The organism is Duganella alba, from assembly GCF_009674495.1.
Taxonomy (GTDB): Bacteria; Pseudomonadota; Gammaproteobacteria; order Burkholderiales; family Burkholderiaceae_D; genus Rugamonas; species Rugamonas alba.
In genome coordinates this window covers 57,672-150,040 of record NZ_WKJN01000014.1, presented here as the reverse complement: position 1 = coordinate 150,040, position 92,369 = coordinate 57,672, and the positions used below count along the sequence as shown (strand labels likewise).

The window sequence follows — 92,369 nt, the reverse complement described above, 5'->3', positions numbered from 1 at the left end:
GGCGTCCACACGGCCGGCGGCGCGGCAAAGCGCTGGCGCAGCCAGGCGGGCGTCAGGCGCAGCGGCGCCAGCGCCGGCTCGCCGGCGACGGCGTCTATCGGCAACTTCTGGGGATCGAACGGAGGCTGGGCCACTTGAGTTCCTTTGAAACAAAAAGGGGCACCCACGGGCGCCCCTTTTCTCCAAACACAACCGTATTAAACGGCTGCTTTCGCCGCTGGGCGACGGTTTGGCAGTTTTTCCTTGATACGTGCCGATTTACCGGAACGATCACGCAGGTAGTACAGCTTAGCGCGACGTACGTCACCGCGGCGTTTCACTTCGATCGAAGCGATCAGCGGGGAGTACAGCTGGAAGGTACGCTCAACGCCTTCGCCGGACGAGATCTTGCGAACGATGAAGTTCGAGTTCAGGCCACGGTTACGACGGGAGATGACCACGCCTTCGTAAGCCTGGGCGCGCTTGCGGGTGCCTTCGACTACGTTAACGTTGACGATCACGGTATCGCCAGGGGCGAAATCAGGAACGTTCTTGCCCAGGCGAGCGATTTCTTCTTGCTCGAGTTGTTGAATCAGGTTCATTTTTAATGACTCCATAAACCATCGTGCTGGCGCGCTGTGAGTAAAACTCTTGCCCAGTAGAGGATGGGGTTATAACAAGCAGGCTCAGAGGCCTGCCAAAAATTGCTCGTCGCGCTTGGTGAGCAGTCCTGCCTCCCGCGCTTTGATAAGCAAATCCGGTCGCTTGCGCGCGGTCGCCTCCAGCATGCGCTGGCGGCGCCATTTTTCTATCTCGGCGTGGTTGCCGCCCATCAGTACCGGCGGCACGCCCACCCCTTCATACGTTTCCGGTCGCGTGTAGTGCGGCGAATCGAGCAGGCCGTTGACGAAGCTGTCTTCGATGGCCGAGGCATCGGTGTTCAACACGCCGGGAATCTGGCGGATCACCGCATCCATCAAGGCCATCGCCGGCAGCTCGCCGCCGGACAGCACGAAATCGCCGAGGCTGATTTCTTCATCGACCACGCGGTCCAGCAAACGCTGGTCCACGGCTTCGTAACGGCCGCACAGGATCACCAGACCGGCCTCCTGCTTCAGCTGCATCACGCGCTCATGCGTTAACTGCTTGCCCTGGGGCGACATGAACAGCACGCGGGGCGCGGGCAGACCGGCATCGGTCTGGCGCTGCTTCGCCGCGTTGAGCGTCGCTTCCAGCGGTTTGGCCAGCATCACCATGCCGGGGCCGCCGCCATACGGGCGGTCATCCACGGTGCGGTGATTGTCGGTGGTGAAATCACGCGGATTCCACAGCGACAGGCCACATTTATTCTGTTCAAACGCGCGCCGGGTGACACCCGACTGCGTTATCGCGGCAAACATCTCGGGGAACAGGGTTACGACATCAAATTGCATGGCGAACCGCCCTCAATGTTACGCTTAATAATCAAGTCCCCAGTCGACGATGATCTTTTTGGCGTCCTTGTCCACCTTGTTGATGAACGCGTCCACAAATGGGATCAGGCGCTCTTGCGCCGCAACTTCTTCTGGATTGGCATCTGCGGCTGCGGCTGGCGTAATGCGCAAGATCGACTGCGGACCATTGCTCATCATGTCAGTCACCGTACCGAGGTGCTCACCTTGCAGATTTTCTACTTCCAGACCGATCAGATCGGTCCAATAAAACTCGTCGGCTGGCAGGACCGGGAAGCGGCTTTGCGGAATGAAGACTGCGGCGCCCTTGAGCGCTTCAGCGACGTTCCGGTCAGTCACCCCGACCAGACGCGCCACGACATCGCCGCCATGCAGTTTGACCTGCTGGACGTCCACATCGCGCAACGCTGGTTTATCCAGCCACCAGGTTTTGACCTTGAGGAGTGCATCCGCATCTTCCGAGAAAGGACGAATCCTGACCCAGCCTGCTACGCCAAAAGCACCGAAGACAAAGCCTACCTGTGCCAGATCGTCGGGGACTTGCACCCCGGATGCATTCTTATCGGTCAAACCAGTAACCAGACTTAGGCTGCTTGTTTGTTCTGAGCGACCAGACGAGCAACGGTAGGCGACAGTTGTGCACCGACCGATTCCCAGTGAGCCAGACGGTCAGCGGTGATACGCAGCGCCACTTCTTGACCCGAAGCCATTGGGTTGTAGAAACCAATGCGCTCGATGAAACGGCCATCGCGACGATTGCGCGAATCAGTTGCAACGATGTTGAAGAAAGGGCGCTTCTTGGCACCACCACGAGCTAAACGAATAACGACCATAATATTTCCAAAAAATTTGTGCTAGGACGGAAAAAGCCGCAAATTATAGCGCGCTTTGCCACGGAGCAGCAAGCGTTAATGAAATAATTGGGCATGTTGGGGTAATCGAAGATTATCCCTTGTTCCGGCGTCCGGGGCAATAGGCTTGCCCGCAAAAAAGGCGTGCCGGGGGCGGTATTATGCCTGATACTGCTGGCTTGCCGACTATTTTACTGAGCAACCATGACTGATTTGCATCAGACGCGTCACAAAAACAAGACACTTGCCGCCTTCCTGGCCTTTTTGTGCGGCGGTTTGGGCCTGCAGCGGCTGTATCTGCGCGGCTGGCGCGATCCGTGGCTGTGGGCGCACCTGGCCTGCCTGCCGGCCGCCCTGCTGGTGGCGCTGGCGGCGCCGCAGGCGGACAACTTCTACAAGCTGCTGCCGATCATCGTCTCCGGCCTGGCCGGCTTCCTGGAGGCGCTGGTCATCGGCGTCACGGCCGACGAGAAATGGGATGCGCGCTACAACCCGCGCTCCGGCCGGCAGTCGGACACCCACTGGCCGGTGGCTGTGGTGCTGGTGGCCAGCATGATGATCGGCTCCGGCGGCCTGATCGCCACCATCTCCCGCCTGTTTGACTTGCTGTACACTGGCGGCGCTTACGGTTAACAAGGAGAACAACATGACCAATCGCCCCCTGATGGCCGCCCTGCTGCTGGCCCTGGTCGGCGCCGCGCAGGCGCAAAGCCCGAAAGCGCAATTCGACGCCGAGACCAAACGCATCGCCACCCGCTACGCCGACGACAAGCAGCTGTGCGGCGACGAGCGCGACTCCGGCCGCCGCATGCAATGCCTGCGCGACTCCAAAACCGAATACGACAAATCGATGGCGCAGGCGCGCGCCCAGTACAAGGCCGCGCCGGTCAAGCCGGGCGCCTGCCATGAATGCGGCAAGGTCACTTCGGTGGTGGTCGGCGAAAAAGCCGGCGAAGGCAGCGCGCTGGGCCTGATCGCCGGCGGCGTCGCCGGCGCGCTGATCGGCAACCAGGTCGGCAGCGGCCATGGCCGTCAGCTGGCCACCGTGGCGGGCGCCGCCGGCGGCGCCTATGCCGGCAAGAAGGTCGAAGAGAAAGCCAGGTCCACCAAGGTCTGGACCGTGCACGTGCAATACGAAGACGGCCGCCACGCCTCCTTCAACTTCGACCACGACCCGCAGATGCTGGCCGGCGACCGCGTCGACCACATCAACGGCACCATCGTCCGCCGCTGATCCGCACGCCCTGCACGACTTGCCTCGCGATGCTAGACTGACCACCGTCTATCTTCGCGGAGTGCAGTCATGAAATTTCTGGTGGTTGGCGCAGGAGCGCTTGGTGGTTATTTCGGCGGACGCCTGCTGGCGGCGGGCCAGGACGTGACCTTTCTCGTGCGCGCCGGACGCGCCGCGCAACTGCAGCAGCATGGCCTGCGCATCAGCAGCCCCAAGGGCGACCTGACGCTGCCCTCCCCGCCGCATCTGCTGGCGGAACAAATCTCCCGGCACTATGACGTGATCGTGGTCGGCTGCAAGGCCTACGATCTCGACGCCACCATGGAATCCTTCGCCGCCGTCGGCCCCGACACCGCCATCCTGCCCGTGCTGAACGGCATGGCGCACCTGGAACGGCTGGCCGCGCGCTTCGGCAAGGAACGCGTACTGGGCGGCCTGTGCCTGATCTCCGCCACGCTCGGCGAGCAAGGCGAGGTGCAGCACCTGAACGACGCCCATGCATTGGTCTTCGGCGAACTCGACGCCGCATCCTCCGCGCGCGTGACGGCGATTGAAAGCGCCATGGCCGGCGCCAATTTCGACGCCCGCGCCAGCGACGCCATCCGCCAGGAGATGTGGGAGAAATGGATCTTCATCACCTCGCTGGCCGGCGCCACCTGCCTGCTGCGCGGCAGCGTGGGCGACATCGTTGCCGCCGGCCAGGCCGACATCCCCCTGGCGCTGCTGAACGAATGCAGCGCCATCGCCGCCAGCCACGGCTTCCCGCCACGCGAACAGCCGACCGAACGCGCCCGCACCATGCTGACGGCGGCCGGCTCGCCGATCACCGCCTCGATGCTGAAAGACCTGGAGCGCGGCGGCGCCATCGAAGCCGACCACATCGTCGGCGACATGCTGGCGCGCGGCCAGCAGCAGGCCGCGCCCACCCTGCAGATCGCCTACGCCCATCTGACAACCTACGAAGCGCGCCGCAAGCGCGAAGCCAAGTAATCCAAGGAGACATTGTGTCCGCACCAACCTTCCCATCCGAATGGCAACCGCTGGTCGACCAGGCCGCCACCACGCTGCGCGCGCTGGCGCTCGACGAAACCGCCAAGGAAAAGTTCTGCAACGACCCTCTGCTGCGTCCGTTCATGCACAAGGTGTCGCAGCGCTACGTGGCCGGGCAGACAGTGGCCGATGCCTTGCAGCGCGCCGAGCAGATCATCGCGCGCGGCCACGCCGCCTCAGCCGAGTACATGGGCGAAAGCGTGCGCGACGAGGCATTTGCCATGGCCGAGACGGAAGTGTTCATGGATCTGGTGCGCGGCATCGGCCAGCGCAATCTGAATTGCTCGATTTCGTTCGACCTGTCGCACGTCGGCTCGCTGGTGGACAGCGAACTGGGCTACCGCAACGCGCGCCGCATCGCGCTGGCCGCCGCGGAAATCAACCGCGAAGTGATGATCTCGATGGAAGGCGCCGACCGCGCCGATGACATTTATGCCATCTACGCCCGCCTGCACCAGGAAGACGACCTGCGCAACGTCGGCATCACCGTGCCGGCCAAGCGCCACCGCACGGCACAGGATCTGCCGGCGCTGATGAAGATCCCCGGCCGGATCCGCCTGGTGAAAGGCGCGTTCCTGGAACCGGAAGGCGTGGCCTACAGCCGCAACAGTCCGGAACTGGCCAGCGCCTACCGCCACTACGCGAAGGAACTGCTGCTGAGCGGCCACAAATGCTCGATCGCCACGCACGACCGCGGCATCCAGGCCGACATCGGCGCGCTGATCCTGGAAGAGCGCCTTGATCCGCGCTGGTATGAATTCGAATCGCTGATCGGCCTCGGCGGCGAGCAACTCGACGCCCTGCAGGCACGCGGCTTCCCCACCCGCGAATACGCGGTGTTCGGCGCCGAGCACTTCCTCTACGTGCTGAACCGGATTGCCGAAGAACCGGTGCGCGTGTATCAGGCGATCGTCGACCTCAATGCAGGCTGAGCGGGTCTGACAACGCCATGGCGCGTGCCAGCGCACGTGCCGACGGCCGCACGCCGGCCGCCACCGCCCAGGCCAGCACCCATTGGCCGGCGCGGATCTCATCAGCGATGGTATGGGCATGCAGCAGGCGCTGCGCGGCCTGGCTCATGCGGTCGATGGCGTAAGCTTCGCGGTCGAAGCGGGCGGGATGAATAATGATGTGTTTCATGCTGGCCTCATTCAGGTTATCCAGCTTATACGCACATAAAATTACTTTGGATTCACTTTTAATGCATAGCCGGTGGCCAGCGCGTGCGCCCAGTCTGGCCGGCCGTTTTTCCCGGCCAGCGCCGCCATCGGCCGCCAGTCATACGGCACCGACATCAAGGAAGCGGACCAGCCCTGCTCGACAATGGCGTAGCGGGCATCGGGCGAGCCGTTTTGCATGACATGAAAACAAACATGGTCGTCATCATAAGCTTGCAAGCCGACGCTGCCGGGATTGACGATCAAACAAGCTGATGAAGAACGCACGGCGCGCGGCACATGCGTGTGGCCGCACGCGATCAGTTCGGCATTCGCGCCCGCCATGCGATCGTCAATTTCATCCGCCGTGGCAAGCCGCACCCCGCCCGGCTCGACGGTCTCCAGAAAATACTCATGATCGCTGCGCGGCGTACCGTGGCACAGCAGCACCTCGGCACTCAGCCGGTGATGCGGCTGAAGCGTCGCCAGCCAGGCCAGCTCGGCCTCGCCCAGTTGAGCGTGCGCATACACATCGGACTCGGTGCGCTGATGCGGATGCAGAATCTGCCGCTCATGATTGCCGGCCAGCTGCACCCAGTCCTGCGCCATCAGAAAGCGCGCCGTCTCCAGTGGCAGCAGCGGCCCGGACAAGCTGTCGCCCAGATTGACAACCATATCCACACGGCGCCGCCCAATATCCGCCATCACCGCCTCCAACGCAGGCAGGTTACCGTGAATATCCGAAACAATGGCGATACGCATAAAAACTCCGGGGTCAGTTCTGCCAATCGTACACGGGCTCATGTACCAATGGCAGAACTGACCCCGATTTTGGGCTTAGAACTGCTCGATGTCCAGCGCCAGGACGCCGGCGCTGCCGTTGATGATGGCGTTGCGCAGGCCGGAGGCTTGCGACAGGATGTGGTCGGCAAAGAAGCGCGCGGTGGCGATCTTGGCTTTGTAGAAGGCGGCGTCGCCCTCGCCCGCTTCCAGCTTCTGCTGCGCGATCACCGCCGCGCGCGCCATCTGCCAGCCACCCAGCACGATGCCGGCCAGTTTCAGGTACAGCACGCTGCCGGAGAACACGCCCTTGACGTCGGTCTTGACGTTGGCCACCACGTAGTCCACCACCGCTTCCAGGTCCTTGCTGCCGGCCGACAGCTGGCCCAGGATGGCCTTGAAGTCCACGTTGTCGACGCCCGCCAGCGCCGCTTCGGTCGCGCGCACCTGGGCCAGGATGTTCCTGGCCACCGCGCCGCCGTCGCGCACGGTCTTGCGGCCCACCAGGTCGTTGGCCTGGATCGCGGTCGTGCCTTCGTAGATGGTCAGGATCTTGGCGTCGCGGTAGTGCTGCGCCGCGCCGGTTTCCTCGATGAAGCCCATGCCGCCGTGCACCTGCACGCCGTCACGCGCCACGTCCTGCGACATTTCGGTCGACCAGCCCTTGATGATCGGCACCAGGTATTCGTACACGGCCAGATTCACCTTGCGCACTTCCGCATCGGCATGGCTGTGGGCGACATCGCTCAGGCCGGCGCCGACGTAGGCCAGCGCACGCGCCGCCTCGGTCTGCGAACGCATCGACATCAGCATACGGCGCACGTCCGGATGGTGAATGATCGATACCGGACCGGCCGAACCGGCCAGGTCGCGCGACTGCACGCGGTCCTTGGCGAACGCCACGGCCTTCTGATACGCGCGCTCCGCCAGGCCGATGCCCTGCAGGCCGACGCCGAAGCGCGCCGCGTTCATCATGATGAACATGTATTCCAGGCCGCGGTTCTCTTCGCCCACCAGCGTGCCGATGGCGCCGCCGTGGTCGCCGAACTGCAGCACGGCGGTCGGGCTGGCCTTGATGCCCAGCTTGTGTTCGATCGACACGCAGTGCGCGTCGTTGCGCTCGCCCAGCGAGCCGTCGGCGTTGACCAGGAACTTCGGCACGATGAACAGCGAGATGCCCTTCACCCCCGCCGGTGCATCCGGCGTGCGTGCCAGCACCAGGTGCACGATGTTGTCGGAGAAGTCGTGCTCGCCGTAGGTGATGAAGATCTTGGTGCCGAACACCTTGTAGGTGCCGTCGCCCTGCGGCACGGCGCGGGTGCGCACGGCGGCCAGGTCGGAGCCGGCTTGCGGCTCGGTCAGGTTCATGGTGCCGGTCCACTCGCCGGACACCAGTTTTTCCAGGTAGATGGCTTTCTGCTCGTCGCTGCCGGCGGTCAGCAGCGCTTCGATGGCGCCGTCCGACAGCAGCGGGCACAGCGCGAACGAGATGCTGCCGGCGTTGAGCATTTCGATGCACGGCGTCGCGAACAGCTTCGGCAGGCCCTGGCCGCCGAATTCGACCGGATGCTGCACGCCCTGCCAGCCCGCCTCGCCGAACTGCTTGAAGGCTTCCTTGAAGCCCTTGGAGGTGGTGACCTGACCGTCATGCCACCAGCTCGGCTCCTTGTCGCTCGGCGCGTTCAGCGGCGCGACCACGCCGCTGACGAACTTGGCGTTTTCTTCCAGGATGGCTTCGGCGGTGTCCGCGGTGGCGTCTTCATTGCCCGGCAGTGCGTTGACGGCGGCCAGGTCGGCCAGTTCGTTCATCACGAACAGCATGTCTTTCAGGGGTGCTTGATACGGCATCTTATGTCTCCAAGAAAAAGGCCACGGCAATCCGGCGTTCCGGATCAGCGTGGCCTGAGTGTGCTTTATGCGGCTTTAGCCCAGTTCAGCAACCAGTTGCGGCACGACTTCGAACAGATCGCCGACGATGCCGTAGTCGGCCACCGAGAAGATCGGCGCTTCCGGATCCTTGTTGATGGCGACGATGGTCTTCGAATCCTTCATGCCGGCCAAATGCTGGATCGCGCCGGAGATACCAACGGCGATGTACAGGTTAGGCGCAACGATCTTGCCGGTCTGGCCCACTTGCCAGTCGTTCGGCACGTAGCCCGCGTCCACCGCGGCGCGCGAGGCGCCCATGGCGGCGTTCAGCTTGTCGGCCAGCGGTTCCAGGATCTTGAACGCTTCACCCGAACCCATGCCACGGCCGCCGGACACGATGATCTTGGCGGCGGTCAGCTCAGGACGGTCCGACTTGGCCACTTCACGGCCAACGAACGACGACTTGCCCGAATCGGCCACGGCAGCGGCGGTTTCGGTCGCGGCCGAACCACCGGTGGCGGCAGCGGCGTCAAAGCCGGTCGAACGCACGGTGATGACCTTGATCTTGTCGCCCGACTGCACGGTGGCGATGGCGTTACCGGCGTAGATCGGACGCTCGAAGGTGTCCGGCGCATCGACCTTGGTGATTTCCGAAATCTGCGCCACGTCCAGCTTGGCGGCCACGCGCGGCAGGATGTTCTTGCCGTAGGCGGTGGCTGGCGCCAGGATGTGGCTGTACGAACCGGCGATTGCCAGCACCTGCTCGGCAACGTTCTCGGCCAGGCCGTCGGCGAAGTGCGCTGCGTCGGCAACGATCACTTTCGACACGCCGGCGATGGCGGCGGCAGCGGTGGCCACCGCGCCGGCGTTGGAACCGGCCACCAGGACGTGGACCTCGCCGCCGCACTGGGCGGCTGCGGTAACGGTGTGCAGGGTGCTGGCCTTCAGGCTGGCGTTGTCGTGTTCTGCGATAACTAATGCGACCATGTTCGGTTTCCTTTAGATGACTTTAGCTTCGGTGCGCAGCTTGGCGACCAGGGTAGCGACGTCCGGGACGATGATGCCGGCGGAGCGTTTGGCAGGCTCGGCGACTTTCACGGTTTTCAGGCGCGGGGTCACATCGACGCCCAGGTCTTCCGGCTTGGTCACGTCCAGCGTTTTCTTCTTGGCTTTCATGATGTTCGGCAGCGTCACGTAGCGCGGCTCGTTCAGGCGCAGGTCGGTGGTGACGATGGCTGGCAGCGTCAGCGACAGGGTTTCCAGGCCGCCGTCCACTTCGCGGGTCACGGTGACCTTGCCGTCGTCCAGCACCACTTTCGAGGCGAAGGTCGCTTGCGGCCAGCCCAGCAGCGCAGCCAGCATCTGGCCGGTCTGGTTGGAGTCGTCGTCGATCGCCTGCTTGCCCAGGATGATCAGTTGCGGCTGCTCTTTGTCAGCCAGCGCCTTCAGCAGCTTGGCCACGGCCAGCGGCTCCAGCTCGGTGGTGGTTTCGACCAGGATGCCGCGGTCGGCGCCGATGGCCATGGCGGTGCGCAGGGTTTCCTGGCACTGGGTCACGCCGGCCGACACGGCCACCACTTCCGTCACTTTGCCGGCTTCTTTCAGACGGGTCGCCTCTTCCACCGCGATCTCATCGAAAGGGTTCATCGACATTTTGACGTTGGCGATATCAACGCCGGTGCCATCGGACTTCACACGCACCTTGACGTTGTAGTCGACCACACGTTTGACGGGTACCAAGACTTTCATAGCTGTGCCTTTGGGAAAAATAGAATTCGGGACAAATTAGTGGGCTAGATTATATGAGAAATCCGCTCCGCACAATAAATTAAAGCACGATCGTGCGATTTTTTGCTAGTAGAAATCGTCTAAAAAATAAATCTTCAAGACGGATTTCTATGGAGGAAGAGTACAGCGGCTGTTATTTGCGCTGCATCAAAAATACAAATTCACGGCCGGTCTGGACGTGCGACAACAGGGCGTTGCCGGTCTGCTTGCTAAAAGCCTGGAAATCGCGCACCGAACCCGGGTCGGTGGCCATGATGCGCAGCACTTCACCACTTTGCAGTTCCGACAAGGCCTTTTTGGCCTTCAGAATAGGCAACGGGCAGTTCAGGCCACGCGCATCCAATTCCTTGTGGAATTCGATGGTTTCGTTTTCAAGTATCGTTTCGCTCATCAAGAAACCCGCTCGTAGGTAAGGAGGTGACGCCATACTACTCCTTTTTGGAGGGGATGACGCGCTGCACCAAAATAGTTCGTTGTACGTTGCAAGTTCGCAACGCAAGCCGGAAAGTATACAACACTACTCCACATACGACAACGGCCTGCGTTCGATCGTCAATCGAGCGCAGGCCGCATAAATACTGCTTTACAGCGGGGTTTTAATGCTTTATACGCGCTCGCCCACCCATGCCGCAACGCCTGCCAGGGCGCCGGCCAGACCGCTCGGATCGGTGCCGCCGGCCTGCGCCATATCAGGGCGTCCGCCGCCTTTGCCGCCCACTTGTTGTGCGACGAAGTTGACCAGCTCGCCTGCCTTGACCTTGCCCACGGAGTCGGCGGTGACGCCGGCGATCAGGCTGACCTTGCCGTCGTTGACCGATGCCAGCACGATGGCGGCGGTCTTCAGCTTGTCCTTCAGCTTGTCCATGGTTTCGCGCAGCGCGGTGACGTCGGCGCCTTCCAGCGTGGCCGCCAGCACCTTGATGCCCTTGACGTCGACCGCCTGACCGGCCAGCTCATCGCCCTGGCCCGCGGCCAGTTTCGATTTCAGCGCCGCCAGTTCCTTCTCCAGCGATTTGACCTGGTCCTGTACCGCGCCGATCTTGGCGGTCAGCTCGTCCGGATTCGATTTCAGCGCGGCAGCCGCTTCGTTCAGCTTGCGGGCCATGCCCTGCACCAGCGCCAGCGCGCCTTCGCCGGTCACGGCTTCCACGCGGCGGATGCCGGCGGCAACGCCGCCTTCACCGATGATCTTGAACAGGCCGATGTCGCCGGTGCGCTGCACGTGGACGCCGCCGCACAGCTCTTTCGAGGTGCCGATGTCCAGCACGCGCACTTCGTCGCCGTACTTCTCGCCGAACAGCGCCATGGCGCCGTGCTTGACCGCGTCGTCGAACGACATGTGCTGCGCCTTGGTGGCGTGGTTTTCCAGGATCTCCTTATTGACCTTGGCCTCCACTTCGGCGATCTGCTCAGCGGTCAGCGGCGCGTTGTGGCTGAAGTCGAAACGGGTTTTGTCCGGATCAACCAGCGAACCTTTTTGCGCCACATGGCCGCCCAGCACTTCGCGCAGGGCTTTGTGCATCAGGTGGGTCGCCGAGTGGTTGCGGATGGTGCGGCCGCGCTTGTGCAGGTCGACCTGCGCCGACACGGCGTCGCCGACCTTCAGCGAACCTTGCGCCAGCACGCCGTGCTGGCCGAACACGTCGGCCTGGATCTTCAGCGTGTCTTCCACGTTGAACACCGCGCCGGCGGTGCTGATGACGCCCTGGTCGCCGACCTGGCCGCCGGACTCGGCGTAGAACGGCGTGGTGTCCAGCACCACGATGCCCTGCTCGCCGGCCTTCAGTTCCTGCACCGGTGCGCCATTGGCGTACAGGGCGATCACTTTGGAAGTGACGTTCAGGTCGTCGTAGCCGACAAATTTGGTTTTCTCGCCCGAGTACTCGACGTTGGCGGCCATCTTGAACTTGCCGGCGGCGCGCGCGGTCTTCTTCTGCTGTTCCATCGCGGCGTTGAAGCCTTCTTCATCCAGCGTGATATTGCGTTCGCGGCAGATGTCGGCGGTCAGGTCCAGCGGGAAGCCGTAGGTGTCGTACAGGGTGAAGGCGGTGCCGCCGTCCAGCTTGGTCGGATCCTTGGCCAGTTGCGCTTCCAGGATCTTCATGCCGTTTTCCAGCGTTTCGCCGAAGCGCTCTTCCTCGGCCTTCAGCGTCGCGGCAACGCGCGCCTTGGCTTCGGTCAGCTCCGGATAGGCGGCGCCCATCTCGATGTCCAGGTCTTCCACCAGCTTGTAGAAGAATGGCTTGGTCTGGCCCAGCTTGTGGCCGTGGCGCAGCGCGCGGCGGATGATGCGGCGCAGGACGTAGCCGTGGCCTTCGGCGCCAGGAATGATGCCGTCGACGATCAGGAACGACGCGGCGCGGATGTGGTCGGCAATCACGCGCAGCGATTTCGATTCCAGGTCGGTGGCGCCGGTTTCGCGCGCGGCGGCCTTGATCAGGTTCTGGAACAGGTCGATTTCGTAGTTGCTGTGAACGTGTTGCAGCACGGCGGCCAGGCGCTCCATGCCCATGCCGGTGTCCACGCATGGCTTCGGCAGCTTGTGCATCACGCCCGCTTCGTCGCGGTTGAACTGCATGAACACCAGGTTCCAGATTTCGATGAAGCGGTCGCCGTCTTCCTCGGCCGAGCCCGGTGGGCCGCCCCAGATGTCGGCGCCGTGGTCGTAGAAGATCTCGGTGCACGGACCGCATGGGCCGACGTCGGCCATCTGCCAGAAGTTGTCCGAGGCGTAGCGCGAACCCTTGTTGTCGCCGATGCGGATGATGCGCTCTGTCGGCACGCCGATCTCGTTGGCCCAGATGTCGTAGGCTTCGTCGTCTTCAAAGTAGACGGTGACGGTCAGTTTGTCGGCCGGCAGCTGGTAGACCTTGGTCAGCAGTTCCCAGGCGTAGTTGATGGCGTCGCGCTTGAAGTAGTCGCCGAAGCTGAAATTACCCAGCATTTCGAAGAAGGTGTGGTGACGCGCGGTGTAGCCGACGTTTTCCAGATCGTTGTGCTTGCCGCCGGCGCGCACGCAGCGCTGCACGGTGGTGGCGCGCGAGTACGGGCGCGTATCCAGGCCCAGGAACACGTCCTTGAACTGCACCATGCCGGAATTGGTCAACAGCATGGTTGGGTCATTGCCTGGCACCAGCGGGCTGGACCGGACAATGGTATGACCCTTAGATTCGAAAAATTTGAGGAACTTCTCGCGGATTTCAGATGATTTCATGTCGTTATAGGGTAAATAGCTGGCTGGTGCAAAAGAGGGATTATGCCACAGCCAGCCCGTACTTCCCCCAACTAACGCGTCGCCAGCCTCACCACCTGTTCAGTGATTTCGCCGGTGGCGAGGTTACGTTGCGGCAGCGCCATCAGCACCTCGCCGCCGGTCTCGCCATTGTCGGAGAAGTCGATCCGCACCTGCAGCTTGCGGTCCAGCGCCACAAAGGTGTTGTGTTTGGTGGCGACCATGCGGTGCGGCCCCTGGTTGTCGATTTCACCATACAGCGCCGTGCCGCCGCCGCGCACGTACAGCGTCTGGCCGTTGGCAAGGTCGTAGGATCCGCGGAATTGCCGCATTTGCGAGTCGTCCATGTAGTAGCGATGTTGCGGCAGATCGATCGTCAGGCGCGGCGCCGGAACGGTCACGATCTCGTCGCTTTGCTGCGCCTGCGCGCCCATGGTGGCGCACAGCGCCAAGCCCAACAGCCATTGAATTTTCATTTTCCTCACTCCCTGTCTGGTTGATCGCGCGCCGCCAGCCGGCAGCGTTTCACAAGTCTAGACAGCGGTAAGGCCAGATACATCACTCGAACGATTGAGCACGCACGGCAGCGGCCGGCACGCCGTGCAGCATCGACACCAGCTCGCCCTGGCGGCGCGTGCCGGTCTTGCGAAACAGCTTTTGCAGATGGGTCTTGACGGTGTGCAGGCTGATGTCGAGCGCGGCCGCGATGTCTTCCAGCGCTTCGCCGTGGGCCAGCGCCTGCGCCACGCCAGCCTCGGCCGGTGTGAGGTCGAACAACTGCATCAGCAACTGGCGCGGCAGGCGGTGCGCCTCAGGGTCGCCGGCCATCACGATGGCGCAGGCCGGCAGCGAGGCCAACTCTTCCGGCGGCAGGAACGGCACCAACGTCAGCAGCAGCGGCTGGCGATTGCGACGCGGTAAACTGAGAGCATGCAGACTGGCTGTATCGTGTGGAGAACCCAGTACGGCGGCGACCAGCTGCGCCAGCGACCTGTCGCCGCAGACGGCGTCCTGCAACAGCTTGTCGCCGTGCAGCCGCAAAGCCGTATCACGTTCCAGCAATTCGCCGGCGGCGGCGTTGGCGTGCAACAGGCGCAACTCCGCATCGACCAGGAACACCGCGATGTCCATGTGATTCAAGGCGGCGTCCAGATAAGTAGCAACCGCATAGGACGTTAGCGCCAGCTGCATGGCCTCCCCCTCGCTATTCTGGAACCAGCTTAGAAGCCGATCGCCAGAATATATACTCGGAATGTCACGCCGGGCGAAAAAATTTCAATGGGAATCGCGTTTGACTTAGCTGACTTGCTTAAAACTTGTAGCGTCCGGTCACCTGCAATTCGCGCGGATTGACCGGCGTGATGGTGTAGCCGTCCGACGTGTAGCCGCGCTTGTCGCCGCTGTTGACCAGGGTGACGTCGATGCTCCACTTCCTGGTCTTGTACGTCGCGGTCAGGTCGATGCTGGACATGGCCGGCAGCACGACGCCGTTGTCGGGCAAGGTGGCCACGCGGCGCGATTCGAACACATAGCCGGCGCCCAGGCTCCAGGCCGGATTCACGTCGTAGCCCAGGTACAGGCTGGTGAACCACTTCGGCACGCCGGCCAGCGCGGCGCCGACCGGCAGCACGGTGTCGTGGCTGACATAGGCGCTGGTGTAGGAGGCGGCGGCGTCGAGCTTGAGTTCCGGCGTGAAGGCGTAGCTCAAATCCTCCTCGACGCCACGGCTGCTGCGGCGACCCGAATCGATCTGGAAGTTGGGACTGGCCAGATCCTGCGTCAGCACGTTCTTGCGGGTGATGGAGAACAGCGAGGTGGTGGCTTTCAGCGACTCGTCCGGCGCCGTGTATTGCAGGCTGCCCTCCACCTGCGTGCCCGCTTCAGGACGGAACAGCTTGCCGCTGGCGCTCTTGGCGCCGATCTGCGGCCGCGAGGAATTGGTCCAGCTCAGTGCGGCGATCCATTGCGGATTCAGCTGATAGGTCAGGCCCACGCGCGGCGAGAACAGCGAATCGTTCTGCGACACGCGCGTCTCGCCGGCTTCCTGCAGATAATCGCGATAGTGCTCGACGCGCACGCCCAGCAGCAGCCGCATGGCCGGACTGAGCTGGAAGCGGTTCTGCGAATACAGCACCAGGTTGTCGGTGCCGTAGATCTGGTCGGCCAGCGTGGCCAGCGCGCCGGACATGGCCGCGCCATACACCGGATGGTGGATGTTGATCGGTGCGCCATCGCCCACGTCGAGCTTGTAGTTGTAGTCGAAGCGCCCTACTTCCAGGCCCAGCAGATAATCCACCGGCACCTGCCACAGCGCGGCGCGGCCGAAGATTTCCGACTGCGACACGAAGATGGTCTGCTCGGCGTGGTCGCGCTGCGACACGCGCTTGACCATGCCGTTGGCGTCCACCAGCTCATCCAGGCCGTAGTGGAAGGTGTCGTAGCTCAGGCCGCTGTCGCGGTAGCTCTCGGACTGGTACATGAAGGCCTGGCGCAGATGGGCGCCGTTCGGCAGCTTGTAGTCCAGTTCCAGCCGGCCGGTGTTGTCGACGATGCGCGCCTGGTTGACCGGCTCGCCGAGGAAACGCTGCGCCGGCAGCGACATCAATGCCTGGTTGGCCACCAGCTGCGGATTCCAGGTGGTTTGCAGATAGCCGCCGTTGTAGGCCGCCGTCAGTTTCAGTTCCGGCGTCACATGCCACTCCACCACCGGCACGATGAAGACCGAATCGCGGCTGTTGCGGTCGGTGTAGGTGGCGCCCTTATAGGCCTGGGCGTTGACGCGGTAGGCCACCGTGTCGTCCACCACATCGGCCACGTCGACGCGCACGCGGCTCAGGCCGGGGCTGCTGGCGAACAGGCTGATGTTGCGGTAGTCGCGCAGGCCCGGCATCTTGGCGATGCTGTTCAGGTCGCCGCCGGGCTTGCCGTTGCCGTACAGCGCCGAGGCCGGTCCCTTCAGCACTTCGATCGATTCCATCGAGCAGAAGCATTCGGTGCCGAGGTAGCCGTAGTCGCGGTGGCCGTTGCGCAGCGCGCTGTCGTTCTTGAAGCCGCGCAGGAAGTCGCGGTTGTATTCGGAACCGCCAAAGGTGGCGGGCGCCACGGCGCCGGCGGCGTCCAGGTCGGTGCGCTCGACCACCAGCGCGGTCACTGGCCGGTCCAGCGCGGCCGCCTTGGCCGCTTCGGTCGGCGTGCCGGCATCCTGCGCGCGTGCGCCGGCCGCCGCGCATAGCGCCAGCATCAGCGCCGAACGGCGCAACGTCATAGAGGAGATCGTCTTGGACATGATTTCTTGTTGTGGGAAGAGGAGAAAAATTGACGCGGAAACAACATGTGGACGCATGATAGCGGCGGACAGGCGGCAAAAACCGCCGTGTAGCACGTTTGTGCTACACGGACCGGTTCAGACTGTGGCGGAAGAGACTCAGGCGAAGGTGGGGCCGATCAGATCGATGCGGTCGGTGCAGAAACCGTCCACGCCCCAGGACAGGATGTCCCGGCCGCGCGCGGCATCGTTGACGGTGTAGCAGAACAGGCCGAAGCCGGCAGCCTTGATCTGCGCGGCCAGCTCGGCCGTCAGGTGCTTGTGGTTGGTGTGGATGGCGACCGCGCCCAGCTCCTGCGCCTGGGCTTGCCAATCGGCCGGGATCTGGTCCAGCAGATAGCCGCGCGGCAGTTCCGGCGCGGTGTCGCGCGCCGCAGCCAGCGCTGCGAAGCTGAACGAGGACAGCAGCGGATAGCCGGCCGGATCGCCGGCGGCCAGTTCGGCGGCATAGCTGTCGCGCGTGACCTTGGCCACCCAGGCGCCGGTTTCGGCCTCAAAACCGTCGGCCGGCTTGATTTCCACGTTCATCCAGATGCGCTGCGCCTTGCAGTAATCGATGAACTGGGTGTAGAACGGTATCGGTTCATCGCGGAATTCAGCGCCGAACCAGCTGCCGGCGTCCATGCCGGCAAGGTCGACGGCATCGGTCTGCGGCACGCTGCCCTGCCCGGCCACGGTACGGCCGAACTCGGGATCGTGGATCACCATGCCGATGCTGTCGCGCGACAGCATCACGTCGAACTCGACGGCGCGAAAGCCGTAGGCCAGGCCGGCGCGCAGGCCGGCCACGGTGTTTTCCGGCGCCAGCGTGCCGCCGCCGCGATGTGCAACAATTTTTGGATAGGGCCACATGGCTAGCCTTGAAAGGTTGTTATGGCAACGATAGCAACGTTATCACGAATGGCCGCTTTGCTGCTAGCGGCGGCCTGCTGCCACGCCGCCGAGCCGACGCAGGACGAGGTGATGGCGCGCGCCGCCGCCATCTATGCCGACCGTTTGGGGGAATTCGTGATCGACCGCGACCCGCGCTTTACCGCCCGCGTGCGCGGCGTGGCCGACGTGCTGATCGCGCAGGCCCGGCGCGATTATCCGGAAACCGCCGGCTGGGCCTGGGAAGTCCACACCACCGACGACGCGCGCCAGAACGCCGACTGCATGGCCGGCGGCAAAATCCTGGTCAGCCAGCAATACGTCGAACGCCTGGGGCTGGGCGATGCCGAACTGGCCATGCTGCTGGCGCACGAAATCGAACACGCGGCCCTGCATCACAACCTGCTGGAATACCAGGCCGCGCTGCGGCTGGAGCCGGCGTGGGCGCAGCGGCCGTTCGCCGAACTGGAATACGCGGTCGACAACAACGCCGGCCTGATGGCCAAACTGGCTTCCCTCAACTACGCGCAGGAAGAGGAAGCCGACCGCGAAGGCCTGCGGCTGGCGTGGCGCGCCGGCTGGCCGGCGGCGCAGCTGGCCGGCTACTTCCGCAAGATGGTGCGCGCCAGCGACTGGCCGCACGGCAGCAAACCGGACTATCCGTCACCGTCGCAGCGGCGGCGCGATGCGCAGGCGCTGGCTGTCCTCTTGCAAAAAAACTACGTGCAGCCGGGCGACTGAACCACTACACTAGCGGCCTGATTGTTCGCTCAAAAGGTTATACACATCATGACAGCTCCAAAAGCGCTAGGCCACATCCGCGTGCTCGACCTGAGCCGCGTGCTGGCGGGACCGTGGTGCTCGCAGAATCTGGCCGATCTCGGCGCAGACGTGATCAAGATCGAGCGCCCCGGCAACGGTGACGACACCCGCGCCTGGGGGCCGCCGTATGCGCGCGACGCCGACGGCAAGGACACCACCGAGGCAGCCTACTACCTGTCGGCGAATCGCGGCAAGCGCTCGGTGACGGTGGACATCGCCAGTGCCGAAGGCCAGCAACTGATCCGCGAACTGGTGGCGCAAAGCGATGTGGTGCTGGAGAACTACAAGGTCGGCCAGCTGAAACGCTACGGCCTGGATTATGAATCGCTGAAGGCGGTCAAGCCGGACCTGGTGTACTGCTCGGTGACCGGCTTCGGCCAGGATGGTCCGTATGCGCACCGCGCCGGCTATGACTTTCTGATCCAGGGCATGGGCGGCCTGATGTCGGTGACCGGCGAGCGCGACGACCTGCCCGGCGGCGGTCCGCAGAAAGCCGGCGTCGCGCTGACCGACCTGATGACCGGCATGTACGCCACCATCGCCATCCTGGCCGCGCTGACGCACCGCGACCGCAGCGGCGAAGGCCAGTACATCGACATGGCCTTGCTGGATGTGCAGGTGGCGATGCTGGCCAATGCCGGCAGCAACTATCTGAACAGCGGCAAGGCGCCCAAGCGCTGGGGCAATGCGCATCCGAACATCGTGCCTTACCAGACGTTCCAGTGCTCGGACGGCTACATCATCGTCGCCACCGGCAATGACGGGCAGTACCAGAAGTTCGTTGAAGCCGGCGGCCGCGCCGACCTGGCCTTCCACGAGCGCTACGCCACCAATCCGCTGCGTGTGAAGAACCGCGACGAGCTGGTGCCGCTGCTGGCGGAAATGGTGCTGAAACAGTCGCGCGATTTCTGGATCTCGACGCTGGAGGAAGTGGGCGTGCCGTGCGGCCCGATCAACGACCTGGACGACGTCTACAAGAATCCGCAAGTCGAAGCGCGCGGCATCGTCATGGAAGTGCCGCATCCGACGGCCGGCACCACCAAGCTGGTGCGCAGTCCGATGCGCATGTCCGCCACGCCAACCGACAACGCCATCGCTCCGCCCCTGCTCGGCCAGCACACCGACGCCATCCTGCAAGACCTGCTCGGCCGCAGCGACGCCGACATCGCCGCCCTGCGCGCGAAAGGAGTGCTGTAAGGCCTAGCGCCGTCGCAAACGTTCGAGATCACGGTCGTCACGCCGCATTTCCGCTCGAATTGCCCGGCGTGCGCCGCGTATTGCACCGGTCAACGGCGCAAAATAACGTCGCAAGCTGTCTCTGAACATGCGCTTGATGAAGCTCTCTTCATTATCAGTTTTCATTTGCAGCCCTCCGCAGTAATTTTCTGGCCGAGAAATACATGATAAGGACAAACAGCACGACGTCCATGGCCAGCAGGAGGTGAGCAGCGCCGGACAAAAGATAATAGGAAACGTCACTGACGCCAAGCCACCTCAGTCCGCGTGCCGCCATTTCAATCACGGCGGCGCCAACGGCTACCACCAGCACATATAAAACGCTGAATCCGAAATGCATGATCAGCTCCAGGTTGATTTGCTTGTTTTCCATGATTAATCAGGCCCCGTGCTGGCGGCCTGCTCCCCTTTAGACACTCATGTCACGCTTCAGTTCCTCAATCTGGCTGTGCATGTGGCTGACCGCGCCTTTGATCTGGCCGGACAAGGTGGGGATGTAGTTGCAGATGCGCCGCGCGCGTTCGGCCAGGATGTCGAGCTCGCGCACCAGCTTGCGGATGCGCACCTCGTCCGCCGATTGCAAGATCTCGCGCGCGCTGTCCGCATGCTTGTCCATCAACTCAAGACAGTTGCGCAACTCGCGCGGCAAGCCAGGCTCGGCCGAGGCCGCCTGTGACGCCAGGCGCACCGCGCGTTCGACGAAATAAAACCGGTGCTGGATATCGTTTGGATGCAGCATAGTGGTCTCCTCCATGAAGCAGGCACCAATGTGCCCGTGCGGATGAGACAGCGAAGGCCGCGAGCGGTTGCCGCAATCAAGCGGGACACTGACGCAGATCAGGCCGCAATCACTTAGGGTTTTCCGCCGGCATGCGCGCCATGTCGACAAAGGCGCGCAAGGCCGACGACATGCGCCGCTGGCGCGGGTAATACATCATCAACCCGGTGGACGGCGGACACCAGTCCTCCAGCACGCGCACCAGCTGGCCGGCCTCGATGTAGGGCAGCAGCCGGAACTCCGGCAGAAACGTCAGGCCCACGCCGTCGAGCGCCGCCCGCAAGCCCAGCTGCGAATCGCCGACCGACAAGCGTCCCGGCACATCGACCTCCAGCTTGATGTCGCCCTTGCCCAGTTCCCACTTGTAGATATTCCCGCGCGGGAAGCGGTAGCGCACGCAGTGGTGCCGCGCCAGATCGTCCGGATGCCGGGGCACGCCATGCTTCTTCAGATACGCCGGCGAACCGACCACCACAAAGCGCTGCGGTCCCCACACCGGCACGGCGATCATATCCTCCGGCACGTGCTCCTCGTAGCGGATGCCGAGATCGAAGCCGCGCTCGACAATATCCACCAGCCCATCTTCGCTGACGATGTCGAGCGAGATATCCGGATACGCCTCCAGGTAACGCTGGATCAGCGGCCCCACCACCATCACCGCCGCGTCGCGCGAACTGTTGATGCGCAGCGTGCCGGCCGGCGACGCGCGGAACAGATTCATCTCCTCCAGCGCCAGGCTGACGCCGCCCAGCGCCGGCTGCAAGCGCTCCAGCAAATGCTTGCCGGCCTCGGTCAGCGCGACGCTGCGCGTGGTGCGGTTGAACAGCCCGACGCCCAGCCTATCCTCCAGCGTGCGCACCGCATAGCTGACCGCCGACGCCGACAAGGCCAGCTCGGCCGCCGCCTTGCGGAAACTGCCGTGGCGCGCCACAGCGGCGAAAACAGCCAGGTGCGAGAGATTATCGAGCTGCATGATTGTGCAAATATCCTGTTCAATTCATGCAGGTGAACGCGCTTGTTACCTGCATAGTCGAACAATTATAGTGCAAGAACAGATAACAATCGTTTATCCCCACCAAGGAGTTCCCCATGTTCCAAGCCCACGGCTACGCCGCGCACGACAAGCATTCCCACCTCGTTCCCTTCAGTTTTGAGCGCCGCGCGCCAGGCCTCAACGACGTGGTCATCGAGATCCTCTATTCCGGCGTCTGCCACTCCGATCTGCACCAGGCGCGCGACGACTGGGGCGGCTCGATCTACCCGATGGTGCCGGGCCACGAAATCATCGGCCGCGTCACCCAGGTCGGCAGCGGTGTGCACAAGTTCAAGGTCGGCGACCTGGCCGGCGTCGGCTGCCTGGTCGATTCCTGCCGCCATTGCTCGGCCTGCGAAGAAGACCTGGAGCAGTACTGCGAGAACGGCCTGACCGTCACCTACAACGGCCGCGAACGCGACACCGGCGCACCCACCTACGGCGGCTACTCGGACATCATCGTGGTCGATGAGCATTTCGTGGTCAAGGTGTCGGACAAGCTGGACCTGAAAGCCGTGGCGCCGCTGCTGTGCGCCGGCATCACCACCTACTCGCCGCTGCGCCACTGGAAGGTCGGCCCCGGCCAGAAGGTCGGCGTGATCGGCCTGGGCGGCCTGGGCCACATGGGCGTCAAGTTCGCCAAGGCCATGGGCGCCACCGTGGTGATGATCACCACCTCGCCCGCCAAGGGCCAGGACGCGCAACGCCTCGGCGCCGACGATGTGCTGCTGTCCACCGATCCGGACGCGATGAAGGCGCACGCCAACAGCTTCGACTTCCTGCTCAATACGGTGCCGGTGCCGCACGACATCAATCCTTACCTGGCGCTGCTGCGCCGCGACCGCACCATGGCCATGGTCGGCGTGCTGACCGAGCTGGACCCGCCGCCGAACGGCGTCAGCCTGATCCTGGGCCGCAAGTCGGTGGCCGGCTCGGCCATCGGCGGCCTCAAGGAAACGCAGGAAATGATGGACTTCTGCGCCGAGCACAACATCGTCAGCGACGTCGAGATGATCGCCATCCAGGACATCAACCAGGCTTACGAGCGTCTGGTCAGGAATGATGTCAAGTACCGCTTCGTCATCGACATGGCCAGCTTGAAAGAACCGTCGTAAGGCCAACACACGAGCTAGCTGTGTGGAGGAAATGCACCATGTTCTGCTAAGATCAAGCAAGACCGTCTTTGCTTGGGCAACACCACATGGAAAACCTTCCGCAGCCAGCTTCCACCCGCGCCCCCAAGCGCCAGCGGACGCAGCACGGAAGACTGACTAGCAAATCGCAAGGCGGTGCTTTCGACCAGATGTTCGGCGGCAGTCCCTATTTCGCCTTCGTCATCAACGAAGCCGGCCGCCTGGTGGCGTGCAACGCCCATACCCAATCCCTGCTTGGCCCGTTGGCGGACGACGCCCCGGCCGCGCAGCTGTATGCCGGCTGGGTGCTGCCGATGCTGCAAAACGAAGCGCTGCCCACCGCCCGCATGCGCGGCCATTGGCGCGGCGAAGTCGAGCTGGTGGGCAAGGACGGCAGCAGCCATCCGGTCACGCAGACCATCGAATGGCGCGCCACGGCGCAGCCGCCCTCCTTCCTGTGCCTGGCCTACCCGCTCGACGACTACGATGTGTACGAATCGCGGCTGCGCTTCAAGTATTTATTCGAAGCCCATCCGCAGCCGATGTGGGTGTACGACCTGGAAACGCTGCGTTTCATGGTGGTGAACGCGGCGGCCATCACCCAGTACGGCTACACCGAGGCGGAATTCCTGCACATGACCATCCGCGACATCCGCCCGCGGGAAGAGGTGCAGCGGCTGGAGCAGAACCTGGCGGCGACGCCGCGCAAGGGCGCCGACCAGTCCGGCGCCTGGACCCACGTGCGGCGCGACGGCAGCCGCGTGAAGGTGGAGATTTCCTCGCACGCGGTCACGCTGTCCGGCCGCCCTTGCCGCCTGGTGTTCGCGCACGACATCACCGAACGCCTGCGGCTGCAAGCCGAACTGCAACTGCGCGGCCGCGCGCTGGAAGCCAGCGTCAACGCCATCGTCATCACCCGGCATGCGGCCGATGGCGACCGCGTCGAATACGCCAACCCGGCCTTCGCCCAACTGCTTGGTCATGCGCCGGAGGGCGTGCTGGGCCATCAGCTGGAAACGCTGCTGGGTCTGCAAGCGAACGACGACCAGCAGCAGGCGCTGCACGCCGCCATGCTGTCGCACCAGGAGGTGACGCTGCTGCTGCACATCCGCCACCGCGACGGCTCGCGGCTGTGGACGCAGATGCACGTGGCGCCGGTGCAGGCGGCCGACGACGCCATCGCCCACCATGTCTGCGTGCTGACCGACATGACCGCCATCCTCGATTACCAGGCGCAGCTCGAACACCAGGCCAACCACGACGCGCTGACCGGCCTGCCCAACCGCGCCCTGCTCAACGACCGCATGGAGCAGGCGCTGACGTTCTCGCAGCGCTTCGGCCACAGCCTGTGGCTGGTGTACATCGACCTCGACAATTTCAAGCTGACCAACGACCACCTCGGCCACCAGGCCGGCGACGCGCTGCTGTGCGTGATCGCCAACCGCCTGCGCGCCTGCGTCAACGAAGGCGACACCGTGGCGCGGCTGGGCGGCGACGAATTCCTGTTGCTGCTGCCGGTCGCCAACCAGCGGCCGATGACCAGCCTGCTGCAACTGGTGCAGGAGGCGGTGGCGGCGCCGGTGACGCTGGAACAGCAGGTCGTCACGGTGACATGCAGCATCGGTGTCAGCGTCTATCCGGCCGATGGCGCCGAGCCGGAACAACTGCTCAAGCATGCCGACATCGCCATGTACCGCGCCAAGGAAGCGGGCCGCAACCAGGTGCAGTTCTACGAATCGGCGATGCACGCGCGCATTGCCGAACGCGCCTCCATTGAAGCCGAGCTGCGCCACGCGCTGGCGCGCAACCAGTTGAGCCTGGTGTATCAGCCTAAGATGGATTTGCGCAGCGGCGCCGTCACCGGCATGGAGGCGCTGCTGCGCTGGCAGCATCCGACCTTGGGCGCGGTGGCGCCGGCGCGCTTCATCGGCGTGGCGGAGGAGACCGGCATGATCGTCGCCATCGGCCGCTGGGTGCTGCGCATGGCGTGCACGCAGGCGGTGGCGTGGCAGCAGGCCGGACTGCCGCCGCTGCGGGTGGCGGTCAACCTGTCGGCACGGCAGTTCCGCGACCAGGCGCTGCCGGCCGAGGTGCACGCCGCGCTGCACGACAGCGGACTCGACGCGCAATACCTGGAACTGGAACTGACCGAAAGCCTGATGATGGAAAATGCCGGCGAAGCGGCACAGGCCATCGCCAAGCTCAAGCAGCTTGGCATCGCGCTGTCGATCGACGACTTCGGCACCGGCTATTCCAGCCTGGCTTATTTGAAGCAGTTCCCGGTCGACTACCTGAAGATCGACCAGTCGTTCACGCGCGACATGCTGGCCGAGCCGAAGGTGGCCGCCATCGTGCGCTCGGTGATCGCGCTCGGTCACAGCCTCGGCTTCAAGGTGATTGCCGAAGGCGTGGAGACGGCCGCGCAGCTGGACTACCTGCGCGCCAGCGGCTGTGACGAAATGCAGGGCTTCCACTTCAGCCGCCCGCTGACGCCGGACGCCTTTGCCGACCTGCTGCGGACGCGCTAGCGTTCGGACTGGCCCAGCGGCGCCAGCTTGCGCAGCCGCAGGCCGACCAGCAGCGCCAGCACCAGCGAGCAGGACAGCACCGCCACCACGCCCGGCCACTGCGCGCGGCCCCACATGATGCCGGTGGCCGAGCCGACCACGCTGGAGCCGAGGTAGTAGAAGAACAGGTACAGGGCCGACGCCAGCGCCTTGTTGCTGGTGGCGCGCCGTCCGACCCAGCTGCTGGCCACCGAGTGCGTGGCGAAGAAGCCGTAGGTAAACACCGCCACCCCGATCAGGATCAGCGGCAGCCAGTTCGACAAGGTCAGCAGCAGGCCACTGAGCATGATGAGCGCCATCATCCACAGCACGTTGCGGCGGCCGTAGCGGTCGGCCAGCCGGCCGGCCCATACCGAACTGTAGATCCCCAGCAGATAGAAGAACGACACGGCGCCCACCACGCTCTGGCTCAGCGAGAACGGTCCGCCCAGCAGGCGGTAGGCGATGTAGTTGTAGAGGCTGACAAAAGCACCCATCAGCAGGAAGGCCAGCGCAAACAGCCACGGCAGGCCATCGTCCGACAAATGCTGCCTGAAGCCGGCCGGCAGCGCGCGCCAGCCGCCGTGCGACGGCGCGAAGTGGCGCGATGGCGGCAGGCTGCGCCAGAATTCGAACGCCGCCGCGACGCCGGCCGCACCGACCGCCGCCAGCGCCAGCCGCCACGAGAAATGGTCGCTCAGCACCGACGTGATCACGCGCCCGGCCATGCCGCCGAAAGCACTGCCGCTGATGTACAAGCCCATCGACAGGCCCAGCGACTCGGGTTCGATTTCCTCGCCGAGGTAGGCCATGGCGATCGCCGGCATGCCACCCAGCACGATGCCGAGCAGGCCGCGCATCACCAGCAGTTGCGGATAGCTGTGGGCGAAGGCGCACAGCAGCGTCATGATGGCGGCCACCGCCATCGCCGCCACCATCAGGGGCTTGCGGCCCAGGCGTTCGGAAATGGCGCTGGAGGCCAGCAGCGACACGGCCAGCGCGCCGGTCGAGACCGACAGCACCATGCTGCTCTGCGCCGCCGTCAGCGCGAATTCGTGCGACAGCAGCGGCATCAGCGGCTGCACGCAGTACAGCAGCGCGAACGTGGTGAAGCCGCCAAAGAACATGGCGCGGTTGCTGCGTTTGAATTCCTGGCTGCCGACGCGGATCTTCGGCGCCGGCGCTGCGGGGGCGGCGGCGGAAGTGGCAGCTGAGGTGGCGCTGATGGACATGGTGCGGAATCCTGCGAGGTACGATGACTTCATCTTAGGATTGCGTCATTAAGCTGTCCAATATATATTTAAGGCGTTAGTTATACTTTAAAAAGATAATGGAACTCCGCCACCTGCGCTACTTCGTGGCTGTTGCCGAAGAGCTAAGCTTTACCCGCGCCGCCGAGCGCCTGCACATCGGCCAGCCGCCGCTGAGCCACCAGATCCAGATGCTGGAAGCCGAAGTGGGCGCTCAGCTGCTGGAACGCAGCAAGCGCTGGGTGCGGCTCACCGAGGCCGGCAAGCTGTTCCTGGAAGACGCGCGCCGCGTGCTGGCCCTGTCCGAACAGGCGATGCAGACCGCGCGCCGGGCCGAGCGCGGCGAAGCGGGCGAACTGCGCGTCGGCTTCACCTTCTCCACGCCGCTGACGCCGCTGTTCGCGGCCATGATCAACCGCTACCGCCAGCGCTATCCGGGCGTGCAGCTGACCTTGAAGGAAATGTCGACGCTGGGGCAGATCGAAGCGCTGGCCGCGCGCGAGCTCGACCTGGGCCTGGTGCGGCCGCCGGAACTGACGCTGCCGGAATCGGTGGAACTGACGGTGTTGCGGCGCGATCCGCTGGTGATGGTGCTGCCGATCGGCCATCCGCTGGCGCGGAAGAACAGCATCGCCATCAATGACCTGAAGGGCGAGCCGCTGGTGATGTATCCGGAAAGCGCCGGCACCGGCATCCATCCGCAGATCAACCGGCTGTGCCGCGAGGCCGGCTTCAAGCCGACGATTGCCATGGAGGCGGGCGAAGCGTCCACCATCATCGGGCTGGTGGCGGCCGGTTGCGGCGTGTCGGTGTTGCCGAGCTCGTTCAACATCATCCAGATGAGCGATGTCTGCTACCGGCCGATGGCCGATGCCGAGGCCATCACCACGCTCTACCTGGCGCGCAGGAAGGACGCGGTGTCGCCCTTGGTGGCGGCCTTTGTTGCGGTGGCAACCGAGGCCGCGGGAACTCAGGAGTAGTCGGCGTCGAGTTCGGAACCGGCGTAGTTTTCCAGTTCCGCGAACAGCGTTTTCATCGCCGTGCGGCCCTTGATGTTCTGCAGCACGGTGCAGTTCTGGCGATAGCTCTCGATGCGCTCCAGCAGCACCGGGTGATGCTGCACCGGCACCTTGGCCAGCAGCGCCGCCCAGCCGGCTTCGTAATCCGGCTTGTTCTTGCGCACCGCTTTGACAAAGCGCTCGAACTCCTTCTGGCCGGTGCGCGCGACGATCATGCCGCCGCCTTCCACCGCGAAGATGATGGCCAGCGCGATCACGCCTTCGGCATTCAGGTCGGCGTCGCTGACCGGACCTTCGGTGTTGTGCCGGCGCAGCCAGTTGGCCAGCCGCACCACCGCCTGCACTTCCTTGCGCTGCTTGAACTGCACCGCGTAGCGCGTGCTGCCGTCCCAGTTCTGGTTCGGATCGGTCTGGCAGATATCGACGAACTTGTCGCGCAGGCGCCGTGCCGCGTACACCGGATCGGTATCGTACTCGCCCACCAGCGCGTCTTCCGGCAATGCCGACAGATCCTTGATCATGCGGAAGCCGACCTGGAAGGCGTATTCGGCGCCCTCTTCGATCAGCAGGTCCAGCGCGGCCAGGTCGTCGGCGTCCGGCAGCTCATGGTCGAGACCCAGCGAGACGCAGCCCACCGTCAGCTGCAAGGCCTTCTGGATGCCGTCGGCGGTGCGGTCGTTGGTGAACTTCTCGGCCACCATGGCGGTGATACCGGTCAGCTCGTCGGCCAGCGCGTAGGCCGCGTCGTCGTCCGGATTGGCCGCCAGTTGCTGGATCGCGCGGGTCAGGCGCGGCAGGGTTTCTACTACAATTGCTGGCAGCATGTATCAGGCACCCATCACGAGAAGATGTTGGTGCCGACCGAGCGGCGCGAGGTTTTAGCCACGCGCGTCGACGGCACCTGTTTGCGCAGACGGTACAGCAGCTCCTTGGTCGAGCGCTGCAAAATGGTCGGCTCTTCGTCCGGATCGTCGTTGTACTCGGCGTCGGCCAGGTCGGCGCTGTGGCGGAATTCCGGGAACAGCTCGAACAGCGCGCGGTCCCAGCCGTCTTCCGAGGCTTGCGCCAGGGCCACCGCCAGCGGCACCACGTCGTTGTCGGACGAGGTCTGACCGGTCAGGTACGGGCCTTTCGAGATGATCTCGCCGGCCACTTCCAGGATTTCCTTCGGCGCCATCGAGAACAGGATGGCGAACGCGGTCGAGCCGTGGTCGGTGGCCGAGGCGGCCGCCAGCAGCTCGTTGCGGCGCTCTTCGTCGTCGGTGGAGAACACCACGCCGTGGATGTGCGCGAACAGCGACTCGGCGATGCGCTCCGGATCGTCCTCGATCTGGTCGTCCGGCCAGGTGGCGGCGATGAAGGCCAGGCTGTCGGCCCAGGCCTTCGGCGGCACCAGCAGCGTCGCCAGCGACATCTTGCCGCCGTCGAAGCCGGCCATGTGCAGCGCCGTCACTTGCGGCGGAATGTTGTTGAGCACTTCCACCACCGCCAGGTCGCCGAACTGGTCGGCGGCTTCGGCGAAGGCTTGCTCGGCGTGGCTCAGCGAGCCGGCCAGCACCAGCTCCGTCACTTGCTTGCTCAAGGCTGGCAGATTAGATTTCTCCGACATGCTTATTCTCCATCCTGGTCGAACATTTGCGCGAAGTCGTCGGTGGCCGCATCCTCGTCCTCGACATCGTCGCCGTCGTCGTTGGCCGACAGCTGGTCCAGCGACTGGTCGTCATCGTCCCACTTGCGCGGATTCTTGTGCAGGAAGGCGGTGATAATGGCCTGGCGCGCCAGTTCCGGCATGCTTTCGCCGATCGCCTCGTACATGCGGGCCGCGTCGTCGCCCTTGCACTCGGCCATGGCGAACACGCGCGCCGGGTCGCCGAACTCGTAGTCCTCGGCTTCGGCCAGCAGGCCTTTCGGGTCGCTGAACTCGATGTGGTCGACCAGCGCGAACGCCAGCATGTTGACGTCTTCGATGCCGCCGCCGCTGGCGTACTCGGACACCAGCGCCTCGACCATGCGCTGGTAGTTCTTGCGGTCCGGCGGATCGCCGAGGATGCCTTCGATCTGGCCTTCCAGCTCGCGCGATTGATAGGCGAACTCGGGGTGTACTTTTCTCATTGCTTGCTTTCTAAAAACTGGGTGGCTTACGCCGCCGGCAGCGTGGTGCCGTGCAGGGCGAAGACCGAACGCCATAACTGATAGGCTTCCGCCTCCGCGTCGATGATGATGCGGTGGTTGACGCTCTGGTTGTATTCCTCGCGCTTGACCGGGTCCGACAAGACCTCGTAGGCCTTGGTCACGGCCTTGAAGCGCGCATCGGCGCCGGGCGCGGGGTTGCGGTCCGGGTGATAGCGCATGGCCAGCGAGCGGTAGACTTTCTTGATCTCGTCTTCCGTGGCGTTCGGCGCGATACCCAGTGTATTGTAATAATTTTCCATTTTGGAAACTCCGGGCCTGTGCAAAACTCATTAAAGATGCATTATACCTGTCCGACGCGCCGCAGCATTTACCCTCAGTCCGCCCGGCTGATACGGTAAAATGCCCCATACACGAACTTTTGCATAGCCAAACTTCTCAGATGAGCAACGACAAAAACAGCCCAGCGCCAGCCCTACCGTCCAATTTCCTGCGCGCCATCGTCGAACACGACCTGGCGGCCCACACCCATGACCGCGCCGGCATGCCAAGCGTGATCACCCGCTTCCCGCCGGAGCCGAACGGTTACCTGCACGTCGGCCACGCCAAGTCGATCTGCCTGAACTTCGGTCTGGCGCGCGACTACCAGGGCCGCTGCAACCTGCGCTTCGACGACACCAACCCGGCCAAGGAAGAGCAGGAATACGTCGACACCATCATCGACAGCGTCAAGTGGCTGGGCTTCGACTACGACTATCCGAAGGCCGACGGCGGCGTCGAGCACCACCTGCACTACGCCTCGGACTACTTCGACCAGCTGTACGCCATGGCCGAGTACCTGATCCAGGAAGGCTATGCCTACGTCGACAGCCAGTCGGCAGACGAGATGGCGGCCAACCGCGGCAATTTCAATACGCCGGGCACCAACTCGCCGTTCCGCAACCGTCCGCGCGAGGAATCGCTGCAGATCTTCCGCGACATGAAGGCCGGCAAATACGCCGACGGCGAACACATCCTGCGCGCCAGGATCAGCGAAGATGCGATGGCGTCGCCGAACATGAATATGCGCGATCCGGCCATCTACCGCATCCGCCACGCGCACCACGTGCGCACCGGCGACGCCTGGTGCATCTACCCGATGTACGACTACACGCACCCGATCTCGGACGCGCTGGAAAACATCACCCACTCGCTGTGCACGCTGGAGTTCCAGGACCACCGCCCGTTCTACGACTGGGTGCTGGAAACCCTGTCGAAAGGCGGCTTCTTCACGCTGCCGGTGCCGCGCCAGTACGAATTCTCGCGCCTGAACCTGACCTATGTGGTGACCTCCAAGCGCAAGCTGCGCCAGCTGGTGGAACAGAACATCGTCGACGGCTGGGACGATCCGCGCATGCCGACCATCGTCGGCCTGCGCCGCCGCGGCTACACGCCGGAATCGATTCATCTGTTCTGCGAACGCATCGGCGTCACCAAGGCCGACGGCTGGATCGACATGAGCACGCTGGAAGGCTGCGTGCGCGAAGACCTCGATCCGAAAGCGCCGCGCGCCACCGCCGTGCTGCGTCCGCTGAAGCTGATCGTCGACAACTACCCGGAAGGCCAGAGCGAGGAATGCACCTCGCCGGTCCACCCGCACCATCCGGACATGGGCGTGCGCACCTTCCCGTTCTCGCGCGAACTGTGGATCGAAGAGGAAGATTTCATGGAAACGCCGGTCAAGGGCTACTTCCGCTACTTCCCGCCGATCGGCGACAATCCGGGCAGCCGCGTGCGCCTGCGCCACGGCTTCGTCACCGAGTGCACCGGCTTCGACAAGGATGAAAACGGCAAGGTCGTCGCCGTCCACGTCAAGTACTTCGAGGATTCGAAATCCGGCACGCCGGGTTCGGACAACTACAAGGTCAAGGGCAACATCCACTGGGTGTCGGCCGCGGCCGCCGTGGAAGCCGAAGTGCGCCTGTACGACCGCCTGTTCACCGACGCCCAGCCGGACGCCGGCGGCAAGGACTTCATCTCGCTGCTGAACCCGAACGCCAGGGAAATCGTCACCGCCTACCTGGAGCCGGGCATGAGCGCGGCGCAGGCCGACCAGCGCTATCAGTTCGAACGCCACGGCTATTTCGTCGCCGACCGCGTCGACTCGCAGCCAGGCAAGCCGGTGTTCAACCGCATCGTCACGCTGAAGGATAGCTGGACCGCGAAGTAAGCGCCCGCTTCTCCTCTGGACGGCACCTGCGGGTGCCGTTTTTTATTCACAAAGCGTCCTGGACAAGTGCACGCTAGCATCAAAATACTTGACTTGCCGAGTTGTTATTTCCTATAGTCAAAAGACTATCGAGTTTGCAGGAACCTGCGGTGACCGCCCTCTTCGCGCAAAAACAACCGTTCTCGACGTCCCGGCCCGTCTGGTGGGCCGGCGTGCTGCTGTCGCTCGGCATCGGCGGATTGTTTTACCTGGCGGCCAACCGCACCATCGAATACGACGCCGGCGAACGCTTCCTGCACCAGGCGCAAAACGCCCAGTACAACATCAACTCGCGGCTGAACGCCTACACCGACGTGCTGCGCGGCACCGCCAGCTTTTTCCACGCCGCCGAACAGGTCGACCGCGCCAGCCTGCACCGCTACGTCCAGGGCCTGAACATCGCCAGCCAGTTCCCGGCGCTGGACAACATCAACTACGTCCGCTACGTGACGGACGCCGAGCGCGACGCCTTCGAGCGCAGCATGAACAGCAAGACCGATGCCGAGGCGCTGGGCTACCCGGCGCCCTTCGTGGTCACGCCGCCCGAGCGCCACGCCGAATACTGGGTGCTGACCATGATCGAACCGCTGGCGCCGTTCCGCGAAAAAATCGGCCGCGACATCGGCTGCCGCGGCCGGGTGGCGCAGGCGCTGCGGCAGGGCCGCGACAGCGGTGCGCTGAGCGCTTCCGGCATGCCGATCGACAGCGCCCACCAGCCGCAGGGCGCCGGACTGGCGCTGCGGCTGCCGATCTACCGCACCGGCCTGCCGCTGCAGACGCTGGCGCAGCGCCGCGCCGCCTACATCGGTTCGGTCGGCATCGGCTTCAACGTGCCGCGCCTGGTGCAGGCCGCGCTGGAACAGATGCAGGTGCGCGACACCCGCCTGCTGCTGCTCGACAGCGGCGACGGCAGCGGCGCCGCGCAGCCGACGCTGCAGCTGTTCGACAGCAAGCCCGACAGTCCGACGCTGCGGCCCAACGAGCTGTTCAGCGTGGCGCTGCCGATCGACTTCCACCACCGCCACTGGAGCGCGCATTTCAGCGCGCCCAAGGCCAGCTGGTTCAGCCGCTTCGACACCTGGCTGCCGTGGCTGGCGATGCTGTGCGGCTTCACCGGCTCGCTGCTGTTCTACGTGCTGTTCCACACGCTGTCGTCGTCGCGCATGCGGGCCGTCAAGATGGCCAAGGAAATGACGCGCGAGCTGCGCGCCAGCCAGGCCCGGCTGCAACAGTCGCACCACAAGCTGCGCCGCCTGGCCGCGCACTCGGACAAGATCAAGGAGGAGGAGCGCAAGCGCATCGCCCGCGAAATCCACGACGACCTGGGCCAGAACCTGCTGGTGCTGCGCATCGACGTCGACATTCTGACCACCCGCACGCGCCACCGCCATCCGCGCCTGCACGCGCGCGCGCAACGCATGCTGAGCCAGATCGACAGCAGCATCAAGAGCGTGCGCCACATCATCAACGACCTGCGCCCGACGGTGCTGGACCTGGGCCTGAACGCGGCGGTGGAGTGGCAGATCGCCCAGTTCCGCACGCGCTCCGGCATGGTGTGCGAACTGATCGACTACAACACCGAGATCCGCATCGACGACCAGCGCGCCACCGCTTTCTTTCGCGTGCTGCAGGAGTCGTTGAGCAACATCCTGCAGCACGCCCATGCCAGCCTGGTGCGGGTGGAGTTGCGCCAGAGCGGCGGCATGCTGTGCATGACCATCACCGACAACGGCATCGGCGTGCGCGACAGCAGCCGCAACAAGGTCGGTTCGTTCGGCCTGGTCGGCATCGAGGAGCGCATCAGCCTGCTGGGCGGGACCTGCTCGATCAGCGGCTGCCCGAACGGCGGCACCACGGTGGCGGTCGCGGTACCGGTGGCTGACGGCGGCGCGCGCGTCAGGCCGGCAACTTTTCTTGAAAACATTGATTAATCTCAAAGGTCGGCGGTCTCGGGCGGTCAGAATCAAAGGCGTTCTCAGCCTTTTTCAACCCGCATCAATACCGCCAAGGAGATTCTGATGAATGCCCAAGACCTGCACGCCATTGCCGCCCTCGACCTGGAACCGATCAAAGTCAAACTGATGCACGAAGAATCCGGCGAAGGCTGGACGCTGGAGCGCGCCAACGCGGTCGAGTTCGAATATCGCCGCTTCCTGCACCTGATGAAGCGGTATCCGGACGAGCAGACCGCGCCGCTGGTCGATGTCGACACCTTCTGGCACTACCACATCCTGGACACCATGAAATACCACGCCGATTGCGACGCCGTGTTCGGCCACTACCTGCACCACTTCCCCTACATCGGCCTGCGCGGCGAGGACGACGAGGCGGCCCATGTCCGCGTCGGCCAGCGCATGAAGGAACTGTATGAGGCCACCTTCGGCGAGGATTATGTGCGCGCCGAGGCGGCCCATTCCGGCGCGCTGCCGCCGCGGATGGCGCATTCCGGCGCGCTGCCGCAGATCGCCCATTCGGGCGCCTTGCCGCCGCAGGCGGCCCATTCCGGCGCGGTCAACGCCAGCGCGGCGCAGGCCGAAGCGGCCATCGTGGCGGCGCAACAGTCCAGCTTCTACAGCCTGCGTCCACGCCTGCCGCTGCCGGCCTGATACACAAAAGTCGGGCGGCATGCTCAAAAAAGTGGCATACTCGGGTGTCTACAGATGATCGGAGCGCATCATGGCCGTCAATTCAGTCACCCCGAGCAGTACCACCGCCATCCAGCAAGCCACCCCTGCCCGCCAGCCGGAACAGGTCCAGCCGGTCGACAAGCCGGCCGAACGCGTGGCCCAGGCCGCGCCGCCACCGCCGCCCCAGGCAGCCGTGGCCCCCACCGTCAACACCAGCGGCCAGCGCATCGGCACCACCATCAGCACCTCCGCCTGAACCGGCGGCGGGCTAAAAAAAACGGCGCGTTCCCGGGGGGTACGCGCCGTTTTCTATTGGGTGTCCGGAATCAGGACGCCATCATTTCGCGCAGTTCGCGGATGCTGAAATCGCTGATTTCGTGCATGCGGATCAGGATGGTGGCGCCGATCGGCAGGGTGTTGTGGCGGATTTTGGAGATGACCGGTGGGGCCACTTCCAGGGCGCGCGACAGGGCTGCATCGTTTTTCAGTTGCAGTTTTTCGATGATGGCGTCCAGCACGCGGTTCGGGTTATACGACGGCGACGCGGTGATTTCTTTAAGAGACATAGTGTTTAAGTAGGTTCTTGGCCATTTTTTGCGAAAAAACGACACATGGGTAAGAAAAATTTTTAGCTCAATTACCATTGAAGCACTACGAAACACGAACATTTATGCCGCGTTTTAGTGCTTAACCAAGATAATACACGCTTACGTTACAAAAGGGCTAACTCAACGGACGCTTCCGTGAGATTTAGAGAGATTCTAACCCTATTTAGTGTGGTAGTGACGATTTATGTTGTAAAAATAAGTATCAATCTATGTAAAGACCGATACGGGGGTCAGTTCGGACGGCTGATGCCGGCGGCAAGGAAACACCATTCCATCGCCATCAGGGTGGCGAGTTGGGCGATCGTGCCTGGGAGGAATAACGTTGAAGTCGAGAAATGTTCAGATTTGTCGGCGCTGCAATGCCAGCCCAGCTGGCGGCGGATTTCTTCCGGGACCGGCGGCGGGCAGCTGCCAAATGCGCGCTGCCGTTGTCGCATATAGGCGCGGACTTGCTCCTTGGTCGGCTGCACGGTGGCTAACATGCACACACTCCTTGTGGAAGAAGGCTAACAATATCGTAACATACGATGACTTGCTTGATATGCATCAAATGAATATCAACCGCAGGATCTTATTAAGTTTGTCACATAAATCTGACGCCGGGCTTGCACTGGCTTAACTTTCATTGCCTCTTTACATATCTTTACATACTCCGCAGCGTCGCCGCCACCGTCGGGTAGCGCAGGCGCACACGCAGTTCGCGCTTGATGCGACCATTCAGCAGGCGGCGCGACTCGGACATGAACGACAGCAGCGCCGGCGACACCACCTGTTGCAACGTCGCGCGCGGCAGGCGCGGCGGACGCGGCAGCTGGAAAGCATCGGCGACCACGTCGAAATAGTGCGCCATCTTCATATCGCTGTCATCCACCGCATGGTAGGTACGGTTCGGTAGCGCACGATACAGCGCCTGGACAATGATGGCGGCCAGGTCGTCGGCGTGGATGTGGTTGGTGTAGACATCGTCCGCCTCGATCAGCGCGGGCGTACCCTGCTGCAGGCGCTTCAGCGGCAGGCGGTCGGCGCCGTAGATACCGGGCACGCGCAGGATGGACAGCGTGGCGCCGGCGCGCCGCGCCCAGCTGCGCAGGCTGCGCTCGGCATCCACCCGCCGCAGCGCCCGCGCATTGCGCGGCGCCACCGGGCGGCTCTCGTCGAACAGCGCGCCGCCGCAATCGCCGTAGACGCCGGTGGTGCTGATATACACCACCCGGCCGCCGGCCGGCAGCACCGCGCTGAGGTTGCGGGTGCGCGTGTCGAGCACGCCGTCGGCCGGCGGCGGCGCCAGGTGCACCACCCACGGCGCCAGGCCGTCCAGGCGCCGCAACGTGGCGGGCCGGTCCAGATCAACCACCAGCGGCACGGCGCCGGCGGCGCGCAGCGCGGCGCAGCGCGCCGGCTGGCTGGTGGTGGCGAACACCCGGAAATGCCGGGACAACAGCGGCAGCAAACGCATGCCGACATCGCCGCAGCCGACAATCAGCAGGCGCGGCCGTTTAAAGGTGGGGGTTTTCATGGCGTGATTGTAAAGGACATTATCAAGGCGGCGTTGAAACAGTTAGCGCGCCGGGCCAGTGCCACGGCGCCCGGCGTTCTGCCACACGCCAGCCATCGACAACTTGCTGGAGAACATCATGAAATACCTGCACACCATGGTCCGCGTAGCCGACCTCGACCAGTCACTGGCGTTTTACCGCGACGCGCTGGGGCTCGACGTGGTGCACAAAATGGACGTGCCGGCCGGCCGCTACACGCTGGTCTACCTGGCCGCGCCGGGCGACAGCGCCGCCCAGGTCGAGCTGACCTACAACTGGGACGAGCATGCCTACAGCGGCGGCCGCAACTTCGGCCACCTGGCCTATAGCGTGCCGGACATCCATGCCGCCACCCAGCGCCTGATCGACCATGGCGTCACCGTCAGCCGCCCGCCGCGCGACGGCGAAGCGCCCGGAACTGAGCCACCGCATCAATATGTACCGCTACGATGCCGACGACGTCTTCAACCGCCACCTCGACGGCGACTGGCCCGGCTACGGCCTCAGCGCAGACCGCCGGCGCATGGAGACCTGGGACGGCCGGCGCCCGCGTCGGCCCCGGCCACAGAGGAGGCCTGCCGACCCCGCTGACTAAGGTAAAATAAAGGGTTACTGCCAACTGCCTGATAGCCCGATATCGTATGACGTTTCAAATTACTGTACAGCCCAGCGGCCACCAATTCAGCTGCGAGGAAGACGAGACCATCCTGGCGGCGGCCATGCGCGCCGGCGTCGGCCTGCCTTACGGCTGCAAGAACGGCGCCTGCAGCTCCTGCAAGGGCAAAGTCCTGTCCGGCGAAGTCACCCACAAGCCGCACCAGGAACGCGCGTTGCCCAAGGAAGAGGAAGCCAGGGGCGGGTCGCTGTTCTGCTGCGCCCTCGCCCACAGCGACGTGGTGATCGAAGCGCGCGAAGTGGCCGGCAGCGACGACTACCCGATCCGCAAGATGCCGTCGCGCGTGGCGACCATGGAAAAAATGGCGCCGGACGTGATCGTCATGACGCTGCAACTGCCGGCCAACGAGACGCTGAAATTCCGCGCCGGCCAGTACATCGAATTCCTGCTCAAGGACGGCAAGCGCCGCAGTTACAGCCTGGCCTCGCCGCCGGAGCAGGACCAGCCGCTGGCGCTGCACATCCGCCATCTGCCGGGCGGCCTGTTCACCGACCAGGTGTTCAGCACCATGAAGGAGCGCGACATCCTGCGCTTCGAAGGGCCGATGGGCACCTTCTTCGTGCGCGAGGACAGCGACAAGCCGATGGTGCTGCTGGCCTCCGGCACCGGCTTCGCGCCGATCAAGGCCATCGTCGAACACCTGCGCGCGCAGGGCTCGACCCGCCAGATGACGCTGTACTGGGGCGGCCGCCGTCCGCAGGACCTGTACCTGGACGCGCTGTGCCGCGAGTGGGCCGCCGCCCTGCCCAACTTCCACTACGTGCCGGTGATCTCGGCGCCGCAGCCGGAGGATAGCTGGGCCGGCCGCACCGGCTATGTGCACCAGGCCGTGATGGCCGATTTGCCTGACCTGTCGGGCCACCAGGTGTATGCCTGCGGCGCGCCGGTGATGGTGGAATCGGCCAAGGCCGATTTCGTCGAGCGGTGCCGATTGCCGGACGACGAGTTCTACGCCGACGCCTTCACCACCGAGGCGGACCTCAACAAGTAACACTAAGTATCAGCATCCAACCCACAGGGCCGACAGGGATGCAGAGTCCCAAGGCTCTGCTCCCTGAAAGCGCCAATGTCAGACAGCACCTCCCGTAACGGCTTCAGCGTTCTGCGCCACCGTAACTTCACGCTCTACCTCTCCGCCCGTACCCTGGCCACCCTGGCCGTGCAAATGCAGAACGTCGCCATCGGCTGGCAGGTCTATTCGATGACGCACAACCTGTTCGACCTGGGCCTGATCGGCCTGTCGCAGTTCCTGCCGTTTCTGCTGCTGATCCTGATCGCCGGCCACGCCGCCGACCGCTACGACCGCCGCAACCTGATCGCGCTGGCGCTCGGCGCCCAGCTGCTGTGCGGCCTGATGCTGCTGGGCTTCACCTACACCGGGCTGTCGTCGGTGTGGCCGGTGTTCGCGGTGCTGGCGATGTACGGCAGCGCGCGCGCCTTCATGGGACCGGCCACGCAGGCCATCCTGGTCAACCTGGTGCCGCAGGAAAGCTTCAGCAAGGCGGTGGCGCTGAGTTCCTCCAGCTTCCACGTGGCCGTGATCATGGGGCCGACGCTGGGCGGCCTGTTCTACCTGGCCGGACCGAAAACGGTTTATATGATTTCCTCGACGCTGCTGGTGCTGTCGGTGGTGATGATGTGCATGGTCAAATCGGTCAAGCAGGCCAGCGCCAGCGGTCCGGCGTCGTGGCACACGGTGCTCGAAGGCCTGCGCTTCGTGTGGAACAAGAAAGTGGTGCTGGGCGCGATTTCGCTCGACCTGTTCGCCGTGCTGTTCGGCGGCGCCACCGCGCTGCTGCCGGCGCTGGCGCACGACGTGCTGCACATCGGTCCCAGCGGCCTCGGCGCGCTGCGCACCATGCCGGGCGTCGGCGCGGCGCTGTGCTCGATCGTGCTGGCCTTCTTCCCGATCACCCGCCGCGTCGGCGCGTGGATGCTGGGCGGCGTGGCGCTGTTCGGTGTCGGCACCATCGTGCTTGGCTCGACCACCAGCTTCGTGCTGGCGCTGGTGGTGCTGTTCCTGATGGGCGCCGGCGACATGATCAGTGTCTACGTGCGCCACCTGCTGGTGCAGTACGAAACGCCGGATGAAATCCGCGGCCGCGTCAGCGCCGTCAACTCGGTGTTCATCGGCGCCTCCAACGAGCTGGGTGAATTTGAATCCGGCATCACCGCCGGCTGGCTGGGCCTGACGCGCGCCATCCTGTTCGGCGGCGCCGCCACGCTGGGCGTGGTGGGCGCCTGGACCGTGCTGTTCCCGGTGCTGTCGCGCATGGACCGTTTCCCCCACGAGGACAAACAATGAAACTGCATCTGCCCGCCCTGATCCACAGCCGCCCTCACCTGAGCCTGGCTATCACCTTGGGCGTGCTGACCTTCCCGTTCCTGCCGCATACCTGGCCATGGCTGACGCGGCTGCTGACCTGCTGGGACGTGCTGGTGTGGAGCTACCTGGTGACGATGGGCTGGATGATGACGCAGGCGGACCACCACGACATCAAGCGCGCCGCCTGCCGCCAGGATGAAAAAGGCCCGGTGATCCTGGCCGTGCTGTCGCTGGCGGTGCTGGTCAGCCTGGCCGCCATCGTGTCGCAGCTATCGTCCACCAAGGACTTGCCGGAAGGCGCGCTGGCGTTGCGCTACACGCTGGGCGTGCTGACCCTGATCGGCTCGTGGTTCATGGTCGGCATCATGTTCTGCTCGCACTACGCCCACCTGTACTACATCGACGATGGCGACGACAAGCCGCTTGGTTTTCCGGACGACGACGTGGTGCCGAACTACTGGGATTTCCTGTACTTCTCGTTCACCGTCTGCGTGGCGGTACAGACGTCCGATGTCACGGTGCGCACGCGCAGCCTGCGCAAGGTGGTGCTGGGCCAGTCGGTGCTGTGCTTCTTCTACAACCTGGCGATTCTCGGCCTGTCGATCAACATCGCCGCCTCGCTCATCAACGGCTAGATCCCATATGCGCAACCTCCTGCTTGTCCTGCTGTTTGGCGTCGCCGCCCAGACCAGTTCCGCCGCCGGCCCCGCATTTCCAGGCGGGCCTGGCCGGTATGCAGTGGGTCTGCGCGTGATCCAGCTGTACGACCGCTCGCGCGCCTATCCGAACAGGATCGACCTGGTCACCGGCATGCCGGCGCAAGGCGAGCGCGCGCGGCCGCTGCAAGCGTTACTTTGGTATCCGGCCGAGAAGCAAGGCGCGGCGATCCATTACGAAGACTACCTGCGCAGCGCCGCCACCGAGGAACAGTTCAAGCGCACGGACGCGGAGGTGGGCAAGGCCGTCGCCACCTACCTGCAGGACAACTATCCGAACCTGGACGCGCAGCAAGGCAAGGCCGCGCTGGCGCAGACCATGCTGGCCCGGCGCGACGCGCCGCCGCTTGCCGGCAAGTTCCCGATCGTGATCTACGCGCCCGGCTCCAGCGCCACCGCCTACGACAACGCCGACCTGTGCGAATACCTCGCCAGCCAGGGCTATCTGGTGATCGCCAGCGCCAGCACCGGCATGCACACGCGCAGCATGAGCATCGATCTCGACTCGGCGGAATCGGAAGCGCGCGACATCTCCTTCCTGCTCGGCTACGCCGCCACCCTGCCGCAGGCCGACGACAGCCACGTGGCCGCCATGGGCTACAGTTTCGGCGGCCTGGCCAACGTGCTGGCCGCCGCCAGGGACGACCGCATCACCGCGCTGGTGTCGCTGGACGGCTCGGTACGCTACTTCCCCGCCATCGTGCAGCAGGCGGCCTACGCGACGCCGGAACGGCTGGCGTTGCCCATGTTGTACCTCGGCGGCAAGCCCTACACGGCCGAGCTGATGAACCGCATCAAGCAGGTGCCGACCTACAGCCTGATGAACCAGATGAAGTTCTCGGAGCTCTACAACGTCACCATGTACACCATGGAACACGCAGCCTTCCAGTCGGAGTCACTGCGGCTGGGGCCGGAGCCGCGCTTCGGCGAATACTCGCGCGACGAAGCCACGCTGGCGCATGGCTGGATGGGCCGCTACGTGCTGGCCTTCCTGAATGCCTACCTGCGCAACGACGACGCCGCGCTGGCCTTCATGAACAACAAGCCGGCGGCCAACAGCGTGCCGGCCCACCTGCTGGCGGTCGACGTGCACCACGCCGAAGGCGAACCGCCGACGCTGACCACCATGGCCAGCCGGTTCGCGCGTCACGGACATAAAGACCTGGCCGGCATCTACCGCGACATGCATCAGCGCGATGCCAGCTTCAAGCCGGACGAGCGCGGCCTGATCGCGTGGGGCGAGAAATTCCTCGACGTGAATCGCTACCCGGAGGCAATTGAAATTTACCAGTTGACCACCAGCCTGTATCCGGACAGCGGACGCGCCATGTTCTATCTCGCCATGACCTATGAGCGGCACCACGACAACGCTCTGGCGCTTGAGGCCTACCAGCGCGTGCTGGGCTTCTGGCCCGACATGGCGGAAGCCAAACAAAGCATCGCCAAGCTGAAGACTGCGGAAAAAGACGGCCAGATCAAGTAGGCGTTAGGCAATTAACGCCCACTTAAGCCTGGAAGGAGTAAGATAGTCTCGCAGTCCAACAACAGGAGCAAGCGTATGCAAATCCAAATCAATACAGACAAAACCGTCGATCGTCAAGCAGGCCTGGACGACCATGTGCAATCTGTCGTGAGCAATGCCCTCCACCGCTTCGGCGAGCAAGTCACCCGCGTCGAAGTCCATCTCAGCGACAACCTGGGCCAGAAATCGGCCGATGGCGATAACCGCTGCCTGATGGAGGCGCGTCTCACCGGCCTGCAACCGATCGCTGTCAGCGACCACGCTGCCACCCTGCATCAGGCAATCAGCGGCGCCACCGAGAAACTCAAGCGCGCCATCGAAACCGCCGTGGGCAAGCTGAACGCCCACAAACGCCATGCCGACGGCACCGGCGCCGTCTCGGCCGCCCTGGTGGCCGACGCGGAAGAAGAGTAATCCCCAGCGCGGGGGCCGGCGCTCAACTTTGCGCCAGCTCCCGCAAATACCGTAAGCCTTGCAGCGAACGGCTGCCATACCACGACATCATCTCGCCATCGACCAGCAGCACCGGCTTGCCGATCTGGCGTTCCAGCACTTCCGCATGGGCCTCGGTAAAGCGATACGGCTCGCTCGACAACAACACACCATCGATGCTGTCGATCAGTTCGCGCGACCAGCGGAATTCCGGATAGCGCTCTTGCCCCAGCTCCGGCACGCTCCAGCCGATTTCCTCCAGCATGCGCGCGATGTAGGTGTCGCGTGAAATCGTCATCCACGGATCCTGCCACACGCAGTACAGCATGGTTTGCGGCGGCCCTTTCGGCGCGGCCTTGAGCAGCGTATATTCCGCCTCGAACGCCGCGCACCAGTCGGCGGCCTGCTGCGCGCGGCAGAACACGCCGCCCATCAGCCGCGCCAGTTCGACGTTGTCGTGCGGCCGCAAGGGATGGGTGACCACCAGGTGCGGCACGAATTCGGCCAGCGCATCGGCGGTCGGCTTTTCGTTCTCGTCGATATTCAGCACCACGTGCGTTGGCGCCAGCTGGCGGATCTTGTCCAGGTTGACGTCCTTGGTGCCGCCCACCTTCGGAATATCCTGCACCACATCCCATGGATGGATGCAGAAACCGGTGCGCCCCACCACCTGCGCGGCCAGTCCCAGGTCGCACAGCAGTTCGGTAATCGACGGCACCAGCGACACGATCCGCGCGTCCGGCGCGGGTTGATGCACGGTGCCCAGCGCGTCGGTATAAGCCATGTTGTATCCCATCGGTTGCAATGCCGTATTGAACCATAAAACAGGGTGAAATCTGGTTCGTCATGAGCGTTTTCGGCTATGATAAATAAAGAACTATTGATTGCCTTTTGGCATCCTGAGAGACACCCTTGAAAGAAATCAGCACATTCGGCTCATCGAGCTACCGGATCAGCGACTTGCAGTTACTGCGCAACTCCGACGAAGACGATGCCGCCATCGCCAGGCTCCTGGCCCGTTGCCCGATCATGCTGCTGGACGCCGGCGACGCCGTGACCGAATCGAACCGCGCACGCCTGTACATCCTGCTGCGCGGCACACTTTCCGTCACCAACGACACCCGCACCGGCATGGCCGACGGCACCGTCAGCAAGATTCTGCCGGGCGAAAGCGTGGGTGAACAGTCGGTGCTTGACGAGGAAGCCAATCTGGCCAGCATCAGCGCGCTGGAGGAAAGCGAAGTGCTGGTGGTCGAGGCCGACATTGTCTGGCAACTGATCGACGAATCGAATGTGCTGGCGCGTAACCTGCTGCGCCTGCTGTCGTTCCGCATCCGCGCCGCCAACGCGCAGTTGCGCCGGCGCCAGAAGCTGGGCGAGTTCTACCGCCAGCTGTCGATGGTCGACGGCCTGACCGGCCTGTGCAACCGCGCCTGGCTCAACGACCTGCTGCCGACCATGGTGGCGACCGCGCATGCCTCATCGTCGCCGCTGGCGCTGATCATGATCGATCTGGATCACTTCAAGCAATTCAACGACAGCCACGGTCACCAGGCCGGCGACGAAGCGCTGCGCGCGGCCGCGCAGGTGTTGAGCGGCGCGCTGCGGCCGACCGACTTCGCGGTGCGCTACGGCGGTGAGGAAATGATGGTGCTGTTGCCCGATACCAGCGACAAGGTGGCGCTGTCGGTGGCGGAACGCTTGTGCGAACGGATGCGGCAGGCCAAGGTGTTTGCCGATATGCGCCAGCCGCTGCCGCATATCACCGCCTCGTTTGGCGTGGCGGTGCTGCGGCCGGATCAAAACGAACACGACCTGATCGCCACCGCCGACGCGGCGCTGTACCGCGCCAAGGAACTGGGCCGCAACCAGGTGGTGGCGTAGTTACGCGGCGGCCTTGTCGGTCGCTTTGGCGGTGGCGGTGGCCGTCGTGGTGGAGGTGGCGGTAGCGGCGGCATCGTCCGCCTTCGGCGTGTGCGCGGCAACGAAGTCGGCGTAGCCCTTCTGCACCAGTTCGTAGGTCTTGTCGATGTTGCTGGCAATGTCGCCGTTCAGCACATTCAGGCCTTGCAGCACATCGCGCGCCTCCTTGAAGCCCTGGTCCATGCCTTTTTTGATGGTGTCCATGAACTTGGTGAGCAAGGCGCCTTCGTCCTCGCCCGGGTGCTGCTGCTTGTAGGCTTCGAAAAATCCCGTCGACAAGGATACAATGCGGCCGGCGGTGCCTTCCGGGGTATTATCCTGCGACATGGCGTTTTGAATCGCGTTGTCGCCGAAATCGCTTTTGAGCGCTTCGTTGATGCCGGTGAGCGCGGTTTTCAGCACCACCGACATCGGATCGTTCGCTGAGCTGATCGACACCGACAGCGAAGCTTGCACGATGGAAGCGTTGAGTTCCGCCTTCGCCTTGGCAGCCACGGACACCGGCTTGTCGTCCTTGGACTGGACTGGCGTGGCGGTGTTGGTACTGCTTGAAGTAACCGATACGGGAGTAGCCATGATGTTGCTCCTCTGTGAACATGCTGAATTATCGGCAGTTTTTTAAATAACTGTAGCACTTATGACTAATCAGACCTTTCTCTGGCACGACTACGAAACCTTTGGCGCCATGGCACGCCGCGACCGCCCGGCGCAATTCGCCGCGATCCGCACCGATGCCGAGCTCAACGAGATCGGCGATCCGATCATGTTGTATTGCAAGCCCGCCAATGACTTCTTGCCTGATCCGCAATCTTGCCTGATCACCGGCATCACGCCGCAGCAGTGCCTGGAATGGGGCGTGCCGGAGCACCAGTTCGCCGCCACCATCGAGAAAGCGTTCTCGCAGCCGGGCACCATCGGCGTCGGCTACAACACCATCCGCTTCGACGACGAGATCACCCGCTTCATGTTCTGGCGCAACCTGATCGACCCGTATGCGCGCGAATGGCAAAACCAGTGCGGCCGCTGGGATCTGCTCGACGTGGTGCGCATGACCTATGCGCTGCGTCCGGAAGGCATCAACTGGCCGACCAAGGAGGACGGCAAGCCCAGCTTCAAGCTGGAAGACCTGGCCCGGGCCAACGGCCTGCTGCACGAGTCGGCGCACGATGCGCTGTCCGACGTGCGCGCGACGATTGCGCTGGCGCGCCTGATCCGCCAGCACCAACCCAAGCTGTTCGACTTCTGCTTCGCGCTGCACAAGAAGGACCGCGTGGCCGACGAGATCGGCATGCACCTGGCGCCGAATCTGCGCGCGCCGTTCCTGCACGTGTCCGGCATGTTCCCGGCCGAGCGCGGCTGCATCGCGCTGGTCTACCCGCTCGGCACGCATCCGACCAACAAGAACGAGATCATCGTCTGGGATTGTTCATACGATCCGAGCGAGCTGTACACGCTGGATGCGGAAACCATCCGCACCCGCATCTTCACCCGCAACGATGCGCTGCCGGAAGGCATGACGCGTCTGCCGGTGAAAAGCATCCACCTGAACAAGTCGCCGATGCTGGTGTCGAATCTGAAGACGCTGTCGCCGGCGATGCAGGCCAAGTGGGGCATCGACCTGGAACAAGGCAAGGCGCACGCGGCGATTGCCGCCGCCGGCCGCGACCTTGGCGCCATCTGGGACGAAGTGTTCTACCGCCCGGCCGGCCAGCCGCTGGATGTGGATGAGGATTTGTACAACGGCTTCATCAGCAAGGACGACCGCCGCCTGCTCGACACGCTGCGCAAGGAATCGCCGGCGCGGCTGGCGGTGGCCTCGCCATCGTTCAGCGATGCGCGGCTGGGCGAACTGCTGTTCCGCTACCGCGCCCGCAACTTCCCGGAAACGCTGTCGGAAACCGAGATGGAGCACTGGGAACAGCACCGCGCCGCGCGCTTCTACGAAGGCGCCGGCGGCGCCCGCACCATCGACGACTTCTTCGCCGAAATCGACGAGCTGCAACAGCACGCCGACGAGCGCGCCGAACAAATCCTCGCCGACCTCTACGAATACGCCGAGCTGGTAGCCCCGGCCCAATAATCCGGGGTCAGGTCCCCCATTTCTACACGAGCTCTGCCGTAGCCGCGCATACGGCAGAGCTCGTGTAGAAATGGGGGACCTGACCCCGGAGTTTTAGCGGTATTGGTTGATGGCGTTGCGCGTTTCTTCGGCAACGCGGCGGGCGGCGGTGGCGAAGTCTTCGCCGGCTTGCGGCGCCGCGTACAGGATCGCGCGCGACGAGTTGATCATCATGCCGGCGCCGTTGGCCGTGCGGCCCGACGTCACCGTGGCCGCGATGTCGCCGCCCTGCGCGCCGATGCCCGGCACCAGCAGCGGCATGTCGCCGACAATCGCGCGCACCTGCGCCAGTTCTTCCGGGAAGGTGGCGCCCACCACCAGCGCGCACTGGCCGTTGCTGTTCCACTTCTCCGCCACCAGGCGCGCCACGTGCTGGTACAGCGGCTTGCCGCCCACGTCCAGGAACTGCAGATCCGAACCGCCAGGGTTCGAGGTGCGGCACAGGATGATCACCCCACGCTCGCTCCACTCCATGTACGGCTCCACCGAATCCGAACCCATGTAGGGATTGACGGTCACCGCGTCGGCGCCGTAGCGGTCGTAGGCTTCGCGCGCGTACTGGCGCGCGGTGGCGCCGATGTCGCCGCGCTTGGCGTCGAGGATCAACGGAATGTGCGGATAGTGTTCGCGCACATAGGCGCAGATGCGCTCCAGCTGGTCTTCCGCGCTCAACGCCGCAAAATAGGCGATCTGCGGCTTGAACGAGCACGCCAGGTCGGCGGTCGCGTCGATGATCTCGCGGCAGAAGTTGTAGATGCCTTGCGGATCGTTCTGGAACTGGGCTGGCAGCTTGGCCAGGTCCGGGTCCAGGCCCACGCACAGCAGGGAGTCGTTGGCCGTCCAGGCGGCGGATAATTTGTTAATAAAAGTCACGACGGCTCCCGAATGAAAATTGCAAACCCTCTATTGTAACCTGCCCATAAGCCCCTGTTAAAATTTGGCTTCACCATCCACGAAAGCTCACACCCATGAAATTATCCCAAAAAGTCGCGATCGTGACCGGCGCCACGCAAGGCATCGGCCTGGCCTGCGCCCAGCGCATGATCGCTGAAGGCGCCCAGGTCATGCTGGTGGATATCAAGCCGGAAGGCGCCGACGCCGCCACCGCGCTGGGCGAAAACGCCCGCTTCTTCGCCGCCGACGTCAGCCAAAAGGCGGATGTCGACGCCATGGTGGCCGCCACCCTGGCCGCCTTCGGCCGCATCGACATCCTGATCAACAACGCCGGCGTCACCCACGCCGCCAACTTCCTCGACGTCTGCGAGGAAGATTTCGACCGCGTCATGCGCATCAACCTGAAGTCGATGTTCCTGTGCGGCCAGGCCGTGGCGCGCGTGATGGTCAAGCAGCAGGGCGGTTCGATCATCAATATGTCCAGCGTCAACGCCGAGCTGGCGATCCCGAACCAGGTGCCCTACGTGGTGTCCAAAGGCGCGATCAACCAGCTGACCAAGGTGATGTCGCTCAACCTCGTCGAGCACGGCATCCGCGTCAACGGCATCGGTCCCGGCACCATTTTGACCGAGCTGGCCAAGAAAGCCGTGATGGCCAGCCCGGAATCGCGCCACACCATCTTGTCGCGCACGCCGATGGGGCGCTGCGGCGAACCGGAGGAAGTGGCGTCGATCGCGGCCTTCCTGGCCAGCGACGACGCCAGCTACATGACCGGCCAGACCCTGTACGTGGACGGCGGCCGGTTGGCGCTGAACTACACCGTGCCCGTCAAATGAGAGAGTTATGCCCTAGCCTGATGTCTGGTATCTGAAAGAACAATTAGACACCGATCTGGCGACGCAGCATAATTACACCTGTCTCCACTATTCTCCTCCAAGAAAATAGTTTTAAGCCCGCTCCAGTCAGCGGGCTTTTTTTTTGCGCGCTGTCATGACGGCGTAACAAACGCTGCCTATACTGGTCACATCTTAAGTACATGCAACCGATAGGCATGACTCAAGAAAGGTGCACCGGAGTCCGGTGCACCACTCCCCCTTTTTTGCAGTGCATGGTATTGTTTCCTCATGCTCAAGCAACTACTCCTCACCGCCTCCCACGCCCGTCTCCGCTACTGGACCGCCATCGTGCTGTATCTGCTGATCCTGATACTCGGCTCGATTCCCGGCGCCCGCCAGGACATCGGCGAAGTCGCCTCCGGCGTTATCCTGCATTCGCTCGCCTACGCCGGACTGACCTTCCTGATCTTCACCGGCGGCAGCGGCACGCCGTCGCAGCGCGCCGGCAAGGCCGTGCTCACCATCGCCGCCATGGGCGCGCTGGACGAATGCGTGCAAAGCTTTTTCCCGTATCGCCACGGCGCCGTGTCGGACTGGCTGGTGGACTGCACCGCCGCCATGCTGACGGCCGCCGTCATGTGGGCTCTCTGGAGTCGCTATCGCACCCTTCCGGCTGACTGACTTCGCCGGTTGCCAGCTCGACGTCCATGCGCATTTCCTGCAACTGCTCGGCCTTGGCCACGCGTACCAGGCCATGCAGTGCGTGGAGGAAGAAATGCCGGCTGCGGGTGTCGCCGCAGGTGGCATCAATTAGCTCTTCGATAATAGTATCTGTCACGCGTGTCAACATATCGATATCCTTTAAAGTGATACCGAACAATTATTGCGTGTAGGTAGCATCATTCAATTGATGTACATCAATCGAGCGCTTAGGTAAGGGAACAATGCGGCCAGACGCGCCTCTGAGCATATTTTAGGGAGGCGACAATGACGAAGACCACCGTATTGACCATGGCGCTCTGCCTGCTTGCCGCGACAGGCTGCGCGGACAAGATGACGCAGGACAGCAGCAGCGCCTCCACCATGCCGGGCCCCAGCCCGCAATCGGCGCCGACCGCCGCGACGACAATGCCAACGTCCACCACCTATGGCGTGGTGCAGGCCATCGACCAGCTGCAGCGTCAGGACGTGGGCCTGAGCGCGATGGGCGCGGCCGGCGCGGCGGCGGCCGGCGGCAACATGGGCTCGCCGACCGACAAGGTCTACCGCGTCACGGTCCGCCTGGACGACGGCAGCAGCCAGATGGTGGTCGAAGAATCCATGCCCAGCTACAAAATCGGCGACCGCGTCCGCTACGGCAACGGCCGCGTGCAGGCGTATTAATAGAGCTGTTCGACCTGGTAGCCGCGCCGCTTGAGCAACTGCGGCAAGCCATCGTCGCCCACCAGATGCAGCAGGCCGACGCCGACAAACGCCACCTGGTCCTGCTGCATGATGCGCTCGATGTTGGCCGCCATCTCCGGATTGCGCTTGCCGAGCAGCACACGGTTCATGAAGCCGGCCGAGATGCTGTCGCCGCTGGTGGCGGTGTGCCACGCGGCCTGGATGCCGCTGCGGTCGGCAACGCTCCACGCTTCCAGTAGCGCCTGCGAACGCTTCAGCGAATCGCCGTCGGCCAGGTCGGCCAGGTTTTCCAGCAGATACTGCTCCTGCTGGTGCGCGTCCAGCGAGTCGAACAGGCTCAGTTGATAGTCCGCGCTTTCCAGTTCGCGCACCGTCTTCTCCTGCTTCTGCGCGGCGGCCAGCAGCGCGAACTCCACCGCCTGGCTGCGCTGGTAGCCGTTCTTGTCCAGCTCCGCGCCGACCAGCAGGTTGGCGATCAGCCACGGCTTGTATTGCTGCACCGACGCCAGCGAAATGCCGGCGCGCGCCAGCGCCTGCACGGTCTTGTCCAGCGTGGCGGGCGTCAAATGGTTCTGGACGCTGTCGCCTTCCGCATAGCGGCCATAGCGCGTCAGCGCCACCTGGAACGCCTTGTCTTCGCGGATATCCAGTTCGATCACCAGCGCCTTGGAGTCGAGCAGCGCGCGCGCAGCCACCTCGTCCAGCGGGTAGGCGCCGTCGCGGCCGACATGGACCGTGCCATACAGATAACTGGTTTTGCCGTCATGCGTCACCCGGTACAGCTGGCCCCGATGCTGGGCCGAGGTTTCCAGCGTGCCGGCGGCGAGCACAGCCTGGCAACAAGCCAGCAGGAGAGCAAACAACATACCGGATTTCATCGCGCGTGCCATAGAATTAATATTTACATTGGAATAAAAACAGAATAAGGCGAACGCCTCACCGTTTTTCAATAGTAATTCAGGACTACGCGCTGCCAGACAGTATTTTTAAAAACCGTCGGAAAAATAAAACATTATTTAAGGCGATTCTGATAAGTGCTGATTATTTTGCTCACACTTCCGTCTTTAACCAGCAGATCAATTGCCTTATTCACCTCGTCCAGCCGCACACGCCCCTGTGGCGACACGGCGCACCGGGCCTTGTAGCTTTTGATCACAAAAGGCGGATATAATGATAGTTTCTCGCCAACCTTGAGATAATAATCAAGCGTGCTTTGCTGGGTAATAGCATGATGCAAACGCCCGGCCGCCATTTTACGGAGATTACCCGATGACGAATGGCCATCATCACGGACAAAACCCGATCCCAGTTTCTCCAATTCGGGATAATAATATCCCAACACAGTTGCAACGGGTTGTCCGGCAATATCCTGGAGTTTATGTGGCTGGGGAATGGAGGTATCGGTCACCAGCACTTCGGCGACCGGGAAAAAGCCCTTGGACCACTCAAACTTGCCTGGCAGCCAGGACGGCAGATACAGGCAGATCACATCGGCCTGGCCGGCCTCCATCGCCATGGCGATGCGCTTGCGCGGCAATAGCAGAAAGCTGGCTTCGCGCCCCAGCCTGGCGGCCAGCGCCTCGCCCAGCTGCTTGTGAAAGCCGTCCACCAGATGGTTATCGCGGAAAGCGGCCATCGGCATCTCGGTGCCGGTGTCGACCGCGACCACCAGCGGCGGTGGCGGGATGGCGACGGCGGAGGGGGACGCCGCGGTCATAGCCGCGGCAATCAGGGCCTGCCCTGCACGCTTGGCCCAATCTGTGTATGCTTGTCTATCCATTTAGAAAGATTATACCCACACACTTTCAATGGGCATGTGATTACTTGAGAGACCTGCACCCATGATTCCATTCTCCATCCTCGACCTGTCCCCTATCGCCGAAGGCAGCAATGCGTCGGCCTCGTTCCGCAACACGCTCGACCTGGCGCAGCACGGCGAACGCTGGGGCTACCAGCGCTACTGGCTGGCCGAACACCACGGCATGCCCGGCATCGCCAGCGCCGCCACGGCGGTGGTGATCGCCCACGTGGCCGGCGGCACCAGCACCATCCGCGTGGGCGCCGGCGGCATCATGCTGCCGAACCATTCGCCGCTGGTGATCGCCGAGCAGTTCGGCACGCTGGAAGCACTGTTCCCCGGCCGTATCGACCTCGGCCTGGGCCGCGCGCCCGGCTCCGACCAGACCACCGCGCGCGCCCTGCGCCGCAACCTCGACAGCGACGCCGACGCCTTCCCGCAGGACGTACTGGAGCTGCAGGACTATTTGTCCGACCATTCGCGCCAGCGCGTGCTGGCCGTGCCGGGCAACGGCGCCAAGGTGCCGCTGTGGATACTTGGCTCCAGCACCTTCGGCGCGCAGTTGGCGGCGCATCTCGGCTTGCCGTTCGCGTTCGCCTCGCACTTCGCGCCGCAGATGATGCAGCAGGCGATGGCGCTGTACCGCGCCAACTTCCAGCCGTCGGCGCAACTGGCCAAGCCCTACGTGATGCTGGGCTTTAACGTGTTCGCCGCCGACACCGACGAAGAAGCGCACTTCCGCGCCACCTCGATGCAGCAGGCCTTCGTCAACCTGCGCACCGGCCGCCCGTCCAAACTGCCGCCGCCGCAAGCGGGCTACCTCGAATCGCTGGGCATGCCCGAACGCGCGATGCTGGACTCGGTGCTGTCGTGCACCGCGATCGGCTCGCCGGCCACCGTCAGCCGCCAGCTGCAGGACTTCATCGCCCGCACCGGCGCGGACGAACTGATGATCACCTCGCAGATCTACGACCATGCACAGCGCCTGCGCTCCTACGAGATCACCGCCGAGGTGCGGCAGGCGCTGGCGCGCGAGCAGGCCGGCCTGTAAAAAACGGCGCACGCGCAGCAGCAATTCTTCATGCCCTGTAAAATTGCCGCCCTTCCAAATTTTCAGGAGCATGACGTGAGCCAGTCCCACGCCCAGCAAGATCTTTCACCCGGCATGGTCTGGCTGTTCGCCATCGCGACAGGCCTGATTGTCGCCAACCTGTATTACGCGCAAACGCTGATCGGCCCGATCAGCCGCGCCACCGGTCTCGACCCGGGCGCGGCCGGCCTGATCGTCACGCTGACGCAGATCGGCTACTGCATCGGCCTGCTGTTCATCGTGCCGCTGGGCGACTTGCTGGAGAACCGGCGACTGATCGTCATCGCCCTGCTGGTGACGGCGGTGGCCTTGCTGGCCGCGTCGGTGACCAGCAGCGCCAACCTGTTCCTGTTTGCCGCGCTGTGCATCGGCCTGGGTTCGGTGGCGGCGCAGATCGTGGTGCCGTTCGCGGCGCACCTGTCCCGGCCTGAAACGCGCGGCAAGACTGTCGGCAAGGTCATGAGCGGCCTGCTGATGGGCATCATGCTGGCGCGTCCCGTGGCCAGCCTGGTGGCGGACGCGCTGGGTTGGCATGCGATCTTCGTGCTGTCGGCGATCACCACGGCGGCGCTGGCCTTCCTGCTGCGCGCGCGGCTGCCGCAGCGGCAGCCGGAGGGCGGCATGCACTACTTCGTCCTGCTCGGTTCGATGTGGCACCTGCTGAAAGCGACGCCGGTGCTGCGCCGCCGCGCGGCCTACCAGGCCTGCATGTTTGGCGCGTTCAGCCTGTTCTGGACGTGCGTGTCGCTGGAGCTGACCGGGCCGTACTTCCAGATCAGTCAGACCGGCGTGGCGATTTTTGCGCTGGTGGGCGTGGCCGGGGCGATTGCGTCGCCGATTGCCGGTCACCGGGCGGACCAGGGCAAGAGCCGTTCGACCACGCTGGTGGCGTTGTTGCTGGGTGTGCTGGCGTTTGCCATGCCGCTGCTGATCCACGGCAGCCGGCTGCTGGATCTGGGCGTGCTGGTGCTGACTTCGATCATCCTGGATATGGGCGTGTCGGCCAATCTGGTGACGGGGCAGCGGGCGATTTTTGCGTTGCCGGCGGAGATACGCAGCCGCCTGAATGGCTTGTACATGGCGCTGTTCTTCATGGGCGGCGCGATCGGTTCATCGCTGGGCGGCTGGATGTTCGCCGCGCACGGGTGGACGGGGGTGCTGTGGACAGGACTCGCGTTTCCGCTGATCGCATTGTGCGTGTTTGCCACGGAAACCCGCAAACCGTAGGGTCAGACCCCGCAGGGGTCTGACCCTTGGCTGGCCGTGCGGGGTAAAACGCAGCCTCCAACTGAGCGCCGAAACCGGGGCCGCCGTCCTCCGCTATCAGTGCCCCCAGAACCGCACCTGCCCCTGCAGCGACACCGTGCCGTTGATGTTGACGCTGCCCAGGTTGCCCGTCACCGGCGCGCTGGGGTCGTTCTGCACACTCAGCGATTCGAAGCCGAAATTGGTGTAGCGCACATATCCCGGCAGCCCAATCGCAATATAGTCCCCGCCCCCATCACTGCGCGTCTGCACGCCCAGGTTCACAGTGAACATATCCACCGTCCCCCGCACATTCTTGAACACGATGTAGCGATTCTGCCCGCCGCCGCTGAACCCCAGCGACAAGCGGCTATCGCTCACCGCCCCCACCAGCGTCGGATCATTCAGCACCACGTGCGCCGCAAAGCTGATGCCGTCGCCGCCGCTGACCTTGGCCAACTCCACATCATCCAGCGCCCGCAACTCGCCCGCCCGCGCCACGCCGGCCCACAGCAGCAAGCACAGCACGCGCTTCATCATTGCTTGAACTTGATATCAAGGTACTGGATCTGGATCGATCCAATCCGCGACGAACCGAGATCCACCGTCGGCTGTCCCGGACTCACAAACGAAATATTGTCCACCACGATGCTGCCCGCCGGCGCCTGTCCGCTGCCATAGCGCGCATCCGGCCAGTCGATGCCAATGTGCAGGCGCGGCCCGGACTCGTCATTCAACGCATTGATCACCGCCGGCTGCGACGCCACATTCGCGATCTGCCACGCGCCGCCATCCGCGCCGCCAAGATGAATGCCGCTCAACACCATCGCCTCGGTCGCATCATCACGCCCGCGCGGCTGGAACGACAGCTGCGCGATATCCATCTTCAACGCCGCGCCGAACGCGATGCCGTCATTCACCTGCGGCGTGGTGAACTGCAAGCCGCCGCCCGTCAGCACCAGATCCTTGACCACCACGCTGCCCTGCTCCCGCACCACGCCGTTGGCGCCGACGCCCCAGTCATACGCCATCTGCCAGCGCTGCTCGGCATTGGCGTTCAAGGGAAACGCGATATTGATCACGTCCGCCAGGCCGGACGCACCCGGCACAATATCCAGCCGGAACGGATCGGAAAACGGCAACAGACTGTCGCTGCGCGACGCGCTGAATTTTTCCACATACAGGCTGGCGCCGTTCGGCGCGGTGTAGCTGACGCGCGCATCGCCGCTCATGGCGAAGCCGTTCAGATCGAAGCTGACGCCATCGCGTCCGCGCACCGCCGACAGGGCGCTGTCGCTCAGCGGTTCCATCGCGCCAGCCGACGACATCACCATCAATAAGCCCAGCAGCGCGCGCCGCATCAGCGTCCCTTCGGCAGGTTGGGCGGCGTGATGCCGCTGGTGTTCAGGGCCTGCAATTTGTCGCGCCAGTTCAGCCACACGCCGGCCTGCGCTGGATCGGACGCCGGCAAGCCCGCCGCCGTCGGGAACTGCACGCCGGTCTTCAGCAACGACACCCAGAAATCACGGCTGCCGCCGCTGGCGTCGCCCGCTGTCACGCCGCCCAGCTGCGACAGCGTCAGGCACGGCGCCGTGCATGCGCCATCCCAGCGCTTGCCACCGAGCGCATCGGTGCGCGAGTCCAGCACCAGCGTGCTGCCGTCGGCCGCCGTGCCGGTCACGCGCATCGAGCCGGACAGGGTCTTGACCTGCAAACCGATATCGCCGCTGATCGACTCGAAGCCGAAGCGCAGGCCGATCGCCTCGCGCGAGGCGCCGTCGGCGGCGTTCTTGTAGACGAATTCAAAATACGGATTACTGATCTGCACCAGGCGCTGCGCCTCGGTGCCGTCGCTGCGGCCGAACTGCATCAGCGGGATATCCAGATCCGCGCCGCCGCCGTTGCGCAGCGAATAGCTGTACTCGCCCAGCCGCATGTTGCGGATGTTGGCGCTCAGCGAAATGTCGGCGTCCAGCGCGACCTTGCTGAAGTCGTAGCCGCCCAGGCTGGTGTTGGTGAGCGTGACCAGGCCCTGTCCGCGCGTGTCGGACAGTTCGTCTTCGCTCATGGGCTGCATCTGTGCCGACGCCGCGTGCATGCCGCACAGCAGCGCCGCGCCCGACAGCAGCCGGCGCAATGTGGTGAAAGTCATGATGGGGGAAACGGCGGTCCGGGTCGGGACCGCCGCCGCTCAACCGATTAGTGAGCGAAGATCCACACGGTGGTACCGCGCATATCGATCTGGTTCAGGGCGACCGAGCCGAACGAGGCGGTGCTGTTGCCCATCTTGATCGCGTCCACCGACACGTTCAGGTAGTGGCCGTCGGCCACCACGGTTTGCGGAATGGCGATCTGCACCACGTCGCCGCCGGTGGTTTTGTTGTAGAACGTGCCCGAATCGGTCACGCCGGCAGCGCCGGCAGCCATCAGGAACGAGTTCTTCGACAGGATGTCGATGTTGGCGGCGATCAAGCCGTTGACCTTGATGCCGTTGAACGAGACCGAACCGCCGCCCAGGCCGTTGGCGTCGAGCGCATCGGTGTCGGTATAGGTGAAGGAATTGATCTTGATGTTCAGGTTGGCGGCGATCGAGACGCCGTCCTGGCCGCTGACGGTGCTCAGTTCGGCGTCCTGAATCGGGGTCATGGCCGAGGCCGAGAATGCCAGGGTTGCCAGGGCTGCAGCTGCTGCGGTTTTGATGAGTTGCATGGTTCCGTCTCCGTGAATTGTTATGATTTTTTTGATACTGCGGGAACCATCTTAGGGTCCCGCAGCTGCTACCGTCCATGACTGCTCAGGCCAAGCAACAGGCCTGGCGAGCCGCCGGGATCAGTGCGCGAAGATCCACACGGTGGTGCCGCGCATGTCGATCTGGTTCAGGGCGACCGAACCGAACGAAGCGGTGCTGTTGCCCATCTTGATCGCGTCGACCGACACGTTCAGGTAGTGGCCGTCGGCCACCACGGTTTGCGGAATGGCGATCTGCACCACGTCGCCGCCGGTGGTCTTGTTGTAGAACGTGCCCGAATCGGTGACGCCGGCGGCGCCGGCCGCCAGCAGGAAGGAGTTGCGCGACAAGATGTCGATGTTCGCAGCGATCAGGCCGTTGACCTTGATGCCGTTGAACGACACCGAACCGCCGCCCAGGCCGTTGGCATCGACCGCGTCGGTGTCGGTGTAGGTGAAGGAATCGATCTTGATGTTCAGGTTGGCAGCGATCGATACGCCGTCCTGGCCGCTGACGGTGCTCAGCTCGGCGTCCTGGATCGGGGTCATGGCCGAAGCCGAGAAGGCGATGGTTGCCAGGGCTGCTGCCAGTGCGGTTTTGATGGTTTGCATGTGCTATCTCCGGTGTTGTGGTTGGTTTGGGGGTGCTACAAATCTTAATATTTGACTATTAATTAAATTAATCATATGAGTCGCCGCCGCAACGGGTCCAGCTTGCCGCGCTGACCGCGAAAGCCAACCACACGGCCTTGAGAGCCAGCAGAGTGAAGCGGCTGTTGCAGGCATGTCGCACCGGTCTTGCGCGCGATACCATACCTTTCAAGGCAAAACCTAGAGTCACATTTCTAAAAAAGAAGCTGCGACTGACGGTATGTTCATGCGTTAATAAATTACAAAAATGAAAAGACGAGTTGCCGCTTAAATAAAGCACGACCGTACTAATCTAGATAGTGGAGACAAGCATGAAAACGACAACGGGGCGCCCGACGCCTCTGGGCGGCGCTCAACCCGCCGCTTTATACCGGACCTTTTTTACGCGCGCACGCGTGAAGGGCTAGCCCATGCTGATGCTACTGCTGGGCGTGGTGGCCGCCCTCATCGGCGGCGCCGGTGTCCTGTCCCGACACGAACCGCAGGACCGGCCGCAGGGCCAGTTCGAGATGCCGCAAACGCTGCTGGGCGGCGGCGCCTATGTGCAATCGGTGCGGATGGAGCCGTACTCCGAGCTCAAGTACAAACACATCGTGCGCCAGGCCTTCGACTACAGCTGCGGCTCGGCCGCGCTGGTCACCATCCTCAACTACCACCTCGGCGTGATGGTCAACGAACAGCAGGCCATGGAAGGCATGCTGGACAAGGGCGAGAAGGACAAGATCATCGAGCGCCGCGGCTTTTCGCTGCTCGACATGAAGCGCTACGTCGGCTCCATCGGCCTGTCCGGCGCCGGCTTCAAGGCCGCGATCAAGGATCTGCAAACGCTGACCGAACCGGCCATCGTGCCGATCGACTACGGCGGCGCCAAGCACTTCGTGGTGCTGCGCGGCATCCGCGACGGCGTGGTCTACATCGCCGATCCGTCGGCCGGCAACATCGTCTTCTCGGTCGAGGAATTCGCCCGCTGGTGGGACAAGAACACCCTGTTCATCATCTCGCCGGCCAAGGGCCGGCAGCCGCGCGGCGACCTGGCGCTGACCGACCAGGAACTGGGCGTGGTCGACATGGACCGCGTGACCGGCAAGGGCCGCCAGGAAGCGCTCAGCAACAGCGCCCTGCTCCTGATGCGCGCCGTCAATTCCGGCGCCGCCGGCACCTGGATGCACCGCAATTAATCCCCTCAGCGCAATCACTCTCACAAGGAAGCCGATATGATGTTTCGTACCATCCCCTTTGCCGTCGCCGTGGCGCTGACCGCGACGCCAGTCCTGGCCCAGGAAACCACCCAGCCTGCCGCCCCCGCCACGGCGGACGCCGCGCGCGACGCGCTGGCCAAGAAGGAAGGCGAAGGCGACCAGAGCGCGCTGCTCAAGCAGACCCTGACCGCCGTCGACAAGCAATACTCGCTGATCCGCCGCGGCCAGATGTCGCTGACCTACGACCTGAGCTACAGCTACGTGGGCGAAGACCGCATCGTCACCGACATCGCCAACGGCAACGCCACCCTGTTCAACATCGAGAACAACAACTCGCACACGGTCACCAACACCTTCTCCGCCGATTACGGCGTGCTCAACAACCTGACCGCCAACCTCACCCTGCCGCTGATCTCGCGCTACGCCGACACGGCGGCGCGCAGCGGCATGTCCAACTCGCTGGGCGACATCGGCGTCGGCGCGCGCTGGCAGCCGTTCGAGGCGCACCGCGACACGCCCAACCTGACGCTGATCAGCAGCGTGCGCCTGCCGACCGGCCGCAGCCCGTTCAAGATCATCGCCGGCAGCGGCGAAGCGACCGGCAGCGGCGTCGGCGCGCTGACCATGGGCCTGAACGTCAACAAGATCGTCGACCCGGTCGCGCTGTTCGGCTCGCTCAACTACACGGTCAGCGCGCCGGCCAAGGACTTGTGGCAGATCAACGGCTCGCGCATCCTGACCCGCGTGCAGCCCGGCGGCAGCTTCGGCTTCGGCATGGGCTTCGCGTATGCGCTGTCGTATGGCATCTCGACCACCGTGTCGTTTCAGGAAGCGATTTCGGCCGGCTCCAAGCTGCGCTTTGCCGACGGCCTGGAAGCCAAGACGCATATGCAGACCTCCGGCATTCTCAACCTGGGCCTGGGCTACCGCATCTCGCCCAAGACCACCATCAACTTCTCGGTCGGCATCGGCGTCACGCCGGACTCGCCTAACATGGTGGTGGGCATGAACCTGCCGTTGAGCTTCTGATGCCACGCCGCCTCGCCATCGCGGCCGCCGTCGCCGGCACGCTGGGTACACTCAGTACCTTCAGCCTGCCGGCGCGCGCCGCGCTGACCGAAAACCTCACCACCAGCGTGGTCGCGATGGCGATGGGGAATGCGGTGACCGCCGACCCGCCGGGCATCCAGTCGATCCACTTCAACCCGGCCGGGCTGGCGCGCATGACCGGCGACAGCGAAAGCATCCACAACTTCGTGGCCTCGATCCGCACCAGCGCCAGCTTCACGCCGGGCCAGGGCTTCGACGTCGGCGGCTGGCGCGAGGATCCGCTGTCCAACACCTCCACCGGCCCGGTGCGGCAGATCATGTACGTGCCCGGTTACGGCATGCCCGGCTGGCGGCTGCCGGCGGTGGCCGTGCCCGGCATCGGCATGTCGTGGAATAAGGCCGGCTCGCCGTGGACCTTCGCCACCGACAGCTACATGGCGCAGGCGATGAGCCTGGACCGCACCACCGATCCCAACGATCCCGGCCAGTACCAGGGCCGGCAATTGCAGATCCAGCGGCTGGTGTACGCCGCGCCGTCGGTCGGCTACAAGTATTCCGACACGCTGCGCTTCGGCGTGGCGGTGCCGATCGCCCACGCGGCCTTCGTGGTCGACACCAATATGCGCTTCCCCAATGAGCTGTTGGGCGTGTTCGGCCAGCTGCAAAAAGGCTGGTGCCCGGAAGACGGCGGCAACATCATCGACGTGTTCGGCTTCGGCGTGTGCGGCGGCGGCAAGGACGGCATGGTCAGCCCGTTCAAGAAGGCGGCCAATATGCGGGTGGAACTGACCTCGCCGTTCGATCCGACCATCAACTTCGGCGTGCTGTGGGAACCGTCGCCCAGGTTCGCCATCGGCGCGGTGTACCAGGGCGGCTCGAAAACGCACTACACCGGCAACTACGTGTTCACCACCGAACCCATGCTGCGCAACTTCGTGCGCGGCATGAACGCCAGTCTGCTGGGGCCGATCGCCGGCGCGGTGCTGGGTTTTCCCTCCTCGATACCAGCCGAGCAGAAGGGCAATATGAGCGCCACCATTCCCTTCCCCGCGCACCTGCAGGTGGGCATCAAGCTCAAGCCGGTGAAATACGTGCAGCTCAACGTCGACGCCAGCTATGCGCGCTGGAGCGAATGGGACGCGCTGCGCTTCCAGTTCGACCAGAGCATCAAGCTGCTGGAGGTGGCGCGGCTGTACGGCATTCCGGATTCGGGCAAGCTGGTGATCCCGCGCGGCTACAAGAGCGTGGTCAACTTCGCCTACGGCTTGCAGCTGAATCCGCTGGAGCGGCTATCGATCCGCCTCGGCTACGAGCCACGCAAGAGCTCGGTCCCGGCAGACAAGATCGACCTGCTGGCGCCGCTGCCGGACACCAAGCTGCTGAGCGCCGGCATCGGCTTCAAGCTCAACAAGAATACCGACATCAACATCACCGGCTCCTATATGACCGGCAAGTTCAACGCGCCGGCCAACACCAGTTGCAATATGAACTGCAATAACTTCCTCAACATTATCTACAACCCGTATGCGGGACAGGACGTGCGCGGCGACATCCACGTCCGCTATTTCGGCTTTGAAATCAACAAGCGTTTCTGATTTATCCTGGAGGAGCACACATGAAAAAAATAACACATCAACTCGCATTGCTGACCCTGAGCGCGGCCTGCCTGGGCGCGCATGCCGCGCCGGTTTCGCCGGCCAAGCAGGCGCTGGTGGACCAGGTGTTGAAGCTGTGGAATATCGACAGCATCGGCCAGTCCATGCTGCAAGTGCCGGTGGCCGACGCGGTGCAACAGGCGCGCGCCATGCTGCAAGGCCGCGCCGCGCCCGAGAAGCGCGATGCGGCCATGAACGACATCGTCGGCGAAGCCAAGCAGTTCATGAACGAGGCCACGCCGATCACGCGCGCCAGCGCCGACAAGCTGATCCCGACCACCATCGCGCCGATGCTGGCCGAGCGCTACACGGAAGATGAACTGAAACAGCTGATCGCCATCCTCGAATCGCCGGTCAAGAAAAAGTTTGAAGCCATGGTGCCGGAAATGCAGAAAACGCTGGGCGAAGGCGTGGCGGCCGACACCCGTCCGGTGATTGATCCCAAGCTGCAGGGCCTGAAGGAAAAAATCGGCCTGCGTCTGCGCGCTGCGGTCACGCCATGACGTACTCTTCCGCCCTGCATCTGGTGCGCGGCGTGAAATCGCGCCTGGCGCAATCCGGCGTGCAAGCAGACGCGCTGTTCCACGAAGCCGGCCTGGACGAAGGCGACGGCCTGGCGTGCGACGCGCTGACGCTGTCGGACAAACTCAGCCACCTGTGGGAACTGCTGGTGCGGCAATCGGGCGATCCGCTGATCGGGCTGAAGATCTCGGCGCCGCACCGGCTCGGCTGGCTGGGCGTGATGGGCCACATCATGCTGGTGTCGCCGACGGTGCAAAGCTCGATCGAACGCTTTCAGGGCCATACGCGCGTGGGGCTGGTGCTGCCCGGTGCGCGGCGTTCGGTGCCGCAGCAGCGCTACGACTTCGTCTGGTGCGTGCTGCTGCGCTCCCTGCGCTGCGCTGCCGGACGCGACGACATCGCGCCGGTGGTGGTGGAATACAACTTCCCGACGCCGGCCAATGCCCAGGTGTACGAAGAAACCTTCGGCTGCCCGGTGCGTTTCGACATGCCGCACAACGTCATGGAATTCTCGGATACCGACCTGGTCTCCGCCCTGCCCGCCAATCCGCCGCTGATGAATGGCGGCGGCGAGCGCGTGCTGGCCTCGCTGGCGGCGGCCGAACCGCCGACCTTCAGCGCCAAGGTGCAGGCCTTGCTGGCGAGCCTGCTGCCGAAAGGTCCGCCGCACCGGGACGACGTCGCCGCGCAGATGATGATGAGCGAGCGCACGCTGCAACGTCGGCTGGCCGAGGAAGGCACCAGCTTCACCAACCTGGTCGACGACACGCGGCGCGAACTGGCGCGGCAATCGCTGAGCGCCGGCGAGCTGTCGCTGAAGATGCTCAGTTTCCAGCTGGGCTTCTCGGAACCCAGCGCGTTTTACCGCGCGTGCAAACGCTGGTTCGGCATGGCGCCGTCGGACATCCAGCATAAAAAAGGAGACAGCCATGGGATGGCTAACAAGCAATCAGAATAAATCGATGCTGGGTCAGCTTCTGGTCAAACAGAAGCTGATTACCGAAGAACAACTGACCAGCGCCATTGCGCTGCAACGCCAGACCGGTCAGCGGCTGGGCGACATCTTCGCCGAGCTGAACCTGATCACGCACCAGCACATCGAAGACGCCCTGCGCAAGCAGCGCCGGCTGCGGATGGCGGCCGCCATCGCGACGTCCCTGCTGGCGCCGCTGGAAACCTACGCCGCCACCGCCTTGCCGGCGGCCGCGCTGACCTCCAGCGCGCCCGCCACCCGCGCCCTGCGCGCGCTGAGCGAAGAAGAACTGGGCGACACCTCGGCCCAGGGCCTCAGCGACGACCTGGTCAGCGCAGTCAAAAACGCCAGGAGCAACGGCCTGGAAGTGGTGGGCGAAATGAGCAAGCTGCTCAATCCCGTGCTGGGATTCCTCGAAGCGGACACCAGCATGAAAAACGTCGTCTACGACCCGAACAAAGCCGCCGCCACCATCAACAAGGACGGCACGCTGACGTTAAGCCTGCCGTCCTCGATCGGCGAAATCGCCTTCAACAACATCCGCGTCAAAGGCACCGAAGGCAGCAGCTTCGGCAGCATCTCCATCAAAGGCATCGACCTCACCGGCACCAGCATCACCGTCGGCTTCCATTAAACCGGGGTCAGTGCCGACATTCGGACATTTGGTCGCGCGCGACCGAATGTCCGAATGTCGGCACTGACCCCGGTTTTTATTACTTGTTGCGAGGGACGGCGAAGGCGTCGCCGGCTTTCCACTCCGGCAGCTTGGCGGCGTTGGCGATCAGGCGGCCGAGATTCAGCGTGTATTGGGCGGTCTGCACCATGCCCGACAAGTCCCAGCTGGCGTCGTATTCATCGCTGACCTGGTGGTAGCGCTTGCCGTAGGCCTGGGCCTTGGCTTTCGAGCCTTCCGTATCCTTGATGTAGTCGCGGCCCGATTCGATCGAGAACGCCGGCACGCCGTTCTTGGCGAAGTTGAAGTGGTCGCTGCGGAAGTAGCCGCCCGCCAGGTCCGGCTTGGCGGCGGCGATTTGCATGCCCATCGATTTCGCCGCCGTTTCGGCCAGTTTGCCCAGCTCGGTGCGCTCGCTGCCCTGCGTGCCGATGTCGCGCGTGGCGCCGACGAAGTTCAGGCTGTCCAGGTTCAGGTTGGCCGCCGTTTTCGCCAATGGCCACAGCGGCGACGAGGCGTAGGCCGCGCTGCCCAGCAAGCCCTGCTCTTCGGCCGCCACCCACAGGAACATCTGGCTGCGCTTGGCCGGCGCCGCTTTGGCCTGCTGCGCCATCGCCAGCAAGGCTGCCGAGCCGGAGGCGTTGTCCACCGCGCCGTTGAAGATCGTATCGCCCGTATCCCCCTGCTTGCCCAGGTGGTCCCAGTGCGCGCTGTAGATCACCACTTCATCCTTCAGCTTGGGATCGGTGCCCGGCACCACGGCCGCCACGTTGAATTGCTCGACCTTGCGCACGGCCGCCTTCATCTCGCCACTCAGCCTGGCGGCCAGCGGCACCGGTTTGAAGTCCTTCTTCTCGGCGGCGGCGCGCAGCGCGTCCAGATCCTGTCCGGCGGCGGTAAACAGCGCGCGCGCCGTGTCGTCCGTCATCCAGCCTTGCAGCTGCGTGCCCAGCGTGCCGGCCGCCAGCTGGAAGCGCTCCACGCCCGACCAGCTGTTCTGGATCACGCTCCAGCCATACGACGCCGTCGGCGTGGTGTGGATCAGCAGCACGCCGGCCGCGCCCTGGCGCTGCGCTTCTTCAAATTTGTAGGTCCAGCGGCCGTAGTAGGTCAGGCCCTTGCCGTTGAAGCGGTTCGGCTGCTCGGCCGTCGGCTGCGGGTCGTTGACCATCATGACCAGGATCTTGCCCTTCAGGTCCATGCCCTTGTAATCGTTCCACTGTTCGTCCGGCGCGGTGATGCCGTAGCCGACGAACACCAGGTCCGCGTTGAAGCTGTGCGCGGCGGTCGCATCGCCCGGCGCAAACACCCAGTCCTTGCCGAAGGCGATGTCCAGCGGCTTGCCGCCCGCTTCCAGCTTCAGCGTGCTCTCGGCCGGCTGCGTCTTCACGCCAGCGATCAGCACCGGCTGGCGGAAGCTGTCGCCATTGCCCGGCTTCAGGCCCAGCGCCATGGCCTGGGTTTCCAGATACGCCACCGTCAGGTCGCCGCCGCGCTGACCGGTGCCGCGGCCTTCCAGCAGGTCGCTGGCCAAAAATTGCAGATGGGCGCGCAACGGCGCTTCCTGCACCATGGCGGTCTTGCCGGCGTCGGCGTGAACAGGGAATGCCAGCGCCAGGCTCATGGCCAGCGCGGATGCTACAAAGGATGTCTTCATTGTTATGATGTCCTGGGTCAGTGATCGATGCGGTTTTTCCGCGCGGACATTGTATGCGATTTGCCGCCGCCGTCATCCGCCCGCCGCGTTAAAATGGCGGACATGACTGCACGTATTCCCTACATCGGCCGCTTCGCCCCGTCGCCGACCGGCCCCCTGCATTTCGGCTCGCTGGTCGCCGCCATGGCCAGCTATCTCGACGCCAAGGCGCACCACGGCCAGTGGCTGCTGCGCATCGAGGACGTGGACGGCGCCCGCAACGTCGATGGCGCCGCCGAACACATCCTGGCCTCGATCCAGCGCTGCGGCATGCACTGGGACGGCGACGTCTCCTGGCAAACGCAGCGCTATCCGCTGTACCAGCAGGCACTGGAGCAACTGGGCGGCCTGGTCTATCCCTGCGGCTGCTCGCGCCGCGAAATCGCCGATTCGCAGGTGAACCTGAGCGGCCATCACACGCAGGCGCTGGTCTATCCCGGCATCTGCCGCGACGGCCTCGCGCCGGGCAAGGTGGAACGCGCGCTGCGCCTGAAAGTGCCGCAGTCGCCGCACTGCGTGCTGTCCTTCGAGGACCGCTGGGCCGGCCACTACAGCCAGGATCTGACCGTCGACGTGGGCGACTTCATCATCCGCCGCGCCGACGGCTACTGGGCCTATCAGCTGGCGGTGGTGGTGGATGACGGCGCGCAAGGCATCACCGACATCGTGCGCGGCGCCGACCTGCTCGATTCGACGCCGCGCCAGCTTTATCTGCAACAGGTGCTGGGCCTGCCGCAGCCGACCTATCTGCACGTGCCGGTGGTGGTCAACGAGGCGGGCGACAAAATGTCCAAGCAAACCGGCGCGCAAGCCTTCGATACGGGCGCCGATCCACAGGTGCTGTTGCGCGAGGCCATGCTGCCGGCCGCACGCTTCCTCGGCCTGGATATACAGGCGGAAACGATCGATGCCTTCTGGCGCGCCGCCACGCCTGCCTGGGCGCAACTATTGCAAACGCTGCCGCGCCGCCCATAAAAACGTGCGCCGCACATCGGCGCTTTTCCCTACACTGATCCGATGGAAGTCGAACTCAAACTCTTACTGGCGCCTGAACATAACGAGCAGGTGCTGCAACATCCGCTGCTCGGCGGGCCGGCGCGCGTGCAGCAATTGACGGCGCGCTACTTCGATACGCCGGACCTGCACCTGCTGCGCCACGGCGCCGGCCTGCGCGTGCGCCGGGTCGATGGCGAGTGGATACAGACCATGAAAGCGGGCGGCAGCGTGCAAAGCGGCCTGCATAGCCGCAACGAATGGGAAGGCCCGGTGGACCGTTCGTGGCCGCGCCTCGGCAAGCTGCGCAAGCTGATCGGCGACGATGAGCAATGGCTGGCGATGCTCGACGCCACCAACCTCAAGGAACGGCTGGAGCCGCTGTTCCTGGTGGACGTGCAGCGCCACGTATGGGATGTGGAAATCGACGGCAACCGCATCGAAGTGGCGCTCGACGTCGGCCACATCGAACGCCAGTCGCACCGCGTGCCGGTCAACGAGATCGAACTGGAACTGAAGGATGGCGATCCCGCCGGCCTGTACGCCTTTGCGCTGCAACTGCTGGAGGATATCCCTCTGCGCATCAGCAACATCAACAAGGCGCAGCGCGGCTATATGCTGGTGCGCGAAACCGGCCACGCGCCGTTCCGCGCGCAGGCGCTGGACCTGAACGCCGACGCCAGCCTCACCGACGCCCTGCCCGCCGTGCTGGGCAACTGCCTGGAGCATATCCAGCGCAACGAGGTGGCCGTGATCGAAGGCCAGGATCCGGAAACGCTGCACCAGATGCGCGTGGGCGTGCGCCGCCTGCGCTCGGCCATCAAGCTGTTCAAGGATATCGCGCCCTGCCCGCCTGCGCTGCTGGAGGATGTCAGCTGGCTGGGTACGGAGCTGGGTGCGGCGCGCGATTGGGATGTGCTGCTGTCATCGACGCTGCCGCGCATCGACGCCACGCCGGGCGGGCAGCACAGCATGCTGGAGCTGTTGGCCCTGGCGCAGCAGACCGCGCAAGCCAAACGGCGCGAGGCGGCGCAAGCCCTGCTGTCGCAGCGCTACACCAGATTGATGCTGACGTTGGGATCATGGATGCTGCAGGCCGCGCCGCTGCTGCATGGTTCTGCGGCGCAGTTCTCGCGCCACACCCTGCAGCATCTGCACAAGTCGCTGCTGAAGCGCGCCGCGCGCATGAACGACAGCGACGCCGCCAGCGCCCACCGCACGCGCATCGCCGCCAAGCGGGGCCGCTACGCGCTGGAATTCTTCCACGCGCTGTATCGCGCCAAGGAAGCGCATGAATATCTGAAAACGCTGGCCGCCGCGCAGGACGAGCTGGGCCAGCATAACGATCTGGTGGTAGCCGATCGGCTATTGCAGGAACTGGCGCAGGAGCAGCCGCAGGCCGCCGGCGTGATCCAGTTCGCGCGCGGCTACCTGGTCGCGCAGCAGGCCATGCAGCCGGCCGATCTGGCCGCGATCCGCAGCCGCCTGCACGCGCTGCGACTACCGCACGTTAAACACTGATCAGCGGCGCGCGGGTTTGGAGATCACGCTCCAGGTCAGCGTGCCGGGACACTTGGCCTGCTGCACCGCCAGCAGCGCATCGTCGGCCTCGGTGCTGGCCTGCGCATACTCCTTGCGGCCCGATACCTTGAAATGCAGCGCCGGCGAAGCCGAACTGGCGGTTTTGGACAGCGTCGGCGCGAAACCGCGCTCGGTCAGAATTTTGCGGCAAGGCGCCAAACCGGTCAGCTCGTCCGCCTCGATGTCGATGGTGAAGATCCAGCTTTCCACATAGCCGCGCGCGGCGCGGTCCGGCTCCGGTAACATCAGGTTGGACGGTACGGTGGCGGCGCCGGCGGCGGCAGACAGCAAGGTGGCGCTCAACGCCAGCGCGATTCGACGAAACATGGGCATTTCCTAAAAATCCGGTAAAACGCTATGGTATCAGGCCAGCAGCGGATACAGGGTGGCGACCAGCGCCAGCGCCATCACCACATTGAAGATGCGCACCGAACGCGGGTCTTGCAACACGCGCCGCATGGCCACGCCGAACAGCGCCCACGAGCCGACGCAAAAGATGCCGATCACGCCAAACACGCCGGACAGCAGCGCCACGTCGGCCACATGGAAGCCCTGCGGCAGATAGGTGGTCAGCGCGCTGAGCGACATTACCCACGCCTTCGGATTAATCCATTGGAAAGCCGCCGCGCCCCAGAAGCCCATCGGCTTCGACAGGCTGGCCTGCTGCGCGTTCATCGGCGCCGCGTGCGCCAGCTTCCACGCCAGCCACAGCAGATAAATGGCGCCAGCGTATTTGAGGATAGTCTGCAGCATCGGCACCTGCTCGAACACCGCATGCAGTCCCAGGCCGGTGGAAAAAATCATGAAGGAAAAACCACAGACGATGCCGAACAGATGCGGCAGCGAGCGCTTGAAGCCGTAATTCAGGCCGGAAGCCAGGATCATGGTGTTGTTGGGGCCGGGCGTAATCGTCGTGATGGCGGCAAAGGTGCACAGTGGCAGCAGCAATTCGGGCAGCATGGTGGATTCCGTTCTCAAGGTGTGCTTGCATTGTACGGTCAGGTGTACTGGCCTTAACCAGTACACTTATGCAAACAGTTGCCATCACTGTATAGGTAACTTTACCGGTACGAGCTTTCCAGTTCGCGCCGCACCAGGTCCTGGCCGTTTTCGATCACGAAGTCCTGGAACGACGCCGCCACCTTGGGAATCGGCTGGTCGGTCAGGTGCATGATATGCCAGTCCGCCTCCACTGGATTGTGCGCCATCGGCAGCATGGACAGCAGGCCGGCCTTGAATTCCAGCGCGCAGGCGTGCACCGACAGAAAGCCTACGCCCAGGCCGGCCGACACCATGCGCTTGATCGCCTCGTTGCTCGACACCTCGGAGCCGAATTCCGCCGCATGCCCTTCCTCGCGCAGCAGCTTCTCCACCGCCGTGCGCGTGCCCGAGCCGCGTTCGCGCACCAGCAGATTGGCCGCCATCACGTCGTTGAGCGTGATTTTTTTCTTCTTCATCAGCGGGTGCGACGGGCTGGCGACAAAGGCCATCGGATGGCGCGCGAAACGGGCGGCGCTGGTGCGCAGCTCGCGCGGTGGCGTGCCCATGATGGCCAGCTCGATCTCGTGCCGCGCCAGCATGTTGATGATCTCCGTGCGGTTGCCCACCTGGAGCTTGAGCCGCACGTCCGGCCGCTCCAGCGTGAACGGCACCAGCAGCGGCGGCAGCAAGTGCTCCGCCGTGGTCACCGCGCCGATGCGCAGCGTACCGGAGGTGACGCCCTGCAGTGCCGCCAGTTCGTCGGTGGCCTGCTCCCACAGGCGCAGGATGCGCTCGGAGAAATCGGCCATCACCTCGCCGGCCGCCGTCAGCTGGATGTTGCGGCCGACCTTGCGCGTCAGTGGCATGCCGGTGATCTCTTCCAGCGTGCGCAGTTGCAGCGACACGGCCGGCTGCGTCAGGTGCATGGCGTCCGCCGCGCGCGACACGCTCTCGTGGCGGGCCACCAGTACCAGGGATTCCAATTGCCGAAAACTGGCATGATACATAAGCATTCCTTATTAATTATCCATAATCTTTAATTTTTCTTTTGTTCATTCTACCTCTATATTGATAGGTATCTGACATCGTTGAGCGAGAATGAACATGAGCATAGACGTGATCTTCCTGGGCCTGGACGGCGTTCTGTTCGATACCGAAGCGCTGCACCTGGCAGCCTGCAATGCGGCGTTTGCCAACGCCGGCCTGTCGCTGCGCTGGACCTTGCCGGCGCTGCGCGCAGCCGCCGCCACCCACGGCTATGCGCGCGCCATCGGTTCCGCCGTCGCCCTGCCGCCGCTGTCGCGCGAAAAACAGCGCGTCGCCGAACTGTTCGAAGACAAGCACCGCCAGTTCCATCAGGCGATCCTGGCGCGTCCGCCGCAGGCGCAGGCCGCCGCGCTGGCGCTGATCGAGGACGCCGCTGCCGCCGGCTGCAAGATCTGCATCCTGACCGACCTGCCGGCGCCGGCCACCTCGGCGCTGCTGGAGCGCCACTTCGGCGCCGATGTCACCAGCCTGTTCAGCGTGGTCGCGGGCGGCGCCAGTTTCGACGGCCCTGCCGGCACCGGTCCGTATGCGCACGCGCTGCACGCCATGGGCGTCCAGCCGCAGGACGCCATCGTCATCGACACCGCCGTGCCGGCCCTGCGCGCGGCTGCCGATGCCGGCCTGTGGACCGTCTCCGTCGCGCCCTACGGCACGGACGTGGTGCGCCCGCGCCAGTTCATCACCTTCGACGCCCTGCACGAACTGCAAACCAGCCCGTTCGTGCCGGCGCCGAAGCCGCAGTTGCACCGCGCGGCGTAAAGAAGCCGCAAAACCGGCCGATAATGAGGTTATGACAACGATCGCCTCCATCAACCGGACCACGCCAGCCATCACCGCTCCGACGGCGGCCGGCAGTTACACGTCCACGTCCAGCGCCGCCAGCACCACCGGCAATGGTTCTTCCACCGTGGTGTCACTGGGCGCGGCCGCCGCGCCGGTGTCCGACAAGGCGCTGGTGTGGGAAAACCGCACCCGCAGCACCTCCGCCAGCCTGATGGCGCGGAACTTCGGCAACGAGGTCGGCGCCAGCCGCCTGAAAGGCCTGGGCGGCGAGCTGCTGAAACAGGTGGCCTACGACGGCGCGGACTTTTCGCAGACGGTGCAGCAGGCGCCCGGCGGCACGCAGGCCAATACCTACGACATGCTGGTATCGCCGTCGCAGGTATCGCAGCACGGCATGGGCGACAACCAGATCTCGCTGAGCATCACCACCCGCAGCGGCGCCAAGGTTGAACTGAAGCTGGACGCGGGCGACAACAGCATCGCCGTGGAGGCGCACGTCGACGGCAAGCTGACCGACACGGAGCGCAAGGCGCTGGGTGAATTGTCCGACGCCTTCCAGAAATCCATCGATGGCTTGAGCCAAGACCCGCCGCATATCGACATCGCCGGCCTGACGCAGTTCGACAGCAGCGCGCTGGCGTCGGTGGACCTGAAAGGCCAGGTCAAGATCAACGGCAGCGACACGCAACAGCTGGACTTCCATGCCGACAGCACGCAGCGCACGCTGAGCTTCAACGGCCCCGCCGGCAACGCCAGCATCGGCGTCGATCTGAGCAAGCCCGCCAGCTGGGGCAGCAAAGAGCAGCAGGCCACGGCGCTGAAGAACTATCTGCAGCAGGTCGACCAGGCCGGCGTGCGCGGCCAGGGTAACGGCGACATGATCACGATGTTCAAGGACGCCTTCACCGGCATGAACAGCGACTATGGCACGCCGCCGCCGGTCTCGCCGCAAAGCATTTTCCTGACCGACCAGGATCACGCGCTGACCACCGGCCTGGCCGACTTTACCGCCTCGTTCGCGCAAACCGAGGTGTCGTCCAATCCGATGCGCCCGACGGAAAAGGACAGCTTCGCCTACGACCTGTCGCAGAAGACCAGCATCAGCGGCACCTCGCAGCTGGACCGGGGCGTCTCGCAGAAGCAGGAGTCGCACCTGAAGGCGCGCTATCACGAGCCGGTGAAAGCCGGTGCGTTGCTGAGATTGGACATGTCGCCCAACTCGCAGAACTACAAGTACAACATCATCGACGACAGCGCCAGCAGTACCACCAGCATCAGCTACGAGAAAGGCGTGCTGGCCAAGGCCTCGCTGGAAACGCAGGCGCACCAGTCGATACGGACGCTGAAATACATGCTGGGCAAACTGAAGGACGACCAGACCACGCCGACCGGCAAGGCGATGTCGCGCGACCTGGTGCCGACGCTGGAACCGGAACGCTACGGTCTCGATCCACTGACCGACGACCAGCGCACGCAGATGCTGGCCACCCTGAACAAGCAGATCTTCCTGCAATCGAATCCGTCCGCGATACCTGATGAGCGTCACTGAACACTTTAGCCTGCTGGCGCGCTACAACTCCGGCATGAACCAGCAACTCTACGACGCCGCAGCGAAACTGCCGGCGGGCGAATTCACGGCCGACCGCCAGGCCTTCTTTGGCTCGCTGGCCGGCACGCTGAATCACCTGCTGACCGCCGACACGCTCTGGCTCAAGCGCTTCGCCGCGCACCCGGCGCAGTTCCCGGCGCTGCAAGCGGTACGCGACACGCCGCAGCCGGCGTCGCTGACGCATTCCTTCGGCGACGACCTGGCCACGCTGCGCGCACACCGCGAGCGGCTGGACGCCGTCATCAGCGCCCTGGCGGCGCAGCTCACGGCAGCCGACCTGGCGCAGCCCTTTGAATACCGCAGTACCCGCGGCGATTTATACCGCAAGGAGTTCGGCCTGGTTCTGCTACACTTCTTCAACCACCAGACCCACCATCGCGGCCAGGCCAGCACATTGCTGACACAGGCCGGCGTCGATCTCGGCGTGACCGATATCATCGTGCTGGTGCCGGAGCTGCCATGAAAATCGCCGTCTACAGCGCCCAGCCCTACGACCGCCGCTTCCTCGACGAAGCGCGCGCCGCCCTGCCCGCGCCCGGCGTGGAGGCGGTCTATTTCTCCGACCGGCTGGAGCTGGACACCGTGCCGCTGGCGCAAGGCTGCGCCGCCGTCTGCGTATTCGTCAACGACCTGCTGGACGCGCCGGTGCTGGAAGCCCTGCACGCGCTGGGCGTGGGCGCCGTGCTGCTGCGCTGCGCCGGCTTCAACAACGTCGACCTGCAGGCGGGTGCACGGCTTGGCCTGTTCATGGCGCGCGTGCCGGCCTACGCGCCGGAAGCGGTGGCCGAACACGCGCTGGCGCTGGCGATGACGCTCAACCGCCGCACCCACCGCGCCTATGCGCGCGTCCGCGAAGGCAATTTCGCGCTGGACGGCCTGCTGGGCGTGACCCTGCACGGCAAAACCGTCGGCATCGTCGGCGCCGGCCAGATCGGCGCCTGCGCCGCCCGCATCTTCCACGGCCTGGGCTGCAAGGTGCTGGTCAGCGATCCGGCGCCCACGCCGCAGCTGGACCAGGTGGCCGAACGCGCACCGCTCGACGCGCTGCTGGCGCAGTCGGACGTGGTGTCGCTGCATTGCCCGCTGATGGACGCCACCCGCCACATAATCAACGCCGCCAGCCTGGCGCGCATGAAGCCAGGGGCCATGCTGGTCAACACCTCGCGCGGCGGCTTGATCGACACCGCCGCCGTGATCGAGGCACTGAAATCCGGCCAGCTCGGCGCGCTGGCCATCGACGTCTATGAGCAGGAAAGCACCCTCTTCTTCCAGGACCACTCCAGCGACATCATCGCCGACGACGTGTTCCAGCGGCTGATGACCTTCCCCAACGTGCTGGTCACCGGACACCAGGGCTTCTTTACCATTGAGGCCATGCGGGAAATCGCCGCCGTCACCTTTGCCAATCTCGCCTGCCACACGCAGGGTTCGCCCTGCGCCAACGCGCTCCCCACCACCTAGTTTTTAAGGAAGTTCATGTCGCTCGCCTATCGCGCCAACGCCGATTTCGCCAAGCTGAATCACCCGATGCGGGTTCCGCTGTCGGCCGAGATCCATTCACGGCCATTCCTGCATCTGCAGGCGCCGGAAAGCCTGACCCATTTCGCGCTGTATCTGCAACAGGACCAGCCGTCGCGCCAGAACCACCGCGCCAGCCAGCACCAGATCCTGGAGCAGCTGTGCGTGCACTATGGCGTGGCCGGCCCGCATCCGCAGGCGCGCTACTTCTTCCATGACTTCGGGCGCTTCCGCCTGAAGTGGGAATGCCATACCGAGTTCGCCACCTACACCTTCGTCGAACGCGGCGAGCCAGGCCTGGATTGCCGCGCTTCGTTCGAGCGCATGCCGCTGCAGCACGTGCCGCAGGAATGGCTGGCCGGCTTGCACGGCAAGATCATCGTCGCCGCCCACGTCCTGCTGTGCAAGGAAGCGGCCGGCGACAACAGCTTCGCCGACGGCATCAGCGATCTGTTCCAGGGCAAGTCGCTGGTGGGCAGCAGCGCCGGCGGCAACGCCGAGGTATGGACCGATTTCCTGATCCAGCCGGATGGCTTCAGCCGCTTCGTGGTACGCGACCAGCAGCTGCGCGAATTCCAGCCCGGCCGCCTGGTGGGCCGCCTGCTGGAAATCGAAACCTACCGCATGATGGCCTTGATGGGCCTGCCGCAGGCCGAAGCCACGCAACCGGCGCTGAACACCATCGAGAACGAACTGGCCGGACTGACCGCCACGCTGGTCAAGGACGAAGCCAACGACGATCAGGATCTGCTGAACCGCATCACCAGCCTGGCCGCGCAGCTGGAGAAAATCTCGGTCAGCAACAGCTACCGTTTCGCCGCCTCGCAGGCTTATTTCAACCTGGTGCAGTCGCGCATCCAGGAGCTGCGCGAAGTGCGCATTGAAGGCACGCCGACGCTGGCGGAGTTCATGGGGCGCCGCCTGGCGCCGGCGATGAACACCTGTACTTCGGTGGCGCAGCGGCAGGAGACGCTGGCCAAACGTATCGCACGCAGCAACGACCTGCTGCGCACACGCGTCGGCATCGAGCAGGAACAGCAGAATCGCAAGATCCTACAATCGCTGGACGCGCGCGCGGCCCAGCAGCTGCGCTTGCAGCAGGCGGTGGAAGGCCTGTCGGTGGCGGCGATTTCGTACTACACGCTGGGATTGGTGGGCTACGTCGGCAAGGCGATGAAAGCCGGCAGCCTGCCGGTGAATCCGGACCTGATGACCGGCATCGCCGTGCCGCTGGTGATCGGCGCCGTGTGGCTAGGCCTGCGCCGCCTGCATCACCAGCTATCGGGGTCTGCTAAGCACTGAAGCGGCTCGCCAGGAAACTGGCGATGCGCGTCTGCGTCGATTCCAGATAAGGAATGTTGAGGTGGTCGGAATCAGGAATGATTTCGTCCGCGTGCAGCGTCCCCAATTTCTGCACCAGCAGATCGGTATGCGAATGCGGCACGATGTCATCGACCGCCGCGCGCAATACATAGGTCGGCGCCTTCAGCTGCGACGCATACTTCACCGATTCGAACTTATGCCGCAGCACGTACTCCACCGGCAGCGTCTTGAACTTGCGCTTGGCGATGGCCAGGATGGAATCGTAAGGCGTAATCAGCACGATGGAGTTGGCGTCGCGCTCCATCGCCACCTGCACCGCCACGCCGGATCCCAGGCTGCGGCCGACCACGGCGATGCGCTTCGGATCGACGTGATGACGTTCGCTGAGCCAGTCGAACAGCATGCGGCCATCCTCGACAAAGTGTTCCTCGGCCGGATCGCCATGCGAATCGCCATAGCCGCGGTAATTCACCGCCAGCACCGCCATGCCGGGAAACAGCTTGCCGGCGTCGCGCGCCACCCAGGACACTTCCTCGGAACGGCCGCCGAAATACACCACGCCCGGATGCGGCCCCGCCACCGGCGGCGTCATCAGCCAGCCGGACAAGCGCGTGCCGTCCTTGGAACGCACGACGATAGGCCGCGTGCGGTGACCCGAGCTGTAAGGCTTCAGCACCTCGCGCTTGCTGCCCAGTGGGTTGAACAGCAGCCGCTTCTGGTTGGCGGCCACCGCTGCGGTAAGTCCCATCCAGAGCACGCTGACGATGCCGGCCAGACCCGCGACTTTTTTGGAATTGTTGTTCATAGTTCCTACTCTACTCTTCTCGTGCAAGCCTGCTGCACGCACAAGCTACAAAATTTGCGGCGGCGTGGTATAGACCACACATCGGGCCGGCCACGCAACCCGGTATAATCCTCGCTTCGCTTTTTCATGACTCGCTGACAATGAAATCTGCTGTCGTCCTGCTGCATAGCTCCATGAGTTCCAAGTCCCAATGGCTGCCGCTGAAAGCGCAACTGGGCGATGATTATCGCTGCATCGCGGTGGATCTGCAGGGCTACGGCGCCTCGCCGTTCCCTGCCGACGCCGGCGCCGATTATACCCACACGCTGGCGCACGAGGTGGACGCCGTGGTGGCCGCCATCAGCACACGGCTGGAGCCGGGCGAAGCGTTTCACCTGATCGGCCATTCCTTCGGCGGCGCCTGCGCGCTGCACATGGCGCGCCGCATGCCGCAGCGCGTGCTGTCGCTGACGCTGTTCGAGCCGGTGGCCTTCCACCTTTTGGCAGAGCAGCATCCGGCCAAGGCGGAAATCGTCGGCGTGGTGGGCCGCATCCGCGCCTGTGCCAGCGACCGCGACGCCACCCGCATCTTCATCGACTACTGGAACCGCGACGGCGCCTTCGACGCCGCGCCCGAAGCCGCCCAATCCAAGATGGTGGCGCAGATCGCCAAAGTCAAGCTGGACTTCCAGGCACTGTTGGGCGAAGCGGCAACGTTGGACGATCTGTCCATGTTGACCATGCCGTCGCTGGTGATGGCCGGCGAGCGCAGCCCCGCCTCCACGCGCCTGCTGGTCGAACAGCTTGGCGTCTCGCTGCCCAACGCCACCGCGCTGCAAACGCGCACCGCGCATATGGGACCGATTACCCATCCCGATATCGTCAACCCGGTCATCCTTCAATTCCTGAGCGGCGCCGAAATCGCCATCGATTGAGAAAGCCCACCATGCGCCTGCCCGCCTTGCTGCTTAGTCTTCTGACCTTTCATGCAATGGCGACTGCGGGCGCACAGGCGCCGGTCGTGGTCCACGCCCTGCATGTGCCGCAAGCCGTGGAAGCCGGCGACGGCAGCCGGCGGCTGTACTATGAACTCGATATCGGCAATTTCTACGCCGACACCGGCACGCTGCAGCTGACCACCGCCAGCGTCTATGCGGACGGCCGCAGCGCGCCCATCGCCACCTTCAGCGGCGCGCAACTGGCCGGCCTGCTCAGGCCCGGCAAGGAACTGGACGCCGACGACAGCCTGGCGATTCCAGGCGGCGCACACGCCATGCTGCTGATCGCCGCCACGCTGCCGGCCGGCGCGCCACCGCGCACATTACGCAATACGCTGACTTTCAGAACCGCCAAGGGCGCGGTGCAGACGGCGGACGACATTCCCGTCGCTGTCAACGCCGCGCCGCCCGTCGTGCTGGGCGCACCGCTGCGCGCCGGCCTGTGGCTGGCGGACGAAGGCCCCGGCAACGCGCAGTCGCACCACTGGGGCAGCGTCGTCGCGCAGAACGGACTGCTGACCATCCCGCAGCGCTACGCCATCGACTTCTTCGGCCTGGATGCGCAAGGCCACGCGGTGCGCGTGCCGATCGACAAAATGGCCGACAGCGCCGTCACCGACTGGGTCGGCTGGAATACCGAAGTGCTGGCCGTCGCCGACGGCATCGTGCGCGATGTGCAGGACGGCGTGGCCGACCGCAAGCCGCTGTCGCCGCAGGAACAACCGGACGAACTGACAGCGCGCACCTTGTATGGCAATTTCGTCGTACTGGAAGTGGCGCCCAAGGTGTTCGTGCATTACGCGCACCTGCGGCAAGGCAGCGTGCAGGTCAAGATCGGGCAGCGCATCAAGCGCGGCGCGGTGCTGGCCCGTCTTGGCCTAACCGGCGGCGCAGGCGCGCCGCACCTGCACTTCCACGTGGCCGACAAAACCAGCTTCGCCGATTCGCAGGGACTGCCCTTCGTATTCGACAGCTACACGCCAGCCGGCCACACAACGGAAGGCGACGCGCTGAACAAAGATTCAACCATTTCAATCTCGCCAAACGCGGCGCGCCTGCATCGGCGCATGCCGCTGAACGGCGACATCATCGGATTCTAACCATGCGTATCACATCACTGCTGCAACCCGTTTTATTCACCTTGGCTGTCGCCGGTGCGCCGGCGTTGGCCGGCGCGGCTGAACACCTCGTCACCATCGCACCGGACGTCAACGGCGCCTGGGTCACGCCGGATGGCGCGTGGGACGGCCGCACGGTGCTGTTCCTGCACGGCTTCGCCGACGACATGGACGGCGCCGGGGACCTGAGCAAGCGCATGTCGGCGCGGCTGGCGCAGATGGGCATCGCTTCGCTGCGCGTGAACTTCCGTGGCGAAGGAGACCGCAAGCGCAGCGATATCGAATCGACGCTGCAAAGCCGCATCGAAGACACCGAGGCGGCATATGCCTTCGTGACCAGGCAGCCGGGCGTGCAGCCTGCGCGCAGCGCGGTGCTTGGCTGGAGCCTGGGCGCCACCACCGCTATCATCACCGGCGGCCGCCATCCACAATGGTTCCGCAGCATGGTGCTGTGGTCTTCCCCGAGCGGCGACCAATGGGTGCAGATGGCGTCCTCGCCAACCGCACAGAAAGCGCTGCGCGAGGGCGTGGCGACCGACGACGTGGCGGGCTGGAAGCGTATCACCACCAAGCGTGCGTTCTACGAAAGCTTCCGTGGCGTGAATCTGGATCAGTCGCTGGTCAACTACCCCGGCGCCTTCCTGACCATCCGTGGCAGCAATGACTTCCTGCCGCAAGGCGATGCGCAGATGCTGAAGCTCGTTCCCGGCAAGCCGGCGGAGGCAGCCCTGATTGGCGGCGCGGATCACATCTTCAACGTCTTCCAGAAAAACGGTGGCGCCGCACAACGCGTGATGGACCTCACCGCCGACTGGCTGGCGCGCACGCTGTAGCAGTCCTCAGTATTTGGCACACTCATTGCGCGCCCAGCTGGCGCGCAAACGCTCCTCGGCTTCCAGCAGGCCAACGCGCTGCGCCTGCAGCGTTTGCATCATCTTGTCGATCTCGTCGAGCCGCGACGACAGTCCCTGCAACAGACCGTCCTTCAAGCGCTCGCCCTCCAGCGCCATGATGTTGCGCATCGTCTCCAGCGTAAAGCCCAGGCTTTGTCCCAGCACGATCACGTTCAGCCGCTCCAGCACCGCCTCCGGATACTCGCGGTAGCCGTTGGCGCCGCGCGCGGCCTTGGGCAGCAGGCCCATTCTCTCGTAGTAGCGGATCGCCGATGTCGCCATGCCGGCGCGTTCCGCCAATTCTCCTATCTTCATTTCGCTTGACCTTGAAGTTGACTTCAAGCTTAGCATAGCCCATTTCCGATACCAATCAAGGCATGTCATGATGTTCAGCCCACTCACCCTGCCCAATGGCAGCACCATTCCCAACCGCCTGGCGAAAGCCGCGATGGAGGAAAACATGGCCGCTGAAGGCCAGTCGCCCGGCGCCGCGCTGTTTCGCCTGTACGAACAATGGGCGGATGGCGGCGCCGGTCTTATCATCACCGGCAATGTGATGATCGACCCACGCGCCCTCACCGGCCCAGGCGGCGTGGTGCTGGAAGCTTCGACGCCGCTGGAACCATTCAGGCAGTGGGCCAAGGCAGCGCGGCGCCACGGCGCGCAGGTATGGATGCAGATTAATCATCCGGGGCGCCAGGTGATGGCGGACATGGGCGGCAACGCCTGGGCGCCGTCGGCGGTGGCGCTGGACCTGGGCAAGCATAGCAAGTTGTTTGCGCAACCGGTTGCCATGAACGCCGCGCAGATCGCCGAAGTGATCACACGCTTTGCCGACACCGCGCACGCGGCCGAACAGGCAGGCTTCAGCGGCGTGCAGCTGCACGCGGCGCACGGCTACCTGATCTCGCAGTTCCTGTCGCCGCTGGCCAACCGCCGCGACGACGAATGGGGCGGCAGCCTGGTCAACCGTGCCCGCCTGCTGCTAGAAGTGGTGCGCGCGGTGCGTGCAAGCGTGTCGCCGGGCTTCAGCGTCGCGGTCAAGCTGAATTCGGCCGACTTCCAGCGCGGCGGCTTCTCTGCGGACGATGCACGGCAGGTGGTTCTGCTGCTGAACGACCTGGCGGTCGATGTAATCGAACTGTCCGGCGGCAGCTACGAAAGCCCCGCCATGCAAGGCCGCACGGCGGACGGGCGCACGCTGGCGCGCGAAGCTTACTTCCTTGAGTTTGCCCGGGAACTGGCGGCGGTGGCGCGCATGCCGGTGATGACCACCGGCGGCATCGCGCGGCCGGCGGTGGCAGAACAGGTGCTTGCCAGCGGCGTGGCGCTGGTTGGCATGGCGACGGCGATGGCGCAGATTCCCGACCTGCCGCAGCAATGGCGCGCCGGCCATGAGCCTGCGGCCTTGCCGGCGGCCGTGACTTGGAAGGACAAGGGCATGGCGTCGCTAGCCGGCATGGCGCTGGTCAAGCGCCGCCTGCGCGCATTGGGTGCCGGCGGGAGGGCGGCGCGCAGCTATTCGCCATTCATCACGCTGGTGATCGACCAGTTGCGCAAGAACAGACTCACCAGGCGCTATCGCAAATGGGCGGTGCGGTCAGCGGGCTGAATCACCGACCACGATGTCGATGGTGTTCTCCAGCCAGATGCCGAGGTTGGGCGTGCGCGCCTGCTGCGCTGATGGTCCCATTTCGCCAGGCGGATTGAACTTGGTGCCGATCGGAAGTATCGTGTTGAGGAAGGAGATGTCACCGGGTTGGAAGTCGATATGCGTGCCCTTCGGCTCGAAGCCCTCGCCGCTGGCTTCCCTTGGCGTGAACATCCCCAGCGCGATGTCGTCAACGTGGTTGATGAAGGTGATAGGCAGGTTCTTCGTTTTCAGTGTGGCCCAGTAAACCTTGTCGTGGAAACCTTTGAATTCAGGGTAGTTCCATGACAGGCCGGAGACGGTGTCGTTGTAGTCCTTCTGCCAGACATCGAACTCCTCGCCCTGTGTGCGGTTCTTCCACACGCGATACGGGCCGCGCCCCAGCCAACGCATGGACGTGACCTGGCTTTCCGGATAGTCGAATGTCACGCCCAGCGCATCGACATAGCGGCTCCCCTCCATCTGGTAGCCGTAGTTGACGCTGAGCCGCCCGTCGCTGCCCAGGCGCCAGTTCACCTTGCGCAGATTGCCGGTGTATTCGGCCGACACCACCACATCGCCGCCCTCCCGCGCGGCGTGGATATGCTTCAGCTCCGCCTTGCCCGCCACCAGCCGTGGGCCATTCGTCAGCGGCGCCACGACGCCATCCTTTTTAAGTTCACGCAGATAGCCGGTCGCCTTGTCGATGACCGTGCTGAGCGTACCGGCTTGCAGTTGATAGCTGTCCGCCAGCTCCGTCACGCTGGCTGGCGCAGGACCAGCCGGCGCGCGCATCCGCTCGGCCACCTGCTGCGGAGTGGCGATCATCCACGACCACTTGTAGATCTCGCGGCCGTCACGGTCGGTCGCGCTGATGTACAGCGCGTCCTGCTTGCTCCAGTCGCGCGGCAAGGCAATGCTGGCGACGCCGCGCATACCGGCGGCGACATCGGGAGCCTTGATGCTGCCCTGCGCTGTGACGATATGTCCTTCGCCCAAGCCAAGCCGCACCAGCTCCCAACGCAGCTTCAACTGATTGAGATTGGTGAAATCGTAGCGATTCTCCAGCGTGATGGAACCGTCGAATGTCGGTGGTAGCGAGGCCATTTCCGACAACGGCAGGTACAACGGCGACCATATCTTCTTGATCGCAAAGAAGCTGCCTTCCTTCTCACGATACGGCCCCAGTATGCCGTCCGGCGCCAGATTGCCGGCGACATCGATGGCGCCATTGCGGTCATCGCGCACGATGCCTTCATCGACAAAGGCCCAGATAAAACCGCCGGCGCTGAGCGGATTGGCCAGCATGGCATTCCACCAGTCGTTCAGGCTAGCACCGGCGCCTCCATCGTACAAGCCATGCAGGAACTCGGTCGGCATGAACACATCGCGTCCATTGAACAGTGACGTCGCGCAGCAGTTATAAGTCGGATAGTGCGCCGTATCGATGCCGCCGAAATTCTCCCACGGATGAATGACCGGGCGCTTCTGCGCATCCCATCCCGCATACAGGCGATCCAGATCGCGATTGAAGCCGCCTTCGTTTCCGTTCGCCCAGAACAGGATGGACGGATGATGCTGATCGCGCTGGACCAGCTCCTTCACCAGCGGCGTGGCGACGTCGGTATCGTAGGCTTTCTGCCAGCCGGTCAGTTCATCGATTACATACAGTCCTACTTCGTCGGCCACGTCGAGGAAGTGCGGATCGGGCGGATAGTGGGACATGCGCACCGCGTTCATGTTCATTTCCTTCATCAGCCGGGCATCCTGGTAGCTGAGCGCCTTGCTGGTGGTACGGCCCGAAGTCGGCCAGATCGAATGGCGGTTCGAACCTTTCAAGCGCACCTTGTGGCCGTTGACGTAGACGCCATCACGCGGCCGCAATTCCATCGTGCGGAAACCGATGATCCTGCTAACGTCATGTACCACCTTGCCACCGCTAAGCAGCGCGAAGCGCACCTGGTAGCGCTGCGGATTCTCCGCCGTCCATGGCACGATGCGGTCCACGTGGCCGCTCAGGTGCGCCTTGCCATCGACGACATCGGCACGGATCTCCTTGCCGAGCGGCGCGCCGTCCAGCGTGGCGATGCGCGCGCTGACCTTGCCGCTGGTGGCGCCTGCCACAAACACGTCCGCGCTGAAATCGCCGGTGTGGCGCGCATCCAGGCTGACGCGATCGATATTGGTTTGCGGCTTGGCCTCCAGCCATACCGGCCGGTAGATGCCGCTGAACAGCCAGTAATCCGAGCTGCGCTCGGCGCGGTTGACGGATGCATTGGCGGAGTAGCGCTGCACTGTCACTTTCAGCTGATTGTTCTCGCCCTGCTTCAGCAAGCGCGTAACGTCGTAACGGAATTCGTAGAAACCGCCCTGGTGCACCGGTCCGGCCGGTTGGCCGTTGATCTTCACCAGCGTGTCCGTCATCGAACCGCCAAAGACGATGTCGATCTGCTTGCCGCGCCAGTCGGCAGGCACGGTGAACCGGTAGCGATACAGGCCGGTGTTGTCCGGCGCGGGATCTTTCTGCCAATCGTTGGAATAGCGATAGGTGCCAAAGCCCTCCATTTCCCAATTGGACGGCACGGGGATCTTCTTCCACACGCCTGCATTGCGGCCGCCATTGACCTGGAAATCCCAATCGACGCGGTGATCCTTGTCTACGCCGCTCAGATATTGGATCTGTGTCGGTTCGGCGAAACACTGGCTGCTCAGGGCCAGTAAAAAAGCACTCAGCAGCCAATGCATTACAGACTCCTTCCGAGGTGTTTGCTCTCGCCCGGCTTCAGGTTCAGTGGCACGACCTTGTCGCCATAGCGCACCTTGCCCGCACCATCGCCCGCCGTGCGGCGGATGGTGGCGGAGGTGAGTTTGCCGTTGGCCCATGCCAGATCGACTTCATAACCGCCGCGTGCGCGCAGGCCTTTCACAGAGCCGCTGCCCCATGCGGACGGCAGCGCCGGCAGCAAGTGGATTTCGCCGGTCTGCGATTGCAGCAGCATTTCGCAGATGGCGGCGGTGGCGCCGAAGTTGCCGTCGATCTGGAACGGTGGATGAGCGTCGAACATGTTCGGGTAAGTGCCGCCGGCGTTGTTGACTTCCGTACCCTGGCCGCTCTGCTGCGCCGCACGCGCGCCGGGCTTGGCCAGCTGGCCGCGCAGCATTTTGTAGGCGTGGTCGCCGTCCAGCAGGCGCGCCCAGTAAGCCGTCTTCCATGCCATCGACCAGCCGGTGCCGGCGTCGCCGCGCGCTTGCAACGACTTGCGCGCAGCGGTGGCCAGCACCGGCGTTTGCGTCGGCGAGAATTGGCGGCCGGGGAACAAGCCAAACAGGTGCGAGACATGGCGGTGCGTGTCGCCCGGCGTATCCAGCACGTTGTCCTTTTTCTCGGTCATCCATTCCAGCAGCTGGCCCCAGCTGCCGATGCCCGGCGTGGCGAGTTTTTCGCGCATGGCGGCGATGCGGTCGCGGTAGGCGGTGTCGCCCAGCACACCGGCTGCTTCCACCGTGTTGTTGAACAGATCCCAGATGATTTCCTGGTCATAGCTGACGCCATCTTCGATCGGACCGTGTTCGGGCGACCAGCCGAGCGGCGCGACCAGGCGGCCGTCCGGCAGCTGTTTAAGGTAGTCTTCCCAGAATGCGACGGCTTCCTGCATCATCGGGTAGGCGACGGTGCGCAGATAGACTTTGTCCTGCGTGTAGGCGTAGTGTTCCCAGAAGTGCTGCATGTACCAGGCGTTGCCGGTCTTGTTCCACACGTAGCCCATGGCGCCGAAGGGATTCGATTCGGTGCGCACGGTCCAGCCGCGCACCGGTTTGCCGGCCGCGCTGACAAAGGTTTCTTCGCGCTGCACCGCCTCGCCGCTCAGGTCCGGCTGCGACATCTTGACGGATTCAGGATGGGCGATGGCCTGGGCGGCGATGTCGGCCACCAGCTTGCGGTAGACCGGCGCCATGCCTTGCACGAAGTCCAGGAAGGGCCTGGCGTGTTCGGACAGGTTGGCCGGTTCGGCAGGCCAGTAGTTCATCTGGATGTTGATGTTGGTGTGGTAGTCCGAATTCCACGGCGGTGTGAGGCTGTTGTTCCACAGGCCTTGCAGATTGGCCGGCAGCGCACCGCGCGAGCTGGAGATGAGCAGGTAGCGGCCGTACTGGAAGAACTGCGCCTCCAGTTCGGGATCGTTGCCGTCGGCGGTGTAGGCTTCGATGCGTTTGTCGGTCGTCAGCGCGCGGCGTGCCGGCGATGCGGCGCCAAAATCCACGCCCACGCGGCCAAACTGCGCGGCGAAGTCGCGTTCGTGCGCGGCCAGCAGCGCCGACCACGCGCGCGGTGCGTCGGTGGACTTGGTGCGGGCGTCCGCAGCGGCGGCCACTTGCGCTATCACGCGCTGCAGCGGTGGTTCGCCGTGGAAGCGGCGGGATGCGTCGTTGATGTAGCTGGTGCCGGCGCCGAGAATCAACGTGATCGCATCGCTGCCGGTGAAGGTGATCTTGCTGCCCTCCACCGCCAGCTTGCCGCCCTCGTTCAGCACCTGCACCTGGCTGGCGTACTGCATCGCATTCGGCAGAACGCCTGTCGCCGTGATGCGGTCGTCCTGCGCGCGGATCCGCGCATCGTGCATATCGGTCAGTTCGATGGAGCCGGTGTACTGTCCACGCCTGCTGGCGGTCAGCCGCACAGCGATCACCTGAGCCGGATAACTGGCCAGCGCCTCGCGCCTGAACTGAACGCCGTTATGCGTGTAGCTCACCGTATGCAGGCTGCGCGAGATGTCCAGCTTGCGCGCATACGCCGTCGTTCCCTGCTCATGCCCCGGCAGATTGATGTAGACATCGCCAAAGGGCTGATACGCCCCCATCGCCCTGTCATCGCCAGTCCACAACGTGATGTCATTGAACTGCAAACGCTCGCGCGCCAGCTGCCCGAAGATCATCGCACCGATACGACCATTGCCGATAGGGAGCGCTTCCTTCTCCCATCCGGCCGCCGTATCCGGCGCCGGATGGGCATAACGCAAGGTCAGGTCCGGCGCGGCCGATGCACCTGCCGCGACCAGCGCGGCAACCAGCAGCAGCGACTTCATTGCGGATTAATCTTGATCAGCACAACATCGTTGACGCGCATCTTCACCTTCACGCTGGCGGCGCCGGATGCCGGTACACGCACGGTGCTGGTCTGCGGAAGATCAATTGTCAACGCCTGCAAGCGCTCCAGCTGCTTCGGCGTCAGCGTCTTCGGCGATCCCATTTTCAGATAGGCGGTATGCGCATCGTTGGCCTCAAAACCGGTGCGATACACCTTGACCGAATACGCGCCAGGCTTCAGCCCTTTCAGATCGATGCTCACCGGCTGGCCATCGCGCGTAGGCTGCACGGTGGTGTAGAAGCCGCGATTGCTGCGCCCCTGCTTCGGCGTCTGGAAGTCCCATGCCAGCACCTGCACGCCACGGCCGTCCTTGGCCGCATAGCTCTGCGCATCGCCGGTATTGATGGCCGTATCGCCCAACTGATTCAGATACTTGTAAGCGAACCACGACGGCTTGCGTATCCCCTGCGGATTCATCAAACCAAAACCGCCTTCAAACGGCGCGGTCGGCGGCCCCGGCTCCTCAAACAGATCGCTGTAAGTCCAGTAGCTCATGCCCTGCGCGATGCCCTCGGTGGCTTTGAGTTTGCTCAGGATGTACGGCGCGCTGATATAGGAATCGTGCACCGGATCGCGCGGCGTGTAACTGGTGCTCCACTCGGTGAAGTACAGCGGCATCTCGGGATGGCCGGCTTCCGCCATCTCCTTGCGCACCTTGCGCACATCGCCAACGATGGCGTCCGGCGATGGCGACAGCTTGGTGTCGTCCTTGCCATTCTCGTCGAGGAAACCGCCATCCACGCCATAGGTGTGCGTGGTGACGAAATCGACCGCCGCGCCGGAAGCCCTGGCGTGCGCCAGGAACTCCGGCACCCAGGCCGCACCAGCCGTGGACGGCCCGCCGACGCGCAGCGTCGGATCAATCGCCTTGATGGTGCGCGAGGTGATGTCGAACAGCTCGAAATACACCTTCTGATCCGCCTTCTCCCAGAAGCCGTCCAGATTCGGCTCGTTCCACACTTCGAAGAACCAGCTGCGCACTTCCTCCTTGCCGTAGCGCTGCTGCGCGTGGCGCACGAAGGCATCCACCAGCCCTGCCCACTTCTTCGGGTCGGGATGCGAGGTGTTGCCCTTCCAGTAGAAGATGCTCAGGTCCGAGCTTCGCATGGCCAGCGGCGTGAAGCCCAGTTCCACGAACGGCTTGATCCCCATCTTGAGCAAACGGTCGTACAGGTAATCGAGCTTGGTCCAGTCGTACACCGGCTTGCCGTCCACTTCCTTGTAGGTGCCCAGCACGTCGTGGAAAACGGCGTGGAAGCGGATGTAACGGAAGCCCAGTTCGTCCCTGGCGGTCTTGAGCTGCGCCAGGCTGTCGTCACGTATCAGCGTGCCCGGATAATCCGAGCCTACCGACAGATCGGCGAAACGGTCGCGCGGCGAGCCGGCATCGGCGGCGTCCACCGAGATATGACGGCTGTCGGCGGCGACGGCCGCCGACGCGCTCAACGCAAACAACACAGCTGCGGTCAGAGTCTTCATGCTTAACGCTTCACAGTAATCGCTTTGCCCTCGTAGCTGACAGTCCTGTCGGCCACGTCGAAGTTATCCGTGCTTGAAACGCCGGGCTTGATGAAGCGTACCTTGAACTGGCGCTTGGCCACCATGCCCTTGAACTGGCCGGCGCGCTCGCCGATGATGACGACGCCGGTCTTGTCATTGTAGCTCAGTGGAATACGGCTGGCCTCACCGCGCAGGTAGCCGTTGCTGACGCCATCATCCTCATACAGGCTGAATTTTCCGTCGGCGCCGGTGTAGACCACCAGCGTGATCGGCGCATCCGGTTTCTCGTCCACGTACTGCGTCACAGGACCAACCGGCAGGATGGAGCCGGCCTTCACCAGCACCGGCATGCGCGTTTCCGGCGCCTTGACGATCGCCGTGCTGCCGCCCTTGTGCAGTTCGCCGGTGTAGAAGTCGTACCAGTCGGTGCCCTTCGGCATGTAGACGCTGCGTTCGCGCGCGCCGTAGACGTACACTGGCGCCACCAGCATGTTGTGGCCGAACAGGTACTGGTCCTTGATGTCCTTGACCGCATCGTCGCGCGGGAAGTCCATCACCAGGCCGCGCATGATGGAGCCGGACTCGTAGTGCGTCTCGGCGGCGGCCGAGTAAATATAAGGCATCAGGCGATAGCGCAGCTGGTCGTACCAGACCATCGATTCGCGCATCGGCGAACCTTCCGGCGAAATCTCGTGGATCTCGCGCTTGACCACTTCGCCGTGGGAGCGGAACAGCGGCGAGAACGCGCCGAACTGGAACCAGCGCAGATTCAGCTCGCGCCACTCTTTCAAGTCCTCCGGATTACCCTGCTTGATGCCGGTGCTGCGGTTCTCCTGCGCCGAGCCAACATCGCCCAGCTGGAAGCGCGTCTCCTGCGCATAGCCGCCGATATCGTGCGTCCAGTTCGGGATACCGGACATCGAGATGCTGACGCCCGCCGAGATCTGGTCATACAGATTGTTCCAGCGGCTCGCCGTATCGCCGCTCCACACGGCGGTGCTGTTACGCTGGATGCCGGCAAAGCCGGAGCGCGACAGGATGAACTGGCGCTTCTCCGGCTGATCCTTGGACAGGTGCGAGTAGAAGCCTTCCGTATGCACCAGGCTATACGGATTGAAGGTGATCTCGCCGCCGCCATACACGGTCGGTCCGATCAGCTTCTTGAAGTCGGCGGGACGGGTATTGGACAGCACGTCCGGCTCGGTGTTATCCATCCACCAGGCGTCGAAGCCCAGGTCCACCAGCTTCGGCTTCATCTGGCGATAATAGATGTCGCGCGCTTCCTTGGTGTACGGGTCGTAGTGGCTGTTCTTGTAGCCTGGGCCTACCCAGTCCAGCGCGCCGTTTTCGACATTCTTGGTCCACATATACCCCTTGGACGCCAGCTCCCTGTAGTTGTCGGTGTTCGAATAGAACTTGCCCCAAATCGAAATCATCACGCGCGCGTTGGCCTTGTGGACTTCATCCACCATCGCCTTCGCATCAGGGAAACGGGCCTTGTCGAAATCGTGCGAACCCCAGCCGTTCTCCGGCCAGTAGAACCAGTCCTGCACCATGTTATCGACCGGCCAGCCTCGCTTGCGGTACTCGCGCAGCACGCCCAGCAACTGCTCCTGCGTTTCGTAGCGCTGGCGCGACTGCCAGAATCCGTAGGCCCACTTCGGCATCATCGGCGCCTGCCCGGTCAGCTCGCGGTAACCGGCGATGACGTTATCGATGCTGTCGCCGTTGATGACGTAGTAGTTGATGCTCTGAGCGACTTCCGACGAGAAGGTCAGCGAGTGACGCTCGTCCTGGGGCAGCGGATCGTTGTGGGTGATGGCGACCATGCCGCCGCTCGGCTTCCATTCCAGGTGCAGCTTGACCGGCTTGTTGGCCTCGAACTTCACCTCGAAGTTGTGATACCACGGATTCCAGCCCTGGCGCCACACGTCCATCACCTGCTTGCCGTCGACATCCAGCTTGGCGTAATCCGACGCATACAGCTGCAGCTTGTGCACGCCCGCCTTCGGCGAAGCAAACGCGCCCTCCCACACCACCTTCAGGTTGGCGGCCTTGGGATCGACCTCTTTCGGCCAGTTCTCGGCCACGTCCTTCAGGTACTGGTAGGCGATATCCTTTTCCTGGCGTGTGAGCACCAGCTTGTCGCCGATGTAGTAGCGCGCGGTCAGGCCGCCGGCCTTGCCGTCGGCGTCGGTCAGTTGCAGGTCGCGGCTCAGCCACGCATACGGCCTGGCGTCGCCGAAGCGCGAGATCGAATTGTTATCCCACAGGACGCCGTAGTTTTTGTCCGAGACCACGAACGGCACGGCGATCGCCATATTGTGCTGCATCAGCAGCACGTCTTCGCCGTTGAGATTCATCTGGTGATTCTGATGCTGGCCCAGGCCGTAGAAGGCGTCCCTGGTGCCGTAGTTGAAGCCCTGCTTCACCGCCAGGAACGGCTTGCCGTCGATATCGACCGGCGCCATGCTCTCCGCCTGCTGCGTCAGGAACGCCTTGCCGGCAGCGTTAAAGAACTGCACCTGGCCGGTGGCCAGCGACACCGCCACCGAAATCTTCTTCGCCTTCAGCGTGACCTTGTCCTTGCCGGATGCGCCGACGCTGAAGTTACCGCTAACAGGAGCGGCCACCGTCATCAGCGATGGAGTGAGCGACTTGCCCGGCTGGTCCAGCTTCACCACATGGATGATGTTATCGGCCATGACTTCCAGCCGCACTTCTTTCGCCGCACCGCTGTCCGGCTTGACCACCACGCCGGTGGCGGTTTTCTCAAAAGTGCCGGCCATGGCGTGGCCGGACGCGATCACGGCCAGGCAGGCTGCGTGAGCGATCGTGTTGATACGCATAGTGTCTCCGTTTTTTTATTTAGTATGTACCGAGCTTCACCTTCAACACCACCGGATTGCCGGTCAGGTTGAGGCCATAGTCGGTCTGGTCGCCATTCCAGTTGCGCTCCATGATCCATTTGCCGGCGGCGTCGTAGTGCCCTTCTTCCACGCGCGCCCACATGGATGGCTTGCCTTCCGCATGGTCGATCTTCACGCGTGCGCGCTGGCCGATGATGACGAATTCATTGTCGCCGATCTGCGCGATCGATACACCGCCGTTGGGAATCTCGGTCCCCGCCGGCAGGTCCGTGACCTTCTTGAAGTATTCGCGCTCGCCGAACTGCCACTCGCGGAACGAGATGGTGGCCTTCCAGCCCTTCATGTCGAAGGTCTGCGGCTGGCGGTCATCGCCTTCGGCCACGCCGTAGGTGCGGCCCTCAAACGCCCACCTGGCCCACTGGCGCTCCATAGGACGGAAGGCGGCGTAGATTTTTCCGAACGGCTCCACCATGGTCTTGTCGATGGCCTTGTGACCAAGCGGGAAATTGCTGTAGTCCGCGTAGTCGATGCCGAACGGCGAGAAGCCGATGGCGCCGCGGCCCAGCACCAGGTAGGTGTAGCGCACGTATTCAGCGGCGTTGCTCATCTCCGGCACCATCAGCGGATTGTCCTTGCGCTGGAACAGGTTCATCGAGGCGGTGAACTTTTTCCAGTCCGGGCCATAGATGTCCGGACCGGCAAAATCGATGTGCGGCGCGGCGGCGCGGTAAATGTCGATCACGTCGTAGTTCGGGCCACCGCTGGCGAAGTTGTCCTTCCACGGCATGACCGGGTTCTCGGTCGAATCGCGCTGCGAGTTATTGACGTACATCGGCAGGTTGTAAACCGCGCGGCCGGCCTTGGCGATGTCCTCGATGTAGCTGGCGATCGAATAGGCGTGGAAGTATTCGTCGGCGTAGTCGCCGTAGACCTGTTTCCAGGTGCCGGTTTTCGCCAGCGGCACCAGCGGCTTTTTATGATCCAGCACCACTTGCGGCACCGGCTGATTGAACAGCGCTTCCGCCGTCGGCGAAAAATCGCGCACGAAGCCGTAGGTGCCGACTTCGTTCTCGACCTGCATCATGATGACGGTGCGCTGTGCTTCGTCGATTTTCTTGATATGGGCCATCAGCGCGACAAACGCCTTCTTGTCGGCCTTCAGCGTCTCTTCGCCTTGCGGCGACAGGCAGTAGGTCAGCTTGCCGTCCTTGGCCACCATGCGCGGGAAGCGCGCGTTGTTGAACTTGACCCATTCCGGCGTGTAGCTTGGGCCGGTGTTCTTCCAGGTGCCGAACCACAGCAGCACCAGCCGCACCTTGTTCTTGCGGGCTTCCGCCACCAGCGTGTCGACGTAGCTGAAATCGAACTTGCCTTCCACCGGCTCGATCTGCTCCCAGGCCACCGGGATTTCGAGGGTGTTGGCGTGCATGTCCTGGACGGCCGCGAAGACCTTGTTCAGGGCCAGCGGGTAATTGCTTGAATTCTGCGCCTGGCCGCCAAGAACCACGAACGGCGCGCCGTCCACCATCAGGGCGAAGCGGCCGTCCTGCTTGACGATCTGCGGTATCTCGGAGGCGGCCGCCGCGCCAGCTGCGGCCATCATTAAACTGATTACGGTAACAAGCTGGCGGGCGGTATGCTTCATCTATTCAAAGCCTTTCGAGAGTTAGAAGTCGTAGCTCAGTTTCGCGACCACGCGGCGGCCGGTCTTGAACCATGCGCGTCCCATCATACCGATATTTTGCTGCATCAGCTGCTTGTAGGTCGAGTCGGTCAAGTTCTGCGCTTCCAGGCCCAGTTGCACCTTGTCGGTGAATTTGTAGAACATCGACGCATCCAGCTGGCCGTAGGAATCGGACCAGGTAGGCAGGCCCCAGGCGACGTTGGTCTGGCCGTAGGTCGGGCTGGCAGGATTGGTATCCAGGCCGTCCGTGCCCTGGGTGCCGTTGACGTTGACCGCCTGCAGCGCTTTCGAACGCCAGTTGTACGCCAGGCGCGCCGAGACCTTGCCTTTGTCGTACAGCAGCGCGAGGTTATACGTCTGGCGCGACAGGTTTTCCAGCGGCAGATTGCCGAAGGTGGTGCCGTCGGTGTCGCAGCCGTTCAGGTTCAGGTTGACGTTGTCCGCCGTGTTCCCGCCGGTGCAGTACTTCTGATACACGGACTTGTACAGATCGCGCTTGCTGTCGACGAAGGTGAAGTTGGCCTGCACGCCCAGGCCGGACAAGGCGCCTGGCAGCTGGTCGAAGTACTGCTGGAAGGCGACCTCGAAACCGCGCGCGTAACCCTTGGCGCCGTTGACCGGACCGGTGACGGTAAAGTCGTGCAGCTTGCCGCCGGTGTCAGGCAGCTGCATCACGTAGGTCTGGTTGACCACGATATCTTTCAGGCGCTTGTTGAACACCGTCGCGGTGAACGATCCGGTCGGCGCGAAGTACCATTCCATCGTCGCGTCGAGCTGCTTGGAGGTGGTCGGACGCAGCATCGGGTTGCCCGTGCCGGTGCCGGTCAGGCTGACGCTGTTGACCGTGGTGACGCCGTTGGTGGGATTGTTCGACGTGCTGGCCGTTTCCGACAGCGTGGTGTAACCCTGCAGCTGCGTGAAATCCGGACGCGACAGCGCCGACGCGGCGGCGAAGCGGAACTGCAGCTTGTCGCTGACTTTGAGGCGCAGGTTCAGGCTAGGCAGGAAGTTGTGATAATCGTTCTCGTAGTCCTTGACCTGCGAGAACGGCAGGATGTTCGGCACCGCCACGCCGGCCAGGTTGCCGCCGGTCGGCGCGGTCGAGTTGAACACCGTGTAGCCGCGCGCGCTGGAATCGGTCTTCACGTAGCGCAGACCGAGGTTGCCGTCGACCGGATACTTCAGATTGTCCCAGCCGAAGCGCAACTGGCCGTACAGCGCCTTGGTTTTCTC

General features: G+C 64.0%; 93 protein-coding genes and 1 pseudogene (1 of these 94 only partly in view). 43 read left to right on the top strand and 51 right to left on the bottom strand.

The genetic code is table 11. From position 1 onward, the window contains the following. From GJ695_RS30150 to rpsP, 5 genes and pseudogenes are all read right to left on the bottom strand, one after another. Positions 1-134 (bottom strand): annotated as a pseudogene (locus GJ695_RS30150) (coenzyme A pyrophosphatase); the annotation flags it as partial. Between the two features lie 63 nt (positions 135-197). Further along, complete coding sequence (gene rplS / locus GJ695_RS15935) at positions 198-581, bottom strand: 50S ribosomal protein L19 (protein WP_154358677.1); 384 nt, start codon at positions 579-581, stop codon at positions 198-200. An 84-nt stretch (positions 582-665) separates the two neighbouring features. Beyond that, the gene (gene trmD, locus GJ695_RS15930; protein WP_154366342.1) at positions 666-1,412 is read right to left on the bottom strand and encodes a tRNA (guanosine(37)-N1)-methyltransferase TrmD; all 747 of its coding nucleotides are present in this window, start codon (positions 1,410-1,412) and stop codon (positions 666-668) included. A 24-nt stretch (positions 1,413-1,436) separates the two neighbouring features. Further along, a complete protein-coding gene (gene rimM, locus GJ695_RS15925) occupies positions 1,437-2,000 on the bottom strand; it encodes a ribosome maturation factor RimM (RefSeq protein ID WP_154366340.1) in 564 nt (187 codons plus the stop codon). 14 nt (positions 2,001-2,014) lie between these two features. Next, complete coding sequence (gene rpsP, locus GJ695_RS15920; RefSeq protein WP_154366338.1) at positions 2,015-2,263, bottom strand: 30S ribosomal protein S16; 249 nt, start codon at positions 2,261-2,263, stop codon at positions 2,015-2,017. Between the two features lie 222 nt (positions 2,264-2,485). Between rpsP and GJ695_RS15915 the strand changes: the two genes are divergently transcribed. The 4 genes from GJ695_RS15915 to GJ695_RS15900 all read left to right on the top strand — a co-directional run bounded on the left by GJ695_RS15915 (position 2,486) and on the right by GJ695_RS15900 (position 5,497). Then, complete coding sequence (locus GJ695_RS15915) at positions 2,486-2,914, top strand: hypothetical protein (protein WP_154366336.1); 429 nt, start codon at positions 2,486-2,488, stop codon at positions 2,912-2,914. Positions 2,915-2,927: 13 nt separating this feature from the next. After that, positions 2,928-3,515, top strand: coding sequence for a glycine zipper 2TM domain-containing protein (locus GJ695_RS15910; protein ID WP_154366334.1), 588 nt, complete (start codon positions 2,928-2,930; stop codon positions 3,513-3,515). Positions 3,516-3,584: 69 nt separating this feature from the next. Next, entirely contained in the window at positions 3,585-4,505 is a 921-nt protein-coding gene (panE, locus tag GJ695_RS15905) for a 2-dehydropantoate 2-reductase (protein ID WP_154366332.1), read from the top strand. 14 nt (positions 4,506-4,519) lie between these two features. Then, entirely contained in the window at positions 4,520-5,497 is a 978-nt protein-coding gene (locus GJ695_RS15900; RefSeq protein ID WP_166455195.1) for a proline dehydrogenase family protein, read from the top strand. Here GJ695_RS15900 and GJ695_RS15895 read toward each other — a convergent pair. The 11 genes from GJ695_RS15895 to ugpQ all read right to left on the bottom strand — a co-directional run bounded on the left by GJ695_RS15895 (position 5,484) and on the right by ugpQ (position 17,568). Then, positions 5,484-5,705, bottom strand: a complete 222-nt coding sequence (locus GJ695_RS15895; RefSeq protein ID WP_154366330.1) for a hypothetical protein — start codon at positions 5,703-5,705, stop codon at positions 5,484-5,486. The genes GJ695_RS15900 and GJ695_RS15895 overlap by 14 nt on opposite strands. Positions 5,706-5,746: 41 nt before the next feature. Then, entirely contained in the window at positions 5,747-6,484 is a 738-nt protein-coding gene (locus GJ695_RS15890) for a metallophosphoesterase family protein (protein WP_154366328.1), read from the bottom strand. 75 nt (positions 6,485-6,559) lie between these two features. Next, on the bottom strand, positions 6,560-8,350 hold the full coding sequence (locus tag GJ695_RS15885) for an acyl-CoA dehydrogenase (RefSeq protein WP_154366326.1): 1,791 nt from the start codon (positions 8,348-8,350) through the stop codon (positions 6,560-6,562). Positions 8,351-8,425: 75 nt separating this feature from the next. After that, entirely contained in the window at positions 8,426-9,358 is a 933-nt protein-coding gene (locus GJ695_RS15880; protein ID WP_154366324.1) for an electron transfer flavoprotein subunit alpha/FixB family protein, read from the bottom strand. A gap of 12 nt (positions 9,359-9,370) precedes the next feature. Beyond that, positions 9,371-10,120, bottom strand: a complete 750-nt coding sequence (locus tag GJ695_RS15875) for an electron transfer flavoprotein subunit beta/FixA family protein (RefSeq protein ID WP_154358696.1) — start codon at positions 10,118-10,120, stop codon at positions 9,371-9,373. Positions 10,121-10,292: 172 nt separating this feature from the next. Next, complete coding sequence (locus GJ695_RS15870) at positions 10,293-10,550, bottom strand: sulfurtransferase TusA family protein (RefSeq protein WP_154358944.1); 258 nt, start codon at positions 10,548-10,550, stop codon at positions 10,293-10,295. A gap of 213 nt (positions 10,551-10,763) precedes the next feature. Continuing rightward, positions 10,764-13,373 carry an alanine--tRNA ligase gene (gene alaS, locus GJ695_RS15865; RefSeq protein ID WP_154366322.1) on the bottom strand — a complete coding sequence of 870 codons (2,610 nt, stop codon included), beginning with the start codon at positions 13,371-13,373 and terminating at the stop codon, positions 10,764-10,766. 71 nt (positions 13,374-13,444) lie between these two features. Further along, the gene (locus GJ695_RS15860) at positions 13,445-13,867 is read right to left on the bottom strand and encodes a hypothetical protein (protein WP_154366320.1); all 423 of its coding nucleotides are present in this window, start codon (positions 13,865-13,867) and stop codon (positions 13,445-13,447) included. An 82-nt stretch (positions 13,868-13,949) separates the two neighbouring features. Continuing rightward, positions 13,950-14,582, bottom strand: coding sequence for a helix-turn-helix transcriptional regulator (locus GJ695_RS15855; protein WP_154366318.1), 633 nt, complete (start codon positions 14,580-14,582; stop codon positions 13,950-13,952). Positions 14,583-14,700: 118 nt separating this feature from the next. Then, positions 14,701-16,677, bottom strand: coding sequence for a TonB-dependent receptor (locus GJ695_RS15850; protein ID WP_166455196.1), 1,977 nt, complete (start codon positions 16,675-16,677; stop codon positions 14,701-14,703). A gap of 138 nt (positions 16,678-16,815) precedes the next feature. Further along, positions 16,816-17,568, bottom strand: coding sequence for a glycerophosphodiester phosphodiesterase (gene ugpQ / locus GJ695_RS15845; RefSeq protein WP_154366314.1), 753 nt, complete (start codon positions 17,566-17,568; stop codon positions 16,816-16,818). 48 nt (positions 17,569-17,616) lie between these two features. Between ugpQ and GJ695_RS15840 the strand changes: the two genes are divergently transcribed. Both GJ695_RS15840 and GJ695_RS15835 read left to right on the top strand, forming a co-directional pair. Then, a complete protein-coding gene (locus GJ695_RS15840; RefSeq protein WP_166455197.1) occupies positions 17,617-18,327 on the top strand; it encodes a M48 family metalloprotease in 711 nt (236 codons plus the stop codon). A 48-nt stretch (positions 18,328-18,375) separates the two neighbouring features. Then, positions 18,376-19,605, top strand: coding sequence for a CaiB/BaiF CoA transferase family protein (locus tag GJ695_RS15835; protein WP_154366310.1), 1,230 nt, complete (start codon positions 18,376-18,378; stop codon positions 19,603-19,605). Positions 19,606-19,608: 3 nt separating this feature from the next. Here the strand turns inward: GJ695_RS15835 and GJ695_RS29635 are convergent, their stop codons facing one another. The 4 genes from GJ695_RS29635 to GJ695_RS15820 form a co-directional block, all read right to left on the bottom strand. Beyond that, positions 19,609-19,770 (bottom strand): hypothetical protein, encoded by a 162-nt coding sequence (locus GJ695_RS29635; RefSeq protein ID WP_166455198.1) that lies wholly within the window; start codon positions 19,768-19,770, stop codon positions 19,609-19,611. After that, on the bottom strand, positions 19,760-20,017 hold the full coding sequence (locus GJ695_RS15830; RefSeq protein WP_154366308.1) for a hypothetical protein: 258 nt from the start codon (positions 20,015-20,017) through the stop codon (positions 19,760-19,762). Before GJ695_RS15830 ends, GJ695_RS29635 begins: the two co-directional genes overlap by 11 nt. A 36-nt stretch (positions 20,018-20,053) precedes the next feature. Then, the gene (locus GJ695_RS15825) at positions 20,054-20,383 is read right to left on the bottom strand and encodes a hypothetical protein (RefSeq protein WP_154366306.1); all 330 of its coding nucleotides are present in this window, start codon (positions 20,381-20,383) and stop codon (positions 20,054-20,056) included. A 109-nt stretch (positions 20,384-20,492) separates the two neighbouring features. Next, positions 20,493-21,395: a LysR family transcriptional regulator gene (locus GJ695_RS15820; protein WP_154366304.1), complete on the bottom strand. Its 903-nt coding sequence runs from the start codon at positions 21,393-21,395 to the stop codon at positions 20,493-20,495. Positions 21,396-21,511: 116 nt separating this feature from the next. On the opposite strand from GJ695_RS15820, the gene GJ695_RS15815 reads away from it, so the two are divergent. Continuing rightward, positions 21,512-22,570, top strand: coding sequence for an NAD(P)-dependent alcohol dehydrogenase (locus GJ695_RS15815; RefSeq protein ID WP_154366302.1), 1,059 nt, complete (start codon positions 21,512-21,514; stop codon positions 22,568-22,570). A gap of 86 nt (positions 22,571-22,656) precedes the next feature. Beyond that, on the top strand, positions 22,657-25,116 hold the full coding sequence (locus GJ695_RS15810; RefSeq protein ID WP_166455199.1) for a sensor domain-containing protein: 2,460 nt from the start codon (positions 22,657-22,659) through the stop codon (positions 25,114-25,116). Here the strand turns inward: GJ695_RS15810 and GJ695_RS15805 are convergent. Then, complete coding sequence (locus GJ695_RS15805) at positions 25,113-26,366, bottom strand: MFS transporter (RefSeq protein ID WP_154366300.1); 1,254 nt, start codon at positions 26,364-26,366, stop codon at positions 25,113-25,115. The two genes, GJ695_RS15810 and GJ695_RS15805, sit on opposite strands and share 4 nt — an antisense overlap. 98 nt (positions 26,367-26,464) lie before the next feature. Here GJ695_RS15805 and GJ695_RS15800 point away from each other — a divergent pair, with 98 nt between their 5' ends. Beyond that, positions 26,465-27,364: a LysR family transcriptional regulator gene (locus GJ695_RS15800; RefSeq protein ID WP_154366298.1), complete on the top strand. Its 900-nt coding sequence runs from the start codon at positions 26,465-26,467 to the stop codon at positions 27,362-27,364. Here the strand turns inward: GJ695_RS15800 and GJ695_RS15795 are convergent. The 4 genes from GJ695_RS15795 to GJ695_RS15780 are packed head-to-tail and all read right to left on the bottom strand — an operon-like array spanning position 27,355 to position 29,835. Then, a complete protein-coding gene (locus tag GJ695_RS15795; protein ID WP_154366296.1) occupies positions 27,355-28,227 on the bottom strand; it encodes a hypothetical protein in 873 nt (290 codons plus the stop codon). The two genes, GJ695_RS15800 and GJ695_RS15795, sit on opposite strands and share 10 nt — an antisense overlap. Before the next feature lie 14 nt (positions 28,228-28,241). Then, positions 28,242-29,012, bottom strand: a complete 771-nt coding sequence (locus GJ695_RS15790; RefSeq protein WP_154366295.1) for a hypothetical protein — start codon at positions 29,010-29,012, stop codon at positions 28,242-28,244. Positions 29,013-29,014: 2 nt separating this feature from the next. Continuing rightward, positions 29,015-29,515 (bottom strand): hypothetical protein, encoded by a 501-nt coding sequence (locus tag GJ695_RS15785; RefSeq protein WP_154366293.1) that lies wholly within the window; start codon positions 29,513-29,515, stop codon positions 29,015-29,017. A 26-nt stretch (positions 29,516-29,541) separates the two neighbouring features. Next, on the bottom strand, positions 29,542-29,835 hold the full coding sequence (locus GJ695_RS15780; RefSeq protein WP_154358730.1) for a DnaJ domain-containing protein: 294 nt from the start codon (positions 29,833-29,835) through the stop codon (positions 29,542-29,544). A gap of 140 nt (positions 29,836-29,975) precedes the next feature. Here GJ695_RS15780 and GJ695_RS15775 point away from each other — a divergent pair, with 140 nt between their 5' ends. From GJ695_RS15775 to GJ695_RS15760, 4 genes are all read left to right on the top strand, one after another. After that, positions 29,976-31,742, top strand: a complete 1,767-nt coding sequence (locus GJ695_RS15775; RefSeq protein WP_154366290.1) for a glutamine--tRNA ligase/YqeY domain fusion protein — start codon at positions 29,976-29,978, stop codon at positions 31,740-31,742. A gap of 149 nt (positions 31,743-31,891) precedes the next feature. Continuing rightward, on the top strand, positions 31,892-33,712 hold the full coding sequence (locus GJ695_RS15770) for a CHASE domain-containing protein (protein ID WP_371866534.1): 1,821 nt from the start codon (positions 31,892-31,894) through the stop codon (positions 33,710-33,712). 87 nt (positions 33,713-33,799) lie between these two features. Then, the gene (locus GJ695_RS30145; protein ID WP_229260500.1) at positions 33,800-34,387 is read left to right on the top strand and encodes a glycine-rich domain-containing protein; all 588 of its coding nucleotides are present in this window, start codon (positions 33,800-33,802) and stop codon (positions 34,385-34,387) included. A 70-nt stretch (positions 34,388-34,457) separates the two neighbouring features. Beyond that, positions 34,458-34,664, top strand: a complete 207-nt coding sequence (locus GJ695_RS15760; RefSeq protein ID WP_154366288.1) for a hypothetical protein — start codon at positions 34,458-34,460, stop codon at positions 34,662-34,664. Positions 34,665-34,734: 70 nt separating this feature from the next. On the opposite strand, the gene GJ695_RS15755 is transcribed toward GJ695_RS15760, so the two are convergent. From GJ695_RS15755 to GJ695_RS15745, 3 genes are all read right to left on the bottom strand, one after another. Beyond that, positions 34,735-34,974, bottom strand: a complete 240-nt coding sequence (locus GJ695_RS15755; protein WP_154358737.1) for a hypothetical protein — start codon at positions 34,972-34,974, stop codon at positions 34,735-34,737. 272 nt (positions 34,975-35,246) lie between these two features. Continuing rightward, positions 35,247-35,498 carry a hypothetical protein gene (locus tag GJ695_RS15750; RefSeq protein ID WP_154366286.1) on the bottom strand — a complete coding sequence of 84 codons (252 nt, stop codon included), beginning with the start codon at positions 35,496-35,498 and terminating at the stop codon, positions 35,247-35,249. A gap of 161 nt (positions 35,499-35,659) precedes the next feature. Further along, positions 35,660-36,532, bottom strand: coding sequence for an SDR family oxidoreductase (locus GJ695_RS15745; protein WP_154366285.1), 873 nt, complete (start codon positions 36,530-36,532; stop codon positions 35,660-35,662). A 58-nt stretch (positions 36,533-36,590) separates the two neighbouring features. On the opposite strand from GJ695_RS15745, the gene GJ695_RS15740 reads away from it, so the two are divergent. From GJ695_RS15740 to GJ695_RS15715, 6 genes are all read left to right on the top strand, one after another. Next, a complete protein-coding gene (locus tag GJ695_RS15740; protein ID WP_371866533.1) occupies positions 36,591-37,142 on the top strand; it encodes a VOC family protein in 552 nt (183 codons plus the stop codon). A gap of 50 nt (positions 37,143-37,192) precedes the next feature. Further along, complete coding sequence (locus GJ695_RS15735; protein WP_154366283.1) at positions 37,193-38,218, top strand: CDP-6-deoxy-delta-3,4-glucoseen reductase; 1,026 nt, start codon at positions 37,193-37,195, stop codon at positions 38,216-38,218. A gap of 75 nt (positions 38,219-38,293) precedes the next feature. Continuing rightward, entirely contained in the window at positions 38,294-39,532 is a 1,239-nt protein-coding gene (locus tag GJ695_RS15730; protein ID WP_154366281.1) for an MFS transporter, read from the top strand. After that, positions 39,529-40,188, top strand: coding sequence for a DUF1345 domain-containing protein (locus tag GJ695_RS15725; protein ID WP_154366279.1), 660 nt, complete (start codon positions 39,529-39,531; stop codon positions 40,186-40,188). Before GJ695_RS15730 ends, GJ695_RS15725 begins: the two co-directional genes overlap by 4 nt. A gap of 7 nt (positions 40,189-40,195) precedes the next feature. Then, positions 40,196-41,752, top strand: coding sequence for a dienelactone hydrolase family protein (locus tag GJ695_RS15720; protein ID WP_154366277.1), 1,557 nt, complete (start codon positions 40,196-40,198; stop codon positions 41,750-41,752). A gap of 75 nt (positions 41,753-41,827) precedes the next feature. Then, positions 41,828-42,205 carry an HPF/RaiA family ribosome-associated protein gene (locus GJ695_RS15715; RefSeq protein ID WP_154358751.1) on the top strand — a complete coding sequence of 126 codons (378 nt, stop codon included), beginning with the start codon at positions 41,828-41,830 and terminating at the stop codon, positions 42,203-42,205. 22 nt (positions 42,206-42,227) lie between these two features. Here the strand turns inward: GJ695_RS15715 and GJ695_RS15710 are convergent, their stop codons facing one another. Continuing rightward, on the bottom strand, positions 42,228-43,007 hold the full coding sequence (locus GJ695_RS15710; RefSeq protein ID WP_154366274.1) for a helical backbone metal receptor: 780 nt from the start codon (positions 43,005-43,007) through the stop codon (positions 42,228-42,230). A 128-nt stretch (positions 43,008-43,135) separates the two neighbouring features. Here GJ695_RS15710 and GJ695_RS15705 point away from each other — a divergent pair, with 128 nt between their 5' ends. Beyond that, positions 43,136-44,107, top strand: a complete 972-nt coding sequence (locus GJ695_RS15705; RefSeq protein ID WP_154366272.1) for a GGDEF domain-containing protein — start codon at positions 43,136-43,138, stop codon at positions 44,105-44,107. On the opposite strand, the gene GJ695_RS15700 is transcribed toward GJ695_RS15705, so the two are convergent. Continuing rightward, positions 44,108-44,722, bottom strand: a complete 615-nt coding sequence (locus GJ695_RS15700) for a DUF5610 domain-containing protein (protein ID WP_154366270.1) — start codon at positions 44,720-44,722, stop codon at positions 44,108-44,110. A 61-nt stretch (positions 44,723-44,783) separates the two neighbouring features. Between GJ695_RS15700 and sbcB the strand changes: the two genes are divergently transcribed. Next, positions 44,784-46,226, top strand: coding sequence for an exodeoxyribonuclease I (gene sbcB / locus GJ695_RS15695; RefSeq protein WP_154366268.1), 1,443 nt, complete (start codon positions 44,784-44,786; stop codon positions 46,224-46,226). A 93-nt stretch (positions 46,227-46,319) separates the two neighbouring features. Here sbcB and pyrF read toward each other — a convergent pair whose 3' ends face one another. Further along, the gene (gene pyrF / locus GJ695_RS15690) at positions 46,320-47,138 is read right to left on the bottom strand and encodes an orotidine-5'-phosphate decarboxylase (RefSeq protein WP_166455200.1); all 819 of its coding nucleotides are present in this window, start codon (positions 47,136-47,138) and stop codon (positions 46,320-46,322) included. Between the two features lie 95 nt (positions 47,139-47,233). Between pyrF and GJ695_RS15685 the strand changes: the two genes are divergently transcribed. Together GJ695_RS15685 and GJ695_RS15680 are read left to right on the top strand one after the other, a co-directional pair. After that, the gene (locus GJ695_RS15685) at positions 47,234-47,995 is read left to right on the top strand and encodes an SDR family NAD(P)-dependent oxidoreductase (protein ID WP_154366266.1); all 762 of its coding nucleotides are present in this window, start codon (positions 47,234-47,236) and stop codon (positions 47,993-47,995) included. Positions 47,996-48,283: 288 nt separating this feature from the next. After that, entirely contained in the window at positions 48,284-48,676 is a 393-nt protein-coding gene (locus tag GJ695_RS15680) for a VanZ family protein (RefSeq protein ID WP_154366264.1), read from the top strand. Here GJ695_RS15680 and GJ695_RS15675 read toward each other — a convergent pair. After that, positions 48,630-48,845, bottom strand: a complete 216-nt coding sequence (locus tag GJ695_RS15675) for a hypothetical protein (RefSeq protein WP_154366262.1) — start codon at positions 48,843-48,845, stop codon at positions 48,630-48,632. The two genes, GJ695_RS15680 and GJ695_RS15675, sit on opposite strands and share 47 nt — an antisense overlap. Positions 48,846-48,982: 137 nt before the next feature. Here GJ695_RS15675 and GJ695_RS15670 point away from each other — a divergent pair, with 137 nt between their 5' ends. Next, positions 48,983-49,378, top strand: coding sequence for a hypothetical protein (locus GJ695_RS15670; RefSeq protein WP_154366260.1), 396 nt, complete (start codon positions 48,983-48,985; stop codon positions 49,376-49,378). Here GJ695_RS15670 and GJ695_RS15665 read toward each other — a convergent pair. Both GJ695_RS15665 and GJ695_RS15660 read right to left on the bottom strand, forming a co-directional pair. Then, positions 49,375-50,265 (bottom strand): TraB/GumN family protein, encoded by an 891-nt coding sequence (locus tag GJ695_RS15665; protein ID WP_229260501.1) that lies wholly within the window; start codon positions 50,263-50,265, stop codon positions 49,375-49,377. The two genes, GJ695_RS15670 and GJ695_RS15665, sit on opposite strands and share 4 nt — an antisense overlap. A 146-nt stretch (positions 50,266-50,411) precedes the next feature. Then, positions 50,412-51,179, bottom strand: a complete 768-nt coding sequence (locus GJ695_RS15660) for a substrate-binding periplasmic protein (RefSeq protein WP_154366256.1) — start codon at positions 51,177-51,179, stop codon at positions 50,412-50,414. Between the two features lie 61 nt (positions 51,180-51,240). On the opposite strand from GJ695_RS15660, the gene GJ695_RS15655 reads away from it, so the two are divergent. Continuing rightward, positions 51,241-52,248: an LLM class flavin-dependent oxidoreductase gene (locus GJ695_RS15655; RefSeq protein ID WP_154366254.1), complete on the top strand. Its 1,008-nt coding sequence runs from the start codon at positions 51,241-51,243 to the stop codon at positions 52,246-52,248. 114 nt (positions 52,249-52,362) lie between these two features. Further along, the gene (locus GJ695_RS15650; RefSeq protein ID WP_154366364.1) at positions 52,363-53,514 is read left to right on the top strand and encodes an MFS transporter; all 1,152 of its coding nucleotides are present in this window, start codon (positions 52,363-52,365) and stop codon (positions 53,512-53,514) included. Positions 53,515-53,610: 96 nt separating this feature from the next. On the opposite strand, the gene GJ695_RS15645 is transcribed toward GJ695_RS15650, so the two are convergent. The 5 genes from GJ695_RS15645 to GJ695_RS15625 all read right to left on the bottom strand — a co-directional run bounded on the left by GJ695_RS15645 (position 53,611) and on the right by GJ695_RS15625 (position 56,871). Then, positions 53,611-54,072, bottom strand: coding sequence for a hypothetical protein (locus GJ695_RS15645; RefSeq protein WP_229260502.1), 462 nt, complete (start codon positions 54,070-54,072; stop codon positions 53,611-53,613). Next, the gene (locus tag GJ695_RS15640; protein ID WP_229260503.1) at positions 54,069-54,893 is read right to left on the bottom strand and encodes a hypothetical protein; all 825 of its coding nucleotides are present in this window, start codon (positions 54,891-54,893) and stop codon (positions 54,069-54,071) included. The genes GJ695_RS15645 and GJ695_RS15640 overlap by 4 nt, the downstream gene beginning before the upstream one ends. Then, positions 54,893-55,684 (bottom strand): hypothetical protein, encoded by a 792-nt coding sequence (locus tag GJ695_RS15635; protein ID WP_154366252.1) that lies wholly within the window; start codon positions 55,682-55,684, stop codon positions 54,893-54,895. The genes GJ695_RS15640 and GJ695_RS15635 overlap by 1 nt, the downstream gene beginning before the upstream one ends. A gap of 47 nt (positions 55,685-55,731) precedes the next feature. After that, positions 55,732-56,241, bottom strand: a complete 510-nt coding sequence (locus GJ695_RS15630; protein WP_154366250.1) for a DUF6160 family protein — start codon at positions 56,239-56,241, stop codon at positions 55,732-55,734. Positions 56,242-56,361: 120 nt separating this feature from the next. Then, complete coding sequence (locus tag GJ695_RS15625; RefSeq protein WP_154366249.1) at positions 56,362-56,871, bottom strand: DUF6160 family protein; 510 nt, start codon at positions 56,869-56,871, stop codon at positions 56,362-56,364. A gap of 449 nt (positions 56,872-57,320) precedes the next feature. Between GJ695_RS15625 and GJ695_RS15620 the strand changes: the two genes are divergently transcribed. The 6 genes from GJ695_RS15620 to GJ695_RS15595 are packed head-to-tail and all read left to right on the top strand — an operon-like array spanning position 57,321 to position 62,943. Beyond that, positions 57,321-58,088, top strand: coding sequence for a C39 family peptidase (locus GJ695_RS15620; RefSeq protein WP_154366247.1), 768 nt, complete (start codon positions 57,321-57,323; stop codon positions 58,086-58,088). A 36-nt stretch (positions 58,089-58,124) separates the two neighbouring features. Further along, positions 58,125-59,138 carry a transporter gene (locus GJ695_RS15615; protein ID WP_154366245.1) on the top strand — a complete coding sequence of 338 codons (1,014 nt, stop codon included), beginning with the start codon at positions 58,125-58,127 and terminating at the stop codon, positions 59,136-59,138. After that, on the top strand, positions 59,138-60,754 hold the full coding sequence (locus GJ695_RS15610) for an OmpP1/FadL family transporter (RefSeq protein ID WP_154366243.1): 1,617 nt from the start codon (positions 59,138-59,140) through the stop codon (positions 60,752-60,754). Before GJ695_RS15615 ends, GJ695_RS15610 begins: the two co-directional genes overlap by 1 nt. A gap of 20 nt (positions 60,755-60,774) precedes the next feature. After that, a complete protein-coding gene (locus GJ695_RS15605; protein WP_154366241.1) occupies positions 60,775-61,317 on the top strand; it encodes a DUF2059 domain-containing protein in 543 nt (180 codons plus the stop codon). Then, a complete protein-coding gene (locus tag GJ695_RS15600; RefSeq protein ID WP_154366239.1) occupies positions 61,314-62,294 on the top strand; it encodes an AraC family transcriptional regulator in 981 nt (326 codons plus the stop codon). The genes GJ695_RS15605 and GJ695_RS15600 overlap by 4 nt, the downstream gene beginning before the upstream one ends. Before the next feature lie 4 nt (positions 62,295-62,298). Beyond that, positions 62,299-62,943, top strand: coding sequence for a cyclic di-GMP-binding domain-containing protein, MshE-related (locus GJ695_RS15595; protein WP_229260504.1), 645 nt, complete (start codon positions 62,299-62,301; stop codon positions 62,941-62,943). 79 nt (positions 62,944-63,022) lie between these two features. Here GJ695_RS15595 and GJ695_RS15590 read toward each other — a convergent pair whose 3' ends face one another. After that, the gene (locus GJ695_RS15590) at positions 63,023-64,639 is read right to left on the bottom strand and encodes a M28 family peptidase (protein WP_154366235.1); all 1,617 of its coding nucleotides are present in this window, start codon (positions 64,637-64,639) and stop codon (positions 63,023-63,025) included. Between the two features lie 102 nt (positions 64,640-64,741). On the opposite strand from GJ695_RS15590, the gene gluQRS reads away from it, so the two are divergent. Next, on the top strand, positions 64,742-65,653 hold the full coding sequence (gene gluQRS / locus GJ695_RS15585; RefSeq protein WP_154366232.1) for a tRNA glutamyl-Q(34) synthetase GluQRS: 912 nt from the start codon (positions 64,742-64,744) through the stop codon (positions 65,651-65,653). Positions 65,654-65,695: 42 nt separating this feature from the next. Further along, positions 65,696-67,192, top strand: coding sequence for a CYTH and CHAD domain-containing protein (locus tag GJ695_RS15580; protein WP_154366230.1), 1,497 nt, complete (start codon positions 65,696-65,698; stop codon positions 67,190-67,192). Here the strand turns inward: GJ695_RS15580 and GJ695_RS15575 are convergent, their stop codons facing one another. The 3 genes from GJ695_RS15575 to GJ695_RS15565 all read right to left on the bottom strand — a co-directional run bounded on the left by GJ695_RS15575 (position 67,193) and on the right by GJ695_RS15565 (position 69,240). Beyond that, positions 67,193-67,579: a hypothetical protein gene (locus tag GJ695_RS15575; RefSeq protein ID WP_154366228.1), complete on the bottom strand. Its 387-nt coding sequence runs from the start codon at positions 67,577-67,579 to the stop codon at positions 67,193-67,195. Between the two features lie 36 nt (positions 67,580-67,615). Further along, on the bottom strand, positions 67,616-68,212 hold the full coding sequence (locus GJ695_RS15570) for a LysE family translocator (RefSeq protein WP_154366227.1): 597 nt from the start codon (positions 68,210-68,212) through the stop codon (positions 67,616-67,618). Positions 68,213-68,313: 101 nt separating this feature from the next. Continuing rightward, complete coding sequence (locus GJ695_RS15565) at positions 68,314-69,240, bottom strand: LysR substrate-binding domain-containing protein (RefSeq protein WP_154358796.1); 927 nt, start codon at positions 69,238-69,240, stop codon at positions 68,314-68,316. A gap of 97 nt (positions 69,241-69,337) precedes the next feature. Here GJ695_RS15565 and GJ695_RS15560 point away from each other — a divergent pair, with 97 nt between their 5' ends. The 5 genes from GJ695_RS15560 to GJ695_RS15540 are packed head-to-tail and all read left to right on the top strand — an operon-like array spanning position 69,338 to position 74,492. Further along, the gene (locus GJ695_RS15560) at positions 69,338-70,039 is read left to right on the top strand and encodes an HAD family hydrolase (protein WP_154366359.1); all 702 of its coding nucleotides are present in this window, start codon (positions 69,338-69,340) and stop codon (positions 70,037-70,039) included. Positions 70,040-70,070: 31 nt separating this feature from the next. Beyond that, the gene (locus GJ695_RS15555; RefSeq protein ID WP_229260505.1) at positions 70,071-71,612 is read left to right on the top strand and encodes a hypothetical protein; all 1,542 of its coding nucleotides are present in this window, start codon (positions 70,071-70,073) and stop codon (positions 71,610-71,612) included. Continuing rightward, the gene (locus tag GJ695_RS15550) at positions 71,599-72,135 is read left to right on the top strand and encodes a DinB family protein (RefSeq protein ID WP_154366224.1); all 537 of its coding nucleotides are present in this window, start codon (positions 71,599-71,601) and stop codon (positions 72,133-72,135) included. The genes GJ695_RS15555 and GJ695_RS15550 overlap by 14 nt, the downstream gene beginning before the upstream one ends. Further along, positions 72,132-73,133 carry a 2-hydroxyacid dehydrogenase gene (locus GJ695_RS15545; RefSeq protein ID WP_154366223.1) on the top strand — a complete coding sequence of 334 codons (1,002 nt, stop codon included), beginning with the start codon at positions 72,132-72,134 and terminating at the stop codon, positions 73,131-73,133. Before GJ695_RS15550 ends, GJ695_RS15545 begins: the two co-directional genes overlap by 4 nt. A gap of 15 nt (positions 73,134-73,148) precedes the next feature. Next, entirely contained in the window at positions 73,149-74,492 is a 1,344-nt protein-coding gene (locus tag GJ695_RS15540) for a DUF3422 family protein (protein WP_154366221.1), read from the top strand. Here the strand turns inward: GJ695_RS15540 and GJ695_RS15535 are convergent. Further along, positions 74,482-75,318: an alpha/beta hydrolase gene (locus tag GJ695_RS15535; protein WP_154366219.1), complete on the bottom strand. Its 837-nt coding sequence runs from the start codon at positions 75,316-75,318 to the stop codon at positions 74,482-74,484. The two genes, GJ695_RS15540 and GJ695_RS15535, sit on opposite strands and share 11 nt — an antisense overlap. 140 nt (positions 75,319-75,458) lie before the next feature. Between GJ695_RS15535 and GJ695_RS15530 the strand changes: the two genes are divergently transcribed. Genes GJ695_RS15530 through GJ695_RS15520 form a run of 3 tightly spaced genes read left to right on the top strand, consistent with a single transcriptional unit; the run spans position 75,459 to position 78,246 of the window. Further along, on the top strand, positions 75,459-76,232 hold the full coding sequence (locus tag GJ695_RS15530) for an alpha/beta fold hydrolase (protein ID WP_154366217.1): 774 nt from the start codon (positions 75,459-75,461) through the stop codon (positions 76,230-76,232). Between the two features lie 11 nt (positions 76,233-76,243). Next, positions 76,244-77,395, top strand: coding sequence for a M23 family metallopeptidase (locus tag GJ695_RS15525; RefSeq protein WP_154366215.1), 1,152 nt, complete (start codon positions 76,244-76,246; stop codon positions 77,393-77,395). 2 nt (positions 77,396-77,397) lie between these two features. Further along, positions 77,398-78,246 (top strand): alpha/beta hydrolase family protein, encoded by an 849-nt coding sequence (locus GJ695_RS15520; protein ID WP_154366213.1) that lies wholly within the window; start codon positions 77,398-77,400, stop codon positions 78,244-78,246. Positions 78,247-78,252: 6 nt separating this feature from the next. On the opposite strand, the gene GJ695_RS15515 is transcribed toward GJ695_RS15520, so the two are convergent. Next, positions 78,253-78,621, bottom strand: a complete 369-nt coding sequence (locus GJ695_RS15515; RefSeq protein WP_154366212.1) for a MerR family transcriptional regulator — start codon at positions 78,619-78,621, stop codon at positions 78,253-78,255. Positions 78,622-78,688: 67 nt separating this feature from the next. Between GJ695_RS15515 and GJ695_RS15510 the strand changes: the two genes are divergently transcribed. After that, entirely contained in the window at positions 78,689-79,918 is a 1,230-nt protein-coding gene (locus tag GJ695_RS15510; RefSeq protein WP_208023409.1) for an NADH:flavin oxidoreductase/NADH oxidase family protein, read from the top strand. Here the strand turns inward: GJ695_RS15510 and GJ695_RS15505 are convergent. The 6 genes from GJ695_RS15505 to GJ695_RS15480 form a co-directional block, all read right to left on the bottom strand. Then, a complete protein-coding gene (locus GJ695_RS15505; RefSeq protein ID WP_154366210.1) occupies positions 79,907-82,681 on the bottom strand; it encodes a glycoside hydrolase family 2 TIM barrel-domain containing protein in 2,775 nt (924 codons plus the stop codon). The two genes, GJ695_RS15510 and GJ695_RS15505, sit on opposite strands and share 12 nt — an antisense overlap. Further along, positions 82,681-85,020, bottom strand: coding sequence for a glycoside hydrolase family 95 protein (locus GJ695_RS15500; protein WP_154366208.1), 2,340 nt, complete (start codon positions 85,018-85,020; stop codon positions 82,681-82,683). Before GJ695_RS15500 ends, GJ695_RS15505 begins: the two co-directional genes overlap by 1 nt. Continuing rightward, positions 85,017-86,561, bottom strand: coding sequence for a GH39 family glycosyl hydrolase (locus tag GJ695_RS15495; protein WP_154366206.1), 1,545 nt, complete (start codon positions 86,559-86,561; stop codon positions 85,017-85,019). The genes GJ695_RS15500 and GJ695_RS15495 overlap by 4 nt, the downstream gene beginning before the upstream one ends. Positions 86,562-86,563: 2 nt before the next feature. Beyond that, on the bottom strand, positions 86,564-89,431 hold the full coding sequence (locus GJ695_RS15490) for a glycoside hydrolase family 31 protein (RefSeq protein ID WP_154366205.1): 2,868 nt from the start codon (positions 89,429-89,431) through the stop codon (positions 86,564-86,566). 19 nt (positions 89,432-89,450) lie between these two features. After that, positions 89,451-91,055, bottom strand: coding sequence for a DUF5597 domain-containing protein (locus tag GJ695_RS15485; protein ID WP_229260507.1), 1,605 nt, complete (start codon positions 91,053-91,055; stop codon positions 89,451-89,453). A 63-nt stretch (positions 91,056-91,118) separates the two neighbouring features. Next, positions 91,119-92,369, bottom strand: partial view of a TonB-dependent receptor gene (locus GJ695_RS15480; RefSeq protein ID WP_154366201.1) — the 3' end only. Its footprint extends 1,770 nt past the window's final position; only the last 1,251 of its 3,021 coding nucleotides appear in the window; its start codon lies off the right edge, out of view; the stop codon is at positions 91,119-91,121.

Excerpts from the sequence above, each read along its gene's own strand:
- rplS (WP_154358677.1), bottom strand. The coding sequence starts at position 581 with ATGAACCTGATTCAACAACTCGAGCAAGAAGAAATCGCTCGCCTGGGC.
- trmD (WP_154366342.1), bottom strand. The coding sequence starts at position 1,412 with ATGCAATTTGATGTCGTAACCCTGTTCCCCGAGATGTTTGCCGCGATA.
- rpsP (WP_154366338.1), bottom strand. The coding sequence starts at position 2,263 with ATGGTCGTTATTCGTTTAGCTCGTGGTGGTGCCAAGAAGCGCCCTTTC.
- GJ695_RS15915 (WP_154366336.1), top strand. The coding sequence starts at position 2,486 with ATGACTGATTTGCATCAGACGCGTCACAAAAACAAGACACTTGCCGCC.
- GJ695_RS15910 (WP_154366334.1), top strand. The coding sequence starts at position 2,928 with ATGACCAATCGCCCCCTGATGGCCGCCCTGCTGCTGGCCCTGGTCGGC.
- panE (WP_154366332.1), top strand. The coding sequence starts at position 3,585 with ATGAAATTTCTGGTGGTTGGCGCAGGAGCGCTTGGTGGTTATTTCGGC.
- GJ695_RS15895 (WP_154366330.1), bottom strand. The coding sequence starts at position 5,705 with ATGAAACACATCATTATTCATCCCGCCCGCTTCGACCGCGAAGCTTAC.
- GJ695_RS15890 (WP_154366328.1), bottom strand. The coding sequence starts at position 6,484 with ATGCGTATCGCCATTGTTTCGGATATTCACGGTAACCTGCCTGCGTTG.
- GJ695_RS15885 (WP_154366326.1), bottom strand. The coding sequence starts at position 8,350 with ATGCCGTATCAAGCACCCCTGAAAGACATGCTGTTCGTGATGAACGAA.
- GJ695_RS15880 (WP_154366324.1), bottom strand. The coding sequence starts at position 9,358 with ATGGTCGCATTAGTTATCGCAGAACACGACAACGCCAGCCTGAAGGCC.
- GJ695_RS15875 (WP_154358696.1), bottom strand. The coding sequence starts at position 10,120 with ATGAAAGTCTTGGTACCCGTCAAACGTGTGGTCGACTACAACGTCAAG.
- GJ695_RS15870 (WP_154358944.1), bottom strand. The coding sequence starts at position 10,550 with ATGAGCGAAACGATACTTGAAAACGAAACCATCGAATTCCACAAGGAA.
- alaS (WP_154366322.1), bottom strand. The coding sequence starts at position 13,373 with ATGAAATCATCTGAAATCCGCGAGAAGTTCCTCAAATTTTTCGAATCT.
- GJ695_RS15860 (WP_154366320.1), bottom strand. The coding sequence starts at position 13,867 with ATGAAAATTCAATGGCTGTTGGGCTTGGCGCTGTGCGCCACCATGGGC.
- GJ695_RS15855 (WP_154366318.1), bottom strand. The coding sequence starts at position 14,582 with ATGCAGCTGGCGCTAACGTCCTATGCGGTTGCTACTTATCTGGACGCC.
- GJ695_RS15850 (WP_166455196.1), bottom strand. The coding sequence starts at position 16,677 with ATGTCCAAGACGATCTCCTCTATGACGTTGCGCCGTTCGGCGCTGATG.
- ugpQ (WP_154366314.1), bottom strand. The coding sequence starts at position 17,568 with ATGTGGCCCTATCCAAAAATTGTTGCACATCGCGGCGGCGGCACGCTG.
- GJ695_RS15840 (WP_166455197.1), top strand. The coding sequence starts at position 17,617 with ATGGCCGCTTTGCTGCTAGCGGCGGCCTGCTGCCACGCCGCCGAGCCG.
- GJ695_RS15835 (WP_154366310.1), top strand. The coding sequence starts at position 18,376 with ATGACAGCTCCAAAAGCGCTAGGCCACATCCGCGTGCTCGACCTGAGC.
- GJ695_RS29635 (WP_166455198.1), bottom strand. The coding sequence starts at position 19,770 with ATGAAAACTGATAATGAAGAGAGCTTCATCAAGCGCATGTTCAGAGAC.
- GJ695_RS15830 (WP_154366308.1), bottom strand. The coding sequence starts at position 20,017 with ATGGAAAACAAGCAAATCAACCTGGAGCTGATCATGCATTTCGGATTC.
- GJ695_RS15825 (WP_154366306.1), bottom strand. The coding sequence starts at position 20,383 with ATGCTGCATCCAAACGATATCCAGCACCGGTTTTATTTCGTCGAACGC.
- GJ695_RS15820 (WP_154366304.1), bottom strand. The coding sequence starts at position 21,395 with ATGCAGCTCGATAATCTCTCGCACCTGGCTGTTTTCGCCGCTGTGGCG.
- GJ695_RS15815 (WP_154366302.1), top strand. The coding sequence starts at position 21,512 with ATGTTCCAAGCCCACGGCTACGCCGCGCACGACAAGCATTCCCACCTC.
- GJ695_RS15810 (WP_166455199.1), top strand. The coding sequence starts at position 22,657 with ATGGAAAACCTTCCGCAGCCAGCTTCCACCCGCGCCCCCAAGCGCCAG.
- GJ695_RS15805 (WP_154366300.1), bottom strand. The coding sequence starts at position 26,366 with ATGTCCATCAGCGCCACCTCAGCTGCCACTTCCGCCGCCGCCCCCGCA.
- GJ695_RS15800 (WP_154366298.1), top strand. The coding sequence starts at position 26,465 with ATGGAACTCCGCCACCTGCGCTACTTCGTGGCTGTTGCCGAAGAGCTA.
- GJ695_RS15795 (WP_154366296.1), bottom strand. The coding sequence starts at position 28,227 with ATGCTGCCAGCAATTGTAGTAGAAACCCTGCCGCGCCTGACCCGCGCG.
- GJ695_RS15790 (WP_154366295.1), bottom strand. The coding sequence starts at position 29,012 with ATGTCGGAGAAATCTAATCTGCCAGCCTTGAGCAAGCAAGTGACGGAG.
- GJ695_RS15785 (WP_154366293.1), bottom strand. The coding sequence starts at position 29,515 with ATGAGAAAAGTACACCCCGAGTTCGCCTATCAATCGCGCGAGCTGGAA.
- GJ695_RS15780 (WP_154358730.1), bottom strand. The coding sequence starts at position 29,835 with ATGGAAAATTATTACAATACACTGGGTATCGCGCCGAACGCCACGGAA.
- GJ695_RS15775 (WP_154366290.1), top strand. The coding sequence starts at position 29,976 with ATGAGCAACGACAAAAACAGCCCAGCGCCAGCCCTACCGTCCAATTTC.
- GJ695_RS30145 (WP_229260500.1), top strand. The coding sequence starts at position 33,800 with ATGAATGCCCAAGACCTGCACGCCATTGCCGCCCTCGACCTGGAACCG.
- GJ695_RS15760 (WP_154366288.1), top strand. The coding sequence starts at position 34,458 with ATGGCCGTCAATTCAGTCACCCCGAGCAGTACCACCGCCATCCAGCAA.
- GJ695_RS15755 (WP_154358737.1), bottom strand. The coding sequence starts at position 34,974 with ATGTCTCTTAAAGAAATCACCGCGTCGCCGTCGTATAACCCGAACCGC.
- GJ695_RS15750 (WP_154366286.1), bottom strand. The coding sequence starts at position 35,498 with ATGTTAGCCACCGTGCAGCCGACCAAGGAGCAAGTCCGCGCCTATATG.
- GJ695_RS15745 (WP_154366285.1), bottom strand. The coding sequence starts at position 36,532 with ATGAAAACCCCCACCTTTAAACGGCCGCGCCTGCTGATTGTCGGCTGC.
- GJ695_RS15735 (WP_154366283.1), top strand. The coding sequence starts at position 37,193 with ATGACGTTTCAAATTACTGTACAGCCCAGCGGCCACCAATTCAGCTGC.
- GJ695_RS15730 (WP_154366281.1), top strand. The coding sequence starts at position 38,294 with ATGTCAGACAGCACCTCCCGTAACGGCTTCAGCGTTCTGCGCCACCGT.
- GJ695_RS15725 (WP_154366279.1), top strand. The coding sequence starts at position 39,529 with ATGAAACTGCATCTGCCCGCCCTGATCCACAGCCGCCCTCACCTGAGC.
- GJ695_RS15720 (WP_154366277.1), top strand. The coding sequence starts at position 40,196 with ATGCGCAACCTCCTGCTTGTCCTGCTGTTTGGCGTCGCCGCCCAGACC.
- GJ695_RS15715 (WP_154358751.1), top strand. The coding sequence starts at position 41,828 with ATGCAAATCCAAATCAATACAGACAAAACCGTCGATCGTCAAGCAGGC.
- GJ695_RS15710 (WP_154366274.1), bottom strand. The coding sequence starts at position 43,007 with ATGGCTTATACCGACGCGCTGGGCACCGTGCATCAACCCGCGCCGGAC.
- GJ695_RS15700 (WP_154366270.1), bottom strand. The coding sequence starts at position 44,722 with ATGGCTACTCCCGTATCGGTTACTTCAAGCAGTACCAACACCGCCACG.
- sbcB (WP_154366268.1), top strand. The coding sequence starts at position 44,784 with ATGACTAATCAGACCTTTCTCTGGCACGACTACGAAACCTTTGGCGCC.
- GJ695_RS15685 (WP_154366266.1), top strand. The coding sequence starts at position 47,234 with ATGAAATTATCCCAAAAAGTCGCGATCGTGACCGGCGCCACGCAAGGC.
- GJ695_RS15680 (WP_154366264.1), top strand. The coding sequence starts at position 48,284 with ATGCTCAAGCAACTACTCCTCACCGCCTCCCACGCCCGTCTCCGCTAC.
- GJ695_RS15675 (WP_154366262.1), bottom strand. The coding sequence starts at position 48,845 with ATGTTGACACGCGTGACAGATACTATTATCGAAGAGCTAATTGATGCC.
- GJ695_RS15670 (WP_154366260.1), top strand. The coding sequence starts at position 48,983 with ATGACGAAGACCACCGTATTGACCATGGCGCTCTGCCTGCTTGCCGCG.
- GJ695_RS15665 (WP_229260501.1), bottom strand. The coding sequence starts at position 50,265 with ATGTTGTTTGCTCTCCTGCTGGCTTGTTGCCAGGCTGTGCTCGCCGCC.
- GJ695_RS15660 (WP_154366256.1), bottom strand. The coding sequence starts at position 51,179 with ATGGATAGACAAGCATACACAGATTGGGCCAAGCGTGCAGGGCAGGCC.
- GJ695_RS15655 (WP_154366254.1), top strand. The coding sequence starts at position 51,241 with ATGATTCCATTCTCCATCCTCGACCTGTCCCCTATCGCCGAAGGCAGC.
- GJ695_RS15650 (WP_154366364.1), top strand. The coding sequence starts at position 52,363 with ATGGTCTGGCTGTTCGCCATCGCGACAGGCCTGATTGTCGCCAACCTG.
- GJ695_RS15645 (WP_229260502.1), bottom strand. The coding sequence starts at position 54,072 with ATGATGAAGCGCGTGCTGTGCTTGCTGCTGTGGGCCGGCGTGGCGCGG.
- GJ695_RS15640 (WP_229260503.1), bottom strand. The coding sequence starts at position 54,893 with ATGCGGCGCGCGCTGCTGGGCTTATTGATGGTGATGTCGTCGGCTGGC.
- GJ695_RS15635 (WP_154366252.1), bottom strand. The coding sequence starts at position 55,684 with ATGACTTTCACCACATTGCGCCGGCTGCTGTCGGGCGCGGCGCTGCTG.
- GJ695_RS15630 (WP_154366250.1), bottom strand. The coding sequence starts at position 56,241 with ATGCAACTCATCAAAACCGCAGCAGCTGCAGCCCTGGCAACCCTGGCA.
- GJ695_RS15625 (WP_154366249.1), bottom strand. The coding sequence starts at position 56,871 with ATGCAAACCATCAAAACCGCACTGGCAGCAGCCCTGGCAACCATCGCC.
- GJ695_RS15620 (WP_154366247.1), top strand. The coding sequence starts at position 57,321 with ATGCTGATGCTACTGCTGGGCGTGGTGGCCGCCCTCATCGGCGGCGCC.
- GJ695_RS15615 (WP_154366245.1), top strand. The coding sequence starts at position 58,125 with ATGATGTTTCGTACCATCCCCTTTGCCGTCGCCGTGGCGCTGACCGCG.
- GJ695_RS15610 (WP_154366243.1), top strand. The coding sequence starts at position 59,138 with ATGCCACGCCGCCTCGCCATCGCGGCCGCCGTCGCCGGCACGCTGGGT.
- GJ695_RS15605 (WP_154366241.1), top strand. The coding sequence starts at position 60,775 with ATGAAAAAAATAACACATCAACTCGCATTGCTGACCCTGAGCGCGGCC.
- GJ695_RS15600 (WP_154366239.1), top strand. The coding sequence starts at position 61,314 with ATGACGTACTCTTCCGCCCTGCATCTGGTGCGCGGCGTGAAATCGCGC.
- GJ695_RS15595 (WP_229260504.1), top strand. The coding sequence starts at position 62,299 with ATGCTGGGTCAGCTTCTGGTCAAACAGAAGCTGATTACCGAAGAACAA.
- GJ695_RS15590 (WP_154366235.1), bottom strand. The coding sequence starts at position 64,639 with ATGAAGACATCCTTTGTAGCATCCGCGCTGGCCATGAGCCTGGCGCTG.
- gluQRS (WP_154366232.1), top strand. The coding sequence starts at position 64,742 with ATGACTGCACGTATTCCCTACATCGGCCGCTTCGCCCCGTCGCCGACC.
- GJ695_RS15580 (WP_154366230.1), top strand. The coding sequence starts at position 65,696 with ATGGAAGTCGAACTCAAACTCTTACTGGCGCCTGAACATAACGAGCAG.
- GJ695_RS15575 (WP_154366228.1), bottom strand. The coding sequence starts at position 67,579 with ATGTTTCGTCGAATCGCGCTGGCGTTGAGCGCCACCTTGCTGTCTGCC.
- GJ695_RS15570 (WP_154366227.1), bottom strand. The coding sequence starts at position 68,212 with ATGCTGCCCGAATTGCTGCTGCCACTGTGCACCTTTGCCGCCATCACG.
- GJ695_RS15565 (WP_154358796.1), bottom strand. The coding sequence starts at position 69,240 with ATGTATCATGCCAGTTTTCGGCAATTGGAATCCCTGGTACTGGTGGCC.
- GJ695_RS15560 (WP_154366359.1), top strand. The coding sequence starts at position 69,338 with ATGAGCATAGACGTGATCTTCCTGGGCCTGGACGGCGTTCTGTTCGAT.
- GJ695_RS15555 (WP_229260505.1), top strand. The coding sequence starts at position 70,071 with ATGACAACGATCGCCTCCATCAACCGGACCACGCCAGCCATCACCGCT.
- GJ695_RS15550 (WP_154366224.1), top strand. The coding sequence starts at position 71,599 with ATGAGCGTCACTGAACACTTTAGCCTGCTGGCGCGCTACAACTCCGGC.
- GJ695_RS15545 (WP_154366223.1), top strand. The coding sequence starts at position 72,132 with ATGAAAATCGCCGTCTACAGCGCCCAGCCCTACGACCGCCGCTTCCTC.
- GJ695_RS15540 (WP_154366221.1), top strand. The coding sequence starts at position 73,149 with ATGTCGCTCGCCTATCGCGCCAACGCCGATTTCGCCAAGCTGAATCAC.
- GJ695_RS15535 (WP_154366219.1), bottom strand. The coding sequence starts at position 75,318 with ATGAACAACAATTCCAAAAAAGTCGCGGGTCTGGCCGGCATCGTCAGC.
- GJ695_RS15530 (WP_154366217.1), top strand. The coding sequence starts at position 75,459 with ATGAAATCTGCTGTCGTCCTGCTGCATAGCTCCATGAGTTCCAAGTCC.
- GJ695_RS15525 (WP_154366215.1), top strand. The coding sequence starts at position 76,244 with ATGCGCCTGCCCGCCTTGCTGCTTAGTCTTCTGACCTTTCATGCAATG.
- GJ695_RS15520 (WP_154366213.1), top strand. The coding sequence starts at position 77,398 with ATGCGTATCACATCACTGCTGCAACCCGTTTTATTCACCTTGGCTGTC.
- GJ695_RS15515 (WP_154366212.1), bottom strand. The coding sequence starts at position 78,621 with ATGAAGATAGGAGAATTGGCGGAACGCGCCGGCATGGCGACATCGGCG.
- GJ695_RS15510 (WP_208023409.1), top strand. The coding sequence starts at position 78,689 with ATGATGTTCAGCCCACTCACCCTGCCCAATGGCAGCACCATTCCCAAC.
- GJ695_RS15505 (WP_154366210.1), bottom strand. The coding sequence starts at position 82,681 with ATGCATTGGCTGCTGAGTGCTTTTTTACTGGCCCTGAGCAGCCAGTGT.
- GJ695_RS15500 (WP_154366208.1), bottom strand. The coding sequence starts at position 85,020 with ATGAAGTCGCTGCTGCTGGTTGCCGCGCTGGTCGCGGCAGGTGCATCG.
- GJ695_RS15495 (WP_154366206.1), bottom strand. The coding sequence starts at position 86,561 with ATGAAGACTCTGACCGCAGCTGTGTTGTTTGCGTTGAGCGCGTCGGCG.
- GJ695_RS15490 (WP_154366205.1), bottom strand. The coding sequence starts at position 89,431 with ATGCGTATCAACACGATCGCTCACGCAGCCTGCCTGGCCGTGATCGCG.
- GJ695_RS15485 (WP_229260507.1), bottom strand. The coding sequence starts at position 91,055 with ATGATGGCCGCAGCTGGCGCGGCGGCCGCCTCCGAGATACCGCAGATC.